General features: G+C 69.2%; 100 protein-coding genes (2 of these 100 only partly in view). 41 read left to right on the forward strand and 59 right to left on the reverse strand.

Features of this window, described 5'->3' with window-relative positions:
* A protein-coding gene (locus ASC55_RS05885; protein WP_055873585.1) for an alpha/beta hydrolase crosses the window boundary here: on the forward strand, positions 1-782 show its 3' portion. Its footprint begins 202 nt before the window's first position; 782 of the gene's 984 nt are visible here — the last part of the coding sequence; its start codon lies off the left edge, out of view; it ends in the stop codon at positions 780-782.
* Entirely contained in the window at positions 779-1996 is a 1218-nt protein-coding gene (locus tag ASC55_RS05890) for a multidrug effflux MFS transporter (RefSeq protein ID WP_235563107.1), read from the forward strand. Before ASC55_RS05885 ends, ASC55_RS05890 begins: the two co-directional genes overlap by 4 nt.
* An 11-nt stretch (positions 1997-2007) precedes the next feature.
* On the opposite strand, the gene ASC55_RS05895 is transcribed toward ASC55_RS05890, so the two are convergent.
* Positions 2008-2550 carry a hypothetical protein gene (locus ASC55_RS05895; protein ID WP_055873591.1) on the reverse strand — a complete coding sequence of 181 codons (543 nt, stop codon included), beginning with the start codon at positions 2548-2550 and terminating at the stop codon, positions 2008-2010.
* Positions 2551-2616: 66 nt separating this feature from the next.
* Here ASC55_RS05895 and ASC55_RS05900 point away from each other — a divergent pair, with 66 nt between their 5' ends.
* A complete protein-coding gene (locus ASC55_RS05900) occupies positions 2617-3201 on the forward strand; it encodes a TetR/AcrR family transcriptional regulator (protein ID WP_055873594.1) in 585 nt (194 codons plus the stop codon).
* A gap of 103 nt (positions 3202-3304) precedes the next feature.
* Entirely contained in the window at positions 3305-5293 is a 1989-nt protein-coding gene (locus ASC55_RS05905) for a primary-amine oxidase (RefSeq protein ID WP_055873597.1), read from the forward strand.
* An 81-nt stretch (positions 5294-5374) separates the two neighbouring features.
* On the opposite strand, the gene ASC55_RS05910 is transcribed toward ASC55_RS05905, so the two are convergent.
* Genes ASC55_RS05910 through ASC55_RS05920 form a run of 3 tightly spaced genes read right to left on the reverse strand, consistent with a single transcriptional unit; the run spans position 5375 to position 7899 of the window.
* Positions 5375-6040 carry an SDR family oxidoreductase gene (locus ASC55_RS05910; RefSeq protein ID WP_055873600.1) on the reverse strand — a complete coding sequence of 222 codons (666 nt, stop codon included), beginning with the start codon at positions 6038-6040 and terminating at the stop codon, positions 5375-5377.
* Positions 6041-6080: 40 nt separating this feature from the next.
* The gene (gene murQ / locus ASC55_RS05915) at positions 6081-7016 is read right to left on the reverse strand and encodes an N-acetylmuramic acid 6-phosphate etherase (RefSeq protein WP_055873602.1); all 936 of its coding nucleotides are present in this window, start codon (positions 7014-7016) and stop codon (positions 6081-6083) included.
* Entirely contained in the window at positions 7006-7899 is an 894-nt protein-coding gene (locus ASC55_RS05920; protein ID WP_055873605.1) for a BadF/BadG/BcrA/BcrD ATPase family protein, read from the reverse strand. The genes murQ and ASC55_RS05920 overlap by 11 nt, the downstream gene beginning before the upstream one ends.
* Before the next feature lie 97 nt (positions 7900-7996).
* On the opposite strand from ASC55_RS05920, the gene ASC55_RS05925 reads away from it, so the two are divergent.
* Positions 7997-8854 carry a MurR/RpiR family transcriptional regulator gene (locus ASC55_RS05925; RefSeq protein ID WP_055873608.1) on the forward strand — a complete coding sequence of 286 codons (858 nt, stop codon included), beginning with the start codon at positions 7997-7999 and terminating at the stop codon, positions 8852-8854.
* Between the two features lie 114 nt (positions 8855-8968).
* Here the strand turns inward: ASC55_RS05925 and ASC55_RS05930 are convergent, their stop codons facing one another.
* The 4 genes from ASC55_RS05930 to ASC55_RS05945 all read right to left on the reverse strand — a co-directional run bounded on the left by ASC55_RS05930 (position 8969) and on the right by ASC55_RS05945 (position 14250).
* Entirely contained in the window at positions 8969-10084 is a 1116-nt protein-coding gene (locus ASC55_RS05930; RefSeq protein ID WP_055864815.1) for a substrate-binding domain-containing protein, read from the reverse strand.
* 59 nt (positions 10085-10143) lie between these two features.
* Positions 10144-11514 (reverse strand): multiple monosaccharide ABC transporter permease, encoded by a 1371-nt coding sequence (gene mmsB, locus ASC55_RS05935; protein ID WP_055873611.1) that lies wholly within the window; start codon positions 11512-11514, stop codon positions 10144-10146.
* The gene (gene mmsA, locus ASC55_RS05940) at positions 11511-13106 is read right to left on the reverse strand and encodes a multiple monosaccharide ABC transporter ATP-binding protein (protein WP_431691368.1); all 1596 of its coding nucleotides are present in this window, start codon (positions 13104-13106) and stop codon (positions 11511-11513) included. The genes mmsB and mmsA overlap by 4 nt, the downstream gene beginning before the upstream one ends.
* Positions 13107-13236: 130 nt before the next feature.
* On the reverse strand, positions 13237-14250 hold the full coding sequence (locus tag ASC55_RS05945; protein ID WP_055873617.1) for a LacI family DNA-binding transcriptional regulator: 1014 nt from the start codon (positions 14248-14250) through the stop codon (positions 13237-13239).
* Positions 14251-14430: 180 nt separating this feature from the next.
* On the opposite strand from ASC55_RS05945, the gene ASC55_RS05950 reads away from it, so the two are divergent.
* The 16 genes from ASC55_RS05950 (at position 14431) to ASC55_RS06025 (ending at position 35567) form a co-directional block, all read left to right on the forward strand.
* Positions 14431-15915: an amidohydrolase family protein gene (locus ASC55_RS05950; RefSeq protein WP_055873620.1), complete on the forward strand. Its 1485-nt coding sequence runs from the start codon at positions 14431-14433 to the stop codon at positions 15913-15915.
* On the forward strand, positions 15915-17243 hold the full coding sequence (locus ASC55_RS05955; RefSeq protein WP_055873628.1) for a serine hydrolase domain-containing protein: 1329 nt from the start codon (positions 15915-15917) through the stop codon (positions 17241-17243). Before ASC55_RS05950 ends, ASC55_RS05955 begins: the two co-directional genes overlap by 1 nt.
* 141 nt (positions 17244-17384) lie before the next feature.
* A complete protein-coding gene (locus ASC55_RS05960; protein ID WP_055873631.1) occupies positions 17385-18773 on the forward strand; it encodes a serine hydrolase domain-containing protein in 1389 nt (462 codons plus the stop codon).
* Entirely contained in the window at positions 18770-19693 is a 924-nt protein-coding gene (locus ASC55_RS05965) for a serine hydrolase (RefSeq protein WP_235563110.1), read from the forward strand. Before ASC55_RS05960 ends, ASC55_RS05965 begins: the two co-directional genes overlap by 4 nt.
* Before the next feature lie 75 nt (positions 19694-19768).
* Positions 19769-21364: an ABC transporter substrate-binding protein gene (locus ASC55_RS05970; RefSeq protein WP_055873634.1), complete on the forward strand. Its 1596-nt coding sequence runs from the start codon at positions 19769-19771 to the stop codon at positions 21362-21364.
* A gap of 21 nt (positions 21365-21385) precedes the next feature.
* On the forward strand, positions 21386-22384 hold the full coding sequence (locus ASC55_RS05975) for an ABC transporter permease (protein WP_055864836.1): 999 nt from the start codon (positions 21386-21388) through the stop codon (positions 22382-22384).
* Complete coding sequence (locus tag ASC55_RS05980) at positions 22384-24312, forward strand: dipeptide/oligopeptide/nickel ABC transporter permease/ATP-binding protein (RefSeq protein ID WP_200935147.1); 1929 nt, start codon at positions 22384-22386, stop codon at positions 24310-24312. The genes ASC55_RS05975 and ASC55_RS05980 overlap by 1 nt, the downstream gene beginning before the upstream one ends.
* The gene (locus ASC55_RS05985; protein ID WP_082524247.1) at positions 24309-25352 is read left to right on the forward strand and encodes an ABC transporter ATP-binding protein; all 1044 of its coding nucleotides are present in this window, start codon (positions 24309-24311) and stop codon (positions 25350-25352) included. The genes ASC55_RS05980 and ASC55_RS05985 overlap by 4 nt, the downstream gene beginning before the upstream one ends.
* Positions 25353-25371: 19 nt before the next feature.
* The gene (locus tag ASC55_RS05990) at positions 25372-28704 is read left to right on the forward strand and encodes a serine hydrolase (protein ID WP_055873640.1); all 3333 of its coding nucleotides are present in this window, start codon (positions 25372-25374) and stop codon (positions 28702-28704) included.
* The gene (locus tag ASC55_RS05995) at positions 28704-29858 is read left to right on the forward strand and encodes a M20 family metallopeptidase (protein ID WP_055873642.1); all 1155 of its coding nucleotides are present in this window, start codon (positions 28704-28706) and stop codon (positions 29856-29858) included. Before ASC55_RS05990 ends, ASC55_RS05995 begins: the two co-directional genes overlap by 1 nt.
* Before the next feature lie 2 nt (positions 29859-29860).
* Positions 29861-30730: a GNAT family N-acetyltransferase gene (locus ASC55_RS06000; RefSeq protein ID WP_055873644.1), complete on the forward strand. Its 870-nt coding sequence runs from the start codon at positions 29861-29863 to the stop codon at positions 30728-30730.
* Positions 30727-31833 carry an o-succinylbenzoate synthase gene (menC, locus tag ASC55_RS06005; RefSeq protein ID WP_055873646.1) on the forward strand — a complete coding sequence of 369 codons (1107 nt, stop codon included), beginning with the start codon at positions 30727-30729 and terminating at the stop codon, positions 31831-31833. The genes ASC55_RS06000 and menC overlap by 4 nt, the downstream gene beginning before the upstream one ends.
* Before the next feature lie 124 nt (positions 31834-31957).
* Positions 31958-33631: a helix-turn-helix domain-containing protein gene (locus ASC55_RS06010; RefSeq protein WP_055873649.1), complete on the forward strand. Its 1674-nt coding sequence runs from the start codon at positions 31958-31960 to the stop codon at positions 33629-33631.
* Between the two features lie 259 nt (positions 33632-33890).
* Entirely contained in the window at positions 33891-34352 is a 462-nt protein-coding gene (locus ASC55_RS06015) for an Lrp/AsnC family transcriptional regulator (RefSeq protein WP_055875950.1), read from the forward strand.
* Positions 34353-34443: 91 nt separating this feature from the next.
* Positions 34444-35070 carry a hypothetical protein gene (locus ASC55_RS06020; RefSeq protein WP_055873651.1) on the forward strand — a complete coding sequence of 209 codons (627 nt, stop codon included), beginning with the start codon at positions 34444-34446 and terminating at the stop codon, positions 35068-35070.
* Positions 35067-35567 carry an RNA polymerase sigma factor gene (locus ASC55_RS06025; protein WP_200935148.1) on the forward strand — a complete coding sequence of 167 codons (501 nt, stop codon included), beginning with the start codon at positions 35067-35069 and terminating at the stop codon, positions 35565-35567. The genes ASC55_RS06020 and ASC55_RS06025 overlap by 4 nt, the downstream gene beginning before the upstream one ends.
* 36 nt (positions 35568-35603) lie before the next feature.
* Here the strand turns inward: ASC55_RS06025 and ASC55_RS06030 are convergent, their stop codons facing one another.
* Genes ASC55_RS06030 through rsmA form a run of 3 tightly spaced genes read right to left on the reverse strand, consistent with a single transcriptional unit; the run spans position 35604 to position 38502 of the window.
* A complete protein-coding gene (locus tag ASC55_RS06030; protein ID WP_082524249.1) occupies positions 35604-36536 on the reverse strand; it encodes a 4-(cytidine 5'-diphospho)-2-C-methyl-D-erythritol kinase in 933 nt (310 codons plus the stop codon).
* A gap of 7 nt (positions 36537-36543) precedes the next feature.
* Positions 36544-37611 carry an L-glyceraldehyde 3-phosphate reductase gene (mgrA, locus tag ASC55_RS06035; protein WP_055873654.1) on the reverse strand — a complete coding sequence of 356 codons (1068 nt, stop codon included), beginning with the start codon at positions 37609-37611 and terminating at the stop codon, positions 36544-36546.
* Between the two features lie 9 nt (positions 37612-37620).
* On the reverse strand, positions 37621-38502 hold the full coding sequence (gene rsmA / locus ASC55_RS06040) for a 16S rRNA (adenine(1518)-N(6)/adenine(1519)-N(6))-dimethyltransferase RsmA (protein ID WP_055873656.1): 882 nt from the start codon (positions 38500-38502) through the stop codon (positions 37621-37623).
* A 90-nt stretch (positions 38503-38592) separates the two neighbouring features.
* Here rsmA and ASC55_RS06045 point away from each other — a divergent pair, with 90 nt between their 5' ends.
* Positions 38593-39861, forward strand: coding sequence for an MFS transporter (locus ASC55_RS06045; RefSeq protein WP_055875968.1), 1269 nt, complete (start codon positions 38593-38595; stop codon positions 39859-39861).
* Here the strand turns inward: ASC55_RS06045 and ASC55_RS06050 are convergent.
* The 10 genes from ASC55_RS06050 to rsmI all read right to left on the reverse strand — a co-directional run bounded on the left by ASC55_RS06050 (position 39840) and on the right by rsmI (position 52561).
* Complete coding sequence (locus ASC55_RS06050; RefSeq protein WP_055873659.1) at positions 39840-40718, reverse strand: TatD family hydrolase; 879 nt, start codon at positions 40716-40718, stop codon at positions 39840-39842. The two genes, ASC55_RS06045 and ASC55_RS06050, sit on opposite strands and share 22 nt — an antisense overlap.
* Before the next feature lie 29 nt (positions 40719-40747).
* On the reverse strand, positions 40748-42340 hold the full coding sequence (metG, locus tag ASC55_RS06055; protein WP_055864867.1) for a methionine--tRNA ligase: 1593 nt from the start codon (positions 42338-42340) through the stop codon (positions 40748-40750).
* 61 nt (positions 42341-42401) lie between these two features.
* Positions 42402-43943, reverse strand: coding sequence for a molybdopterin-dependent oxidoreductase (locus ASC55_RS06060; protein WP_235563112.1), 1542 nt, complete (start codon positions 43941-43943; stop codon positions 42402-42404).
* Between the two features lie 63 nt (positions 43944-44006).
* Positions 44007-45176, reverse strand: coding sequence for a glycoside hydrolase family 1 protein (locus tag ASC55_RS06065; RefSeq protein ID WP_055864873.1), 1170 nt, complete (start codon positions 45174-45176; stop codon positions 44007-44009).
* A gap of 38 nt (positions 45177-45214) precedes the next feature.
* Positions 45215-46942, reverse strand: coding sequence for an ABC transporter ATP-binding protein (locus ASC55_RS06070; protein WP_055873665.1), 1728 nt, complete (start codon positions 46940-46942; stop codon positions 45215-45217).
* Entirely contained in the window at positions 46939-47853 is a 915-nt protein-coding gene (locus tag ASC55_RS06075) for an ABC transporter permease (protein WP_055873668.1), read from the reverse strand. Before ASC55_RS06075 ends, ASC55_RS06070 begins: the two co-directional genes overlap by 4 nt.
* Positions 47850-48830, reverse strand: a complete 981-nt coding sequence (locus tag ASC55_RS06080; protein WP_017828823.1) for an ABC transporter permease — start codon at positions 48828-48830, stop codon at positions 47850-47852. The genes ASC55_RS06075 and ASC55_RS06080 overlap by 4 nt, the downstream gene beginning before the upstream one ends.
* A complete protein-coding gene (locus ASC55_RS06085) occupies positions 48827-50476 on the reverse strand; it encodes an ABC transporter substrate-binding protein (protein WP_082524250.1) in 1650 nt (549 codons plus the stop codon). The genes ASC55_RS06080 and ASC55_RS06085 overlap by 4 nt, the downstream gene beginning before the upstream one ends.
* A gap of 148 nt (positions 50477-50624) precedes the next feature.
* Positions 50625-51731 carry a LacI family DNA-binding transcriptional regulator gene (locus ASC55_RS06090; protein ID WP_055864884.1) on the reverse strand — a complete coding sequence of 369 codons (1107 nt, stop codon included), beginning with the start codon at positions 51729-51731 and terminating at the stop codon, positions 50625-50627.
* On the reverse strand, positions 51728-52561 hold the full coding sequence (gene rsmI / locus ASC55_RS06095; RefSeq protein WP_055864887.1) for a 16S rRNA (cytidine(1402)-2'-O)-methyltransferase: 834 nt from the start codon (positions 52559-52561) through the stop codon (positions 51728-51730). Before rsmI ends, ASC55_RS06090 begins: the two co-directional genes overlap by 4 nt.
* 62 nt (positions 52562-52623) lie before the next feature.
* On the opposite strand from rsmI, the gene ASC55_RS06100 reads away from it, so the two are divergent.
* Positions 52624-54177, forward strand: coding sequence for a dolichyl-phosphate-mannose--protein mannosyltransferase (locus ASC55_RS06100; protein WP_055873671.1), 1554 nt, complete (start codon positions 52624-52626; stop codon positions 54175-54177).
* Positions 54178-54181: 4 nt separating this feature from the next.
* On the opposite strand, the gene ASC55_RS06105 is transcribed toward ASC55_RS06100, so the two are convergent.
* The 7 genes from ASC55_RS06105 to ASC55_RS06135 all read right to left on the reverse strand — a co-directional run bounded on the left by ASC55_RS06105 (position 54182) and on the right by ASC55_RS06135 (position 61473).
* Positions 54182-54670, reverse strand: coding sequence for an Lrp/AsnC family transcriptional regulator (locus ASC55_RS06105; protein WP_017828828.1), 489 nt, complete (start codon positions 54668-54670; stop codon positions 54182-54184).
* 2 nt (positions 54671-54672) lie between these two features.
* Positions 54673-56076: an amino acid permease gene (locus tag ASC55_RS06110; protein WP_055873673.1), complete on the reverse strand. Its 1404-nt coding sequence runs from the start codon at positions 56074-56076 to the stop codon at positions 54673-54675.
* Positions 56073-57164, reverse strand: a complete 1092-nt coding sequence (hisC, locus tag ASC55_RS06115) for a histidinol-phosphate transaminase (RefSeq protein ID WP_055875971.1) — start codon at positions 57162-57164, stop codon at positions 56073-56075. Before hisC ends, ASC55_RS06110 begins: the two co-directional genes overlap by 4 nt.
* 176 nt (positions 57165-57340) lie before the next feature.
* Positions 57341-58075 carry a formylglycine-generating enzyme family protein gene (locus ASC55_RS06120; protein ID WP_055873675.1) on the reverse strand — a complete coding sequence of 245 codons (735 nt, stop codon included), beginning with the start codon at positions 58073-58075 and terminating at the stop codon, positions 57341-57343.
* Between the two features lie 65 nt (positions 58076-58140).
* Positions 58141-59943 carry a thioredoxin domain-containing protein gene (locus ASC55_RS06125; RefSeq protein WP_055873678.1) on the reverse strand — a complete coding sequence of 601 codons (1803 nt, stop codon included), beginning with the start codon at positions 59941-59943 and terminating at the stop codon, positions 58141-58143.
* Between the two features lie 33 nt (positions 59944-59976).
* The gene (gene msuE, locus ASC55_RS06130) at positions 59977-60546 is read right to left on the reverse strand and encodes an FMN reductase (RefSeq protein ID WP_055873680.1); all 570 of its coding nucleotides are present in this window, start codon (positions 60544-60546) and stop codon (positions 59977-59979) included.
* A gap of 90 nt (positions 60547-60636) precedes the next feature.
* Positions 60637-61473 (reverse strand): aldo/keto reductase, encoded by an 837-nt coding sequence (locus tag ASC55_RS06135; protein ID WP_055873683.1) that lies wholly within the window; start codon positions 61471-61473, stop codon positions 60637-60639.
* A 104-nt stretch (positions 61474-61577) separates the two neighbouring features.
* On the opposite strand from ASC55_RS06135, the gene ASC55_RS06140 reads away from it, so the two are divergent.
* Positions 61578-62312 (forward strand): hypothetical protein, encoded by a 735-nt coding sequence (locus ASC55_RS06140; protein ID WP_055873685.1) that lies wholly within the window; start codon positions 61578-61580, stop codon positions 62310-62312.
* A gap of 39 nt (positions 62313-62351) precedes the next feature.
* Here ASC55_RS06140 and ASC55_RS06145 read toward each other — a convergent pair whose 3' ends face one another.
* Positions 62352-62969 (reverse strand): TetR/AcrR family transcriptional regulator, encoded by a 618-nt coding sequence (locus tag ASC55_RS06145; protein WP_235563114.1) that lies wholly within the window; start codon positions 62967-62969, stop codon positions 62352-62354.
* Positions 62970-63094: 125 nt separating this feature from the next.
* Between ASC55_RS06145 and ASC55_RS06150 the strand changes: the two genes are divergently transcribed.
* The gene (locus ASC55_RS06150) at positions 63095-63880 is read left to right on the forward strand and encodes an SDR family NAD(P)-dependent oxidoreductase (protein WP_055873691.1); all 786 of its coding nucleotides are present in this window, start codon (positions 63095-63097) and stop codon (positions 63878-63880) included.
* Positions 63881-63931: 51 nt separating this feature from the next.
* On the opposite strand, the gene ASC55_RS06155 is transcribed toward ASC55_RS06150, so the two are convergent.
* The gene (locus ASC55_RS06155; RefSeq protein ID WP_235563117.1) at positions 63932-67189 is read right to left on the reverse strand and encodes a LamG-like jellyroll fold domain-containing protein; all 3258 of its coding nucleotides are present in this window, start codon (positions 67187-67189) and stop codon (positions 63932-63934) included.
* Between the two features lie 228 nt (positions 67190-67417).
* Complete coding sequence (locus tag ASC55_RS06160) at positions 67418-68620, reverse strand: heparan-alpha-glucosaminide N-acetyltransferase domain-containing protein (protein ID WP_235563118.1); 1203 nt, start codon at positions 68618-68620, stop codon at positions 67418-67420.
* Between the two features lie 63 nt (positions 68621-68683).
* Between ASC55_RS06160 and hrpA the strand changes: the two genes are divergently transcribed.
* On the forward strand, positions 68684-72634 hold the full coding sequence (hrpA, locus tag ASC55_RS06165) for an ATP-dependent RNA helicase HrpA (protein WP_055873699.1): 3951 nt from the start codon (positions 68684-68686) through the stop codon (positions 72632-72634).
* A 39-nt stretch (positions 72635-72673) separates the two neighbouring features.
* On the forward strand, positions 72674-73618 hold the full coding sequence (locus ASC55_RS06170; protein ID WP_055873701.1) for a quinone oxidoreductase family protein: 945 nt from the start codon (positions 72674-72676) through the stop codon (positions 73616-73618).
* A 16-nt stretch (positions 73619-73634) separates the two neighbouring features.
* Here the strand turns inward: ASC55_RS06170 and ASC55_RS06175 are convergent, their stop codons facing one another.
* From ASC55_RS06175 to ASC55_RS06210, 8 genes are all read right to left on the reverse strand, one after another.
* Positions 73635-74243 (reverse strand): alkylhydroperoxidase domain protein, encoded by a 609-nt coding sequence (locus tag ASC55_RS06175; protein ID WP_055873703.1) that lies wholly within the window; start codon positions 74241-74243, stop codon positions 73635-73637.
* Complete coding sequence (locus ASC55_RS06180) at positions 74240-74860, reverse strand: CMD domain protein (protein ID WP_055873706.1); 621 nt, start codon at positions 74858-74860, stop codon at positions 74240-74242. The genes ASC55_RS06175 and ASC55_RS06180 overlap by 4 nt, the downstream gene beginning before the upstream one ends.
* A complete protein-coding gene (locus ASC55_RS06185; RefSeq protein ID WP_055873709.1) occupies positions 74857-75912 on the reverse strand; it encodes a putative FMN-dependent luciferase-like monooxygenase in 1056 nt (351 codons plus the stop codon). The genes ASC55_RS06180 and ASC55_RS06185 overlap by 4 nt, the downstream gene beginning before the upstream one ends.
* Entirely contained in the window at positions 75909-77525 is a 1617-nt protein-coding gene (locus tag ASC55_RS06190; RefSeq protein ID WP_055873712.1) for a dipeptide ABC transporter ATP-binding protein, read from the reverse strand. Before ASC55_RS06190 ends, ASC55_RS06185 begins: the two co-directional genes overlap by 4 nt.
* A complete protein-coding gene (locus tag ASC55_RS06195; RefSeq protein WP_055873715.1) occupies positions 77522-78418 on the reverse strand; it encodes an ABC transporter permease in 897 nt (298 codons plus the stop codon). The genes ASC55_RS06190 and ASC55_RS06195 overlap by 4 nt, the downstream gene beginning before the upstream one ends.
* Complete coding sequence (locus tag ASC55_RS06200; protein ID WP_055873718.1) at positions 78415-79395, reverse strand: ABC transporter permease; 981 nt, start codon at positions 79393-79395, stop codon at positions 78415-78417. Before ASC55_RS06200 ends, ASC55_RS06195 begins: the two co-directional genes overlap by 4 nt.
* A gap of 16 nt (positions 79396-79411) precedes the next feature.
* On the reverse strand, positions 79412-81046 hold the full coding sequence (locus ASC55_RS06205; protein ID WP_055873720.1) for a TIGR04028 family ABC transporter substrate-binding protein: 1635 nt from the start codon (positions 81044-81046) through the stop codon (positions 79412-79414).
* Positions 81047-81195: 149 nt separating this feature from the next.
* Positions 81196-82608 carry an NtaA/DmoA family FMN-dependent monooxygenase gene (locus tag ASC55_RS06210; protein ID WP_055875977.1) on the reverse strand — a complete coding sequence of 471 codons (1413 nt, stop codon included), beginning with the start codon at positions 82606-82608 and terminating at the stop codon, positions 81196-81198.
* Between the two features lie 104 nt (positions 82609-82712).
* On the opposite strand from ASC55_RS06210, the gene ASC55_RS06215 reads away from it, so the two are divergent.
* Both ASC55_RS06215 and ASC55_RS06220 read left to right on the forward strand, forming a co-directional pair.
* Complete coding sequence (locus tag ASC55_RS06215) at positions 82713-83699, forward strand: Gfo/Idh/MocA family protein (protein ID WP_055873723.1); 987 nt, start codon at positions 82713-82715, stop codon at positions 83697-83699.
* Between the two features lie 2 nt (positions 83700-83701).
* Entirely contained in the window at positions 83702-84700 is a 999-nt protein-coding gene (locus ASC55_RS06220) for an NYN domain-containing protein (RefSeq protein ID WP_055873726.1), read from the forward strand.
* 57 nt (positions 84701-84757) lie between these two features.
* Here the strand turns inward: ASC55_RS06220 and ASC55_RS06225 are convergent, their stop codons facing one another.
* A complete protein-coding gene (locus tag ASC55_RS06225; RefSeq protein ID WP_055873731.1) occupies positions 84758-85897 on the reverse strand; it encodes a Gfo/Idh/MocA family protein in 1140 nt (379 codons plus the stop codon).
* The gene (locus tag ASC55_RS06230; protein WP_055873734.1) at positions 85897-86703 is read right to left on the reverse strand and encodes a sugar phosphate isomerase/epimerase family protein; all 807 of its coding nucleotides are present in this window, start codon (positions 86701-86703) and stop codon (positions 85897-85899) included. The genes ASC55_RS06225 and ASC55_RS06230 overlap by 1 nt, the downstream gene beginning before the upstream one ends.
* 108 nt (positions 86704-86811) lie before the next feature.
* Here ASC55_RS06230 and ASC55_RS06235 point away from each other — a divergent pair, with 108 nt between their 5' ends.
* From ASC55_RS06235 to ASC55_RS06245, 3 genes are read left to right on the forward strand one after another with little or no spacing between them, the layout of a single operon-like run.
* Positions 86812-87429 (forward strand): TetR/AcrR family transcriptional regulator, encoded by a 618-nt coding sequence (locus ASC55_RS06235; protein ID WP_055864956.1) that lies wholly within the window; start codon positions 86812-86814, stop codon positions 87427-87429.
* Between the two features lie 52 nt (positions 87430-87481).
* Positions 87482-88114 (forward strand): DUF4166 domain-containing protein, encoded by a 633-nt coding sequence (locus ASC55_RS06240; RefSeq protein ID WP_055873736.1) that lies wholly within the window; start codon positions 87482-87484, stop codon positions 88112-88114.
* A complete protein-coding gene (locus tag ASC55_RS06245) occupies positions 88111-89097 on the forward strand; it encodes an epimerase (protein ID WP_055873739.1) in 987 nt (328 codons plus the stop codon). Before ASC55_RS06240 ends, ASC55_RS06245 begins: the two co-directional genes overlap by 4 nt.
* Here the strand turns inward: ASC55_RS06245 and ASC55_RS06250 are convergent.
* Genes ASC55_RS06250 through ASC55_RS06260 form a run of 3 tightly spaced genes read right to left on the reverse strand, consistent with a single transcriptional unit; the run spans position 89094 to position 90714 of the window.
* Positions 89094-89483 carry a PLDc N-terminal domain-containing protein gene (locus ASC55_RS06250; RefSeq protein WP_055873742.1) on the reverse strand — a complete coding sequence of 130 codons (390 nt, stop codon included), beginning with the start codon at positions 89481-89483 and terminating at the stop codon, positions 89094-89096. The two genes, ASC55_RS06245 and ASC55_RS06250, sit on opposite strands and share 4 nt — an antisense overlap.
* A gap of 38 nt (positions 89484-89521) precedes the next feature.
* Positions 89522-90451, reverse strand: a complete 930-nt coding sequence (locus tag ASC55_RS06255; RefSeq protein ID WP_055873745.1) for an aldo/keto reductase — start codon at positions 90449-90451, stop codon at positions 89522-89524.
* 32 nt (positions 90452-90483) lie between these two features.
* Positions 90484-90714 carry a helix-turn-helix domain-containing protein gene (locus ASC55_RS06260; protein ID WP_235563127.1) on the reverse strand — a complete coding sequence of 77 codons (231 nt, stop codon included), beginning with the start codon at positions 90712-90714 and terminating at the stop codon, positions 90484-90486.
* 94 nt (positions 90715-90808) lie between these two features.
* On the opposite strand from ASC55_RS06260, the gene ASC55_RS06265 reads away from it, so the two are divergent.
* Genes ASC55_RS06265 through ASC55_RS06275 form a run of 3 tightly spaced genes read left to right on the forward strand, consistent with a single transcriptional unit; the run spans position 90809 to position 92231 of the window.
* Positions 90809-91183, forward strand: coding sequence for a helix-turn-helix domain-containing protein (locus tag ASC55_RS06265; protein ID WP_229778820.1), 375 nt, complete (start codon positions 90809-90811; stop codon positions 91181-91183).
* A 47-nt stretch (positions 91184-91230) separates the two neighbouring features.
* Positions 91231-91620 carry an ImmA/IrrE family metallo-endopeptidase gene (locus ASC55_RS06270; RefSeq protein WP_055864974.1) on the forward strand — a complete coding sequence of 130 codons (390 nt, stop codon included), beginning with the start codon at positions 91231-91233 and terminating at the stop codon, positions 91618-91620.
* An 8-nt stretch (positions 91621-91628) separates the two neighbouring features.
* Positions 91629-92231, forward strand: coding sequence for a GNAT family N-acetyltransferase (locus ASC55_RS06275; RefSeq protein WP_055873748.1), 603 nt, complete (start codon positions 91629-91631; stop codon positions 92229-92231).
* Positions 92232-92273: 42 nt separating this feature from the next.
* On the opposite strand, the gene ASC55_RS06280 is transcribed toward ASC55_RS06275, so the two are convergent.
* On the reverse strand, positions 92274-92501 hold the full coding sequence (locus ASC55_RS06280; protein WP_229778819.1) for a hypothetical protein: 228 nt from the start codon (positions 92499-92501) through the stop codon (positions 92274-92276).
* 66 nt (positions 92502-92567) lie between these two features.
* Here ASC55_RS06280 and ASC55_RS06285 point away from each other — a divergent pair, with 66 nt between their 5' ends.
* Positions 92568-93179 carry a flavodoxin family protein gene (locus ASC55_RS06285; protein ID WP_055864979.1) on the forward strand — a complete coding sequence of 204 codons (612 nt, stop codon included), beginning with the start codon at positions 92568-92570 and terminating at the stop codon, positions 93177-93179.
* Between the two features lie 45 nt (positions 93180-93224).
* On the opposite strand, the gene ASC55_RS06290 is transcribed toward ASC55_RS06285, so the two are convergent.
* Positions 93225-94265 (reverse strand): hypothetical protein, encoded by a 1041-nt coding sequence (locus tag ASC55_RS06290; RefSeq protein WP_055873752.1) that lies wholly within the window; start codon positions 94263-94265, stop codon positions 93225-93227.
* Between the two features lie 262 nt (positions 94266-94527).
* Between ASC55_RS06290 and ASC55_RS06295 the strand changes: the two genes are divergently transcribed.
* Complete coding sequence (locus ASC55_RS06295) at positions 94528-95619, forward strand: linear amide C-N hydrolase (protein WP_082524252.1); 1092 nt, start codon at positions 94528-94530, stop codon at positions 95617-95619.
* 37 nt (positions 95620-95656) lie between these two features.
* The gene (locus ASC55_RS06300; protein WP_055873755.1) at positions 95657-96217 is read left to right on the forward strand and encodes an HdeD family acid-resistance protein; all 561 of its coding nucleotides are present in this window, start codon (positions 95657-95659) and stop codon (positions 96215-96217) included.
* A 64-nt stretch (positions 96218-96281) separates the two neighbouring features.
* Here ASC55_RS06300 and ASC55_RS06305 read toward each other — a convergent pair whose 3' ends face one another.
* The 10 genes from ASC55_RS06305 to ASC55_RS06350 form a co-directional block, all read right to left on the reverse strand.
* Positions 96282-97829 carry a helix-turn-helix transcriptional regulator gene (locus tag ASC55_RS06305; protein ID WP_157559417.1) on the reverse strand — a complete coding sequence of 516 codons (1548 nt, stop codon included), beginning with the start codon at positions 97827-97829 and terminating at the stop codon, positions 96282-96284.
* 295 nt (positions 97830-98124) lie between these two features.
* A complete protein-coding gene (locus ASC55_RS06310) occupies positions 98125-99024 on the reverse strand; it encodes a DMT family transporter (RefSeq protein WP_055864992.1) in 900 nt (299 codons plus the stop codon).
* A gap of 2 nt (positions 99025-99026) precedes the next feature.
* Complete coding sequence (locus ASC55_RS06315) at positions 99027-100196, reverse strand: cation:proton antiporter (RefSeq protein WP_055873762.1); 1170 nt, start codon at positions 100194-100196, stop codon at positions 99027-99029.
* A 3-nt stretch (positions 100197-100199) separates the two neighbouring features.
* On the reverse strand, positions 100200-100871 hold the full coding sequence (locus ASC55_RS17555; RefSeq protein ID WP_055873765.1) for a GAP family protein: 672 nt from the start codon (positions 100869-100871) through the stop codon (positions 100200-100202).
* Complete coding sequence (locus tag ASC55_RS17560) at positions 100868-102028, reverse strand: hypothetical protein (protein ID WP_055873767.1); 1161 nt, start codon at positions 102026-102028, stop codon at positions 100868-100870. The genes ASC55_RS17555 and ASC55_RS17560 overlap by 4 nt, the downstream gene beginning before the upstream one ends.
* Positions 102025-102738 carry a hypothetical protein gene (locus ASC55_RS06330; protein ID WP_055865005.1) on the reverse strand — a complete coding sequence of 238 codons (714 nt, stop codon included), beginning with the start codon at positions 102736-102738 and terminating at the stop codon, positions 102025-102027. The genes ASC55_RS17560 and ASC55_RS06330 overlap by 4 nt, the downstream gene beginning before the upstream one ends.
* Before the next feature lie 83 nt (positions 102739-102821).
* Positions 102822-104231 (reverse strand): glutamate decarboxylase, encoded by a 1410-nt coding sequence (locus tag ASC55_RS06335; protein WP_055873771.1) that lies wholly within the window; start codon positions 104229-104231, stop codon positions 102822-102824.
* 75 nt (positions 104232-104306) lie between these two features.
* Positions 104307-106253, reverse strand: coding sequence for a YhgE/Pip domain-containing protein (locus tag ASC55_RS06340; RefSeq protein ID WP_055865010.1), 1947 nt, complete (start codon positions 106251-106253; stop codon positions 104307-104309).
* The gene (locus ASC55_RS06345) at positions 106250-107020 is read right to left on the reverse strand and encodes an ATP-binding cassette domain-containing protein (protein ID WP_200935149.1); all 771 of its coding nucleotides are present in this window, start codon (positions 107018-107020) and stop codon (positions 106250-106252) included. Before ASC55_RS06345 ends, ASC55_RS06340 begins: the two co-directional genes overlap by 4 nt.
* 52 nt (positions 107021-107072) lie before the next feature.
* Positions 107073-108356 carry a metal-dependent hydrolase family protein gene (locus ASC55_RS06350; protein WP_055873774.1) on the reverse strand — a complete coding sequence of 428 codons (1284 nt, stop codon included), beginning with the start codon at positions 108354-108356 and terminating at the stop codon, positions 107073-107075.
* A 197-nt stretch (positions 108357-108553) separates the two neighbouring features.
* On the opposite strand from ASC55_RS06350, the gene ASC55_RS06355 reads away from it, so the two are divergent.
* The 3 genes from ASC55_RS06355 to ASC55_RS06365 all read left to right on the forward strand — a co-directional run bounded on the left by ASC55_RS06355 (position 108554) and on the right by ASC55_RS06365 (position 111879).
* Positions 108554-108802, forward strand: a complete 249-nt coding sequence (locus tag ASC55_RS06355; RefSeq protein ID WP_055865014.1) for a LapA family protein — start codon at positions 108554-108556, stop codon at positions 108800-108802.
* A 117-nt stretch (positions 108803-108919) separates the two neighbouring features.
* Positions 108920-110515: a helix-turn-helix transcriptional regulator gene (locus tag ASC55_RS06360; RefSeq protein WP_055873777.1), complete on the forward strand. Its 1596-nt coding sequence runs from the start codon at positions 108920-108922 to the stop codon at positions 110513-110515.
* Positions 110516-110556: 41 nt separating this feature from the next.
* Positions 110557-111879 carry a threonine/serine ThrE exporter family protein gene (locus ASC55_RS06365; RefSeq protein WP_162243044.1) on the forward strand — a complete coding sequence of 441 codons (1323 nt, stop codon included), beginning with the start codon at positions 110557-110559 and terminating at the stop codon, positions 111877-111879.
* 199 nt (positions 111880-112078) lie between these two features.
* On the opposite strand, the gene nrdF is transcribed toward ASC55_RS06365, so the two are convergent.
* The 3 genes in view from nrdF to nrdI are tightly spaced (at most 47 nt apart) and all read right to left on the reverse strand, a layout consistent with a single transcriptional unit that may run on beyond the window.
* Complete coding sequence (nrdF, locus tag ASC55_RS06370; RefSeq protein ID WP_017828866.1) at positions 112079-113056, reverse strand: class 1b ribonucleoside-diphosphate reductase subunit beta; 978 nt, start codon at positions 113054-113056, stop codon at positions 112079-112081.
* A 47-nt stretch (positions 113057-113103) separates the two neighbouring features.
* The gene (gene nrdE / locus ASC55_RS06375) at positions 113104-115248 is read right to left on the reverse strand and encodes a class 1b ribonucleoside-diphosphate reductase subunit alpha (RefSeq protein WP_055865022.1); all 2145 of its coding nucleotides are present in this window, start codon (positions 115246-115248) and stop codon (positions 113104-113106) included.
* Positions 115245-115343 carry the end of a class Ib ribonucleoside-diphosphate reductase assembly flavoprotein NrdI gene (nrdI, locus tag ASC55_RS06380; RefSeq protein ID WP_055865024.1) on the reverse strand. 336 nt of this gene lie beyond the right edge of the window, so the window shows 99 of its 435 coding nt (coding positions 337-435); its start codon lies beyond the right edge, outside the window; it ends in the stop codon at positions 115245-115247. Before nrdI ends, nrdE begins: the two co-directional genes overlap by 4 nt.

Below are 115343 nucleotides of genomic sequence, written 5' to 3' on the forward strand. Positions count from 1 at the left end.
CCGGAGCCCCGGACATTGAGATCACGATCGTGCGGCCCACCACGCCGGCGAACGGTCCGGCCCCCGCCGTGCTGTCGATCCACGGCGGCGGGATGGTGCTGGGCACCCGGTTCTTCGGCACCTCCGAGCTCATCGACCTGGCCGAGCGATACGGGGTGATCGGCGTCGCGGTCGAGTACCGCCTCGCCCCCGAGCACCCGGGGCCGGCACAGGCCGAGGACTGCTATGCGGCGCTGGAGTGGATGGCGGCGCACGCGGAGGACCTGGGCATCGACCCCGACCGCATCATCGCGTCCGGCATGAGCGCGGGCGGTGGTCTCTCCGCCGCCGTCGCGCTGCTCGCCCGAGACCGAGGGGGTCCGCGCCTGGCCGGACAGCTGCTGGGATGCCCCATGCTCGACGACCGCAACGACACCGTCTCGAGTCGTCAGTACGACGGGTTCGGAGCCTGGGATCGCCACAACAACCACACCGCGTGGGAGGCGATCGCCGGCGAGGACCGCGGCACCGATCGGGTATCGCCCTACACCGCCCCCGCGCGCGCCGTCGATCTGTCCGGCCTCGCTCCCGCGTTCATCGAGGTCGGGGCGGCCGAGACCTTCCGAGACGAAGCGGTCGACTACGCCACGCGCATCTGGGCCACCGGCGGACAGGCCGAGCTGCATGTGTGGGCGGGCGGCTACCACGGCTTCTCCGGCTTCTCCCCCGACGCCGAGGTCTCGCAGGCGGCCGACGCCGCGCGCGCGAGCTGGCTGCGGCGCACGCTGCACCTGGAAGGATGAGCACTCCCGTTCCCGGGGAGCCCTCGCGGCCGCGGATGGGCACGGTGCACGCGATGCTCGTGCTCGGCATGCTCGAGGCGTTCGGCCCTCTGTCGATGGACCTGTATCTGCCGCAGCTGCCGCAGCTCGCCGCCTCGCTCGGCACCACGGAGGCACTCGCTCAGGCCACGATGTCGGCGTGCATGATCGGGCTCGGGCTCGGTCAGCTCGTCGCCGGACCCCTCAGCGACCGATGGGGCAGACGGCTCCCCCTGATGGTCGGCGTCGCCGTCTTCGCCGTCCTCTCCCTGGCGTGCGCGCTCGCCCCGAACATCGAGCTGCTGCTGCTCGCGCGCTTTCTGCAGGGACTCGCGGGATCTGCGGGCATCGTGATCTGCCTCGCGATCGCCCGGGACCAGTTCGAGGGCGTGGAGCTCTCACGGATGCTGTCGCTGCTGTTCCTGGTCTCGGGAACGGCGCCGATCATCGCGCCCGTCGTCGGAGGTCAGCTCGCGCGGATCATGGATTGGCGCGGGATCTTCGGCGTGCTCAGCGCCGTGGGCGTCGTGCTGCTGCTGGTCGTCGTCTTCGCCCTGCCGGAGACGCTGCCCGTCGCGACCCGGCACGGCGGCGGCCTGCGCACCCTCCGCATCCACACCGGAGCGGTCCTGCGCGATCGGCTCTTCGTCGCGGTGCTGTGCGCGGCGGCCGGGGGTGGAATCGCCTTCTTCACCTACTTGTCCATGTCGTCGTTCGTGCTGCAGGACGAGTTCGGCCTGAGTCCGCAGTCGTTCAGCCTCGCCTTCGCGGCGGGAGCTCTCGCGAGCATCGTCGGCAGTCAGCTCAGCCGTCTCGTCGTGAGCAGGTGGGGACCGCTGCGGGTGTACCTCGGGGGCATCTCGGCCACGCTGATCGCCGCGACGGCTTTCCTGGTGCTCGCGCTCGCCGACGTGGGCGTCGCGGGAGTCGTCGCCGCGCTGATCGGATTCATGCTGTGCTCAGGGCTCGGCGGGCCCAACGGGCAGACCCTCGCCCTCGCCCACCACGGCGCACGAGCGGGCACGGCTTCGGCTCTGCTCGGGATGTCGACGTTCCTGTTCGGTCCGGTGCTCGCGCCGGTCGCCGCAGGGATCGGTGGTACGAACGCCGTCACGATGGCGGTGACGATGACCGCAGCGGCGGCGGTCGCCGCGGTCGCCGCCTGGCTGTTCGTGCGCCCAGCCGCCGCGGGGTGACGGCCCCTCCGTCAGAATCCCAGGCACATCACCGCGACACCGGCGGTCATCGCCCACGACTCGATGCGGAGCAGGCGCGCCGTGCGACCGTGGTGCACCGGAGCGACGAACCACTCCGCGACGATGGTCCACAGTGCCACCGCGCCGACGCCCGCGAAGAGCAGCACCGAGAGCATGCCGGAGAGCCCGTGGCCGCCGTGTCCTGTCACCGTCGCTGAACCCACCGCGGCGACGGGTCCGGCGGCTCCGTGGAACGCGCACATCGCCATCACCAGAGAGACCAGAGCGCGGTGACAGCACGGGGCCGCCGATGCGGTGCCGCGAACGCCCATGGTCCCGACCATGCCGGATCCCAGCAGAACCACCCCCAGCGCCAGCTCGAGCACGGGGTGGCGCCCGGCGGTCGCGGCGAGTGCCAACATCGCCGCCGCCATGACGAGCACGCTCTGCCGCCCCTGCCACGGCACGGCGCGCCAGGCAGCCACGCCGGCGACGGCCGAGACGATCGCGGCCGCGGCCATCAGCCACGGCACCGCAACGATGAGGTGATCCACGCCGGAAGTATATTGAGCGCTCGCTCAATATAGCTATACCTGTGCGCGATGCGACAAGATGGGTGCGTGCCTCGCATCGTCGACCATGATGAGCGCCGCCGGCAGATCGCCGAGGCGCTGCTGGCCGTCGCCGCCCGCGACGGACACGAGAGCGTGTCTTCGCGTGCCGTGGCGAAGGAACTCGGCGTCGCCACGGGCTCGCTCTGGCACTACTTCGACGGCTTCGACGAGGTCATGCGTGCGGCTGCGGCCGAGGTGACCCGCCGCACCGAGGCGCGCATCGCCGAGGCGACGGCCGACCGCCGCGGGCTCGACCGACTGCACGCGCTCATGCGCGAAGTGCTCCCGGTCGACGAGCGCACCCGCACCGAAGCCCATGTCGTGGTCGGATTCTGGGGGCGCCTGGCCGCGCTCGCGCCGACACCAGACGCCGGCTCCCCCACGCTCGCCACCTGGCAGGACACGACGCGACTCGCCCTGCGGGAGGCGGTCGAAGACGGTGAGCTGCGCACGGACACCCCCACCGAGGCGATCGTGACGCTGCTGCGCTCCATCACCTACGGACAGCAGATCGTCGAGGTCACGGAGCCGCAGACGCCGGCCGCCCACCTCGCGGTGCTCGAGGTGGCGCTCGCTCCCTGGCGGGCCTGACGGAGTTCCCCGCCCGCGAATCTCCCGTTGCGGGCGTCGGACGGTCCGTCGTATCATCATGCCAACCCGTTTATTGAGCAATCGCTCGAAAATAGTGAGGTCGATGATGTCCCACCACGCTCCGCAGCCCGTGTCGATCGAGAAGATCGCCGCCCCGCACCCCCATGATCCCCTCACGGGTGCAGAGATCGCGGCCGCCCGCGCCGTGCTCGACGCCGCGGGCCTGATGACCGAGACCACCCGGGTGCCGATGCTCCTGCCCGACGAACCCCGCAAGGAGGAGCTCGCGACTTGGACGCCCGGCTCCCCCATCGATCGCCGCGTCGACGTCACCCTGCTCGACATCGCCACCGGCGTCGCCACCGAAGCCATCGTCTCGATCACCCGGGGCGAGGTGCTGCACACGCAGCGGGTCCCGAACGACGCCCCGCCCTACGGGCAGCCGCAGTACCTGTTCGAGGAGTACGAGCGCGCCGAGGCCATCGCCAAGGCGTCACCGCAGTGGCAGGCCGCGATGAAGCGCCGCGGCCTCGAAGAGCACATGGCGCTCGCTTTCTGCGGGCCGCTCGCTCCCGGATACACGGGCCGTGCCGACGAGGTCGGACGACGCGTGATCCGCTCCCTGACCTTCCTCAAGTACGACGAGCAGGACTCTCCCTGGGCGCACCCGGTCGAGGGACTCATCGTGCACATCGACCTCACCGCGAACAGCGTGATCCGCGTCGAGGACCACGGCGATGTGCCCGTTCCCGCCGGCCACGGCAACTACTACCCCGAGGTGCAGGGCGAGGCGCGCACCACCCTGAAGCCGATCGAGATCACCCAGCCCGAGGGGCCGAGCTTCGCCGTCACGGGTTCGCTCGTGGAGTGGGAGGGCTGGTCGATGCGCGTGGACTTCAACGCGCGCGAAGGCCTCGTGCTGCACGATGTCACCTTCCAGGGGCGATCGGTGCTGAGCAGGGCGAGCGTGCCCGAGATGGTCGTCCCCTACGGCGACACCGCGCCCGGCCGCTTCTGGATCAGCTACTTCGACGCGGGTGAGTACCTGCTCGGGAAGAACGCGAACCACCTCGAGCTCGGCTGCGACTGCCTGGGCGTGATCCGCTACCTCGACGGTTACGTCGCCGACGACCACGGACACCCCGTGCGCATCCCGAACGCGATCTGCATGCACGAGGAGGACTACGGCATCCTCTGGAAGCACACCGATCTGGCCGGGCGCTCCGACGTGCGGCGTTCCCGCCGGTTCGTGGTCTCGTACTTCTCCACGATCGGCAACTACGACTACGGGTTCTACTGGAACTTCGGCCTGGACGGGTCGATCGAGGTCGTAGCCAAGGCCACGGGGATCGTCTTCGCCAGCGCCGGCGAGCCCGGGGTGCGCCAGCGCCATGCGACGGAGCTGGCCCCCGGCGTGTTCGCCCCCGTGCACCAGCACCTCTTCTGCGCACGGCTCGACGTCGCGATCGACGGCGAGGACAACCGGCTCGTCGAGATCGACGCCCAACGCGTGCCGATGGGCCCCGAGAACCCCTTCGGCAACGCCTTCACCTGGTCGGAGACGACTCTGCACACCGAGAACGAGGCGCAGCGCGAGGCCGATTCCTCGGTCGCGCGGGTGTGGGAGGTGCAGAGCGCGTCCCACACGAACCACGTCGGCCGACCCACCGCGTACCACCTGGTGCCGCAGCCCACGGCACTGCTCATGGCCGACCCGCAGTCCTCCGTCGCCGCGCGTGCCGCCTTCGCGACGAAGCACCTCTGGGCGACGCGCTTCGAGGCGGGGCAGATCTGGCCGGCCGGTCGGTATCCGAACGCGCACCAGGGCGGAGCCGGGCTGCCCGAGTACGCCGCCGCCGACCGCGACATCGACGGCCAGGACATCGTGCTGTGGCACACCTTCGGTCTGACGCACTTCCCGCGGCCGGAGGACTGGCCCATCATGCCCGTCGACTACGCCGGATTCTGGTTCAAGCCAGCCGGATTCCTCGACCAGAACCCGGCCATGGATGTACCGGAGGCGTCGCAGGCGCACCGCGGCGCGACGGCGAGCGCATGCTGCGGCGGAGACACCTGCACCTGCGCGCACTGAGTCGGATGCCCGCCCGGGGCAGGCGCACAGAGACCCCGGTCTCGCCGCCTCTGCGCGTCGAGTCCGCGCCTGCCCCGCGGCTCAGTACCTCGCCGAGAACGCGCCGTCCGACTGCAGCAGCTGCCCCGAGATCCAGCGCCCTTCCTCCGACACGAGGAACTCCACCACGGCCGCGATATCGCCGGGGCGCCCGAGACGCCCGAGCGGTGTCATCTCCGCCAGCCCGCGGCGCGTCTCGTCGTCCATCCAGCCGGTGTCGATGGGCCCGGGGTTGAGCACGTTCGCCGAGATGCCGCGCGGGCCGAGCTCGCGGGCCGCCGAGATCACGAGCCGGTCGAGAGCGCCCTTGGAGGCCCCGTAGGGGAGGTTGCCGGTCACGTGGTCGCTGGTGAGCGCCACGATCGCACCTCCGCCGTCGCCCACCTGCCGCGCGAAGGCCGCGATCAGCAGCAGACTCGCCCTCGCGTTCACGGCGACGTGCCGATCGAAGCTCTCGGCCGTCGTGTCGAGGATGCCGGATTCCACATCGTGCGCATGACTCAGGATGAGTGCCGAGACCGGGCCGTGGGCTGCGTTCACCTCAGCCATCAGGGTCTCTGGCCCCTCGGGCGTGGCGAGGTCGGCGATGTGATCGGCGTCGTGCAGGTCGCTGGTGACGACGTTCCAACCGGCGGCGCGCAGACGAGGAGCGATGCCGGCGGCGATGCTGTCGGCACGCGCGGCGCCGGTGATCAGAGCAAGGGGCATCCGCACACCGTATCGAACTCCCCGGGCGCTCGCATCGCCCTCAGGCGAGCGCGGCGATCGCGTCGCGGAGGATGCCGTCGGCCTCGTGGAGGGCTGCGGCCGCGTCCTGCGGCGTCGCGTCGGCAGCGAGCATCAGCAGCGCGAGCTTGACCGAACCGTCCGCCGCCTGCAGCGCCGCCGCAGCCTGGTCGATGTCGACGCCGGCGAGCTGCGACACCGTGCGGATCGAGCGGGCATGCAGCTTCTCGTTCGTGGCCAGCAGATCGACCATGACGCCGCGGTAGGTCTTGCCGAGGTTGATCATCGACAGCGTCGTCAGCATGTTGACGACGAGCTTCTGCGCCGTCCCCGACTTGAGGCGCGTGGAGCCGGAGATGAACTCGGGGCCGGTGACGACCTCGATCGCGACCTCCGCGGCCGCACCGATGTCGGAACCGGCGTTCGAGGCGATAGCCGCGGTGAACGCACCGACACTGCGGGCGTAGGTCAGCCCTCCCACGACGTAGGGCGTGCGGCCGGAGGCGGAGATGCCCACCACCGTGTCGTTCTCCGAGAGACCGAGCTCGCGCAGCGAGGCTTCCGCGGCCGCGTCGTCGTCTTCGGCGTTCTCCACGGCGGAGCGGATCGCCGTCTCGCCCCCCGCGATCAGCCCGACCACCATCGACGGGTCGGTGCCGAAGGTCGGCGGGCACTCGCTCGCATCCAGAACGCCGATGCGCCCGGCCGTGCCTGCACCGATGTAGATGAGGCGTCCGCCGCGGCGGAACCGCTCGGTGATGCCGTCGACCACGATGGCGATCTCCTCCGCCCGCTCGGCGACGGCCTCCGGCACCCGCCGATCCTCCGCGTTCATGCGTCGCACGAGCTCGGCGGTGCCCAGCAGGTCGAGGTCGCCGCGATCGGTCGTCGAGGCCTCGGTGTCGAGGCGCTCGAGCACGGAGAGGAGGGTGGCCAGGCGGGAATCGTCATTCGGCACGGTGGACGAACCTTTCGTGGGGGAGGTCGGTGCGGCGCGCGAGCAGCAGCGCGCCGTCGAGTGCATCGCCGCTCGCGGGCACGATCGTGCGTCCGGCGGTCTGCAGGGAAGAGGTCAATGACGCGCGGAACCACGCGTGGTCGGTGAGGCCGCCGTGGATCACCACGTCGGCGGTGCGGGTGGATGCGGCGACAGCCGTCGCGGTGAGGAGTCGAATCGCCTCGGCCACGATCTCGCCGGCGACCGCATCGCCGTCGGCAGCGGCATCCAGCACGAGAGGTGCGAGCGTCGCGAGGCGTCGAGGGAGGGGTTCGCGCTGGGCGAGCCAGGCCTGGATGTCGGATGGCGCACCCACCGGCTGCGCGATCGCCGCGGTGAGGGCGGTGCGGGCGCCCAGGGCGTCGTCCGCACGCAGCACGGCACGCAGGGCCTCGCGCCCGAGCCACGAGCCGCTGCCGAAGTCGCCGAGTTCCGGACCCCAGCCGTCGACGAGTCGCGCGCCATCGGCGTCGACGCCGAGGGCCGCCGCTCCGGTTCCCGCGATGAGGAGCACTCCCCCGGCACCGGCGAGTGCACCGGCGTGAGCGGTGACCACATCGGAGGCGACGGCCACCGCGGCTCCGCTCGCTGCGGCGAGCCGGGACGACAGTTCCTGCGCCGCATGCGGCGCCAGCCAGGCGCCCGCGGCGCCCACCCCGATCAGGTCGAGGCGGTCACCCTCCAGAAGCGGGAGGATCGCCTCGAGTGCACACTCCACCCCGCCCGCTGCGGCGAGCCCGGGAGCTCCGACGCCTGCGCGCGCGACCCGCTCGCCGTCGCCGTCGATCACGACGCGGCACCGGGACTTGCCGAGATCGACGGATGCGGTCGTCTTCGCGCTCATCGACTCTCCCGGGGATCGGTGGAAACAGGTGGTGAAAAGAGACTACATGCGAAGTAGACTCTGCAAAAAGAATTTACACCGAGCAGACGGAGAACCGATGAGCATCCAGTCGACGATCGAAGCCGCCGCTTCCACGCTGACGCCGTCGCTGGCCCGTATCGCGCTGGTCGTCCGCGAGAACCCCTCCGTCGTGATCGACAACACGATCAACGAGCTGGCCGCGGAATGCGACACCTCGGTCGCTTCGGTCGTGCGCTTCTGCCGGGCGATCGGCTTCAGCGGCTACGCCCCGCTGCGCATGGCCCTTGCCGCCGAGCTCGGCAAGGAAGCCGCCCAGTTCTCCGCACGCGGCGCCTATGGGTCGGAGATCTCCGACGCAGACACCCTCCAGGAGGCGGTGTCGAAGGTGGCGGCGCTCGAACTGCTGGCGATCGAGGAGACCGTCGCCCGACTCGACTTCACCGTGCTCGAAGCGGCAGTGGACGCGATCGACGGGGCCGAGCGCATCATCCTCTACGGGCTCGGCGCCAGCCGGTTCGTCGCGGAGGATCTCGCCCACAAGCTCCTCCGCGTCGGACGGAACGCGCATATTCCCGCCGATCCGCACGAGGCTGTCGCCGTCTCCGTGCTGCCGACCGCATCGACCGTCGCGATCGGCTTCTCCCACTCGGGTTCGACGCTCGAAACCGTGCGGTTCCTGGAGACGGCGCGTACCAGCGGCGCCACCACGATCGCCGTCACGTCGGCGAAGGACTCCCCCCTCACCCGCGCGGCCGATCACCCGCTCTTCACGGAGGTGCGCGAGTCGACCTTCCGCGCAGGCGCCATGGTGAGCCGCATCGCGCAGCTCACGCTCGTCGACTGCCTGTTCCTCGGTGTCGCCAAACGCCGGTACGCCGAGACCGTCGATGCCCTGCAGCGCACGGGTCAGGCGACGCGCGCACTCCGCGGCTGACGAACACGGCGACGGACACGGCCCGCACACGAGAGAGCCACCCTGACCCGAAGGTCAGGGTGGCTCTCGGTCACAGCGAGGTGCTGTGGGGTGTTCCTCGAAGGAGCATCCGGATTACTGGTACGACTTCACGATCTCGAGGAGGCTCGGGACGTTGGCGTATGCCTCGGCCGCGTTCTCCTTGGTGACGATGATCGGGTCGAGCAGGTAGGCCGGGACGACCTTCACGCCGTTGTCGTACTGCTCGGTGTCGTTGACGTCGACCTCCTCGCCCTTCTGGAGCTGGCCGACCATCTTGATCGACTGCTCGACGAGGAGCGTGGTGTCCTTGTTGATCGTGGAGTACTGGATGCCCTCCATGATCGACTTGACGGACTCGACCTCGGAGTCCTGACCGGTGACGACCGGGACCGGCTTGCCTGCTCCCTGCACCGAGGTGATGATGGCGCGGGCGAGCGTGTCGTTCGGCGAGAGGACGCCGTCGAGCGTCTCGGAACCGTAGGTCGACGTGAGGATCGAGTCCATGCGGCGCTGAGCGTTCTCGGCCTTCCAGCCCTCGGTCGCCGTCTGGGAGATCTCGGTCTGACCGGAGACGACCTTGAGGGTGCCGTCATCGATCTTCGGCTGGAGCACGTCCATCGCGCCGTTGAAGAACACGGGAGCGTTGGCGTCGTCCGGCGAACCCGAGAACAGCTCGATGTTGTACGGCGCCTCGTGGCCCGCGCGCTCGGCGAGACCGTCGAGCAGCGCCTGGCCCTGCAGCTGGCCGACCTTGAAGTTGTCGAAGGCGACGTAGTAGTCCACGGCCTCGGTGTTCTCGATCAGACGGTCGTACGCGATGACGGTGACGCCGGCGTCGCGGGCTGCCTCGACCTGCGTCGACAGCTGCTTGCCGTCCTTCGCACCGATGATGATGACCTTGGCGCCACCGGTGACCATCGCCTGGATCTGGTTCTGCTGCTCGGCGACCGTGTTGCTGGCCGGTGCGTACTGCACGTCGGGCTTGAATCCGGCCTTCTTCAGGCCGTCGGTGAACAGCTGACCGGCGAGAACCCAGTTCTCGGAGGTCTTGTCAGGAAGGGCGACACCGATGGTGGCATCGGCGGCGAAGCCCTTGGCCTCGTCCCCCGACCCGGAGCCGGTGTCACCGCCGCGCTCCGAGGAGCAGCCGGTGAGGGCGAAGGCGCCCGCGACGACAAGCGCTGTCGCCGACAGAAGAATCTTCTTCATGTGATCTCTTTCTCTGGTGTGTGAAGGTCAAGGCGCGTGTGCGGTGCGCGACTCGACCCTTACTTTCCGCGCGTCTCGTCGACGGCGGGGGCTTCGTACTTCTGGCTGGTGGGGTAGTTCGCCTTCGGGTCGAAGGTCTCGAGGGCGGGGTCTTCCTTGCGACCGAACCGGCGCGTCAGGAACCCGATGATCGAGGGGCGGCCCTGCTGCTTGTTCCAGACGTCGACACCGACCGCGAACAGGAGCACCAGGCCCTTGATCATCGACACCACGTCGGCACCGGCGCCGAGCAGCGCGAGTCCGTTGTTGAGGAATGCCATCACGAGACCACCGATGATCGACCCGATCACGGTTCCGATGCCGCCCGAGACGGCGGCACCACCGATGAAGACCGAGGCGATGGCGTCGAGCTCCCAGCCGTTGCCGTCCTGCGGACCGGAGGCCGTGGCACGGGCCACGTAGATCATCCCGGCGAGCGAGGCGAGCACCGACATGTTCATCATGACGAAGAAGTCGACCCAGCGGTCCTTCACGCCCGACAGACGCGCTGCCTGGCGGTTGCCGCCGACGGCGTAGATGTGGCGGCCGAAAACGGTGTTGTTCGTGATGAACGAGTAGAGGATGACGAGGGCGAGCAGGATGACGCCCGAGATCGGGAAGCTGGTGCCTTCACGCCCTGTCGCGAACAGCCACCCGGCGATGAGGATCACGGCCGAGATCAGCACGACCTTGGTGATGCTCACCCAGCGGGGCGCCATGTCCGAACCCATCTTGGCCTGCGCGCGGCGGGTGCGGATCTCCGCGATGACGATCCAGAGCACACCGATCAGGGCGAGGACCATGGTGAGCACGTTGAACTGCACGGGGATGAAAGACAGCTCGGGCAGGTAGCCGGCGCCGATGACCTTGAACCCCTGCGGGACGGGGATCGACTGCGAGTCGCCGACCCACTGATTCGCGCCACGGAAGAACAGCATGCCCGCCAGCGTCACGATGAATGCGGGCACCCCGACATACGCGACCCAGAATCCTTGCCAGGCGCCCACCAGCACGCCCACGCCGAGGCCGAGGAGGATGGCCAGCGGCCATGGCAGGTTCCAGTCCGCCATCGCCTTGGCGACGATGATGCCGGTGAACGCCGCGACCGACCCGACCGACAGGTCGATGTGGCCCATGATGATGACCATCACCATGCCGATCGCGAGGATCAGGATGTAGGAGTACTGGTTGACGACGTTGATCAGGTTGCCCGACGAGAGCGTGAGTCCCTGACCCTTGAAGATCCAGGTCAGCACCTGGAAGACGACCAGGATCACGACGAGGCTGCCGAGGATGCCGAACTGACGGAGGGTCGACTGGCCGCCTCCGAACATCTTCGTGATGTCCTTGAAATGGAAGCCGCGCTTCGTTGCGGTGGTGTCGGTGGTCATGCGGATGCTTTCTGGGTCGCGGAGGTCATGCTGCGCATGAGGTCCTCAGGTGTCGCCTGATCGGCCGGGATGCAGTCGGTGACCCGACCTTCGAAGACGGTGTAGATGCGGTCGGAGATGCCGAGGAGTTCGGGAAGCTCGCTGGAGATGACGATGACGCCCTTGCCCTGGGCTGCGAGCTGGTTGATGATCGCGTAGATCTCGTACTTGGCACCGACGTCGATGCCGCGTGTGGGCTCGTCGAGGATCAGCAGGTCGGGGTCGGTGAACATCCACTTCGCCAGCACGACCTTCTGCTGGTTGCCGCCGGAGAGCTTGCCGACGCCCTCCTCCACGGAGGGCGTCTTGATGCGGAGCGCCTTGCGGTACTCCTCCGCGACGGCGAACTCGGCGCGGGCGTCGACGACACCGCGCTTGGCGATCTTGGAGAGCTTGGCGGCGACGACCGAACGCTTGATCGTGTCGAGCAGGTTGAGCCCGAGCACCTTGCGGTCCTCGCTCACGTACGCGAGCCCGTGCTTGATCGCCGATGCCACATCGTGCAGGGCGACCTCCTGCCCGTCCTTGATCAGGGTGCCGGAGAGGTAGGTGCCGTAGGAGCGGCCGAAGATGCTCATCGCGAACTCGGTGCGCCCCGCCCCCATGAGACCGGCGATGCCGACCACCTCGCCGCGGCGCACGTTGATGTTCGAGCCCTTCACGACCATGCGCTCGGGAACGGTCGGATGCTGCACCCACCAGTCCTTGACCTCGAAGAACACCTCGCCGATCTCGGGGGTGCGATCCGGGTAGCGGCTCTCGAGCGAGCGGCCGACCATGCCGCGGATGATGCGGTCCTCGTTGATCTCCCCGCGCGAGATGTCGAGCGTCTCGACCGTGCGGCCGTCGCGGATGATCGTGATCTCGTCGGCGATCTGCTCGATCTCGTTGAGCTTGTGACTGATCATGATCGACGCGATGCCCCTGGCCTTGAGGCCCAGGATCAGGTCGAGCAGGTGCTGCGAGTCGTTCTCGTTGAGTGCGGCGGTCGGCTCGTCGAGGATCAGGAGCTTGACGTCCTTGTTGAGCGCCTTCGCGATCTCGATCAGCTGCTGCTTGCCGACACCGAGGGTCTTGATCTGCACGTCGGGGTCTTCGCTCAGCCCGACGCGGGCGAGCAGTTCGATCGCCCTTTCCTTCTGGGCCTTCCAGTCGATGCGGCCACCGCGCTGGATCTCGTTGCCGAGGAAGATGTTCTCGGTGACCGAGAGCTCGGGGATCAGGGCGAGCTCCTGGTGGATGATCGCGATGCCGGCATGCTCGCTGGCGGCGATGTCCTTGAAGCGCTGCTCCTCGCCGTAGAGCAGGATCTCCCCGTCGTAGGTTCCGTAGGGGTACACCCCGGACAGGACCTTCATCAGGGTCGACTTCCCGGCGCCGTTCTCGCCGCAGATCGCGTGGATCTCGCCGGCGCGGACGGTGATCGAGACGTCGGCGAGTGCCTTGACCCCCGGGAACTCCTTGGTGATGCTGCGCATCTCCAGGATGGGGCCTGACACGGTAGGCAACGTTGCTGTGGTGCTCACGGATCTTTCCTCGCGACGTGCGGTCACCTTCGATGTGACCGTTCACATTGGATTACATAGTCCACTCACGACGAACCGCTGTCAAGTCCGCGCGCCGATTTCGTGTCGCTACCGTGATGCATGCGGCCCGATCGGCTGGGAGCGGTCCCGCAACAGGTCAGCGTGCTGCGGCGGATTCGCGCGCACGCAGTATCGTCTGCAGCGGGCCGAACTCCGGCACCTGCTCTCCCCGGATCTGCGCGAGGAGGATGCGCACGGCTCGGCGCCCGAGCTCGGGGAAGTCCTGGTGCACCGTGCTCAGCGTCGGCGCCACGTGCGCGGCGACCGGTATGTCGTCGAACCCGATCACGCTCACGTCGTGCGGCACCCGCACCCCGGAATCGCGGAAGCCGTGCATCAGCCCGATCGCCATCAGATCGTTCGCGGCGAACACCGCCGTGAAGTCCCGACGGCGCGAGAGCTCCTTGCCCGCGAAGTAGCCGAAGTCGGCTGTCCAGTCGCCGCGGATAGGCGGGAACGTCGGCAGGTCGGCCTCGCGCAGCCCGTCGAGATACCCGCGCATGCGCGACTCCGCCTCGATCCAATCCTGCGGGCCGGCCAGATGCAGGATGTCGCTGTGACCGAGCGATATCAGGTGGGCCGTCGCGGCCTTGGCGCCCGCCACCTGGTCGGCGGACAGGCTCACCCCGTCCGAGCCCGATGCCGTCTGCAGGGTCACGAACGGCATGTCCACCGACATGCCGCGAAGGACATGGAACACCCGCACCTGCGGTGCGAGCACCACGATGCCGTCGACCTGCTCGCGCGACAGCTGGCGCACCGCGTTGCCGATCGCCTCTGGCGTCGTGTCGGCGAGGTTCAGGGTCGAGACCGAGTACCCCTCCTCGCGCGCCGCATCCTCGATGCCGGCGATGGACGAGGTCGGACCGAACTCCCCGATCGTGGCGGACAGGATGCCCAGCATGTTCGACTTGCTGGTGACCAGAGCGCGGGCGGCCAGGTTCGGCCGGTAGTCGAGCACCGAGATCGCATCGATGACCTTGGCCTTCGTCTCCGGACGGATGCTCGGATGATCGTTGAGCACTCGGGACACCGTCTGATGCGAGACACCGGCGAGCCTGGCGACGTCGCGGATGCTCGGCAACCGCGCACGCTCGGAGGCGGTGGACATCACTTGCCTCCTCGCGTGTGCACGGTCACATCGTCACTACATTATGTCTGGCGGCGCGCGCGTGTGCACCACTCGAACGACGTTGCCGCGCGTGACGGGTTGTGCGCGAGCACCGGAAGCACCACCCGGTTTCGTCGAGCGGCACCGGAACGGCTCCCTCCAGCATGGCATCGTGGCGGCGTGGACACACTGCTGCGCGGCGGGCGCGTCATCGACCCGAAGACGGAAACCGACCGGATCACCGATCTGCTGATCACCCAGGGGCGGGTGGCCGCGGTCGGCGACGGGCTCAAGGCGCCGACCGACGCCGAGGTGGTGGACGCGACGGGCCTCATCGTCGGACCGGGTTTCGTCGACCTGCACAGCCACGTGCACTCGATCGCGGGGCACCGGCTGCAGGCGATGGACGGTGTCACCACCGCCCTCGATCTCGAGGCCGGACTCATGCCGATCGCCGAGGCCCTCGCCCGCGCTGCCGCGGACGGACGCCCGCTGAACTACGGCTTCTCGGCTTCCTGGTCGCAGGCGCGGGCGTACGCGCACCTCGACCGGGTGCCCGTCGCCGACTTCACCGCATCGATGGATCTGCTCGGCACACCCGACTGGCAGCGGTCCTCCTCCCCCGCCGAACGCCGGCGATGGCTGAGCCTGCTGGAGGATGAGCTGGGTGCCGGCGCACTGGGGATCGGTGTGCTGATGGGTTACGCGCCGCGCTCCGACCCCGACGAGTACCTCGCCCTCTCCCGGCTGGCCGCCGCTGCCCACGCCCCGACCTTCACGCACGTTCGGGAACTGATCGAAGCCGATCCGCGCACACCGATCGACGGCTCTGAGGAGCTCGTCCGCGCCGCCGCGGAGACCGGGGCCGCGATGCATCACTGCCACGTGAACAGCACCTCGCTGCGTCACATCGACCGGGTGCTGAGCCTGCTGGATCGCAGCCGCGCCGCAGGTTCCCGCGTGACGGTCGAGGCCTACCCCTACGGCGCCGGCAGCACGGCGATCGGCGCGTTCTTCCTCGCCCCGGAGAAACTCGCGGGGCTCGGCATCACTCCGAGTTCTCTGGTGCTCGTCGACACCGGCGAGCGCATCGCCGACGAAGCCCGGCTGCGCGAGGTGCGGACGACCGACCCCGGCGCCACCTGCATCGTGACGTTCCTCGACGAGGCCGATCCCTTCGACCGCGCGCACCTGCACCGGGCGCTGGCCTATCCCGACTCGATCGTGGCGAGTGATGCGATGCCCATCTCCTGGGCGGCGAGCGGCGGGGGGACGGTGTACGAGCAGCACGAGTGGCCGCTTCCCGCGGGCGGGCACACGCATCCCCGCACTGCGGGCACGTTCGCGAAGTCACTGCGGCTCATGGTTCTCGACAGCGGCACGTGGAGCTGGATCGAAGCCTTCCGGCGCTGTTCGTTCCTCCCCGCTCGTGTGCTCGACGAGGTCTCGTCCGGCATGCGGGGCAAGGGCCATCTGACGATCGGGGCGGATGCCGACGTCGTGGTGATCGACCCGACGACGCTGACGGACAGAGCCAGCTATGCCGATCCGACCCGCCCGTCGCGGGGTGTGCGCGAGCTCTTCGTGCACGGCACTCGTGTCGTGCACGCGGGAGAGATCGTGACCGATGCCCTGCCGGGGCGCGCCGTACGAGGGGATGCCTGATGGACGACGAGCTGCAGGAGTTCCTGGACGCCACGGCCGCGGAGCTCGGCGTGCCCGGCGCAGTGGTCGGCGTGATCGACCGCGACCGGGAAGTCATCGCCGCCACCGGTGTCGCCGCTGTCGACACCGGCGCCGCCGTGACCGCGCGCACGCTCTTCCAGATCGGCTCGACGACGAAGACGTTCACCGGAACCGTCGCGATGCATCTGGTCGAGAGCGGCGTGCTCGACCTCGACGGCCATGTGGTCGATGTGCTCCCCGACTTCCGGCTCCGAGACGAGGACGCCCTCGCAGAGCTGCGCATCCGCCACCTCCTCACGCACTCTGGCGGCTTCCTGGGCGACGCGGACGATCATCCGGGGTGGGACGACGACGCCCTCGCCCGCAGCGTCGCCGGCTTCTCCGAGCTCCCGCAGTTCTTCTCCCCCGGCACGATCGCCTCCTACAGCAACTCCGGCATCCGCCTGCTGGGTCGTGTGATCGAGGAGGCGACGGGCGAGACGTTCGAGCAGGCGGTGCAGCGCATCGTCCTCGACCCGCTGGGCATGTCCGAGACGTTCTTCTTCCCGTGGGACGTGATCGCACGCCCCCATGCCGTCGGACACGTGCCCGGTGAGGACGCAGCGATGGCCGCGTTCCCCCAGTGGCCGCTGACCCGCGACATCGCGCCCGAGGGCGGAATCGTGTCGTCCGTGCGCGACCAGCTCACCTACGCCCGTTTCCAGATGCGCGGCGAGGCGGAGGGCGCAGCACCCGTGGGCGAGGCGACCAGACTCCTGATGCAGCAGCCCCACCTCGCCGCGGGGCCGCCCATCGACGCCATCGGTCTGCCCTGGTTGCTCACCCGGCACGGATCGGCACGGGTCGTGATGCACGGCGGGAACATCTCCGACATGCAGCTGAGCGAGTTCGTCCTCGCCCCGGATGAGGATCTGGCCATCACCGTGCTGACGAACAGCGGCAGCGGCAAGGCACTCGGATCCGCGGTCGTCGACTGGTGCTTCGCGCGGCTGCGCGGCATCGAGAAGTCCGTGGAGGCTGCGCATCTGCAGCCGGTCGAGAAGCTCGAAGGACTGCTCGGCACGTACGACGCCGGGCAGTGGCGCTACGACGTGACCCGTGACGGCGACGCCCTCGAGTTCGCGATGGTGCTGCGTGAGGACATCGCGGCCCTCGGCATCCCTCCTCGTCCGCCGCTGCGGCTGCGTGTGCGTGCCGACGGCGCCCTGATCACCGACACGGACCAGCCCGTCGGCCGTCTTCTCGACCCGGCGGAGGGCGGCCCCCAGCTCCTGCACGTGGGCATGCGCGCGGTGCGCCGCCGCTGAGCCGCCGATCCTTCGTCGGAGCGCACCAAGGTCCGCGCAAGTCTCGTCGCCGCGCACCAACGAGGCGAGGGAGCGCGCGAATAGTCTCGGCCCATCGCCGTCGCCCGCAGACGACGGCCCACTCGACGAAGAGGAGCGCACGTGTCCGACCTGAACGAAATCGGCAGCTGGGTGCGGGAGAACCTTCCCACGATGCTGGCCGACGCGCACATCCCTGCAGCATCCGTCGCGATCCTGGCCGGTGGCGAGATCTTCACCACCGCCGCCGGGATCCTCAATCGCAACACCGGCGTCGAAGCCGACGAGGACTCGGTCTTCCAGATCGGCTCGATCACGAAGACGTGGACCGCGACGCTCGTCATGCAGCTCGTCGACGAGGGTCTGCTCGACCTCGACGTCCCGGTGCGCGACACCGTGCCCGCGTTCGCGATCGGCGACGACGCGGCGGCGAGCGCGATCACCACCCGCCAGCTCCTGAGCCATGTGAGCGGATTCGAGGGCGACCTGTTCAACGACACCGGGGTCGGCGACGACGCCGTGGAGAAGTACCTCGCCACGATCGCCGACGCCCCGCAGCTCTTCGCCCCCGGTGAGCGCTTCTCCTACAACAACGCGGCTTTCGTCGTGCTCGGCCGCATCATCGAGGTGCTGCGCGGAACGTCGTACGACCAGGCGCTGCGTGCCCACCTCGCCGCCCCGCTGGGACTCACGCACGTGGCCACCACGGCCGCCGAGGCGATCATGTTCCGTGCAGCTCTGGGACACATCCCCGCAGGCGGCAGCGATGAGCCGGTACCTGCACCGGTGTGGAGCCTCGTGCGCTCGAACGCCCCGGCCGGATCGATGCTCGCCATGACGGCACGCGACCTGGTGACCTATGCGCGCATGCACCTCGACGGCGGGGTCGCAGCCGACGGCACCAGAGTGCTCTCCGAGAAGAGCGTGCGGGCCATGCAGGAGCGCCAGGTCGACCTTCCCGAACTCGGACTGATGGGCGATGCGTGGGGTCTGGGCTGGGAGATCTTCGACTGGGACGGCGGCCCCGTCATCGGTCACGACGGCGGAACGATCGGGCAGAACGCGTTCCTGCGGATGGTGCCGGGCGCGGGTGTCGCGGTCGCTGTGCTCACCAACGGCGGACGCACGGTCGACGCGTATCACGCGATCACGTCGACCGTGCTCGACGCTCTCGCCGGAGTCACGGTTCCGGCCCTCCCCTCTGTTCCGGAATCGCCGGTCGCGATCGACCTCGAACGGGTGATCGGCACGTACTCGTCGTCGGTCTCCGACTCGACCGTGCGTGTCGATGAAGACGGCCGCATCTGGCTCGAACGCACCATGAAGGGCATCTTCGCCGAGCTGGGCCCTGCTCCCGAACCCGTCGAGCTCGTCGGCTGGGCCGGGGACACGCTCCTCCCCCGCGAACCGCAGAACGGCATGCACATGCCGCACGCGTTCGTCGGCGACGACGGCAGCGGTCGCGCCCTGTACCTGCACACCGGACGTGCCGACCGCCGGATCGACGCATGACGAACGCGACCGCCTCGATGACGGACACGCAGACCGTGCCCGACGTCGCCGAGATCTTCGCGGATGCGGGGGCCACGGGCTTCCTGCATGCGCGGGAGATCGGCGGGACCGTCGGCCCCGAGGTGACCTTCGGCGCCGACGAGCCGGTGGTGCTCGCCTCGGTGTTCAAGATCCTGGTGCTCACCGCCTTCGTCCGCGCGGTCGCCGCGGGCGAGCTCGATCCGACCGAGCGCACCACTGTGACGGCGCGCTATCGCATCGGCGGCGTGGGCACGGCCGGGTTCGCCGACGACGTCGAGGCCAGCTGGCGCGACCTGGCACTGAACATGATGTCGATGAGCGACAACGCAGCCACCGACATCATCTACCACCGCCTCGGCGGCGAGGCCGTCAACCGGGTCATCACCGATCTGGGGCTGCGCAGCACTCGTCTCATCGGATGCTGCGAAGACCTGTTCGCCTCGGTGGTGTCAGACCTCGGCGGCGCCGCCGACAGCGACCTCGACGAGCTGTTCACCGGTGCGACCGCAGAGCAGATCCTCGCACTCGACGTCGTGCAGCCGCTGCGCACCTCGCACTCCACGCCGCGCGACGTCACCACCCTGCTGAACGCGCTGTGGACCGACACCGCGGCACCGGCCGAGGCCTGCCGTCAGGCGCGCGACATCATGGCCCTGCAGATCTGGCCGCATCGGCTGACCGCGGCGTTCCCCGGTGACGTGCGCATCGCGGCGAAGACCGGCACCCTCCCTACCTGGCGCAACGAGGCCGGTGTCGTCACGTATCCCGACGGCCGCCAGTACGCCGTGGCGGTGTTCACGCAGGCCGCCTCGCTCGTCGACCGGCAGCCTCTCGTCGATGCGTCGATCGGACGCGCCGCGTTCGCCGCCGTCGAGCAGCTGCGCGCTCGGACCGTCTGACCCGCACTCCCCGCACCACTGCACTCTCCCTGCACGACACACCTGCACCATCCCGAACACTGCTGGAGGCTTCTGATGCGTTCTCGTACCCCGCTGATCGCGCTGCTGGGCGCTGCGGCGCTCGCCCTGACATCCTGCGCCGGCGGCGCCCCGCCGAGCGGAGGTGACGGAGCCGACGGCGTCCTCGCCGACGGCAAGACCTTCACCTCCGTGATCTCGACCGACCCGGGCAGTCTCGACCCGTTCGTCACCGTGATGTCGGTCGCCCGCTCCATCGACCGCTTCCTCTACGCGCGGCTCGTGGAGGTACTGGAGGACGGCAGCATCGCCTCCGGCCTTGCCGACTCGTGGGAGGCCGACACGACCACCGCCACCTTCACGCTGCGCGACGGCCTCACCTGCGAGGACGGCACGCCGCTGACGGCCACCGACGTGGCGGCCAACATCACCCACATCGGCGACCCGGCGAACGGCTCACCCCTGATCGGTCTGCAGGTGCAGCCGGGCACCAGTGCCGTCGGCGACGACGCCGCCGGCACCGTCACCGTCACCAGCGGGCGGCCCGACTCGTTCCTGCTCGAGAACGTCGGCAGCATCTCGATCGTCTGCGGCACCGTGATCGACGACCCCGACGCGCTCGCGAAGGGCGAGGGCGCCACGGGCATGTTCTCCATGAGCGAGCTCGTACCCAACAGCCAGTACACGCTGACCCGCCGCGACGACTTCACGTGGGGACCGGATGACTGGGACCCGACGCAGAAGGGTCTCCCCGACTCCGTGGTGTTCCGCGTGGTCCCGAACGAGACGACCGCGACCAACCTGCTGCTCTCCGGTGAGGTCAACGCGGCCCTCGTGATCGGTCCCGACAACAAGCGGCTGAAGGATGCGGGCCTGTTCCACACCGAGATCCCGACCCCGGTGGGGCAGTTCATCTTCAATCAGGCGGAGGGACGCCCCACCGCCGACCAGGACGTGCGCGAAGCGCTGATCGCAGCGCTCGACCTCGACCAGATGCGCCAGGTGCTCGGCAGCGGAGCCGGCACCGTGCCGACGGGCCTGGTGACCGTGTCTCCGAACCCGTGCCGCGCGGACGTGCTGGCGGACTTCCTTCCCGAGTTCGACGCCGAGGCCGCGGCCGCCGCGCTCGACGATGCGGGCTGGAAGGCCGGCAGCGACGGAGTGCGCACCAAGGACGGCGAGAAGCTGACCCTGCGCATGATCTACTCCTCGCAGCTCGGCGACGCCGGAAACGCCTCGGCGGAGCTCGCCCAGGCGGCCTGGAAGGACCTGGGGGTCGACATCACCGTCGCCGCCGTGGACTCCCCGACCCTGAGCGAGACCCTGTTCTCCACCGGCGACTGGGACATCTCGGCCGCACCGCTCACGGTCTCGCTGCCGAGCATGCTCGTTCCGTTCTACTCCGGACCGAACCCGCCGGACGGCACCAACTTCGCCTCCATCGACAACCCCGAGTACACGGCGGCCGTCACCGCGGCATCCGCCAAGGCCGGCAGCGAGGGATGCGACGACTGGGGCGCCGCCGAGCAGGCCCTGTACGCGACGACCAGCGTCATGCCGTACGCGAACATCAACCGGTCGACCTTCGCGACCAAGGCCACGTTCACCGAGGGCGACGGCATCGACCCCACGTCGATCCGCATGTACGAGTAGACCGAAGACCGGAGACAGCCGATGGCCAGCACCACCGCCACGCAGGCGATACTGATCAGATCCGCACGGTCGGACAACCCCTGGGTGTCCTTCCTGGTCCGGCGCGGAGGGCAGTTCCTGCTCTCGGTGTGGGTGCTGGTCACGGCTGCCTTCCTCATGATCCACCTGGTACCGGGCGACCCGGTGCGCGCGGCCCTCGGGCTGAACGCCCCGGCAGAGCTCGTCGAGGCCCGGCGCGCAGCCCTCGGCCTCGACCAGCCGCTCATCGTGCAGTACTTCCGCTACATCGGCGGCCTGTTCACCGGCGACATGGGCAGCTCGATGATCACCAGTCAGCCGGTCTCCCAGATCATCGCCACGCGGCTCCCCGCCACACTGCAGCTCGCCCTGCTCGCGGTGCTGCTGGTGCTGCTGGTCTCGGTCCCCCTCGGGGTGACGATGGCCGTCGCCACCCGCGGCGGTCGACGACGTGGCCTCGAGCTTGCGTTCGCCACCGGATCCGTGATCCTCGCCGCGATCCCCGAGTTCCTCCTCGCCGTGGGCCTCGTCTACGTGTTCGCGGTGTCACTGGGATGGTTCCCGGTGGCAGGCAACACCGCCCCGTTCTCGCTCGTCCTGCCCGTGGTGGCGCTCGCGGTCGGACCGATCGCGGTGTTCTCGCGCATCATCAGGGTCGAGGTCCTCTCGGTGCTCGGCCAGGACTTCATCCGCACCGCACGCGCCAAGCGTCTCGCGCCGCATCGCATCTATTCGCGCCACGCGCTGCCGAACGCCATGACCGCGACCCTCACCCTCACCGGCCTGCTGCTGACGGGCATGGTCGCCGGCACGGTGCTGGTCGAGAACGTCTTCGCGTGGCCGGGCCTCGGCACCATGATCGTGCAGTCGATCCTCACCAAGGACTACTCGGTCGTGCAGGGCATCGTGCTCGTCTACGGCGTCGGCGTACTCGTCGTGAACCTCGTGATCGACGTGATCCTCGCGCTCCTCGATCCTCGATCCACCATCAGGGAGGCATGATGTCGGCACGCACGGCATGGTCAGGCATCGTCCGCTCACCGCTCGGGATCACCTCTCTCGGCCTGATGCTGCTCGTCACCCTCGGCGCGATCTTCGCCCCGATGATCTGGGGCGCTCAGGCGGAACAGGTGAACCCTGCCGCCATCACCCAGGGCCCGAGCGTCGAGCATCTGCTGGGCACCGACACCCTCGGACGCGACGTGCTCGCACGCGTCCTGGTCGCCACCCGGCTCTCCGTGGTGCTCGCCGTGGTCGCCGTGGTCATCGGCGTGGTCGCGGGAACCCTGCTCGGCACGGCGCCGTCGGTGCTCCCGCGGTGGGCCGGACGACCGATCGTCGGGTTCGTGAACATCGCGGTCGCGTTCCCCGGGCTCCTGCTCGCGCTGTTCTTCGCGGTGATCTTCGGCGTCGGCTCCACCGGCGCCGTGCTCGCGATCGGCTTCGCGATGGCCCCGCAGTTCGCCCGGCTCACGCAGACCCTGTCGGCGGCGATCGCCGGTCGCGACTTCATCTCGGCCGCGCAGGTGGCCGGTGTCTCGCGCCTGCGCATCCTGATCCGGCACATCCTGCCCAACATCGGCGAACCGCTCATCGTGAATGCGACCGTGGCGGCAGGCTCCGCACTGCTCGCCTTCGCCGGCCTGTCGTTCCTGGGTCTGGGTGTGCAGGTGCCCGAGTACGACTGGGGGCGCCTGCTCGGCGAGGGACTGAACCGGATCTACCTCAACCCGGCGGCCGCCCTCGGACCCGCGGTGGCCGTGGTGATCGCCGGACTGGCGTTCAACCTCCTCGGCGAGACCGCCGCCGCCGCCCTCGGCGGGCGATCAGCCCGTCGCCGCCGCCGTCTGCCCGCCATCGCGCTCTCCGGCGCCACCCAGCCCGCGCAGGTCGACGGTGAAGAAGTGGTGCTCCTCGTCGACGACCTGCGCGTCTCCTTCCCGACGCCAGACGGATGGGTCACCCCGGTGCGCGGCGTCTCGTTCACGGTCTCGCGCGGCGAGGCGATCGGCGTCGTCGGCGAGTCCGGATCGGGCAAGAGCCTCACCGCGCTCGCCGCCGCCCGGCTCATCGAGCGGCCAGGCCACGTCGCAGCCGCACGGCTCGACTTCTGCGGCACCCCGCTGCTGACCACGTCAGACCGTGCGGTGCGGAGCCTGCTGGGCACCTCGCTCGCGATGGTGTTCCAAGACCCGATGACCTCGTTCAACCCGACCAGGCGCATCGGATCGCAGCTCGCCGAAGCCGCCTCAGAGCACCAGGGCATCACGCGGAAGCAGGCCATGGACCGGGCGATCGAACGGCTGCAGTCGGTACGGGTGCCCGCGGCCGCGCGACGAGCCCGCCAGTACCCGCACGAGTTCTCCGGCGGCATGCGTCAGCGCGCCATGATCGCCATGGGGCTCATGAACCACCCCCGGCTGATCATCGCGGACGAACCGACCACGGCACTGGACGTGACCGTGCAACGGCAGGTGCTCCAGCTGCTCGCGGGTGTGCGCCGCGACACCGATGCGGCGATCCTGCTCATCAGCCACGACATCGCCGTCGTCGCGCAGACCTGCGACCGGGTGCTCGTGATGTACGCGGGCCGGATCGTCGAGGATCTGCCGGCGGCGACCCTGCACACCGACGCCCGGCATCCGTACACCCGCGCCCTGCTCGACGTCGTGCCCGAGCTCGACGCCGACCGCGACGAACCGCTCAAGATGATCCCCGGCCGTCCTCCGGCACCGGGGGCCTTCCCCGTCGGCTGCGCCTTCGCCGCACGCTGCCCGCTCGCGACCGACCTCTGTCGCGAGAGCGACCCCGAACTCGTGGCCGACACCGATGGGCACAGGGTCGCCTGCTGGCATCCGGTCAGCGGTGAGACAGCGGTACCCGTGGCGATCGCCACGGCGGCGGAAGAGGAAGAGACGGTCCTGCGATGAGCGAGCTGCGTTTCGATCGGGTCAGCGTGCGCTACGGCACGCATCGGGCAGGTCTCACCGCCGTCGACGACGTCTCCCTCGTCGTCCCCTCCGGATCCGTGGTGGGGCTCGTGGGCGAGTCGGGTTCGGGCAAATCGACGCTGGCCCGCGCCGCGATCGGGCTCGCACCGATCAGCGAGGGTGCGATCACGCTCGACGGCGTGGACGTGCGCAGCTTCCGCCGTCGCCGCCCCCTCCAGATGGTGTTCCAGGATCCGTTCTCCTCGCTCGACCCGCGCATGACGATCGGCGAGTCCATCGCCGAGGCCCTCCCCCGCGACATCCGCGGTTCCGCGGCCCGGCGGGCCGAGGTCGCGCGTCTGCTCGACCTGGTGAGCCTCGACGCCGACCGCGCGCAGTCGCTCCCGGCCGCGCTCTCGGGCGGCCAGCGTCAGCGCATCGCCCTGGCCCGCGCGCTCGCTGCCCGGCCCGAGGTCGTGATCGCCGACGAGATCACCTCGGCGCTCGACGTGTCGGTCCAGGGCTCGGTGCTCAACCTCGTGCGGGAGCTGCGCGGCGAACTCGACCTCACCATGCTGTTCATCTCGCACAATCTGTCGGTCGTTCGCTACCTGAGCGACCACATCGCGGTGATGTATCTCGGGCGCATCGTGGAGTTCGGGCCCACCGAGCAGGTGCTCGCCGACCCGCAGCACCCCTACACGCGGGATCTGCTCCAGGCGGCGCCCACCCGGAACGGGAACCTGCTGGCGGTCGACCCGCTCGCGCCCGTCGACGTCGAGCCCGCCGACCCCCATTCGCCGCCCAGCGGATGCCGCTTCCATCCGCGGTGCCCGATCGGTCCTGCGGCGCGACCGGACCGGCAGATCTGCATGATCGCGGAACCTCCGCTGCCCGCGGGCGCGGCCGGCGCCGCCTGTCACTTCGCGGGCACGCACGCCGACGCGGCACTCGGAACTGTGCCCACCTCCCAAAGCATCCCCCTGGTTTCGGCCCCGCCCACAACACGGTCCCCGCTCCCAGCGGACACAGTGAACTGACCATCCGATTGGAGCTCTCATGAACCGCGTCACCGTCGACGATCTGCTCTCCGTCCGCACGCCGGAGCAGCCCGCCCTCTCTCCGGACGGCACACGCGTGGCCTTCGTGCTGCGCACGACCGACCGTGACGGCGACCGCGACACGCGAGCGCTGTGGCAGGTGCCGGCCACCGGCGGGACCCCCGTCGCACTGACCCGCGCGAGCGCGGACTCGACTCCGGTGTGGAGCCCGGACGGTTCGCAGCTGGCGTTCCTGCGTGCGCAGGACGGACCGGCGCAGATCTGGCTCCTTCCGTCCGCAGGGGGTGAGGCACACGAGGTCACGACGCTTCCCCTCGGCGCCGGCGCACCGACCTGGAGTCCCGATGGAGAGCGCATCGCCTTCACCGCGCCGGTCGACAGCGCGGCGCTCCCTGGCGAAGGGGCCGAGACGATCCTCGCGCGCCGGTCGGCACCGACCGCAGCCGACCGGCTCGGCTACAAGGCAGACGGCGCCGGCAACCTCGGCACCCTGGTGCAGCAGCTGCATGTGCTCGACGTCGCCTCGGGGAAGATCACGGTGCTCACTCACGGGCGCTCGCACGCATCCGAGCCGTTCTGGTCGCCCGACGGCACGCGGATCGCCTACTCCACGAGCGTCGACGACGACGCGGATCTGACGATGCGGATCCCCGTGTTCGTGCGCTCCTCGACCGATCCGAACAGCGAGGCCGTGCAGGTCAGCGCCGCCGATGTGCAGGCGACGGCCGTGGGCTGGACCCCGGATGGTCGCCATGTGCTCGCGGTCGGACGCACCGACACCGAGGTCGGCAATGCGGACCTGCTGCTCTTCCCGATCGACGGCGGCGATGCACGGAACGTCACGGCGAGCCTCGACCGCAACGTGATGCCGGGTGGTCCCGGCTACCCCGGCGGTATGCCGAAGTTCACGGACGACGGCGACATCGTGCTCTGCCTGCGCGACAACGGCTACTCGCACGTGTACCGCGTGGCACAGGACGGCACGGGCGCCGTGTCGCTCGTGGACGGCACCGCGAACGTGTCGGGGCTGTCGATCGCCGGATCCTCGGCCGCGATCGTGCTCGCGACGCCGGAGTCGTTCGGCGACGTCGCCCTCGTGGACCTCGGCGGCGGACCGACGCACATCCTCACCGCATACGGCACGCCCGACGTCGAACTCGTCCCGGCCGAGGAACGCCGCTTCACGATCTCCGACGGCACCGTGGTCACTGGATGGCTGCGCCGCGATCCCGACGCCACGGGGCCTCTCCCGCTGCTGCTCGACGTGCACGGCGGGCCGCACAACGCCTGGAACGGTGCTGCTGACCTCATCCACCCGTACCACCAGGTGCTCGCGCGCCGCGGCTGGGCGATCCTCACCCTCAACCCCCGCGGCAGCGACGGCTACGGTGACGCGTTCTTCGCCGCGGTCTCCGGCGAGTGGGGCGTCAGTGACGCGAACGACTTCCTCGAGCCGATCGACCTGCTCGTGGCAGAGGGCATCGCGGACCCGGCCCGCCTCGCCGTCACCGGGTACAGCTACGGCGGCTTCATGACCTGCTACCTCACTTCGCGCGACGACCGCTTCGCCGCGGCCGTGGCCGGAGGTGTGGTCACCGACCTGTTCTCGATGGGCGGAACCTCCGATTTCGGCCACCATCTCTCCGCGAAGGAGAACGGCGGTCTGCCCTGGCGCGACGAGGAGCGCATCTCGGCACAGTCGCCGTACACGCAGGTCGACCGGGTCACCACTCCCACTCTCATCCTGCATGGCGCGGCGGACGACCGCTGCCCGGTGGGCCAGGCCGAGCAGTGGTTCACGGCGCTGCGCGAGCGGAACGTTCCCACGCGGCTCGTGCTGTACCCCGGCGGCTCGCACCTGTTCGTGCTCTCCGGCCCTCCCTCGCACCGGGCGGACTACTCCCGACGGGTGATCGACTGGGTGGAGCAGTATGCGCCGCCGGCGGGAAAGCCGGTGCGCGCACGTCTCGACGCCCGTCACTGGCAGCAGCGGCTGAGTGCCCTCGCCGAGGCGCACAAGGTTCCCGGTGCGACGCTCGGCATCCTCCGCCTCGGCGAGGATCCGGTGTATGCCCATCACGGCATACTCAACGTGCGCACCGGGATCGAGACCACCGACGACTCGGTCTTCCAGATCGGCTCGATGGGCAAGGTGTGGACGGCATCCGTGGTGATGCGCCTGGTCGACGAGGGTCGGCTCGATCTCGACGCCCCGATCGTCGATTACGTGCCGGAGTTCGCCTCGTCCGATGCCGAAGTCACCCGCACCGTCACGATGCGCCACCTGCTCAGTCACACCAGCGGGATCGACGGCGACGTGTTCACCGACACCGGTCGCGGTGACGACACCCTCGAGAAGTACGTCGCGCTGCTCGACGGGGTCGCGCAGAACCATCCGCTCGGTGCGACCATGTCGTACTGCAACTCGGGATTCGTGCTCGCCGGCCGCGTGATCGAGAAGATCACCGGCACCAGCTGGGATCAGGCCATGCGAGACCTGCTGTTCACCCCGCTCGGGCTCACGCACTCGTGCACGCTGCCGGAGGAGGCGATCATGTTCCGCGCGGCGAGCGGCCACACCGAGGTCGGCGACGAGGGACCGACGCTCGCCCCGGCGTGGATGCTCCCCCGCTCGATGGGGCCGGCGGGTCTCATCAACTCCACCACCGCCGACGTGCTCGCGTTCGCCCGCATGCACCTCACCGGGGGCCTGGCCGCCGACGGCACGCGGGTGCTCTCGGAGGCCAGCGTGGAGCGGATGCAGCAGCACGAGGTCGATGTGCCCGATCCGTACTCGATCGGCGACAGCTGGGGCATCGGCTGGATCCGCTTCGACTGGGGCGGCCGCAAGCTCGTCGGCCACGACGGCAACACCATCGGACAGTCGTCCTTCCTGCGCATCCTGCTCGACGAGGGCGTTGCGGTCACCCTGCTCGCCAACGGCGGGAACACCCGCGACCTGTACGACGCGCTCTTCGGGGAGATCTTCGCCGAGGTCGCCGACGTGCACCTGCCTGCGGGACTCGTCCCGCCCGAGGAGCCCTTCACCGCCGACTTCTCGGAATTCGAGGGCATCTACGACCGGGCCGGTGTGCGCACCGAGATCTTCCGCGACGACGAGGGACTGCGCATGCGCACGACCTTGAACGGTCCCCTCGCGGCGCTGCTCCCCGACCCCGTGCAGGAGCACCCGCTGGTGCCCGTCCGCCCCGGCGAGTTCGTGATGCGCACGGAGGGTGAGCAGGCCTGGCACGCCGTGGTCTTCTACTCCCTGCCCAGCGGCGAGCGCTATCTGCACCACGGCGTGCGCGCAGCGCCGAAGGTGTCGTGATGAGCGTGCAGGCGGGCCCGGACCTCGACCTGGTCCTGGCCGAAATCGAGACACTCGTCTCCTGCGAGTCGCCGTCGGACGACCTCGATGCCGTCGCCCGCAGCGCAGGTGTCCTCGCGGCCCTCGGCGAAAGGCTTCTGGGCACAGCGCCGGAGCGCATCGTGATCGACGGGCGCACCCACCTGCGCTGGCGGTTCGGCGATCCGGTCGTGCTCGTCCTCGGCCACCACGACACGGTCTGGCCCCTCGGCTCGCTACAGCGGCTTCCTTTCCGGGTCGACGATGGCGTGCTGCGCGGCCCGGGATGCTTCGACATGAAGACCGGGGTCGTGATGGCCTTGCACGCCGTGGCGGCGCTGCCCGACCGCACCGGCGTCAGCATCCTGATCACGGGAGACGAGGAGCTGGGCTCTCCCAGCTCGCGCACGCTGATCGAGCAGGAGGCGCTCGGCTGCACCGCGGCGTTCGTGCTCGAAGCGGCAGCCGACGACGGCGCCGTGAAGATCGCCCGCAAGGGCGTCTCGCTGTACCGAGTGCATATCGCGGGGCGGGCGGCGCACGCCGGACTGGAACCGGAACGCGGTGTGAACGCCGCGGTCGAGGCCGCGCACCTGCTGCTCGCGATCTCCCGGCTCGGCGACGCGAACGCCGGAACCAGCGTGACCCCCACGCTCCTGCGCGCCGGCAGCACCACGAACACGGTGCCGGCCGAGGCGGAGTTCGCGGTCGATGTGCGGGTGCGCACGGTCGCCGAGCAGGACAGGGTGGATGCGGCGCTCCGCGCCATCCCCGCGACGCTTCCGGGTGCGTCCATCCGCGTGGAGGGTGGTGCGAACCGTCCTCCACTGGAGCCGGGATCATCGGCGCACCTGTTCGCACAGGCCGTCGCGATCGGCGAGAGCTCCGGCCTGACGCCGTTCCAGGGTGTCGCGGTCGGCGGGGCCTCCGACGGCAACTTCACCGCGGCTCTCGGCGTACCGACACTCGACGGCCTGGGCGCTGTGGGCGGCGGCGCGCACGCCGACGACGAGCATGTGGCGGTCGCGATGATCCCCGAGCGCACGTTGCTGCTGCGGGAGCTGATCGCCGCCGCACTGGCTGACCGAGAGAGATCCGCTACAGGGCACGGGACGCCGGCAGGAGGAAGGGTATGAGCATGACGGATGCCGCGGCCTTCCGCGCCTCGCCGGAGGAAGCCTCCGACGCCGCGATCGCCGCCGCCACGAGAGCCGGGGTGGAGATCCGCCTGCTCTCGGAAGTGAGCGACTTCGCCAGGGTCGCCGCGCTGTTCCAGAGCATCTGGACGAAGCAGGGCGAGACCTCCCCCGTCAACGTCGAGACTCTGCGGGCCCTGTCGAAGGCCGGCAGCTATGTGGGCGGCGCGTTCGAGCACGACGAGCTCGTCGGCGCATGCTTCGGATTCTTCGCCGCGCCCGATCAGCGCGCCCTGCACAGCCACATCGCCGGTGTCTCGTCGCGGATGCGGGGGCGCAGCGTCGGCTTCGCCCTCAAGGTGCATCAGCGCGCGTGGGCGCTGGAGGAGGGACTCGACGAGATCTCCTGGACCTTCGACCCGCTCATCAGCCGCAACGCGCACTTCAACCTCGTGAAGCTCGCCGCGACGCCGACGTCGTACCACCGCAACTTCTACGGGCACATGGCCGACGCTCTCAACGGTGCCGACGACACCGACCGGATGCTGGTGACCTGGTACGTGCGCGACCCCCGGGTCGTGGCGGCCTGTCACGGGGAGCCATTCGACGCTGCGCGCGACATCGCGGCCGCCGAGCCGCTGCTCGGTGTGGGCGAGGATCTCGGACCGCTCCGCCATCGCACCGACGCGCGACTGGTGCGCGTGGCACTGCCGCGCGACATCGAGACGTTGCGCCTCACGGAGCCGGCGCTTGCGACCGCGTGGCGTCTGGCGCTGCGCGAGACTCTCGGATCATCGCTGGAGGGTGGAGGGCGCGTGCTCTCGTTCGACCGCTCCGGCGCGTACACCATCGACAGAGGAGAACAGGGATGAAGCTCACCGGATTCGAGCTGCGTGTGATCGAGATGCCGCTGGTGTCGCCGTTTCGGACGTCGTTCGGCGTGCAGACCGTGCGCGAGGCGCTGGTGGTCCGCGCCGTCACCGACGAGGCGGAGGGCTGGGGCGAGGGTGTCGCGATGAACGACCCGCTGTACTCCTCGGAGTACGTCGAGGCGAGCGTCGATGTGATCACTCGATTCCTGCTGCCGGCGCTCGCCCAGGTGAAGGATCTGGATGCCGGGGGCGTCGCTCCTGCTCTCGCGAAGTTCAAGGGGCATCGCATGTCGAAGGCCGCCGTCGAGCTGGCGATCCTCGATGCCGAGCTGCGGGCCACCGGAGTGCCCCTCTCCCGCGAGCTCGGCGCCGTCCGCGACCGGGTCGACTGCGGCGTCTCGGTGGGGATCATGGACTCGATCCCCGAGCTGCTGGGCGCGGTGGGCGGCTACCTCGACGAGGGCTACGTGCGCATCAAGCTCAAGATCGAGCCGGGATGGGACATCGAGCCCGTGCGCGCCGTGCGCGAGCGCTTCGGCGACGACGTGCTGCTGCAGGTCGACGCGAACACCGCCTACCACCGCGGCGATGCGCGGCATCTCGCCAAGCTCGACCCGTTCGACCTGCTCCTGATCGAGCAGCCGCTCGACGAGGAGGATCTGCTCGGCCACGCACAGCTGGCCAGGGCGATCGCGACCCCGGTGTGCCTGGACGAGTCGATCGTGTCGGCCAGGGCGGCGGCGGACGCGATCGCGCTCGGCGCGTGCTCCATCGTGAACATCAAGCCGGGTCGCGTCGGCGGGTACCTCGAAGCGCGTCGCATCCACGACGTGTGCGTCGCCAACGACATCCCGGTGTGGTGCGGCGGGATGCTGGAGACCGGGATCGGGCGCGCGGCGAACGTCGCCCTCGCCGCCCTGCCGGGCTTCACGCTCCCGGGCGACACCTCGGGTTCCGGCCGCTACTACTCGCGTGACATCACCGATCCCTTCGTCGTGGAAGATGGCACGCTCACGGTTCCCACGGGGCCGGGGATCGGGGTCACCCCCGATCCCGATGCGCTGGACGCCGTGACGGTGCGCACCGAGTGGATCACCATCTGAACGCGGGCTGACGTCCCGAGTGGGGCACGATGATCCTGTCGAGATCGACGAAGAGTCGATACGATTTCGTCGTGCCCCACAGCTCCGCGACCGGCGGTCGCCCCCTAGCCTGGGCCCTGTGCTCATGTCCGTGACGACCAGGCCCCGCGCCAGCCTCGGCCGGGTCATCGAAGACCTCGGCACCACACTGCTCGAAGTGGTGAGCGGCGCGGCCGACGACGACGCCGAGATCGAGACCGTCGTGATCCACGACGTTCTCGACGACGCGATGCCGATGCGCGGTGCGCTCGTGCTGGGCGTCGGGCTGAGCGATGCGGATGAGATCGCCGCGTTGCTGCGGACCCTCGCCGCCCAGCACGCCTCCGCCCTCGTGCTGCGCGCTCCGGTGCGGGCGGAGCAGCCGGTGCGCGAAGCGTCCGAGGCCAGCGGCATCCCGGTCCTCGCCCTCACCCGCGGTGCGTCGTGGGCACAGCTGACCGCGATGCTGCGCTCGCTGATCGCCGAGGGCGACGTCGGCGACCAGGCGGCCACGACGCTAGGCGGGATGCCCTCCGGCGACCTGTTCGCGCTCGCGAATGCGATCGCGACCCTGCTGAATGCGCCGGTCACGATCGAGGACCGCAACTCCCGGGTGGTCGCGTTCTCCGGCCGCCAGCACGAAGCCGATCCGGCCCGCATCGAGACGGTGCTCGGTCGGCAGGTGCCCGAACGGTTCGCCCGGCAGCTCGAGGAGCGCGGCGTCTTCCAGGAGCTGTACCGCAGCGAGGATCCGATCGACGTCGGTCCTGTGCTCAACACCGAGGGCCTCCCCTCGTTCCCCCGCGTGGCGCTCGCGGTACGCGCCGGCGATGAGATCCTCGGCTCGATCTGGGCCGCGGTGCAGGAGCCCCTCTCCCCCGATCGCGTGCAGGCGCTCAAGGACTCCGCGGGCCTGGTGGCGCTACATCTGCTGCGGCTGCGCGCCGGAGCGGACGTCGAGCGTCGGCTGCGCGCCGACCTGCTCGCCACGATCCTCGAAGGAGGCCCGGGGGCGGCGGATGCGACGGCGCGACTTCGTCTGAGCGACCACCGGTGTGTGGTGCTCGCGCTGTCGGCCACAGAAGAGGTCGATGACGAGCCGTCCGCCGGAGCCCGCGGAGTTGCCGAGCGGCAGCGGATCGCCGATGCGTTCGCCGTGCATCTGGGCGCCGTGTATCTCCGTTCGGCGGTGGCCGTGATCGGAAACGTCGTGTACGCCGTCGTCGGCATCCGACCGGAGCAGGGCGACGCCGATCACGGCGGTGCACAGACCAGCGATGCCGACAGCCGTGCCGCGCGGGTCGCGGCAGACTTCCTCGGCCGGCTCGGCGCGACGAGCGAGATCCGCATCGGGGTCGGCACCGTGGCGCAGGAGGCAGCGAGCATCCCGTCGTCGCGCGCGAACGCCGACCGCGCGCTCCGTGTGGTCCGTCAGGCGCCCTCGCGCGAACCCGTGGCACGCTTCACGGCCGTGCAGATGGAGGCCCTGCTGGTCGAGCTCGGCGACCTCGTCCGCGCCCGGGGCGACCAGCCGACCGGTCCGGTCGCGCAGCTGCTGGCGCAGGACCGGGAGAAGGGCACGCATCTGGTCGAGACGCTGCGGGCCTGGCTCGACGCCTTCGGAGATGTGGCGGTCGCCGCCGCACGGGTCTACACGCACCCCAACACGTTCCGCTACCGGTTGCGCCGCCTGTCGGAGATCAGCGGACTCGATCTGACCGATCCGGAAGCCCGGTTCTCGGCCATGGTTCAGCTGCGACTGCTGGTGCCCCGCGACTGACGCACGACGTGCGATGACAGCGCCTGCCCCGCCCCTCATCGGGACGGGGCCGACTGAGGCTCGTGGCCCGTCGCCGTCTGCACTCGGCGACTGCGGGCTCGTGGCCTCCGCGTCGAGTGCGCTCGATGTCCGCTCGTGGCCGACATCCTGCGTTTCTGACACTGATTCCAACACACGGCGATCACGAAGACCATAGAGTGGATTCTGATTGATCGGTTCGATCAATCATGACCCGATGACGAAGGCGACGGTGATCGAAATGGCCAACCTCGACGAGACCGACCGGAGGATCCTCACGGTGCTCGACACGGACCCGCGGCGGCCGGTCGCCCTGATCGCCCAGGATCTGGGTCTCGCCCGCGGCACGGTGCATGCCCGTCTCGACCGCCTCGAATCGGACGGATACCTGCGCGCGCACAGCTCGCGCATCCTCCCCCAGTCCCTGGGCCGCGGCGTCGCGGCGTCGATCCTGGTCGAGCTGGATCAGCATCAGATCACCGCCGCCATCGATGCCCTCAGCCGCGTGCCCGAGGTGCTGGAGTGCTTCGCTCCCGCCGGCGACACCGACCTGCTGCTGCGGGTCGTCGCCAAGGACCCGGACGACCTCTACCGCGTGGCAGAAGTCGTGCGCCTATGCCCCGGCATCCTCCGCACCTCGACGAGTCTCTTCCTCCGCGAGGTGATCCCCTACCGTGTGAGCGCGCTGCTCAACGCGGGGTGAGGCCGGATCCCGCCGAAACGGCAGGTGCGTCATCACGGACGCCGGTGGTGGACATATCCCCTGTGACGGCCCTTCACGACAGGAGCGAGACATGGACACCCCGGATCGACTGGATCTTCTTCTCGAGCACACCGCACCCGATGCGGTGCACATCGACGATGCCCTCACCCGCGATATGGACACCGTCGCGGCGCTGGCACGTGCGCAGGTCGCCGCCGAGCGTCCGCCCGTCCGGCGCGTGCCCCGGGTGACCGCGGGCCTGGGACTGGCCGCGCTGCTCTGCTGCGGGGCCGGAGCCGCCGTCGCCACTGGCGGATTCGACTGGCTCCCGTGGGCGCAGGATCCGGATGTCGCCTACGCCTTCACGCTGCCCAGCGGCCGCGAGTGCGAGGTGCGCATCGTCCTGGAGCAGACGGAGCCCGCGGGCGAGTGGGACGCGTTCGTCGCCGGCGTCGGCGCCCTCACGGTCGACCAGACAGCCGTCGACCGACGTGCGGACGAGATCCGTTCCGACCCGCATGCCATCATCCAGGTGCTCGGCGCAGACGGGTCGTCGCAGGATCCGCAGCCGGGAGTGGAACCGACCGAGGACGACTGGTCCGCGACCGCGCACTACGTCGCCCTGGGGGAGGCGACGAATCGGCTCTCGGCGGCGGCCGGGATCGACGGCTGGTGGACCTCGGATGCTCAGCTGCTGTGCGAGGCCGTGAACCCGTGAACGCGTCCATCCGCACACAGAAGCTCCTGACCGCGGCGTTGCGGGAGTCCAACGGCGACATCCTTCGCTATCTGCAGCGTCGCGTCGGCCCCGTCGACGCTCCCGACCTGTTCGGTGAGACGCTCCTGATCGCGTGGCGCCGCGTCGACGACCTGCCCGAGAATCCGCTCGAGATGCGGATGTGGCTGTTCGGACTCGCGCGAGGTACGCTGCAGAACCACGCGCGGGGCGAGCGTCGGCGTGCGGCCTTGGCCGACCGGATCCGTGCCCACATGCCGCGGGCGTCGGACACCCCCGCGGCGGACGAGGGCGACGAGGTGCGCGACGCGCTCAGCCGCCTCCGTCCGGAGCTCGCGGAGATCGTCCAGCTCGTGCATTGGGACGGGTTCCGGATCGGAGAGGCCGCCGAGATCGTCGGCGTTCCCGCCGCGACGGCCCGCTCGCGCTACGCCCGTGCCAAGCAGGAGCTGCGGGCGGCACTCGGCGCGCTCGCCTGAAGGAGTGAGGCCGGATCCCGCCGAAACGGCGTCCGCTCAGCCGATGATGCGCGCGCCGGGCACCGGACCGTGCACGTGGAGCGGATCGAGGCCGGTCTCCCGCAGGGAGGACTGCACGTCCTGTGCCGTCTCGGGGTCGGGGCAGAGCAGCGCGACCGTGGGTCCTGATCCCGACACGATGCCCTGGAGCGCTCCGGCGGCGATGCCCTGCCGGATCGTCTCGGCGAGGTCGGGCCGTTCGTAGAGGGCCGCGGCCTGCAGGTCGTTGAACAGCGTCTCGGCGAGCTGGACCGGGTCGCCCGACCGGAGAGCCTGCAGCACCGGGATCGGCACGTCTAGCGACAACGGCGGGTCATCGGCGAGGGCGCCCTCCTCCTCGCGCAGCAGGTCGAGACGTTCGTAGACCACGGGCGTCGAGAGTCCCTGCTCGCTGGGCACCAGGATCCAGTCGAAGCGACCCCGTGCGAGCGCCGGATTGAGCTGATCGCCGCGGCCGGTGCCCACCGCCGTGCCGCCGTGCAGCGCGAACGGCACATCGGCGCCGAGGCGGGCGGCCAGATCGTGCAGACGGGTCTGCGACAGGCCCGTGCCCCACAGTGCGTCGCAGGCGACCAGCGCGGCCGCGGCATCGGCTGATCCGCCGCCCATGCCGCCGGCCACGGGCACGCTCTTGCGGATCTCGAGCGCGACGCCGCCCCGGTGATCCACCGCCACCGCGAGCAGCTTGGCCGCACGCATCGCCAGGTTGCGGTCGTCGAGGGGGACCGAGTCGATGTCTTCCACACCAGAGACCGTGACCGAGAAGTCGTCGGCAGGGCGTGCGATCACGTCTTCGTAGAGCGAGACCGCCTGGAAGACCGTCGCCAGCGCGTGGTAGCCGTCGTCATGCCGGCCGCCGACCCCGAGGAAGACGTTGATCTTGCCCGGGGCGCGCACGTGCACGGAATCGGCGAACGCGGCATGGCTCATGATCGGCTCACAGCTCCGAGGACTTCGCCCACAGGTTGACGTCGATGGCACCGGCGAGCTCGTCGATACGCGCGAGCTCCTCGGTGGTGAAGGCAGGGCCGTTCACGGCCGCGATGTTCTCGTCGAGCTGCTCCGGACGCGAGGCTCCGATCAGCGCGGAGGCCACGACGGGCGTGCGCAGCGTCCACTGCAGTGCGAGCTGCGCGAGCGACTGGCCGCGACCCTGTGCGACCTCGTTGAGCGAGCGCAGCGTCTGGACGGCCTCCTCTGTGAGCCGGCCCTCGGGCAGCGAGCCGCGCTTCTGCGCGCGCTCGGCCGTGCCGTCTCCGAGGTATTTGTCGGTGAGCAGCCCCTGCGCCAGCGGCGTGAAGGCGATCGCCCCGAGGCCCGACTGCTCGAGCGTGTCGGTCAGTCCGTCTTCGACCCAGCGGTTGAGGATCGAGTACGCCGGCTGGTGGATGACGAGCGGTGTGCCGAGGTCCGTCGCGACCGCGACGGCTTCTGCCGTGCGCTCGGCGCTGTACGACGAGATGCCGACGTAGAGCGCCTTGCCCTGGCGGACGAGGGTGTCGAGGGCGCCGACCGTCTCAGCGATCGGGGTGACCGGGTCGACCCGGTGCGAGTAGAAGATGTCGACGTAGTCGAGCCCCATGCGGGTCAGCGACTGCTCGGCGCTCGCGAGGATGTACTTGCGGCTCGCGAAGTCGCCGTACGGCCCCGGCCACATGTCCCATCCGGCCTTCGACGAGATGATCAGCTCGTCGCGGTACGGGCGGAAGTCCTCGGCGAAGATGCGGCCGAAGTTCTTCTCGGCCGAGCCGTAGGGCGGACCGTAGTTGTTCGCCAGATCGAAGTGGGTGATGCCGCGGTCGAACGCGTGGCGCAGCAGTGCGCGCTGATTGTCGAGCGGGATGTTGTCGCCGAAGTTCCACCACAGCCCGAGCGAGATCGGCGGCAGGTACAGGCCGGAGGTGCCGACCTGCCGGTAGGCGAACTGCTGATAGCGACTCTCGTCGGCCGCGTACGGACGGTGCAGCTCGGGGACATCGGGGCGGAAGCGGGGGGACTCGTTCACGGTGCCAGGTTACTGGGTGGGAGCGACGTCGTCAGTGAGAACCTCGGACGCGGCCGCGTGCTGTGCGATGCGCTGGTAGTCCTCGACGGTGAGGTCCTCGCCACGAGCCGTCGGCGCGACGCCGGCGGCGATCAGCACCTCGGAGGCCGCCGCGGAACTGCCGAAGATGCCGGACAGCGCCTGACGGAGCATCTTACGACGCTGGTTGAAGGCGGCGTCGACGATCCGGAACGTGCGACGACGTTCCTCTTCGGTGCCCCGCTCCCCCGCGGAACGGTCGAACCCGACGAGCAGGCTGTCGACGTTCGGCACCGGCCAGAACACCTGACGGGAGACGTTCCCGGAGAGCTTCCACTCGCCGTACCAGGCGGCCTTGACACTGGGCGAGCCGTAGATCTTCGAACCGGGCTTGGCGGCCAGCCGCTCGGCGACCTCGGCCTGGACCATCACGACACCGCGCTGCAGATAGGCGAAGTTCTCGAGGAAGTGCAGCAGCACCGGCACCGAGACGTTGTAGGGCAGGTTGGCCACCAGCACCGTCGGCTCGCCAGGCAGCTCGGTGATGCGCAGCGCATCGGCATCGACGACCGTGAGGCGGTCGGCTTCGACGCCGTGCTCGGCGGCGGTCTGCGCGAGGCGGGCCGCGAGGCGGTGATCGATCTCGACGGCCGTGACCGATGCGCCGGTCTCCAGGATCGCGAGTGTCAGCGACCCGAGCCCCGGGCCGACCTCGACCACGCGCTCGTCCGGTTGCACGCGGGCCGCCTGCACGATCTTGCGGACGGTGTTCGCGTCGGTGACGAAGTTCTGGCCGAGCTTCTTCGTCGGGGTGACGTCGAGCTCGGCGGCGAGGCGGCGGATCTCGGTGGCGCCGAGCAGGGTGACGGTCATCCTCCCATTCTCCCCCACGGCACCGATGTCTCCCGCCGTCAGTAGTCTTCTCTGGTGCCCTCCCTCGGTGAACTCGTCGCGCCCCGCCGCATGGGCCGGGACTTCCGATGGCTGCTCGCCTCCTCGTGGACGAGCAACATCGGCGACGGCGTCGCCCTCGCGGCCGCTCCCCTGCTCATCGCGTCGATGACCTCCTCGCCGATCCTGGTGGCGGCCGGTGCGATCCTGCAGTTCCTCCCCTGGTTGCTGTTCGGGCTGCACGCGGGCGCGATCGCCGACCGCTTCGACCGTCGGCGCCTCGTCATGTTCGCGAACGCCGCCAGGGCCGTGGTGCTCGCGGCGCTGTGCATCTTCCTCATCACGGGTGTCGCGAACATCTGGATCGTGCTCGCCGTCGCGTTCCTCTACGGCACCGCCGAGGTCTTCGTCGACACGGCGGGCAGCACTCTGCTGCCGATGCTCGTGAAGCCCGCCGACCTCGGGATCGGCAACGCGCGTCTGCAGGCCGGATACCTCGTGGCGAACCAGTTCGCCGGCCCGCCGCTGGGCGCGTTCCTGTTCGCCGCGGGCACTGCCTGGCCGTTCCTGCTCGAAGTCATGTGCGTGAGCTTCGCGGTCGTGCTCATCTCGCGCATGGCCAAGACGCCCGTCCCGCCCCGCGAGACCGATACGCACCCGCCCGTGCACACCGACATCGCCGAAGGTCTGCGCTGGCTGTGGCGCAACCCTCCGGTGCGCATGCTCGTGCTCATCATCCTGGTCTTCAACATCACCTGGGCAGCCCCCTGGGGCGTGCTCGTGCTGTACGCCACCGAGCACCTGCACATGGGCGCTGTCGGCTACGGAGCGCTCACGACCGCGTCAGCGGCCGGCGGCATCCTCGCGACGCTCAGCTTCGGCTGGCTGGAGAGGCACGTGTCCTTCGCGACGCTGATGCGGGTGGTGCTGTCGCTCGAAGTGCTCATGCACCTGTCGTTCGCGCTGACCACGACCGGCTGGGTCGCGCTGGTCATCATGTTCTTCTTCGGCGCCTATGCGTTCGTGTGGGGCACGATCTCCACGACCGTGCGGCAGCGCCTGGTTCCCGCCGAGCTGCAGGGGCGGGTGGCCTCGGTGAACATGGTCGGAGTCTTCGGCGGCATGGTCGTCGGGCAGGCGCTCGGCGGCGTGATCGCCCAGGTATGGGGGCTCACCGCACCGTGGTGGTTCGCGTTCGTCGGCGCGGCTCTCACGCTGCTGCTGGTGTGGAAGCCCATCTCGCAGATCGTGTCGGCGAAGCCCATCGCCGACACGAGCCCCGAAGACGCGGAACCCGCAAGTCAGGAGTCGAACGAGCCTCAGGAGTCGAAGGAGCCGTAGACCCGCAGGGTGTTCTGGGCGAGCTGGGCGCACAGCTCATCCACGTCGATGCCGAGCTCCGCAGCCATGAAGCGCACCGTGATCGGCACGAGGTACGGCGCGTTCGGGCGGCCTCGCAGCGGCACCGGAGTGAGGAACGGGGCGTCCGTCTCGACCAGGATGCGATCGAGCGGGGTGACCTGCAGCGCGTCGCGCAGGTTCTGGGCGTTCTTGAACGTGAGGTTCCCCGCGAACGACAGGTGGTAACCGGCGTCGGCGCAGATGCGGGCCATCGCGTCATCGCCCGAGAAGCAGTGGAACACCGTGCGCTCCGGCGCACCGACGCGGGCGAGCGTCTCCAGCACCGCCTCGTGCGCGTCGCGATCGTGGATCTGCATCGCGATGCCGTGCTTCTTCGCGAGGGCGATGTGCGCCTCGAACGACTCGAACTGCGGCGCCTGCCGCTCGGGCTCCGTGCGGAAGAAGTCCAGGCCCGTCTCGCCGATCGCCCTGGTGCGCGGGTGGGCGGCGAGTTCGTCGATCACCGCGATCGCCTCGTCGAGACGACCTTCCTCGGCATAGGTCGGCGCGTCGTTGGGGTGGATCGCCACGGCGGCGAGCACGCGCGGATCGGATGCCGCGGCCTCGACAGCCCACCGCGACGACTCGATGTCGCCCGAGGCCTGGACGACCCCGGCGATGCCCACGGCCGCCGCGCGGTCGAGCTGTTCGGTCAGCGACAGCGGCTCGTCGCCGTCGACGATCTCGAGGTGCGCATGGTTGTCGTACACCGGAACCGTCAGCGGCTCAGGGGCGGACGGATACTTCAGATCCTTGCGTCCGTCCCCCGAGCGCTCACGCACGTAGGTCTCGGCCATGTCGTCGAGCTCCGTCGTCGGGCCGCGGCTCAGGCCGTGGTCTCCACCCGCGGGAACAGCGGGGCGAGGCCGTTCACGCTGGTACCGGGACGAAGCACGCCCCAGGTGCCGGCCTCGCGGATCGGCTGGTCCTGCAGACGGCCCAGGCTCTCAGCGGCCCCGAGGGCGATCCAGAGCTTCTCGGTCGACTGCGGCATCACCGGCGAGAGCAGCACCGCGAGCGCGCGCAGGCCCTCGGCGCAGGTGTACAGCACGGTGCCGAGGCGCGCGCGCTGGTCCTCGTCTCCGCTGTTCGCCTGCTTGGCCAACGCCCACGGCTCGTTCACGGTGATGTAGCCGTTCAGCGCGTCGACGATCGTCCAGATCGACGAGATCGCCTCGTCGATGCGGAACTGCGCGACCGCGGCATCCGCGTTCGTCGCCGCATCCGCCACGATCTTCTGGATAGCGAGATCCTTCTCGGTGTACTCGGCCGCGGGGGGAACGACGCCCTCGAAGTATTTCTCGATCATCGCGGTCGTGCGCGAGGCGAGGTTGCCGAAGCCGTTCGCGAGCTCGGCCTGATAGCGGGCCGACAGGTCTTCCCACGAGAACGAGCCGTCCTGGCCGAAGGCGATCGCGGAGAGGAAGTAGAAGCGGTAGGCGTCGGAACCGAAGACATCGGTGATCTCGGTCGGCGCGATGCCGGTGAGCTTCGACTTGGACATCTTCTCGCCGCCGACGAGCAGCCAGCCGTGCGCGAAGACACCCTTGGGCACCTCGAGGCCGGCCGCCATCAGCAGCGCCGGCCAGATCACGGCGTGGAAGCGCAGGATGTCCTTGCCGACCACGTGGTACGCGGGCCAGCGACGCTCGAACGTCTCCTCGTCGGAGCCGTAGCCCACCGCCGTGGCGTAGTTGAGCAGGGCGTCGACCCACACGTAGATGACGTGCGACTCGTCCCACGGCAGCGGGATGCCCCAGTCGAACGTCGACCGCGAGATCGACAGGTCCTTGAGGCCCTGGCTCACGAAGGAGACGACCTCGTTGCGTGCCGAGTCGGGGCGCACGAAGTCGGGCTGGGTCTTGTAGAGCTCGAGCAGACGGTCCTGGAACTCGCTGAGCTTGAAGAAGTAGTTCTTCTCCTGCAGCAGCTCCAGCGGCTTCGAGTGGATCGCACAGACCTTCAGCCCCTCGAAGGGACCGGTGCCGTCGACGATCTCCGACTCGGGCTTGAACTCCTCGCAGCCCACGCAGTAGAGCGCCTCGTACTCGCCCGCGTAGATGTAGCCGCGGTCGTACAGGCGCTGGAAGAACGTCTGCACGTTCGTCTCGTGGCGTTCCTGCGTGGTGCGGATGAAGTCGTCGTTGGCGACGTCGAGCGTCGTCAGCAGCGGGAACCAGCTCTCGCTGACGAGCTTGTCGACCCACTCCTGCGGGGTGACGTTGTTCGCCGCCGCGGCCCGCAGCATCTTCTGCCCGTGCTCGTCGGTGCCCGTGAGCATCCAGGTGTCATCCCCCGCCTGGCGGTGCCACCGTGCGAGCGTGTCGACGGCCACCGTCGTGTACCCGTGGCCGATGTGGGGCACGTCGGACGGGTAGTAGATGGGCGTGGTGATGTAGAAGGATTCGCCTGCGGGCATGGAGCAATTCTAGGCGGGATACCGCGGGGGGTTACGCCGTGCGCCGGAGGAATCCCCCGGCTCACGCCACCGACACGTCGATCCGATGCCACCCCTGCGCGCCGTCGGGCGCGGGGGCCGCCGGATCCGCTGTCTGCGTCTCGCCATCGACGCTGAGCGCCCGGCATTCGACGGTGTGCGCGCCGCTCTCCGCCACCCAGTCGATGCTCCACTGCACCCACGTGTCGGCCGAGATGGCGGTCGCGAGTTCCGCGGCACGCCAGGGACCGTCGTCGATGCGCACCTCGACGCCGGCGATGCCGACGTGCTGCTGCCAGGCCATTCCGGCGATCACCGCGTCTCCCGCCGGGATCGACTGCCCGCGGCGTGGCACGTCGATGCGCGACTGCAGCTTGACCGGTCCGCGATCGGACCATCCGCGCGTCGTCCAATAGGCCTTTGCACGGTCGAACCGCGTCACCTCCAGCTGCGTGACCCACTTCGTGGCCGACACGTAGCCGTAGAGCCCCGGCACCACCATCCGCACCGGGAAGCCGTGCTCGATCGGCAGCGGCTCGCCGTTCATGCCGACCGCGAGCAGGGCGTCGCGGTCATCGGTCAGAGCCTCGATCGGGGTCGATGCCGTGAAGCCGTCGGCGGAGGTCGAGAGCACCATGTCGGCCTCGGCGTCGACGCCCGCGCGTGCGAGCAGCTCCCGCACCGGCACACCCAGCCAGCGGGCGTTGCCGATCAGCGAGCCGCCCACTTCGTTCGACACGCACGCGAGCGTCACGTCGGACTCCTGCATCGGCATGGCGAGCAGCTGGTCCCAGGTGATCTCCACCTCGCGGTCGACCATCCCGTGGATGCGCAGCGACCAGTCGGCAGGATCGACCTGCGGCACGATCAGGGCGGTGTCGATGCGGTAGAACTCCGCGTTCGGGGTCACGACGGAGGCGAGGCCGGGTATCCCCAGCTCCGCGCCGGCGGCGACCGGGGCGGCCGGTCGTGCCGCGACAGGCAGTCGCAGTGCCGCGCGGACCGCCTCGATCGAACGGGTCGCGCCGCGGGCGACGTTGCCGACGATGAGGGCGACGGCGCCGGCGGCGGCGACCCCGGCGGTCCAGATCAGGAACCGTCTCCGATCCTCGCCGTCGGGTGGCAGGCCGGCGACCGGACGCAGTCGAGCGACGAGGAGGCGCAGGACGATCACCGCGACCAGACCGGCGACGAGACCGGGAAGCCATGCGAACGGCCCCGCACCGGGGCGGATCATCGCGGCGACGACGGCGAGGACGCCGAGTGCTCCCAGGATCACGGCGCCGACACCGGACCGTCGACGCTCCAGGATGCCCGCGCCGGCGGCGACGACCACGAGCACCAGAGCGATACCCACGATCAGCGCCACCTTGTCGCCGGTGCCGAACAGCGCGATGGCTGTGTCCTTCGCCCAGCTCGGTGCGAGGTCGATGAGCCCGCTGCCGATCACGGCGAACGGGCTCGCGCTCGGCTCCACCACCGCGGCGACGAGTTCCGCCAGGCCGACGGCGAGGAACGATGCGCTCAGTCCGGCTGCGGCCGAGCGGAGCGTGTCCTCCCTGGTCGCGTGCATGGCGTTCGTCATGACCCGAGGGTAACCCCGCCACGGATGCCGGGGGCGCATCCGAGGCGGGGTCGTCGACCGGTCTCAGAGACCGTTGCGGCGCGCGACCTCACCCAGCCACGCGAGCGAGGGCTTCGGCGAGCGCGCGAACGTCTCGTGGTCGAAGCCGATCAGCCCGAACGTGGGCCGGAAGCCGCTGGCCCACTCGTAGTTGTCCAGGGCGCTCCAGTGCTGGTAAGCGCGCACGTCGATGCCGTCGGAGATCGCGCGGTGCAACCCCTCCAGCGCTCCCTGCGTGTAGGCGATTCGCCGGGTGTCGTCGGCGGTCGCGATGCCGTTCTCGGTCACGAGCACCGGCACGCCGCCACTGCGCTCCCAGGCGCTGCGCACACCCATCTCGAGGGCCTCGGGGAAGAACTCCCAGCCGGTCAGCGTGGTCTCGACGTCCGGCGACACCGGCAGCGGACCCTCCGGGCCGATGAAGGTGCGGGTGTAGGCCTGCACTCCGACGAAGTCGTCGCCGGCCGACTGGTCGAGGTACCAGTGGTCGCGCGGGTCGCCGTACGTGGCGAGCATCTCGTCGGCGCCGGGCTCACCGGTGGAGTGGAACGCCTGCGTGGCGATCGTCCATCCGGCCTTGACTCCCGGTACCGAGTGCAGGATCTCGGTGGCACGGTGGTGCGCCGCGAGCAGTGTGTCGGCCACGGCGAGGTCGGGGTTCGGGAGGCCGTAGGCGACCAGATTCGCCGCGTCCTCTCCCCCGGCCAGCATCGCGGCGATGTTCGGCTCGTTGATGGTGCACACGTAGTCGATGCCGTCGAGGATCGGCAGCACGGTCTCGACGTAGCGGGCGAACAGGTCGACCGCATCATCGGCGCGCCAGAAGCCGTCCTTCTGGAACCACTGCGGCACCGTGAAGTGCATGAGCGTGACCGTGGGGTCGAGCCCGTTCTCGCGCGCCGTGTCGATCATGCGGCGGTAGTGGTCGAGCATCGCCCGGGAGACGAAGCCGCGCTCGGGCTCGATCCGCGCCCACTCCACCGAGAATCGGTAGGAGTTCAGCCCGGCGTCGGCGAGCAGCCGCATGTCCTCCGGGTAGCGATGGAAGTGATCGGCGGCGTCGCCGGAGGGCTCCACCATGGGCGAGCCGGGGGCGTGTTCCATCGCCCACCAGTTGCTCGTGGTGTTGTTGCCCTCCACCTGGTGGGCCGCTGTCGCGGCACCCCACAGGAAGCCGTCGGGGAATGCGAGCACGAGTGCTCCTCTCGGTGTTGATGTACGGATCGAGGGTTCTATCGGATTCGTGTGGGATTGGGCACGGCGTCCAGCAACTGGATCGTGTACGGATCCTCCGGATGCTGCAGCACCTCCGCGGTCTCGCCGCGTTCGACCACGCGTCCGCCGTTGAGCACCAGGATGTTCTGGGTCACGAGCCTCGCGCTCAGCAGGTCGTGCGTGATGTAGAGCATGCTGATGCCCCATCTCTCGCGCAGGTCCTCCAGCAGCGCAAGGACCCCGGCGCGCAGCGAGACGTCGAGCATCGAGATGGGCTCGTCGGCGATCAGTACCTGCGGGTCGCTCGCGAGCGCCCTGGCGATCACGACGCGCTGCCGCTGTCCGCCGGAGAGCTGGTGGGGCAGCTTCGCCGCGAACTGCTCGACGGGCGTGAGGCCGACCGTCTCGAGCAGTTCGAGCACGCGGGCCCTGGCCTCGGATCCCCGCAGCGTGGTGTAGTTCATGACCGGGCGCGTGAGGGCGTACTCGACGGTGTGCAGCGGGTTCAGTGCCGCATACGGGTCCTGGAAGACCATCTGCACGTCCTTGCGCAGATCGCGCAGACCCCGCCGCTTGAGGGACGCCACGTCGACATCGCCGAAGTGCACGGTGCCGGAGGTCGGCTTCTCGACGCCGGTGAGCATCTTGGCGATGGTCGACTTGCCCGAGCCCGAGGCGCCGACGAGCGCGAGCGCCTCGCCCGGTTCGAGCCGGAACGACACGTCGTCGACCGCGGTCACGGCGTCCTGTCCCCGTCGCGGTGCCGGGTAGTGCTTCGAGACGCCCTGCACCACGATCGCCGCATCCGCACGACGGGTGTCGCGCGAGGAGACGGTCGGCAGCGTCTCGGTGACATCGGTCCGCGCGCGTCCTTCGCGACGACGCGTACCGGCGTCGAGGAAGCCGGGGATCTCGATCTTCTCCGCCCGAGGGTCTGCGTAGTGGCTCAGCAGCATCCGCGTGTACTCGTCCTGCGGGCGTTCGAGGATGTCGATGCTCCTGGCGTCCTCGACGATGTGGCCCTCGTGCATCACCATCACCCTGTCCGTCGCCTCGAGCACGATGCCGAGGTCGTGGCTGATGAGGATGGCCGTGAAATGCTCGGCGCGCTGCAGCTCCTTGATCGTGTCCATGACCGCGTGCTGCACCAGCACGTCGAGCGCGGTGGTGGGCTCGTCGAACACCATCAGCTGCGGTTCGAGCGAGAGCGCGAGCGCGATCGATGCGCGCTGACGCATGCCGCCGGAGAGCTCACCGGGGTAGCGGGCGAGCACCGACTCGTCGAGTCCGACCTTGCCGATCAGTTCCCTGGCGCGTGCATCGCGCGCGTCTTTGGGTACGTGGCCGTGCGCGGCGAAGATGTCGCGGAAGTGGTTGCCGACCGTGCGCACCGGGTTGAGCGCGTTCATGCCCGACTGCAGCACCATGGCGAACCCGCCCTGGCGCTGGCGACGCAGCTCCTCCGCATCCAGTTCGCGGATGTCGCGGCCCCCGAAGAGGATGCGCCCTGCGCTGATCCGCGCCGGCGGCTTCTGCAGTCGGGTGAGCGCGAAGCCGAGGGTCGACTTGCCGGACCCCGACTCGCCGACCAGCCCGACGAACTCGCCGCGGCGCAGCGAGAACGAGACGTTCTCGACCGCGGTGACGGGCTTCGTGCCCGGCGAGGCGTACTCCACGGAGAGCCCCTGCACGTCGAGCAGGATGTCGTTCGGCATCGGCGTGGTCTCGGGTGCCATGGCGGTCATCGGCCCTTCCCCTCTCGCAGGCGCGGATTGGAGATGCCGTCCACGCCGAAGTTGATCAGTGTCAGGCTCAGCGCCAGCAGTGCGATGCACAGACCGGGGGCGAACAGCAGCAGCCACTGTCCGGTGAGCAGGGAGTTGGAGTTCTGCGCCCAGTAGAGCATGGTGCCCCAGCTGACGATGCTGGAGTCGCCGAGGCCGAGGAACTCCAGCCCCGCCTCCGCGAGGATCGCCGCCGTGGCCGCTCCGAAGAGCGTGCCGGCGATGATCGACGTCATGTTCGGCAGGATCTCGCGGAACACGATGCGCGCCCTGCTGTCACCCGAGAACTGCGCCGAGGTGACGAAGTCGTTGCCGCGCAGCGACTGCGTCTGGCTGCGGAGCACGCGAGCACCCCACGCCCAGCCGGTCACCACGATGACCGCGATGATCATCAGGATGCCGCCGTTCTGCAGATACGCGGCGATCACGATCATCAGCGGGAGTCCGGGGATCACCAGGAAGAGGTTGACGATGAAGCCGACCACCTCGCCGGCGAAGCCCCGCATGTATCCCCAGCTGAGGCCGATGAGCACGGCCACGATGGTGGACAGGATGCCGGCGGCGAAGCCGACCAGGAGGCTGATCTGCGCGCCGTAGATGAGCTGGCTGAGCACGTCCTCCCCCGCCGCCGTCGTGCCGAGCCAGTGCGCCCAGGAGGCATCGGCGTTGCGCTCGAAGGTGTTGTCCTTCGCGCCGTAAGGGGCCAGGAGCGGGGCGAACACCGCCACCAGCACGAAGAAGGCGAGGATGCACAGTCCGAGCCGTGCCTTGCCGTTGCTCCAGAGGGTGGCGACCATGCGCCCGAAGGCACGCCACGGGCTGGGCGCGGCGATGCGCTCGGCGGGGATCTTGACGTTCATGGTGGAAGTCATCGGCGGGTCCTTGGGTCGAGTACCCCGTACAGGATGTCAACGAGGAAGTTGGCGATGAGCACGCTCACGGTGATCATCAGGAAGAGCGCCTGCATGAGCGGGTAGTCCTGCCCGATCACGGCGTTGAACAGCAGATACCCGATGCCCGGATACCCGAACACCTGCTCCACGAGGATCGATCCGCCGACGACACCGCCGAGCGTGAGCCCGAAGCCGGTGAGGTTGGGCAGGATCGCGTTGCGCGCGGCGTAGCGGAGGGCGATCGTGCGCCCGTGCAGGCCGTTCGCCTCGCCGAACGTGATGTAGTCCTCGCCGAGCGTGTTGATCATGGCGTTGCGCATCCCGATGATCCATCCGCCCAGCGAGGTGAGCAGGATCGTCAGCGCGGGAAGGAACGCGTGGCTGAGCAGGTCTCCGAGGAACTCCCATGTGAATCCGGGGGTCGTCGTCGCGGAGTAGGCGCCCGTGGTCGGGAACCAGTGCAGCACGTAGCCGAAGAAGAACAGCAGCAGCAGCGCGGTCCAGAAGTAGGGGAACGTGCTGAGGAACGAGCCGGTCAGCGTCGGGAGGCTGTCGAGCCAGGTGCCCCGTCGCCAGGCCGCCGAGACGCCGATCAGCGTGCCGATCACGAACGCGAGGATCGTGACGATTCCGACGAGGCCGATCGTGTACGGCAGGGCCGTGGACACCATGCTCGACACCGACTGCGGGTAGAACGTGTACGAGACGCCGAAGTCGAGCCGGACGACCTGACCGAGGTAGGCGATGTACTGATCCCACAGCGACCCGGTCGGAACGCCCAGCTGCGCCTCGATGGCGGCACGCGTGGCATCGGACACCGGCCCGTTCTGAGACAGCTTCGCGATGGCGGCATCCGCCGGAGAACCCGGCATCATCCGCGGGAGGAAGAAGTTCAGGGTGACCGCGGCCCACAGCGTGAGCACGAACAGGCCGAACTTCTGCAGCGCGTACTTCATCGGTCGTCCCCCTTGACCCGCTTCAGGTGCGTGAAGATCATCAGCGGCGCGGAGTCGTAGTTCTGCGGGATCATGTACGGGTCTTCCTCACTCGGCCAGCCGGTGAACTTGGCGTCGTTGAACAGGCCCCAGATGCCGCCGTAGTAGAGGCCGATCACGGGCATCTCGTCGTAGACGATGCCCTGCAGCTCCTTCACGATCTCGGCCTGGCGGGCAGTGTCGACGGTCTCGCGGTACTCCGCGAGCAGCGCGTCGACCTTCTCCGAGCTGTAGCGTTCGAAGTTGTTCGCCGTCGGCTCTCCCGACGGCACGTAGAACTCGCTGGAGAGCAGGTTGTTGTACGCCTGGTAGACGTCGCCGTTGCCCATGCCGCCGATCGCCATCTCGAAGTCGCCGTTGCTGATCGCGCTCTGGTACCCCGCGGGCTGCGGGAGCTTGAGCGTGACCTTCACGCCCACGTCGGCGAGCTGGCTGCGCACGGTCTGCGCGGCCCTGGTCCAGTCGGTGAAGCCGTTGGCGGTGGTGAGGGCGAATTCCAGCTGCTCCCCGTTCCCATCCACCAGGCGATCGCCGTCGAGGGAGTATCCGGCTTCGGCGAAGGCGGCGAGGGCGGCATCCTTGTCCTGCGTGATCATGCCCTGGTCGGGGATGCTCGGATCCAGGTACTGCTCCTGGTTGGGGAGGATGAGCCCGGTCTGACCGGCCGGCTTCATGTATCCCTCGGAGGCGGTCTCGGCGATCTCCGCGCGGTCGAGGGAGAGCGCGATGCCACGGCGCACGTTCACGTCGTCGAAGGGTGCGACCTCGAGGTTCGGCATCAGCGCGATCACGCCGCCCGGCGGGAACCACCAGGAGTTGTGCTCGCTCGCCGCGCCCCACGTGCCCTCGACATCGGAGATGAAGGCGTAGGCCCAGTCGTAGCCGCGGCTGACGGTGTCCAGCTGCGAGTTCGTGGCGGGGAGGATGATGTGCTCGATCTCGATCGAGTCGGCCTGCCAGTAGTCGGGGTTCTTGTCCATCGAGTACTGCTGGTCGTTGTAGTTGCCGAGCACGAAGGGGCCGGTGCCGACCGGCGTCTCGTTGCGGTAGGTGCCGGGGTCCTTCACATCGGCCCAGAGATGCTCAGGGACGATCATGGTCTGCCCGAGGATCGACAGGGAAGGAGCGTCGTCGGTCTTGAGGTGCAGGATCACGTCGCCGCCCTCGGTCTCGACGCTCTCGAGGTGCTGCCATGCGCCCTTGATGTCGAGGGACGGGTTGTCCTTCAACAGCTGGAACGTGAAGGCGACGTCCTCGGGAGTGAGGTCTTCGCCGTCGCTCCAGGTCACGTCGTCGCGGATCGTCATCACGATCGTGCGGGCGTCGGGCTGGGACCACTCGGACGCGAGCCACGGGTTCTGGGTGCCGTCGAGCGGGTTGATCAGGATCAGCGGCTCGTAGATCCACCGCGACGCCGTGCGCGTGTTGGTGAGATACGGGTTGAAGTTCTTCGTGAAGAACGGGTTGCCTTTGTCGGCGTTGATCAGCATCGTGTCGGCGCCGATCGACGGATCGGGTTGGGATGTGATCTGGATGCTGCAGCCGCTGAGTGCGACCGCGACGGCCGCCAGGCCTACGATCGCCGCTCGGCGCCAGCGCTGGATCACGCGCCCTCTCGGTGTTCTTCCACCGGACATCTGCCACCTCATGTCGTCTCTGTCATGAACGGCATCCTGCGCCGCCTCAGTGATTGTAAGCGCATACATTTTGCGATCGCAACCCCTTGACACCGCCACCGGGGCATGTGTCGAGCCGTCAGGCGGGGCGCAGAGAGCTCTCGCGCAGCAGGATCTGCAGCGGCAGCCGCGCGACCACGGGGTCGGCGTCGGCGTTCTCGAGGCGGCGGGCGAGCACCTGCACCGCCGCGCGCCCGAGGTCGATCATCGGCTGGCGGATCGTGGTCAGCGGCGGCTGCGAGAGCGCGGCGGCCTCGATGCCGTCGAAGCCCGTCACCAGCACGTCGTCCGGCACTCGGACGCCCGCGCCGCGGAACACGTCGAGCGCGCCGAGGGCCATCTGATCGTTCGCGCAGATGAGCGCGGCCGGCGTGCCGGCCGCGAGAAGCTCCTCGGCGGCCTGGCGCCCGGAGGCCCGGGTGAAGTCGCCGCGCCGCACCGTCACGTCGTCGAGTGATCCGCCGGCCTCCGCCACGGCAGCGGCGAAGCCCTCCCAGCGCTGCAGTCCATCCGGGGAGTCAGCCGGCCCCGCGAGGAAGGCGAGCCGCCCGTCCCCCACCTGAGCCAGCACGTGCCTGGTCAGCTCGGCCATCGCCTCGGCGTTGCTCACCGTCACGTGGTCGTAGTGATCGCCGCGCGGGGGGCCGGAGAGCACCACCACGGGGATGCGTCGCGCCAGACGGGCCAGCACGTCGTCGGGCACGCTGCTGGCGAGGACCATGAGCCCGTCAACCCGGCCGGCCATGTCCCGCACGGTGGAGCGATCGGGGTCGTCACGTCCGACCCCGACCATCAGCACGAAGCCCTGCTTCCACGCCTCCAGCTCCGCACCGCGCAGCACCTCGTCGAGGAACAGCATCGAGGTGTGCCGGCCGTCGACCTCCGCCTCCTCGCGGACGATCGCGAACGGCGGCGCCTCGCTGTCGGCGGCGGAGAGGGCGTCGAGAGGCGGGGCATCCTCCGCGGCGTCGAATCCGGGGAAGTACAGTCCCAGCACCCCTGTCCGCCGCTCGGCGAGGCCCCTGGCACTGCCGCTGGGGACGTACCCCAGCGCGGCCACGGCGTCGAGCACGCGTTCGCGGGTGACCGGACGCACGGCGTCCGGCGAGCGCAGCACCCGCGAGACCGTGGCGATCGAGACGCCGGCCCGATCGGCCACGTCGTACACGGTCGCCGCCTTGCTCACGCCGACGCCCCTCCGGATCGGGCGGCGAGGGCGGCCTGGTAGAGGTCTCGGGAGGAGAGACCGGTGAGGGCCGCGACCTCGGACGCGGCATCCTTCAGCCGGATGCCGTCGGCGACGAGCTTCTGCACCTGGACGAGGGCGTCTTCCGGGGAGGCATCACGACGCGACGCCCCTTCGACCACGACGACGATCTCACCCTTCACCCCGTTCTCGGCCCAGGCGACGAGTTCGGAGGAGGTGCCGCGGCGCACCTCCTCGTAGAGCTTCGTGAGCTCGCGGCACACCGCGATCCGCCGCTCGTCGCCGAAGGCGGCACCCATGTCGGCGAGAGCGCTGGCGAGGCGGGCGGGCGACTCGAAGAAGACCATGGTGCGAGGTTCGGCGGCCAGCGCGCGCAGTGTGGAACGACGCTCCCCCGGCTTGCGCGGCAGGAACCCCTCGAACGTGAAGCGGTCGGTGGGCAGGCCCGAGATCGCGAGCGCCATCAGCACCGCGCTCGGCCCGGGGATCGCGGTGACGGTGACTCCCTGCGCCACCGCCTCGGCGACCAGTCCGTACCCGGGGTCGCTGACGGTCGGCATCCCGGCATCGCTCATCACCACGATGTCGGTCTCCGCCGCGAGGGCTGCCAGCTCGGCCGCCTTCTGCTTCTCGTTGTGGTCATGCAGGGCGATCAGGCGCGGCCTGTTGTCGATCTGCAGGGCCTTGAGCAGGCGCTGGGTGGTGCGGGTGTCCTCCGCGACGACGACCTCGGCGTTCTCCAGCACCTCCACGAGGCGGCGAGATGCGTCGCCGAGATTTCCGATCGGAGTGGCGGCGAGGATGATCACCCGCCCAGCTTAGGCGGGCGGGATGCAGCCGGCGGAGAAGGCCGGTTGTCTAGGCTGGAGCGGTGACCGCGCCCGTGCCCCTGCTTCCCGCTCCCGAGGAGCGGTCGACGCGCTACGGGCAGCTCCGCGATCGTCTGCTGCGGGATCCGGACTGGGGACGCGCGATCCGCTGGCTCGCCCCTCTCGTGATCACCGCGATCGCCGCCCTCCTCCGTCTGATCAACGTCGCGCATCCGCATCAGCTGGCGTTCGACGAGACCTACTACGTCAAAGACGCGTGGTCGCTGTGGACCCTCGGCTACGAGGGCACCTGGGGTGAGAACGCCAACGACGCGTTCATCACCCTGCAGCAGCTGCCGCTGTCCGAACAGGGCGCGTTCATCGTGCATCCGCCTCTCGGCAAGTGGCTCATCGCGCTGGGCATGGCGATCGGCGGTCCCGACAACAGCGCGGGCTGGCGACTCGCGACGGCACTGCTCGGCACCGCCTCCGTTCTGCTGGTCTACCTGATCGCGCGACGACTCAGCGGCTCCGTGGTGGTCGCGAGCGTGGCCGGAACACTGCTCGCGATCGACGGCCTCAGCATCGTCATGAGCCGCATCGCCCTGCTCGACGGCATCCTGACCTTCTTCGTCCTGCTCGGCGTGCTGTTCGTGATCATCGACCGGCAGCGGACCATCCCGGTGCTCGAGAGGCGCGACCCCGACAAGCCCGACCCGTTCTGGGGGCCGGTGCTCTGGCGTCGCCCCTGGCTGATCGCGGCGGGGACGGCCCTGGGCGCAGCATCGGCCGTGAAGTGGTCGGGGCTGTACGTGCTGGCCGGATTCGGCCTGTACGTCGTGGTCACCGATGCGCTGGCCCGTCGGCGGGCCGGGGTGGTGCTGTGGCCCACGGCAGCTGCCTTCCGCCAGGGGCCCGTCTCGTTCGTGCTGCTCGTCTTCCCCGCCCTGGCCGTGTACCTGATCAGCTGGACCGGTTGGCTGGTGACCGCAGGGGGCTATGACCGCCAGAGCGACCCGAACCCGCTGATCGCCCTGTGGAAGTACCACGAGTCGATGCTCGGCTTCCACGTCGGCCTGACTCGCGGGCACCCCTATGCGAGCCCCGCCTGGGAGTGGCCTCTGCTGCTGCGCCCCACGGCCGTATGGGTCGACTCCGATCCCACCGGCTGCGGCACGGACCACTGCATCGGCGTGATCTCCGCGATCCCGAACCCGCTCATCTGGTACGCGGGCGTGGCCGCGGCGATCTACCTGCTCTACCGCCTGGTACGCGGCTGGATCACCCGGCGGCCCGTCGGCCCAGAGCTGAGCATCCCCCTCGTCGGCCTCGCGGTCACCTATGTCCCGTGGCTGATGTTCCCCGATCGCACGATCTTCCAGTTCTACACGGTCGTGATGATGCCGTTCCTCGTGATCGCTCTGGCCATGACGCTGCGGATCGTCGCCGGCACGCGCGAGGATCCGCTGCACCGTCGGCAGGCCGGCGAGCGCACGGTGATGATCTTCCTCGTGTTCGTGGTGCTGGTGTCGGCGTTCTTCCTGCCGCTGTGGACCGGGATGAGCGTGCCGTACGAGTTCTGGCTCCTGCACAACTGGCTGCCCGGCTGGGTGTGACCCGCTAGCCGGAGAGCACCTCGTCGGTGGCGACGTGTTCCACGAGCGGCAGCACCCGTCCGGAGAGATGCGTGCGCATCGCGATGGACGAGGCCGTGCGGGCGACTCCCGGCACCAGAGCGACCCGGTCGAGCACCTCCTGCAGCCTGGTGGCATCGCGCGCCACCAGCCGCAGCTGCATGTCGCTGGCACCCGTGACGGTGTGCATGTCGACGATCTCGGGCACGGCGTCGGCGAGCGCCGTGGCCACCTCGTCGTGCCCCACCTTCTGATCGATCTCGACCAGGCAGAACGCGACGACGCCGTAGCCGAAGCCGGCCGGGTCGATGCGCGGCACGATCGCCTCGATCACCCCGCCCTCGTGCAGGCGGGCGAGCCGGCTCGTCGCGGTGCCGCGGGCGATGCCGAGTCGTCGCGCGCATTCGAGGATCGGCAGCTGCGGCGACTCGGTGAGCAGCCGGATGAGCTGGGCGTCGAGGCGATCGATGCGCATCGCTACTCCCGGGGGACGCCGGGCCGGGCCACACCCCTGGTCGCGCGGGCGACGAGGAGGAGCACGGCGGTGAGCCCCAGCGTCAGCAGCAGCTGGATGCGCGCGGCCTCATCGATCATCGCGAGGGCGATCACGGCCGCGAGCAGCACCAGGCAGAGCCACGACAGCCAGGGGAAGCCCCACATGCGCATCGGCATCGCCTCTCCCGCCCGATCCGCGCGGCGGCGGAGGATGATCTGCGCCACGGCGGTCGCCGTCCAGATCACGAGCAGCGTCGAGCCGACCACGTTGAGCAGGGCGGGCAGGACCACATCGGGGAAGGCCCAGTTGAGCCCGACCGTGACGAAGCCGAAGGCGACCGAGGCCAGCACCGCGACGAACGGCACGCCCTTGAGGCTGGTGCGGGTGGCCGCCAGCGGCGCGAGCCCGCGCTCCCCCAGCGAGTACGCCATGCGGGAGGCGCCGTAGATGTTGGCGTTCATGGCCGACAGCAGCGCGATGATGACGATGAGGTCCATCACCAGTCCGACGCCCGGCACGTTCAGGGTCTCGAGCACCGCCGAGAACGGCCCCGCCTTCACGGCCGGGTCGTTCCAGGGCAGCACCGCGACGATCACGAAGATCGATCCGACGTAGAAGACGAGGATGCGCACGAGCACCTCGCGGACGATGCGGCGGATGTTGTGGGCGGGATCGTTCGACTCGGCGGCCGCGATCGCGACCACCTCGGTGCCGCCGAAGGCGAACACCACGATCAGCAGGGCACCGGCGATGCCGGCGATGCCGTTCGGGGCGAAGCCGCCGGCGTCGACGAGGTTCGAGATGCCGGTGGCCGCCACGCCGGGGATGAGACCGATGATCGCGCACACTCCCACCACGAGGAAGGCGATGATCGCGGCGACCTTGATCGCCGCGAACCAGAACTCGAAGCGGCCGTAGTTGCGCACGCCGAACAGGTTCACCGCGGTGAGCGCCACGACGAAGATCAGCACCCACACCCAGGCGGGGATGCCCGGCGTCCAGTTGGCGACGATCGCGCCCGCACCCGTCGCCTCGGCCGCGATCACCACGACCAGCTGGATCCAGTAGAGCCACCCGACCGCACTGCCGGCGCTGCGCCCCATCGCCTTCTGGGCGTAGGAGCTGAAGGCGCCGGAGCTGGGGCGTGCCGCGACCATCTCGGCGAGCATCGCCATCACGAGAACGACGATGCCGCCGGCGACGAGGTACGACACCAGCACGGCGGGACCCGCGATGCTGATCGCCTGACCCGATCCGACGAACAGACCGGCGCCGATCGCGCCACCCAGTCCCATCATCGAGATCTGACGACGGGTCAGGCCCGGATGCAGTCCCTTGGTGGTCGTGGTGGTCGGGGGGACCTCGGTCATGCGGTCATCGGTCATGCGCCGACCTCCACACGCTCGGCGTCGACCGCGAGCGGAGCGGATGCGGCGAGCGCGGCCTCCACCCGGTCGATGTCCTCCGCGGAGCCCGAGGAGATGCGGATGCCCTCCCCGGCGAAGGCGCGCGCGATCACTCCCCCCTCCTGCAGCAGGCTCTCGAGCTCTGCGGTGCGGTCGGCGGACGGCACCCAGACGAAGTTGGCCTGGGAGCGGACGGCGGGCCATCCGGCTGCGGTGAGCACGGCGTGGAGGCGATCGCGTTGGGCGACCACGTCGTCGATGCGGGTCGCGAGCTCGTCCTCGGCGTCCAGCGAGGCCAGAGCCGCGACCTGAGCGAGGTCGGTCACCCCGAAGGGCACGGCGACCTTGCGCTGGTTCTCGGCGACGGCTGCCGGGGCGATCGCATAGCCGATGCGGAGCCCGGCGAGCCCGTAGGCCTTGGAGAACGTGTGCAGCACCGCCACGTGCGGGTGCCGGCGGAACAGCTCGATACCGGCGCCCCTGCTCTCGGTGCGATCGAAGTGCACATAGGCCTCGTCGATCACCACGAGCACGTCGTGCGGAACCGCGGAGACGAAGCGCTCCAGCTCGTCGGCGCCGACGACGGTCCCGGTCGGGTTGTTCGGGTTGCAGACGAAGATCAGGCGGGTGCGCGGGGTGATCGCCGCGAGCATCGCATCGAGGTCATGCCCGTGGTCCGCGTCGAGCGGCACCGGCACGGGCGTGGCCCCGGCGATGCGCACCAGCGAGGGATACGCCTCGAACGACCGCCACGCGAAGACGACCTCGTCGCCCTCACCTGCCACCGCGTGGATGAGCTGGGAGGCAATCTCGACCGACCCGGCCCCGACCGTGACCTCGGACGCATCGACACCGTAGCGTTCGGCGAGCCGTTCGCGAAGCGCGGCGGCGCTCATGTCGGGATAGCGGTTGATGCCGTCGAGGCGATCGCGCACGGCCTGGACGACCGAGGCCAGCGGCGGATGCGGGGACTCGTTCGAGGAGAGCTTCGAGGCACCGGTCGGAGCGGAGCGCCCCTGACGGTATGCGGGAACGGCGTCGAGTCCGGCGCGGGTGGGGAGGGGCATCGTCAGAGCGTCCTTGCTGTGATCCATGGGCGGCCCCCGAGCGGCACCGCCTGCTGTCGCGCAACAGTAGAACGGATCGCGGCCACTGGGCAATCGGCGCACCGGAAGCTGCGCATCCCGCGCAATCGACCGACACTCCTCGGGGAACTGTTAGGCAGATTGCACAGTCGCGACGATCACTCGACGGAGGCCGCGAGCCGGAACCCGATGCCCACCGCGAGGAGGTCGGCCTCGTAAGCCCCGTGTCGCCGCGCGCAGCGGGCCAGGTCGACGTCGTGGCGGAACGCGCCGCCGCGCGTGATGTGCGGGTCGGCCGCCCAGTCCTCGACAGTCGGGACGCTGTCGGGCGCACCCGGGTACGGCGCGTACCGGGTCGAGGTCCACTCGTCGACGTTGCCGGCCATGTCGAGCACTCCGAACGCACTGGCACCGTCGGGGAACGACCCGACGGGCGTCGTGGTGCCGAGCCCGAGGTCGAACAGGTTCGCCCTCCCCCGCACGTACTCGTCTCCCCAGGGGAACTCGCGGGTGTCATCACCGCGCGCCGCCCGCTCCCACTCGTCTTCGGTCGGCAGTCGCACCTCTTCGCCGAGTTGCGAGCCGATCCAGGCGGCGAAGGCGGATGCTTCGGCCCAGGTGACTCCGACGACCGGATGCTCGTCGATCCCGGCGATGGCACGGGCGCCGGTCTCCTCCGCGTACGCGGCCCACTGCGCGACGGTGACCGGGGTGCGGGCGAGCCGGAACGCCGGGACGACGATCCGCGTGCGCGGCGTCTCCTTCTCGTACCAGGCACGCGGAACCCCCGTGTCGGCATAGCGGACGGTGAGGGCGTCGACCTCGTCGGGCGGCGTCCCCCGCTGCAGCGTTCCCGCCGGGATGCCGACCCACTCGATCTGCTGCGCGGCCATGCACCTTCCCCCTCGAACCGTGTCGGTCCCCAGCGTAGGAGCCGCAGCGCCCTCCAGGGCCGCCGTCAGCGCGTGAGCGACACCTCGGCCGGGTCGCTCACCGGCAGCCGGCACACGAACGCGCGGCAGTCGTAGGCGCGTTCCGCCGACGCGTCCTTCCCCTCGAACAGGTCGAACCCGGCATCGGCGAAAGCCCGCGCCTGCTCCGTGGTCACCACGGCGACGGCCTCGGCGTCCGCGCCCCTGGCGACCACGGCGAGGGCACTGTCGCGCACTCCGGTGACCACGACGAGCTGGCGGGGAGGAACGGCGAGACCCGCGGCCACCCGCAGCAGGGTGCCGTGGGCGAACGGCTGCTCCAGCGAACGCGCGGCGAGCGCGCTCACGGTCGTCACCGCCGCTTCGCGATACCGCTCCCCCGCTCCCAGCCACCATGCGGTCAGCGCGGCGCCGGCCACCGCAGCGGCATCGGAGGGCAGGTCGCCGTCGGTCTGGTCGGGCGAGGCCGCGATGCCCTGGCCAGACAGCAGCGGGTCGTCACCTACCGTGCCGTCGAGTGCCCCGTCGAGGATGCTGCGCGCCGCGATCGCCCAGGTCGCCTTGCCGGTCGCCAGCGCGAGCGCGAACAGGCCGTCGGCGAGAAGGCCGAGGTCCGCGGCGGTCGCTGACGCGGCGGATGCCCGTCCGTCGAGCGACGCCCGCACGAGGGCGCCGTCGGCATCCCGGTTGGTCCGCAGCACCTCGTCCGCGGCAGAGGCCGCGGCATCGATCCAGCTCTGCTCGCCGAGCGCCGCGCCGGCCCTGGAGAGGGCGCCGATCGCGAGTCCGTTCCAGCCGGTGATCACCTTGCCGTCGACCGCCGGGGGCTCGAGCCCCGCCCGTTCGGCGAGCGGGCGGAGGTAGTACCCACCCTCGTTGCGCACGCCGTCGATCGTCGACTCCGAGTCCTGCGCCGCGCCGAATCCGCCGCCGTCGCGACGGAGCACATCGATCAGGAAGGACGCGATGCCGCGCACGGTGCGCTCGTCTCCCGCGTCGCGCGCGACATCGAGCAGCTGCGCGTTGTCGGTCAGCATCCGCTCGTAGTGCGGCACCGTCCAGTCGCGCTGGGTCGCATACCGGAAGAACCCGCCATCCGCATCGCGAAGGTCGGAGTCCGCCATCGCGGCGAGCGCGCGTGCGGTGGCCGCCGACGCCTCCGGAGCGCCCTCCCGCACGAGCGGGTGCTGCAGGAAGCGCAGCGTCGTGGCGACAGGGAACTTCGGGGCTCCCCCGAAGCCGCCGAACTGCGGATCCTCGCGCTGCGCGATCGCCTGCGCCGCGGTCCCGATCGCGACGACGTCCGGCAGGGTCGAAGGCGTGGACTCCGCCGCGCGGGCGAGCGCGTCGGTCACGGCATCCGCCGATTCCTCCGCCTGCGCACGACGCAGCGTCCACGCCTCCCGCACCGCCGCGAGCACGTCGCGGAATGCGGGCATCGAGGGGCGCGCCTGCGGCGGCCAGTAGGTGCCGGCGTAGAAGGTGCGCCCGCGCGGGGTGGCGAAGACCGTGAGTGGCCAGCCGAGACTCTGCGTGAAGGCCGAGGCTGCGGCCATGTAGGCGCCGTCGACCTGCGGATGCTCCTCGCGGTCGACCTTCACGGCCACGAATCCGTCGTTGATGAGCGCGGCGGTGGCGGGGTCGGCGAACGACTCCCGCGCCATCACGTGGCACCAGTGGCAGGTCGAGTAGCCGATCGAGATGAGCAGCGGCACGTCGCGCCGCTGCGCCTCGGCGAACGCCTCCTCACCCCACGGATACCAGTCGACGGGGTTGTCGGCGTGCGCCCGGAGGTACGGGCTGAGGGTGTCGGCGAGCCGGTTGGTCATGCCTTCACGCTACGCCCGCGGGGCGCGGCGGGGTCAGCCGACGAGCAGCTCGACCGGACGCGACGCCGCGTAGCCCACCAGCGGCAGAGCGCGCTCCGCCGCCAGGGCGATGCGGGCTTCGAGCACCTCCGAGACGATCTCGTAGCCGTCGAAGTCCGTGTTGCTGGCGTAGACGCCGACCGGAAGGGTGAGCGCCTGGAAGAACGCGAACAGCGGACGCAGCTGGTGCTCGATGATCAGCGCATGCTTCTCGCCGCCGCCGGTCGCCGCCAGCAGCACGGGCGTGCCCACAAGGTCGTACTGGCCGACGAAGTCGAAGAGGTGCTTGAAGAGCCCGGTGAAGGAGGCGCGGTAGACGGGGCTGCCCACGATCAGCAGATCGGCGGACTCGATCGCCTGCAGCTGCGCCTCGACCTCTGGCGGCAGCTGGTCGCGCTGGAGCGCGCCGGCCAGTCCTGGACCGATCCGCGTCAGCTCGATGAGCTGCGCCTCGACCTCAGCACGCTCGGCGACGGCGGCCGTGATCGCGCGGACGAGGGCGGTCGTCTTGCTGGGCTCGTGCAGGGATCCCGACACGGCGACGACACGGAACGGAGCTGTCATGCCTCGACGGTACTCACGACGACGCCCTGTGTCGCGTGGTGCGACACAGGGCGTCATGTGAGCTCGAAGGCTCCGTCTCACCGCAGCGGGTCAGTTGACCTCGTCCGGGTGGGAGCCGACGCGGCCGGAGCCGTCGAGCGGGTCGAGCGCGTCGATCGCCGCGATCTCGGCATCGGTCAGTTCGAAGCCGAAGACATCGAGGTTCTCGCGCAGGCGCTCGGCGCGCACCGACTTCGGGAACACGATGATGTCCTTCTGCAGGTGCCAGCGCAGCACGGCCTGGGCGGGCGTGACCCCGTGGGCCGCCGCGGCATCCGCCACCGCCGGAGCGCCGAACAGGTCGTACTTGCCCTGACCGAGCGGACCCCACGCCTCGATGCGCACACCGTTCGCGTCGGCCCAGGCGACCACGTCGCGCTGCTGGTAGGCGGGGTGCAGCTCGATCTGGTTCACGGCCGGCACGACACCGGTCTCCTTCACGGTGCGCTCCAGGTGCGGAACCAGGAAGTTCGAGACGCCGATGCTGCGGGTGAGCCCCGCCTCGCGCAGCTCGATGAGCTTCGCGAAGGCGTGCACGTAGTCGTCCTTCGCGGGGGTGGGCCAGTGCACCAGGTACAGATCGACCTTCTCCAGGCCGAGCTTCTCCAGGCTCTCGGCGATGGCCGCACGCGGCTCGTCGTCGTGGTGGCGGTCGTTCCAGAGCTTCGTCGTGACGAACAGCTCGTCGCGCGGGATGCCGGAAGCCGCGATGGCGGCACCGACGCCCTCCTCGTTGCCGTAGATCGCGGCGGTGTCGATGTGGCGGTAGCCGATCTCGAGCGCCTCGCTCACCGCGCGCTCGGTCTCTGCCGGCGGCACCTTGAAGACGCCGTAGCCGAGCTGCGGGATGGAATTGCCGTCGTTCAGTTCGAGTGCAGGAATCGTCATCCCTCCAGCCTATGACCTGTGATGACAGGCGGATCCGAACGATGACGAGGGAAGTCGGTGCGGGTGACGTGGCCCGCAGCCGAGGTTCCGTAGGCTGAGGAACGATGAACGAGCGCGACGCCTCCGACGATGCGGAGTATCTCCCGCCACCTCCCCCTGCCGCGGACACGCCTGCGCCGGACGAGGAGGAGACCCGGATCGTCGCCGCGACCAAGAGGCGCAGTCGAACCATCGTCATCCTGGTCACCGTCGTCGCCGCCGTCCTGCTCCTCGGAACGATCGCGACGAACCTCCTTCTCGCCGCCGGGCTGCGCGCCGAGATCGGCGAGGGACGCCCCGGCGCATCGGCGGCGCCGTCGGCATCCGCGTCCCCGACACCGACCCCCGATCGGCCGACGTCCGCGTGCAGCGAGCTCTGCGCCGCGGCCACCGAGGAGATCGGAGCCACCGCCGGCGACTGGCGGATCGAGGGCGACTGGACGAACGCGGCGAACGACCTCGGCTCGCGCGATGCCGCAACAGCGGTGTTCGCCTCCGACGCCGGCCGTGCCACGGTGACGGTGCTGCAGTTCCCCACCGACGACGCTGCCGCGCAGGCGGCCCTCGACATCCGCGCCAGGATCGGCGACCCGACATACACGGAACAGGTGTTCGACGACGGGTCGGGCACGCGATACGACTTCGACGGCGCGACCGTCAGCCGCGTCGTGTGGCATCTCGACGCCCAGTCGAGGCCGCACACGCCCGGGCGTCTGTACATCGTCGAAGCGCCGACGAACGCCGCGGACAGCTTCGCCGGGCAAGCCGCCTATCAGCTGTATCTGGCGCTCCCGCTCTAGGCGTGGCGCATCCCGCCTGTCGTCCCGCGAGCACCGAGGTCAGTCGAGCCCGCGCAGCCCCTGCGACATCGCCTGGAAGGCGTCGACCGCCCGCGCCGCGGGGCGAGGGCCGTCGGGGTCGGCCGCCCACTGTTCGAGCCCGACACGGATCGAGGCCGTCGCGACGGTGGCCAGCAGCGTCGCCTCCCACACCGCGAGCCCCCGATCCTGGAGGATCACGCGCAGCCGCCGCTCGGAATCGTCATTCACGCGCAGCCAGACGTCTCGCATCGCGGTGTCGTCGTCGAGCCCGCGGAGCACGCCGAGCATCGTGTCGAGTTCGAGACCCTCGGTCTCGGTGCGCTCCCCCGCATCGGCCCGGTCCTCGACGAGCTGCGCCCGGATCACGGCCGGTATCTGCGCGCGCAGCGACCGCTCTCCGACCTCCGCGAACGCCTCTTGCCAGCGCTGGGCTCCCACGCTGAGGATCGGCGTGATCGCATCTTCCTTGCGCGCGAAGTACCGGTAGAACGTGCGCACCGATACGCCGGCACGCGCGGCGATCTGCTCAGCGGTGACACCCGTCACGCTCTGCTCCGCGAACAGGGCGGCGGCAGCGGCGGCGATGTCGCGTTCGGTCGCGGCCTTGCGGCGCTCGGTGAGGGTCGAGGTCTCCACCGTCACAGCGTACGGGACGAGGCCTCCTGCTCGACAGGCGACGCCTAGGTGGCACGATCTGCCATACAGGCATAGTCTGCCTACAACGGAGTGTCGCACCACGACACCACGACGAAGGGAAGACCATGAACCGCTACGAAGGACGTCGGGCGCTCATCACCGGCGGAGGGTCGGGCATCGGCCAGGCCACCGTGCTGCGGATGCTGCGCGAGGGCGGCAGCGTCGTCGCCGCCGACGTCAGCACCGCAGGCCTCGAGGACACCATCGCCCAGGCCGGGACCCTCGCCGCGCGGCTCACGACGGTCACGATGAACATCGCCGACGAGGCCTCCGTCGCCGCGGGCGTCGCCGAGGCCGTGGCCGCCCTGGGCGGACTCGACGTCCTCGTGAACGCCGCCGGCATCCTGCGCTCCTCGCACACCCACGAGACGACGCTCGACCAGTTCGAGCAGGTCATCCGGATCAACCTGGTGGGCACGTTCCTCGTGATCCGTCAGGCGATCCCCGCGCTGCTCGAGGGCACTTCGTCGGCCGTGGTCAACTTCAGCTCGACCTCAGCCGGCTTCGCTCACCCGTACATGGCTGCCTACGCCGCCAGCAAGGGCGGCGTGCAGTCGATGACCCACGCGCTGGCAGCCGAATACGCCAAGAGCGGGATCCGCTTCACCGCGGTGCAGCCCGGTTCGATCTCCTCCGGCATGACGGACGGATCCGGTCGGAGCAACCAGAGCAACGGACCGGGCCTGCCTGACGACGCCGACATGAGCCTGTTCATGAAGCTCTCACCCGCGACCGGTCAGGGCTTCGCCGGCCCCGAGTCGGTCGCCGGTGTCGTGGCGATGCTCGCGAGCGAGGACGGCGCCTTCATCACCGGCACCGAGGTGCGCATCGACGGCGGCACCCACTTCTGACAGAAAGGGTGGGGGCCCGGCTCGCGCCGGTACCCCCACCCGCTCACCCGATCACTCGCCCTGTCGAAGGGTCTTGACCTCGTTCACGCTCACGACGTTGGTGCCGGTCGCGGCGCCGGCCCGATAGGAGAACACCGACGGCGATCCCTCGCCCTGCAGCGCGGGGGTCGCATCGGTCGTGGACACCAGCCACGCCGCCGGCTCCGGCTGCCCGTCGGCCCACACCTTGGCGCGGATCGTCGTCGACGGCGAACCGGACGTCTCGGTCGACAGGTGGAACACGGTCCCCGCGCTCCAGGTCATACCGGGGACCGCCGCGCTGGCGATCGCCGTGCCGTTGCGCTGGATCACGACCCACACCGAGCCATCGGCGCGATGCCACGCCAGAGCGCGATACCCCACGTCACCCGTGCGACGAGAGCCCGCACCGACGTAGACCGTGCCCGACTCCGGACCGCCTGAGAGCGAGTAGGACATCGTCGTGGCGGAATCGCGCACAGACGCATCGTCCAACAGCATCTCTCGCGTCTGTCCCGCGACGAGGTCGATCACCCCGGCGCCGTCCTTGACCGACAGCGCCGTCGACTTGCCCTGCATCGGCGTCCACAGACCGCCGATGTCCGCAGTGCCCCATCCGGACTCGACCACACGATCGAATCCGTCGGCGGCCGCCACCACATCGGCGGCGACAGGCGCCGTGACGACGACCTGCTTCTCACTCGACGCGGACAGTCCGCTGCTGTCGGTCACGGTCATGCGCACCGTGTAGGTTCCCGCCGCCGCGTACTCGTGCGACGCCGTGGCGCCGGTGGCCGTCGAGCCGTCGCCGAAGTCCCATGCGTAGGCACTGATGGTGGCCGCACCGTCGGCGACGGAACCTGCGCCGTCGACCGCCACGCTCAGATCGGTCGTCTGCGCGGTGAAGACCGCCGTCGGAGCCTTGAGACCCTTTCCGACCTGGAAGTGCGAGCGCACCTGCTCGGAGTTCAACGCGAACGAGTACACCGCGGCCTCATCCAGCGACCCCTTGAAGTAGTTCGACGAGGGAGCCGACGGCCAGCCCGTGAGCAGGTCGCCCCCGATGCGCACATACGCGGCATCGGTCTTGGCGTTCGTCACCGCCGGATCCGACGCGACGAGCTCCCCGTCGACGTACAGCTTCATCCCGTCCGCGCTCTGCGAGACGACGGCGTGATGCCAGGCGCCGTCATTCAGCGCCTTGTCTCCGGAGATGGTGGCACGGGTCTGCGCTGCGGAGACTCCGAAGGTCAGCGTGCCGCTGTTCGTCATGTAGAGGTGACGGTCGACCGTCGCCGAGCTCCCCGTCTTGGCGGAGCCGGAGCCGATGAGCATGCCGCCGGTCGTCGTGGTGGTCTTGAACCAGATCTCGGAGGAGAAGTCCTTCGACGCCGCCGCCTTGGCGTCGGAGGACACCCGTCCGTTCGTGGTGCCGTTGACCGTGGTCGACCCGGTGCCGCCGTTCTCGATTCCGGACGACGAGACCGTGGCGCCCGAACCGTTCACCGGGTTGTTCGATCCCGCCCAGTCCTTCGAGACGTTCCCCATCGGGTAGTACAGCGAGGGGCCGTCCGCGAGAACCTTCGTCGTGTACGCCGAGACGGTGCCCGCTGTGGCCTTCGCGCTCACGCTCGCACTGGTCGCGGTGTTGCCGTCGGCGTCCTTCGCGACCACGGTGTAGCTCTGGGTCGCGCCCGGGGTAGCCGACGGGTCGTCGAGCGTGACCGTCGCGCGCTTCCACCAGGTTCCGTCCGCGGTCGTGCTCGCCACGGGCTCAGCGGTTCCGGCGCGGTACAGCTCGTAGGTGAGCGTCAGATCATCCCGATCCCAGTTGGTCTGGATCGACACACGAGCACGACCGGGAACAGGCGAGGTGCCCGCGGTGGGCTTCCAGTTCGCATCGGCGACGCGGGGGCCGTCCTTCGCGCCGGCCGGAGGGTTGGTGGAGAAGCGGACCAGTCCCTCGAACTGACCGCCGTTGACGGATCGGAACTCGCCGCCGATCGAGATCATGTCGCCGGAGCCGGTGATCGACAGGCCCGCCTGGCCGAGTCCGGTCGTGGTGCCCACCGACCAGTCCGGTGCCCACTGATACGGCGACGGTGCGGGAGTTCCCGCCCAGCTGGCGTACCCGGAGTAGGTGTTCGCGGAAAGGGTGCCGCGCGCGTCCGTCGTGTACGCCTCGGCGTACTGGTAGACCGCGGGGCTCTTCTGCGGCTGCAGCCCCATCGTGTTGCAGGAGTGCATGTGGCTCGTCGTGTAGACCACCTTGCCGGTGGAGTAGACGCCGTAGTGGTCGCCGTGGCAGTCCGCGATCCAGCGCACGGCGCCGCTTCCCGCCTCTGCCGCGAACGTGCCCTCGAGGTTGCCCCCGCCGGACCAGCTCCACCCGGTGCCGTAGACCGTGTTCGCGTCGGTGGCGAGAGCGAAGATGCCGGAGTTGCTGCTGCTCCCGCTGTTCTTGACGACCTTGGAGATGCCCCAGTCGGTGTCAGCCGCCCCCGTGGACTTGTCCACCGCGGCAGATCCGCGCAGGCTGCTGCCGTTGAGCGTCGAGAACCGGCCTCCGACGATGACCTTCGCCCCTGCCGGGTCCATCACGAGGGCATCGACCTGACGGTCGGCCAGCGGAGCCCAGCTCAGCAGTGCGCCGTTCCCGGCGTCGAATGCGGCGAGGTTCTTGCGGGCGACGCCGTTCGCCTGGGTGAACAGACCGCCGAGGTAGATGTTCGATCCGTCGGTCGTGATCGCGTACACACCGCTGCCGCCGATCGACGGCGCGAACTGCGGGACGAGCTCGCCGGTCTTGGCATCCAGTGCGGCGAAGTTCCAGCGGTCCTTGCCGTTCACGCTGTTGAACGAACCGCCGATGTAGATGCGGGATCCGTCAGGAGACGCAGCGACCGCCTTGATCACTCCGTTGACCTTCGGGGCGAACGACGACAGCGCGCCGGTCACGATGTCGTACGCCAGCACGTTCGATCGTGCGGTCAACGACGTACCGGGGGCCGCCTTAGGCTCGCGCGCGTTGTCGAACTTGCCCACCGCGTAGACGGTCGTGCCGATCGTGGTCTGCGCCCAGACGTAGCCGTTGTCGATCTGCACGGTCGGGATCGGATCCGACGTCACCACGTTGTCGTCGCGCTGCAACTGCGGCGGCATCGACGGCGGCACCTCTGCCGCGCCCGCCGCTGTCGCGCCCACACCGGACAGACCGGCGATCAGCAGACCTGCCGTCAGCGCTGACGCGACGACACCCCGCGCTCGGCGCCCGAAACTCGTATTCCCCACAGTGACTCCCCAGTCGATGCTGTTCCGAACGCGAGGTCGTCACTCCACCGCGCGCTCGACGACATCGAGGCGGCGACGAACGCCGCGACGCGGTGGTGTGAACTCCCCAGTTCAGAACTCCCCAGTCCGACCCGAAATGCGGGTCGGTCGCGAACGCCAGACAGCGTGCGCGCTCCCACGCTAGCACATCGCCCCTCTCGGCTTCCGGGAGGCCCGGCGCCGACCGGCTCAGCGCCGGGGCACCGCCGCCATCGCCGCCGCTCCTCGTCCGACCAGGCGTTCGAGCGGCCCCCGTCCGAAGAACATCGACCAGAGCGTCGTGATCACGAGCAACCCGATCGCGGTCGCGGCCCAGAAGGCGTTGCTGGAGAAGAACCCGCCCGGCCCGCCGACCACCATGATCGAGAGGACGTGCGCGCTGTATGCCGTCAACGGCATGGAACCGAGCGCACCGAGTGGGAGCAGCGCCCAGCGCAGGGGCCTGCTCAGCAGCAGACACAGCGCGATGATCGTGAGTGCGAAGCCACCGGATCCGAGGATCTCGGCCGTGCCGCCGCTGTGCGGGTCGACCGCGAAGACCGCCGTGAGCACGGCGCGAAGCGGGTCGGACGCGGCGAGCGCCTGCGGATAGTCCTCCCACCCGGCCGGCGGAGCCCAACTGCCGGAACCGCCGTCGATGATCGAGCCGCTGCCCGACGAGAGCTCCGCAGCGGACGAGCTGCCGCCGACGGCACCGGTGATACCCGCTGCCTGTCCGATGCCTCCGAGGCCGTATCCGACCACCATCAGTGCGACGCCGATGCTGAGAGCCGCCACCGCGGTGCGCAGCCGCCCGATGTTCAGGCGCCCGAGCGCCATGCCCGCCAGCACCAGGGCCATCCAGACGGTGATCGGATAAGTGCCGTACAGCACGAACCCGATGCCGGAACCGTAGGGGTTGAGCATCACCGCATTCAGGAACGCGAGCAGCGCAGGGCCCAGGAGCGCGAGCACCCCGGCTCCCGCCAGCAGCTGCCAGGGTCGCCAGCGCAGGAACGGGATGACCGCGACGTAGAGCAGGCCGTAGAGCGTGAGGATCACCGCGATCGGGGTGTTCAGCATCTCCAAGGCCAGACCGATCACGAAGATCACCGCGCCCCGGCCGATCAGGTTCAGCCGGATGCTCGGGATGCGCTCCCGCTCGGGGAGGGCGCTGCGCCCGGTCATCAGGGCGATCGAGATGCCGGCGAGCACCGCGAAGAGGATCGAGGAGCGTCCGTGCACCAGATCGGTCCAGGTAGCCGGGTCGAGCCACTGGAACGGCTCGGTCTCGCCGATGTGCGCTCCGGCCATGCCGAGGATCGCCAGCCCCCTGGCGATGTCAAGGCCCAGGATGCGCGGGGGCCGTCCGAACTCGTGGAACCACCGGACGGGAGCGAGAGCAGTGATCACCCCCCGATCGTAGGGGCTGACATCGGCATGCACATGCCCGATCCCGGCATACGATGGAGGGCTATGTCCTCCCCTGTGATCTCCTATCCCCCGGAGCTGCCGGTCAGTGCGGCCAGGGCGGAGATCTCCGATGCCATCCGCGACCACCAGGTCGTGATCGTCGCGGGTGCGACGGGCTCGGGCAAGACCACGCAGCTGCCGAAGATCGCGCTCGAGCTGGGGCGCGAGCGCATCGCGCACACGCAGCCCCGGCGTCTCGCCGCCCGCACGATCGCGGAACGGGTCGCGGAAGAGCTCCAGGTCGAGATGGGCGCGCTCGTCGGATACAAGGTGCGCTTCACCGACAAGGTGTCCGACGCCACCCGCATCGCCCTGATGACCGACGGCATCCTGCTCAACGAGATCCACCGCGACCGGCTGCTCACGCGCTACGACACGATCATCATCGACGAGGCGCACGAGCGCTCCCTCAACGTCGACTTCCTGCTCGGCTACCTGGCCCGCATCCTCCCGGAGCGCCCCGACCTCAAGGTGATCATCACCTCGGCGACGATCGATCCGGAGAGCTTCGCGAAGCACTTCGCCGCCTCCGACGGCACGCCGGCACCGATCATCGAGGTCTCGGGACGCACCTATCCGGTGGAGATCCGCTATCGCGGTCCGGTCGAGGATGCGGACGACGAGGCTGAGCCGGCCGAGCCGGAGGACGAGGTCTCGGCCATCGTCGCCGCGCTGCGCGAACTCGACCGCGAGGCGCCGGGCGACGTGCTCGTCTTCCTCCCCGGCGAGGCCGAGATCCGTGATGCCGCCGACGCCGTTCGCGGCGCCTATGCGAACGACCGCGCCCCCACCGAGGTGCTGCCCCTGTTCGGACGCCTCTCCGCCGCCGATCAGCACCGGGTGTTCGAGCGCAGCCGGGTGGCCGGGGTGCGCCGCCGGGTGATCCTCGCCACCAACGTCGCCGAGACGAGCCTCACGGTCCCCGGCATCAAGTACGTGATCGACACCGGCACCGCACGCATCTCCCGATACAGCAATCGCTCCAAGGTGCAGCGGCTGCCGATCGAGGCCGTCTCGCAGGCCTCGGCGAATCAGCGTTCGGGCCGCGCGGGCCGAACCAGCGACGGCATCGCCATCCGCCTCTACTCGGAAGAGGACTACGCCAAGCGGCCGGAATACACCGAGCCCGAGATCCTGCGCACCTCTCTGGCCTCGGTCATCCTGCAGATGCTCTCGCTCGGCTTCGGCGACATCACGGCGTTCCCCTTCCTCACCCCGCCCGACTCCCGCGGCGTGAAGGCCGCGTTCGACCTGCTCACCGAGCTCGGAGCGGTCGAGCCGTCCCGCCGCGACGGCGCCCCGCACCTCACCCGCACGGGTCGCGACATCTCGCGCATGCCGATCGATCCGCGGTTCGCACGCATGCTGATCGAAGCCGGGCGGGCCGGTTCCGGCGGCACCGTGACGCGCGACGTGCTCGCGATCGTCTCGGGTATGACGATCCAGGACGTGCGCGAGCGGCCGGAGGAACGCCGGGAGGAGGCCGACCGTCTGCACGCGCGATTCGTCGACCCGACCAGTGACTTCCTCACCCTGCTGAATCTGTGGAACCACCTGCGCGAGCAGCAGCGCGAACTCGGCTCGAGCGCCTTCCGCCGGCTGTGCCGCTCCGAGCACCTCAACTACGTGCGGGTGCGCGAGTGGTTCGACGTGCATCGCCAGCTGCGCACGCTCGTGAAGACACCGGACCGGCTGCGCGACGACGCCCGCACGGATGAGGGCGACGCGACCAGCGACCCCGACGCCATCCACCGGGCCCTGCTGTCGGGTCTGCTCTCGCAGATCGGCATCCTCGACGAGCGCACCGCCCCTGCGGGTAGATCGCACTCCCCCGCCAAGGAGCCGAAGGGCCGTCGTGTCGCGGAGTACCGCGGCGCCCGTGGCATCCGCTTCTCGATCTTCCCCGGGTCGGGGCTGCGCAAGAAGAGCCCGCGCGCGGTGATCGCCGCCGAGATCGTCGAGACCTCGCGCACGTTCGCGCGCACGGTCGCCGCGATCGATCCCGCCTGGGCCGAGCCGCTCGCCGGCGACCTCGCCAAGCGACAGGTGACCGAGCCGCACTGGTCGAAGGATGCCGGCGCCGCGGTCGCCTTCGAGAAGGTGACGCTGTTCGGGCTCGAGATCATCCCGCGTCGGCGCGTGCAGTTCGCCCGCATCGACCGGGCCGCCTCGCGAGAGCTGTTCGTGCGGCATGCGCTCGTCGAGGGCGAGTGGGATCCGACACGGATCGACAAGCGGGTGAGCGCCTTCTGGCGCAGCAACGCCGAATTGCGCAAACGCCTCGAGAAGCTCGAGGAGCGCGAGCGCCGCCGCGACATCCTCGCCGGCGACGAAGCCGTCTTCCGGTTCTACGACGAACGCATCCCCACCGATGTGTTCGACGTGCGCTCGTTCGAGAGCTGGTGGCGCGAGGCGATGGCCACGACGCCGAAGCTGCTCGTGATGCGCGAGAGCGACCTGATCGATGACGAGGAACGAGCGGATCAGCGCGAGTTCCCGACGCGGTGGACGCAGGGCGACCAGGTGCTCGGCCTCGCCTACCGGTTCGAGCCCGGCGCCGACGACGACGGTGTGAGCGTGGTCGTGCCGCTGCCGCTGCTCGCGCAGATCGAGGACCGCGGCTTCGACTGGCAGGTTCCTGGCCTGCGCGCCGAACTCGTGACCGGGCTTCTGCGCGCCCTCCCCAAGGCGATCCGCCGCCATGTCGTCCCCGCGGCCGATTGGGCCGAGAAGTTCGGTGCAGAGCTCGTCGAGGAGGGACCGGAGTCGCACGGCGGCCTGCCGCCGCGCACGCTCAAGGAGGCCCTCGCCCGCCGCATCCAGCCGCTCGCGAATCAGCTGGTCTCCGCCGCCGACTTCGACGACGAGCGGGTGCCGCCGCACCTGCGCATGAACTTCCGCGCCGTGGACGAGCGCGGCAGGATCGTCGGCTCGGGGCGCGATCTGCGTGCCCTGCAGGCCCAGCTCTCCGACCGCGCACGCAGCAGCGTCGCCCGATCGATCGCCGCCCCTGCCCGCGCCGGTACGCCTCGAGCGGGCCGCGGAGCCGAACGCGGCGGCGTCGAGCGCGTGGCCGCCGCACCGCTCGAGCAGACGGGCCTCACCGCCTGGACCTTCGGCGACCTGCCCGAGGTGCTCGACACCCGCGTCGCCGGCGGCGTCGTGCGGGGGTATCCGGCCATCGTCGACCAGGGCAAGACCGTTTCGGTACGCGTCGAATCCACCCCGGATGCCGCCGCTGCCGCCACGCGCGACGGCGTGCTGCGGCTCGTGCTGCTCGGCGTGCCCTCGCCCTCGTCCTATGTGCAGGAGCACCTCACCAGCCAGGAGAAGCTGGCGCTCGCCGCCTCGCCCTATCCCTCCGCCGCCGCCCTCATCGAGGACTGCCGCGCGGCGGTCGCGCGCAAGGTCATCGAGGGTCTCGTGCCCGACGGGATCGTGCGCAACGAGGCGGACTTCGCGCGGGTGCGCGACGCGGTCTCCTCCGTCCTCGTCGACGAGCTCTTCGCGTGCGTCTCCCTGGTCGCCCGCATCCTCACCAAGTCCCGCGACGTCGAGCGCGGCATCAAGTCGCAGAACTCGCTCGCCCTGCTCGGGCCCCTCAACGACATCCGCACCCAGCTGAGCGGCCTGCTGCACCCCGGGTTCGTCTCCGCCGCCGGCGCCGACCGTCTCACGCAGTTCCCCCGATACCTGGAGGGGATGCTCGACCGGCTGAAGACCCTCTCCAGCGAACCCGGCAAGGACCGCGCGCGCATGACCGAGTACGAGCGGATGGCGAAGGCCTTCGAAGACGCGGGCGGCACGATCCCGCTCTCCGCCGACGCGACACCCGCGCTCGTCGAGGTGCGCTGGCTGCTGGAGGAGTATCGGGTGAGCGTCTTCGCGCAGCGACTGGGCACCGCGCAGCCGGTGTCGCCGCAGCGCATCATGAAGGCGCTGTCGGGGCGCTGATCCGCGACCGCTCGGCCCGCCGCGGGTAGCCTTGAGCGCATGGCTCGCGCGATCGTGTACACCGAAATCGGCTCCCCCGCTGTCCTGCATCTGATCGAGGTCCCCGATCCCGTCGCGGCACGGGGCGAGGTCGTCGTGCGCATCGAAGCGGCAGGGGCGAACCCGATCGACGCGAAGCTGCGCGGCGGCAAGCGCCCGTCGCCGCCGATCACCGAGCCGCGTCCGGTCGGCTTCGACGGCGCCGGCGTCATCGAAGCGCTCGGTGAGGGCGTCGACGACTTCGCGGTCGGCGACCGGGTCGCCATCCGCGACGGGCACGGCACCTATTCCTCCGCGCTCGCCATCCCGACCGAGAACCTCGCCAAGCTCCCCGACTCCGTCACCACCGCCGAAGGCGCCGGAATCGGCATCCCCGCCGGCACCGCCTACCAGGCACTGCGCTCGCTCGGGGTGGCCGAGGGCGACGTGCTGCTCGTGCACGGAGGCTCCGGAGCGGTCGGTCAAGCGGCCGTGCAGTTCGCCGTCGCCTGGGGTGCGACCGTGATCGCGACCGGCAGCCCCGCCCGCCACGACCAGCTGCGCGAGCTCGGCGCCCTCCCCGTGGCCTACGGCGACGGCCTTCTCGACCGGGTCCGCGCGGCCGCGTCGTCCCCCGTCACGGTGGTGCTCGACTGCGCCGGCACCGACGAGGCGATCGAGACCTCCCTCGCCCTGGTGGCCGACCGAGACCGCATCGCGACGATCGTGCGGGGGCCGGATGCCGCGTCCTTCGGCATCCGCGCCTTCTCCGGCGGCTCCCCCGTGCCGTTGACCGCGCAGGAACTCGCCTGGCGTGCCGAGGCCCTGCCCGAGACGATCGCGCTCCTGGATGCCGGGGACTTCACGATCGAGCTCGGACCGCAGCTGCCGCTCGCCGAAGCGGCGCGGGCCCATGAGCTCATGGAATCCGGCGCCGCCTCGGGCAAGATCATCCTGCTGCCGTAGCGGCAGCCGTTGCGGATCAGGCCGGAGCCACCGGCCGTCCGATCGACAGCATCAGTCGGTTCGCCCAGTTGAAGAACGCGGCGCCGTGGATGAGGTCGGCGACCTCCAGATCGTCCAGTCCTGCCGCGCGCAGTCGCGCGATCTCCTCCTCGCCGAACGCACTGGGCGTGTCGGTGAGGGCGACGGATGCCGTGACGATCGCGTTCCAGCGCGCACCGAGGTCGGCATCGACGCCCTCGTCCAGCAGCAGGTCGACGTCGTCCGTGCGCTTGCTGTGGTGCGCAGCGAAACGAGAGTGCACCGAGGCGCAGAAGACGCAGCCGTTGCGACGCGATGCCGCCGTGGCCGCCAGCTCGCGGTCCGCACGCGGGAGGCCCTCCGCAGCGTTGTAGAAGATGTCCTTGTCCACCAAGGTGCGCGCCTTGAGCACCTCGGGGTCGCGGGCCAACAGTCGGAAGTAGTCGTTCTTCGCCCGCGCGGCGTCGACGAGACCGTCGTAGTGCCGCGCGGTCAGCTCCTCCTCCGCGAGGGGTTCCAGGTGCGGGACCCAGCCGACCTCGCCGCGGGTGAAGGCGTGCGGGTGCGGGGCGACGTCGTGACGGAGCACGGTCTGTTCGATGGTCATGCTGCCTCCTCCTCGGAGAGCGCGGTCCGGGCGAGCCCTTCGGCAGCGAGCGCCCGAAGCCCGGTGACCACGCGCTGCTGGAAGGCGAGGAACGACACCAGCTGCGACAACGTCACGATCCCGTCCGCCGACCACCCGGCATCCAGCAGGCGTCCGAGGTCGGCACCCGAGGCCTCACGAGGGCGGAACACGAGCAGATGCGTGTGCGCGAGCGCGGCGGCGAGGCGCTCGCCGATGACCGCGGTGACGGTGCCGGCGGGCTCGTACCGCTCACCCTCGGTGTTCTCGTTCTGCAGGCCGAGCTCGGTGTAGGCGCCGAACGGACCGCGCACGGCTGAATCGGCCGCCTCCGCCAACACGACGCGCGCCCGCTGCGAGTCCGTCTCCCGTGCACGCACGGCGTAGAACACCGCGGTCGCGTCATCGGCTCCGGCCAGCCCGGTCGCGAAGGCCGCGACGAGCTCGCGCTCCGCCTGCGAGACGTGCGCGACCGTCACCGGCCGGAAGAGGGCGTCGAAGCTCGCCTGCAGCTGCTCCCTGGTGACGGGACGGCGACGGCGCAGGGCATCCAGCTCCGGCGTCACCTCCACGATGCGGTCCACGATGTCGTCGGTCATGCGTTCTCCTTCAGGGTGAGGTTCTCATCGGCACTGGTTCTGTGCGGGGTGGGACTGAGGGCATAGCCGAGGGCGGGAGCGACCTCGTCTGCGAAGAGGGCGATCGAGCGCAGCACATGCTCATGCGGTGCGTCGACCGAGTGCACCTGGAATGCCACCTCGGTCGCCCGGGCGAGGGTGCGGTCGGCGGCGAGAGACTCCGCCACGTCTTCGGGCGTGCCCAGGTGCGTATCGAGGGCGGCGATCAGTTCGTCGAGGCTGTCGCCGGGGATCGTCTGCCCCTGCCTGCGGAAGCCCTCCGCCGCCCGGCGCAGCCCGACCTCGGCGAACCGCAGCGCCTCGGCACGGTCGTCCGCGACGAACACGGTGCGTGAGGCGGTGATCCTCGGAGTCGCTCCCTCCGGCAGAGCGTCGAGGTACGCGTCGATGATCGGGTCCTGCAGTTCCGACAACGGCGCGTGCAGGCGGTCAGCACGGCGCGGCTGCGTGCGGGAGAGCAGCAGGCCGTGCCCGTGCACCCCGGCACGGTGCCCGCCGGGAGCCGAGAAGGTGGCCTGCCAGATGCGGTCGGCGAGGTCGCCGGCATCCGGGTAGAGCGTGTTGCCCGCGCCGACGTCGCGCCCGGCGAGGCCGTCGAGCAGTGTTCGCAGCTTGCGGTCGTAGGTCGGCGCCTTGTCGCGCACGTCCTCCCCGAAGGGCACGAACGACGAGGGGGTGCCGCCGCTGCCGAGTCCCAGATCCACACGCCCCCCGGAGAGCAGATCGGCGACAGCGGCGTCTTCGGCCACGCGCACGGGATCTTCCAAGGGCAGGGTGATCACCCCGGTGCCGAGGCGGATGTCCCTGGTCGCGGCGGCCACGTGCGCGAGGAAGACGAGCGGCGACGGCAGGCCTCCCTCCGCCGCGTGGAAGTGATGCTGGGCGACCCAGGCCCTCCCGATCCCGTGCCGCTCCGCCTGCTGTATCTGTGCGGTCGCCAGCGCGTACCGCGAAGCCGCGGACGCGTCGTCGAGCAGGCGGGTGAAGAAGGCGACGGTGGGGGCGGTGGTCATACGAGGTTCTCCGTTCGTCCGGGGACCGCGGCCAGCAGCTCCCTGGTGTACTCGTGCTGCGGGTCGCGGAAGAGGTCCTCCGTCTGCCCCTCCTCCACGATCCGGCCACGACGCATGACCGAGACCGTGTGACTGATCCTGCGCACGACGGCGAGGTCGTGCGAGATGAACAGGTATGTGAGCGCGAGCTCCGCCTGCAACGAGGTGAGCAGTTCGAGGATGCGTGCCTGCACCGTGACATCCAGCGCCGACACGGCCTCGTCGAGCACCACGACCTCCGGATCGATCGCGAGGGCCCTGGCGATCGCGACGCGCTGCCGCTGTCCGCCCGAGAGTTCGCGCGGGGTGCGGCGTGCGATGTCGGCGGGCAGCGAGACCCGGTCGAGGAGGGCGAGCGCCCGCTCCCTGCGCTCGGCACGCGAGCCGACGCGGAAGTTCTGCAGCGGCTCCGCGACGATGTCGACGATCTGCTGACGGGGATCCAATGAGGCGAAGGGGTTCTGGTAGACCAGCTGCACGCGTCGGCGCAGAGCGCGCAGCTGCTCGCGCTTCGCGTGCGCGACGTCTTCTCCCGCGACCTCGATGGCCCCGGCATCGGGCTGGTGGAATCGCGTGATCAGCCGCGCCGTGGTGGTCTTGCCCGAGCCCGACTCCCCCACGAGCGCGTGAGTGGTGCCCCGGCGCACACGGAACGAGACGTCGTCCACCGCGCGGAACCGCTCGCGCCCCGCCACCCGGAACTCCTTCACGAGCCCCTCGGCCACGATCGCATAGGGGTTCTCCGCCGCCACGGCCGCCGCATCGCGCAGGAACGGCGGGGCCTCGGGCCGACGGAATCCGGTCGCGAACGCCGGAGCATCGGCGAGCAGCTGTCGCGTGTAGGGATCGGAGGGCGCGGCCAGCACCGCCTCGCTCGGCCCCTGTTCCACGATCCGTCCGTCCTTGAGCACGACGAGACGCTCGGCACGGTCCGCAGCCACACCGAGATCATGGGTCACGAGCAGGATGCTGGTGCCCTCCTCGCGCTGGAGTTCGTCGAGCAGATCGAGCACGGTGCGCTGCACGGTGGCATCGAGCGCACTGGTCGGCTCGTCCGCGATCAGCAGACGGGGCCGCAGCGCGATCGCCGTGGCGATCAGCACCCGCTGACGCATGCCGCCGGAGAGCTCGTGCGGATACTGTCGAGCCCGTAGATCCGGGTCGTCGATGCCGACGCGGTCGAGCAGCTCGATCACCCGTGCGCGACGCGAGCGCCGGTCCCGATGTCCGTGCAGGCGCAGGATCTCCTCGACCTGCGCCCCGATCGAACGCACGGGGTCGAGGGAGGCGGTGGGGTCCTGCGGCACCAGACCGATCTCCGCACCGCGGATGCCCCGCAGCGCGCGATCGGTCCATCCCGAGATGTCGAGGTCTCCGAGCACCACGCTCCCGCCGTCGACCGTGCCGCCCGAGGGCAGGAGACCGAGGATCGCATGGGCGGTCGTGGACTTGCCCGATCCCGACTCGCCGACCAGGGCGAGCGTCTCGCCTTCCTCGATCTCGAACGAGATGCCGTGCACGACTTCCCTGCCGTTGTAGGAGATCCGCAGATCCGACGCTGCCAGAACGCTCATCGCGTCCTCCTTCCGATGCGGTGGCTGATGCGGTTGGCGCTGAGCACGACCGCGACGACGACGAGACCGGGGAGCGCGGTGAGCCACCAGGCGGTGCCCACGTAGTTGCGGCCCTCGGCGATCAGCAGGCCCCATTCCGGGGTGGGCGGCGGAGCACCGTAGCCGAGGAAGCCGAGGGTCGAGATCGCGAGGATCGCGGTGCCGAACTGCAGCGCGGCGAGCGCGACGATCGGGGTGAGGGAGTTGGGCAGCACGTGTCGGCGGAGGGCTGTGAAGAACGTGGCACCGCTGCCGAAGGCCGCCTCGACGTACTCGGTGCGCCGTACGCGGGCGACCTCGGCGCGCATCACACGTGCGAAGGCCGCCACGCTGCCGAGGCCCACCGCGAGGGCGGCGTTGACCGTGCCGAACCCGAGCAGGATGATCACCGAGAGCGACAGCAGCAGCCCGGGGATCGCGAGCAGCACGTCGACGATCCGCATCAGGACGTCGTCGACCACGCCACCAACGGCTCCGGCGATCGCGCCGAGCACCGTGCCGAGGGCGAGACCGACGGTGACGGCGATCAGCGCGCCCGAGAGCGAGTGCACGGCGCCGTGGACCACGCGGCCGAACAGGTCACGGCCGAGGGTGTCGGTGCCGAACCAGTGCGCGGCGCTCGGGGGCAGCAGCTTGTCCGCCGGCACGCCGGTGAGCGGGTCACCGGGCGCGAACACCCCGGGGACGACGGCCCAGAGCACGGCGACGGCGACCACGGCGAAGGCCAGATACAGCCCCCACCCGCGGCGGCGCAGACGACCGCCCGAGCGAGGCGGCTGCGTGCCCTCCGGAACGACCGGCGCCGCGACGACGTCGGGGTCGACGCTCGTCTGGGCGATCACGGGAGCGGTCATGCGGACACCTCCTGGGGTGCGGGTCGCGAGGCGGCGGATGCGGTGGAGCGCGAGAGCGTGCGCTGACGGGGGTCGATGAGAGGGGTGACGAGATCGACCGCGAAGCTGATCACCACGAAGCCGAGGGCCGAGAGCAGCACGACGCCCTGCAGCACCGGGATGTCCTGGTTCGCGACGGCCTGCTCGGTGAGGCGGCCGATGCCCGTGCGTCCGAAGACGGTCTCGGTCACGACTGCTCCCCCGACGAGTTCACCGAACAGCACTCCGGCGATCGTGAGGGTCGGCACGGCGGCGTTGCGGGCCACCGAGCGCGTGAGCACCCACAGCGGCGGGGCGCCCTTCGCCCGCACCACGGTGATGAACGGCTGCGCCTGCACCTGGTCGATCGCGCGGACCAGCACCTGGGCGAGCGGGGCCGAGATCGGCACGGCGAGGGTCAGCACGGGAAGGACGAGCCCGCTCACCGGGTCGGCTCCGACGATGGGCACCCAGCCGAGTCCGAACGAGAACACCTGGATGAGCAGGATGCCGAGCCAGAACACCGGCACCGCCACGAACAGCCCCGGCACCTGACGGAGGCCGTCGCGCAGCCAGGCGAAGGGGGCGAGCCAGGAGAGCCCGGCGATCAGGACGGCCAGCAGCAGGGCGACGACGAGTCCGAGCGATGCGAGCAGCAGAGTCGCGGGAAGCGCCTCGGTGAGCATCGTCAGCACGGGCGTGCCGAACTGCGTCGAGAAGCCGAAGTCCCCGGCGAGGAAGCCGAGACCCGCGTGCACGTACTGCTCCCACCAGGGCAGATCGGCGCCGTAGGTGGTGCGGATGCTGTCGAGCTGGTCCGGCGACAGCCCGAGGCTGGGGTCGGAGAACTTGATCAGGATCGCATCGCCCGGCAGCAGCTGCAGCAGGAAGAAGGTGGCCGTGAAGGCCGCGATCAGAACGATCGCGGCCTGCCCGGCTCGTCGGAGGACGAACGTCATCGAAGCACCATGCCGATCAGTGCTCGGCGAGCCAGACGCCGGAGAACGTGGGGCGTCCCACCGACTCGAAGGCGACGCCGTGCACGGAGGTCGCGGTGCCGTACACCTGTGGCTCCTCGAACAGCGGGATCACATAGGCCTGCTCGGCGATGTAGTCCTGCACGGCCTGGGACGCGGCGACGCGCGCGTCGGCGTCGGGCTCCGATGCCACGGCGAGCAGCAGCTCGTCGAGCTTCGCGTCGTTCGAGATCAGCACGTCGCGGTTCTTCGTGAAGTACTGGCTCTTGATCACGTCGAGATCCGCCCGGCCGACCATGGAGTGGTAGAAGCCGGTCTTCAGCGGGTCGCGGGTGTCCTCCGCGTAGCTGCCGGCGTCGCCGGGCTTGATCGAGAGCTCGACGCCCACCTTCGCGAGCTGCTGCGCGACGAGTTCGAGGGTCTGCTTCGACAGCGGCTGGGGCTTCGCCTCGTACACCGTGATCGAGAGGCGCTCCCCGTCCTTCTCGCGGATGCCGTCGGCGCCGGGCGTCCATCCTGCCTCGTCGAGCAGCTTCTCCGCCTTCTCCGGGTCGTAGGCGTAGTGCTCCGACTCGTCCTTGTAGCCGAGCGCCTGGGACGACAGCACCGAGGTCGCCACCGGGTAGTTCTCCGTGAAGAGGGTGTCGACGACCTCCTGGGCGTTCACCGCGGCGATGAGGGCCTGTCGCACGCGGATGTCGGTGAGCAGCGGATTCTCTGGCCGCAGCGCGATGGAGTTGTTCACGCCGCGGGTCTGCGGGGCGTAGAGCGTGAAGCCGGCGCTCTCGACGCGGTCCTCGTCGAACGCCTGCACGTAGCGGACGTAGTCGGCCTGGCCTGCCAGCAGCGAGCCGATGCGCACCGAGTCCTCGGGGGTGATCAGCACGTGCACGGCGTCGAGGTAGGGGCGGCCGTCGTTGTCGACGCTGTCGGGACCCCAGTCGTAGTCGTCGCGGGCGGTGAGCGTGTACTCGGTGCCGAGCTTCTCGCCCGTGACCGTGAAGGGTCCGGAGCCGATGATCTCGGCGGCGTTGCCCGCGCCGAAGTCCTCGATCGTGCCGTCGAGGGTCTCCGGCGACAGCAGACCCGAGTTGATGGTGGAGGTCGCCTGCAGGAACCCGGGCGACGGCGCCGAGAAGCGGAACCTCACGGTGTCCTCGTCGACGACCTCGCTGCTGGCGTAGTTGTTGATCGCCTCCGAGACCGTGAGGCCCCGCTCCGCGTCGCCCAGGCCGTAGGTGTCGAAGTTCTTCTTCACGGCCGCGGCGTCGAGCACCGTGCCGTCGGAGAACGTGACGTCGGGGTTGAGGTCGAACGTGTACTCGGTGGCGTCGTCGTTCACCGTCCAGTCGGAGGCGATCCACGGCTCGATCTCGAGCGTGTCCGGGTTCTGCAAGGTGAGACGGGCCGCGATGTTGTTCACGATGCCGCCGTTCGGGTAGAAGCCGGCCTGCGGCGGGTACAGGTTCGTGTATGCCTGGTGCTCGAGGTAGGTGAGGGTTCCTCCCTCGACGGGGTCGCCGCCCTCGGCGGGCGCGTTCGCCGGTGCGGGTGTCGACGCGCAGGCGGCGAGGCCGCCGGCGAGGACGAGCGGCAGCGCGATGGCGGCGACGCGGATGAGACGACGGTTCATGGGTGGGCCCTCCAGGCTTCGGGTGCGGTGCTGCGGGTGCGGTGCTGTGGTGCGGCGCGGTGGTGAGGTGAGGTGGGTCTCACCGTAGGAATCGCGGCTCTTGCGGCGCGAGCCGGCGGACTCCGGATGTCGCGTGGGGAAACGCGTGGTCACGCGTCGACATACGAGGAAATGCGCAGGCGATCGCGGAGCGTCGCTCCCGCGCTCTCCTTTGCACTCCGCAGCAGTCCACGACGGCGCAGTTCGGGGGCGGCCTGGCGTGCGAACGCCTCGAACTGCGCGGGTTGGAAGGCCGACAGCACGTTGAATCCGTCCGCGGCGCCCTCGTCGCGCCAGGTCTCGAAGTGATCCGCGATCGTCCCGGCATCTCCCACGACGAAGGCCGCGGGCACCGCGTGCGCGGCGACGAGGTGCCGCCACGTGAGCGGGTCGCCACCGGCGGCTCCCGATCCGGAGACGCCCGCTCCGGCCACGCGCAGTCCCGCGATGAGGCCGAGCCGCTCGATCAGCCGGGCGCCGCGTTCCCCCAGTCGCACGGCCTCGGCGGCGGTCACCGGCGCGTCGAAGGCGGCGGAGCGCAGCGGGTCGTCCGCCGGGACATCGAACGCGTCGGCGAGCGCGGCGACGGTGCGGTCGTGCGGGAAGGCCCTCCGCGCGCGCTGGTGCTCCTCGGCGAGGGGCACCAGGGCGAGCAGACGCTCCACGATGCGTCGCGCGTCGGCATCCGTGTCCGCGACCACGGGGAGCACCGGGGCGATCACGTTCAGCGCATCCAGCGATCTCCCGGCTTCGGCCGCGATGTCCCGCAGCAGCCGGCGGGTGGCGATCGCATCGGCCAGGGTGGGCGCGGCGATCAGCGCGAGATCGGCCTGGGTGGCCGCGAGCGCTCTCGACCGCGGCGACGTGCCGGCATGCACGATCGGGATCTGCCCCTGCGGTGGGCGGGCGACGTTGAGCGGACCGGCGACCTGCACGTGCGCACCTTGCAGATCGGCGGCATGGAGCGCTTCCGGGTCGATCAGCACGCCGCGTTCGGCATCCGCGATCCACGCGTCCTCTCCCCACGAACCCCACAGCCGCCGCAGCGCCTCCACGAATTCCTCCGCCCGGTCGTAGCGGGTCTCGTTGTCGGCGTGCGCGTCGCGACCGTGGTTGCCCGCGGCTCGCGGTTCGGCCCCCGTGACGAGGTTTATGCCGGCCCGACCTCGGGTGAGCACGTCGAGCGAGGCCAGCGAGCGCGCGGTCGTGTACGGGTCGGCGTAGGTCGTGTTCACCGTCGCGATCAGACCGATCCGCGACGTCACACCGGCGAGGAAGAGCACGGCACTCACGGGGTCGATGCGGGCGAGCAGGTACGGGTCGCGGAATTCCAGATCCGGCCCCGTCGCGAGCCAGTCGCCGAAGAAGAGGTAGTCGAGACCAGCGTCCTCCCCCTCGCGGGCGATGCGGCGCAGCATGTCGGCGTCGGTCGCGGGGTCGCGGTGCGCACCGGGCTGACGCCAGCCCGAGGGGTACGCGCCCAGGGTGCGCACCATGGCGCCGATGATGAGGGGTTCGGTCATGCCGTCACGGTAGGAGCCCTCGGCTGCCGCTGCCACGGGGCCGATGCCGGGCGTCACGGGATGTAACAGTCCGTCACGGCCGGAGCACCCCCTACGCTGAGACCATGACAGGTCTTCGGTGGGGAATCCTCGCGACCGGCGGTATCGCCGGCGCATTCGCATCCGATCTGCGAACTGCGGGGCTCGACCTCGTGGCCGTCGGATCCCGCTCACAGGAGTCGGCAGACGCGTTCGCCGCCCGCTTCGACATCCCCCACGCACACGCCTCGTACGAGGCCCTGGTGGCCGACCCCGACGTCGACATCGTCTACGTGTCGACGCCGCACCCGATGCACCATGAGAACGCCCGGCTCGCGCTCGAGAACGGCAAGCACGTGCTCGCCGAGAAGGCGTTCACGCTGAATCGGGCAGAGGCGGAAGACCTGCAGGCGCTCGCGGCCGAGCGCGGCCTGCTGGTCATGGAGGCGATGTGGACGCGGTACCTGCCGCACATGGTCCGCATCCGCGAGCTCATCGCCGACGGCGCCCTCGGCGAGATCCGCGCGGTGAGCGCCGACCACACGCAGCTGCTCCCCTCCGACCCCGCGCACCGGCTCAACGCCCTCGAACTCGGCGGCGGCGCCCTGCTCGACCTCGGCATCTACCCGATCTCCTTCATCTGGGACATCCTCGGCGTACCGACCACCATCCACGCCGTCGGTCGGCTCGTGGAGACCGGAGCCGACTCCGAGGTCGCGACCGTGATGACGCACGAGGGCGGAGCGGTCTCGACCAGCCTCTCGTCGTCGCGCGCCGCAGGACCCAACGTGGCGAGCATCATCGGCACGGCCGCTCGCATCGACATCGACACCGTCTGGTACAGCCCCACCACCTTCCGCCTGGTCCTGCCGGACGGCACGGTGCAGGAGAGCTACACCTCCGAGGTCGACGGTCGTGGCATGCAGTTCCAGGCGCTCGCCGCCGAACGGCTGGTGCGCGACGGGATCCTCCAGGGCGACATCCTGCCGATCGCCGAGAGCGTCGCGATCATGGGCACCCTCGATGAGATCAGAGCGCAGATCGGCGTCCGCTATCCCCGTGAAGAGGTCTGATCATGGCTGAGGCCACCGATGCCCGCGTCGCCGTCTATCTCGACTTCGACAACATCGTCATCTCCTGGTACGACCGCGTCCACGGACGCAACGCCTACGGCAAGGACCGCCAGCGGATCAGCGAGAACCCGAACGATCCGGAGGTCACCGACCGGCTGAGCCGCGCGATGATCGAGGTCGGCGCCATCATCGACTACGCCGCCTCCTTCGGCACACTGGTGCTCACCCGGGCCTACGCCGACTGGTCCTCCCCGGTGAACGCCGAGTACCGCTCACAGCTCGTGGCCCGTGCGGTCGACCTCGTGCAGCTGTTCCCGGCGGCCGCCTACGCGAAGAACGGTGCCGACATCCGCCTCGCCGTCGACGCGGTCGAGGACATGTTCCGACTCCCCGATCTCACGCATGTCGTGATCGTGGCCGGCGACAGCGACTACGTGCCGCTGGCCCAGCGCTGCAAGCGGCTCGGTCGCTACGTGATCGGCGTCGGGGTGTCGGGTTCCACCGCGAAGTCGCTGGCCGCAGCGTGCGACGAGTTCGAGTCGTACGACTCGCTGCCCGGCGTCGTCCGCCCGGTGAAGGCCGCACCGGTCGCCGCCGCGAAGACCCAGGCCGTGGTGGAGCCGCCTGCCCCGGTCGCCGACGCCGTCGCCGAAACCGCTGCGGGGACTGCATCGAAGCCGAAGACCGCTTCCAAGCGCACGCGCTCCAAGCCCGCGCCCAAGGTGGAAGAGCCCCGGGTCGAGGACAAGGTCGATGACCAGGAGGTGGCGACGCAGCTGCTGGAGCGCGCGCTGCGCCTCGGTCACGACAAGGCCGACGCCGACGAGTGGCTGCACAGCTCCGCCGTCAAGACGCACATGCGCCGCATGGACCCCTCGTTCAGCGAGAAGGCCCTGGGCTACCGCTCGTTCTCCGACTTCCTGAAGTCGCGCGACGACATCGCCGAGCTCGAGGAGACAGGGCACGAGCGGCTGGTCCGCCTGCGCGAGCCCGCCGCCTGATCAGCACTGTGGCGGCGAAGGCGCGTCGATCCGCGCCTCCGCCGCCACGAGGGCCTATCAGAGGGTGGCCTCGAACGGGTCGAAGTCACCGGCGATGGAGCCGACCTGATCGAGCGTGCTCTCGACCTCGACGAAGCGGCGCGATTCCGCGGCCTCCTCGATCGAGAGCAGCGTGTCGAGCACGTGGTAGCCGAACTCTCCCGTGGCCACGTGCGGACGGCCGGCGGCGATCGCGCGCGCCATGTCGAGCAGTCCCACGCCGCGACCGGAGAGCACGCCCTCCTGCTCGACGTCGATGACCTCCTGCTCGATCGGCTCCGGCGGGATGAACAGGCGCGTGAGCGGTCGGGTGATCGAGATCGCGCCGCCGAATGTGTTCGGGTCCGGGATCACGATGGTGCCCTCGGTGCCGGTGATCTCGACGATCCCCTGCCGGATGACGGGCGAATCGGTGCTGTAGACGCTCTGCGCCTGGCCGCCCTGCTCGAAGTCCATCAGCACGCTCAGCGTCGAGGGGATCTCGACCGGGAACTCCTGACCGGCCAGCTCGCCGACCTGCACGCGACGGGTGGGCGTGCCCTGCAGCCCGAGTGCGGCCACCGAGGCGACCGGACCGAAGACGTGCACGAGGGCCGACACGTAGTAGGGACCCATGTCGAGCAGGGGCCCCGCTCCCTTGGCGTACAGGAACGCGGGATTCGGGTGGAAGATCTCCGGCCCCGACCACTGGAACGTGGTCTGCGCGAACAGCGGACGGCCGATGTCGCCGCGCGCGATGGCACGCTTCGCCGTCTGCACGCCGGGTCCGAGCACGGTGTCGGGGGCGACGCCGACACGGAGACCGGCGGCATCCGCCTTCTCGAGCAGTCGACGGGACTCCTCGCGGTCGACGCCGATCGGCTTCTCGGTCCACACGTGCTTGCCCGCCGCGATGATCGCCTCGGAGACCTCGACGTGCACGGCCGGGATGGTGAGGTTCACGACGATGTCGATCTCCGGGTCGCCGAGAACCGTGTCCACGCCGCCGGAGCGCGGGACGCCGTACTTCTCGGCCTGCGCCTTGGCACGCTCCTCGAGGAGGTCGCCGATCGCGAGGACGCGCACGTCGGGGAACGTGGTGAGGTTCGACAGGTACTGGTCGCTGATGTTCCCGGCGCCGATGATGCCGACGCCGACGGGTCCTGCACCGATCGCCATCAGCCGGCGACCTTCTCGTCGAGGTAGACCCGGCTGCGCTCGATGGCGTCGAACAGGTCGCCCTCGTAGTGGTCGAACTCCACGATCGCGAGTTCGAGCGCGGGGGCCGCAGCGATGGCCTCGACGAGCGGCACCGAGCCGTCTCCTGCCGGCACCTGGTCTGCGGGCGGGTAGGCACCGGCGAGTGCGGGGTCGAGAGTGCCGTCCTTCGCGTGCACGGCGATCACGCGGCTGCCCAGACGTCCGAGCAGCGCGACGGGGTCGACGCCGCCACGAGCCACCCAGTACAAGTCGACCTCGAGCACGACGCGCTCGTCGAGGAGACCGGCGAGGATCTCGAGTCCGGTGACGCCGTCGAACACGGCCTCCAGCTCGTGCGCGTGGTTGTGATATCCGACGCGCACGCCGACGCCGGCCCCGACCTCGGCGGCCTCGTTCAGCAGCCGCGCGGTCTCCTCGATCTGCTCGACCGACTCCCAGCGCGCGGGCTCCGTGTACGGGTCGATGACGGTGTCCATGCCGAGCACCTTCGCCGCGGCGAAGACCTCGGCCGGGGTCGGCACGGGCACCGTGGTGCCGCTGCCGTCGGGGTTCACGAACGACGAAGACGCCAGGAAGGCGTGGCCGGAAGGGGCGACCAGGCCGGCGGCGGTCAGCGCCGCGGCGAGGGGCTCGGCGCGGCGGACGAAGTCGTAGGGCTCCACCGCCGTGAAGCCACGGGCGGCCACCGCCGCGAGGGAGGATTCGAGGTCGGCCTCCAGCTCGTCCTTGATCGTGAACAGCTGCAGGGAAGTCCGAATCGTCATCGGTCGTGCTCCTTCGGTCATCGGTGACGTGGCGGGACCGCTGTCCCGTGCAGGCACGCTATCACCAAATACCTCCATGCGGAAGTTTTGGTTCGCTAGACTCCCCTCATGCCCGCCGACACGTCCGAGCCCGCCGAGCCGTCGCGACAGCGCGGCACCTACGCCAAGGGGATCGCTCGACGACAGGAGATCCTCGATCGCGCCATCGAGGTGTTCGCCGAGCGCGGCGCCGATCGCACGAGCCTGCGGGCGATCGCCCGCGAGGTGGGCGTCACCCACGCGGCTCTCACCCACTACTTCGGCTCCTTGGAAGAGCTTCTCGTGGCCGTCTACGAGGAGAGCACGGTGCCGGCCCGACAGCCCAGCGCGCCCGCGGAGGATGCGACGCCGGTGGAGATGATGATCGAGTCCGCGCGCATCAACCGCGCGATCCCGGGACTCGTGCAGCTGTACTCGACCCTCGTCGCCACGGCGCTCGAGGAAGGGCACCCGGCGGCGCGCACGTTCGCGACCGGTCGGTTCACCCGCCTCCGCGCCCGACTCGCCGACATCGTCCGGCATCAGCAGGACGAGGGCAGGATCCGCGACGACATCGATCCAGACGCGGTCGCCGCCCTCGTCGTGGCGGCCTCCGACGGCCTCCAGACGCAATGGCTGCTCGACGAGACCGCCCCTCAGCACGAGGCGCTCGCCCTCCTCGACCGGCTGCTGCGACCCGCCTCCTGAGGGCTCCGCCGGTGCGGAGGGGAGGCGCCGACGACAGGGCTAGGCTCGAAGAGTGACGCCCCCGCCGCAGTCCCCGTACGCCAGGGCGCTGGGCGAGCGCATCGATGACCTGCACCCGCGGCTGCGCGCGTACTTCGAGGCGATCCCCGATGGCGCAGTGGGCATCGGCGAGGGCGTGTTCCAGCGCGTCGGCACCCCGCGACGATGGTTGTGGCCGTTCCTCCGTCTCCTCGAGCGCCGGGGCGTGGTCGCCGCGGTCTGGGAGAGTGACGTGCCGTTCCGCGTGGAGAACCGCACGATCGCCTCCAGGGCCATCGGCGAACGCACCTTCCACTTCGACCGCGGACCGTGGACCATGCGCGATGCGGCGGCGCTCACACGACACGGCCGCGTCGTCGACGAGCTGGGCGAGCCGGGGCTGGTCGCCGCGTGCTTCGACGTCGAGGTGCACCAGGGCGCGCTGCACCTCGTCAGCCGCGCGGTCGGCCTGCGCCTCGGACGCCTCCGGATGCGCATCCCCGCGCCCATCGCTCCCCTCATCCGCCTCACCGAGCGCTTCGACGATGCCCTCGATCGGCAGCGCATGGCCCTGACCGTCGACGCGCCGTTCCTCGGCCGCGTGTACGAGTACCGGGGCGACTTCACCTATCGCATCCACCATTCCGAGAAGGAGCAGACCACATGAGCGCAGGACGGGTCGTCATCGGCGGATCCACCGGATTCATGGGCCGCTTCCTCCTGCCGAGATTCCGCGCCGAGGGTCGCGAGGTCGTCACGATCTCCCGTTCGGGTGCCGACATCCGCTGGGGCGATCAGGTCGAGATCGACCGCGCCGTCGATGGTGCGGCCCTCGTGATCGGCCTCGCCGGCAAGAGCGTCAACTGCCGTTACACGCCGGAGAACCGCGCCGAGATCTTCCGCTCCCGCCTCGACACCACGGCGTCGCTGAGCACCGCCATCCGGCGTGCGTCGGCCCCTCCCGCGCTCTGGGTGAACTCCTCGACGGCGACCATCTACCGTCACGCCGAAGACCGCCCGATGACCGAGTCGACCGGAGAGATCGGCACCGGGTTCTCGGTCGAGGTCGCGAAGGCATGGGAGAAGGCGCTGTTCGCCGACGAGCTGCCCTCCACCCGCCGCGTCGCCCTGCGCAGCACGATCGTCCTCGGCCACGGGGGCGTGCTCGGTCCCGTGGAGAAGCTCGCGCGGTTCGGGCTCGGCGGGTCGCAGTACGACGGACGTTGGCCGGTCAGCGCGGCACGACGGGCGGCAGGAACCGGTCATCTCCCCGGTGCGCGTCGGGGCCGCCAGCGCTTCAGCTGGGTGCACATCGAAGACGTCGCCCGCATCATCGAGTTCCTCGAGCAGACTCCGTCGCTGGACGGTCCGGTCAACGCCGCGTCGCCGCACCCCGTCGACAACGCCGAGTTCATGGCGACGGTGCGCCGCGTCCTGGGCGTGCGTGTCGGTGTGCCGATGCCGCGATGGATGCTGGAGCTCGGAGCGATCGGCATGCGCACCGAGACCGAGCTGATCCTGAAGAGCCGGTGGGTGCTGCCGGAGAAGCTCGCCGCGGCCGGGTTCGAGTTCCGGTACCCGACGCTCGAAGACGCGATCCGCGAGTCGTTCGACCGCTCGCAGGTCGCTGAGGCCGAGTCCGTCGCCTAGGCGGAGCCCGCAGGTCCGCTCGAACCCTCGCCGTCGGTCCCGCGGTTCTTCTCGATCTCCTGGCGCAGCCGCCACTCCTCGATCTCTCGGTCGAGGTCGGCGATCTGCTGCTCGGTCGTCCTGGTGTCCCTCGGCGGGGCCGGACGCACGTCGGTCGGCGCCGCCGGGCGTTCCGCTCTGCGCATCCGCGGCATCTGGATGCCGGACTCGCCGTACTCGCGACCGAGCCCGAACCACAGCAGGCCGCCGATCAGCGGCAGCAGGATGACGATGATGATCCATGCCAGCTTGGGCAGGAACTTCACCAGCGAGCTGTCCCGCGTGATGATGTCGATCAGCGCGCCGATCATCAGGGCGATGACGAGGAGCGAGAACAGGAACGCCATGGATTCAGGGTAGACGACGCCGCGGCATACCGCTCGGGCTACGGAAGCAGGTGACCGCCGGCGCGGAACAGCTCGTACCACTCGGGGCGGGTGAGCTCGATGTCGGCGCCGGCCGCCGCGTCCTGCACCCGCTGCGGCGTCGTGGTGCCGAGGACGACCTGCATGCCCGCGGGGTGGCGGGTGATCCAGGCGGTCGCGATGGCGATGGGTGTCACGTCGTGCGCCGCCGCGAGGCGATCGATCACGGCGTTCAGCTCTGCGTACTCGGGATTGCCGAGGAACACGCCGTGGGAGAAGCCGTCCTGGAACGGCGACCAGGCCTGGATCGTGATGCCGTTGATCCGGCAGTACTCCACGATGCCGCCGCCGTCGCGCACGACGCTCTGCGCGTGCCCGGCCATGTTGGCCGCGACCGGCTGCGCGATGATCGGCGCGTGCGTGATCGACAGCTGCAGCTGATTCGCGACCAGCGGCTGCCGGACCGCCGTGCGGAGGAGGTCGATCTGGCGCGGCGTGTGGTTGGAGACGCCGAACGCCTTCACCTTTCCCGCGCTCTCCAGATCGTCGAAGGCGCGAGCGACCTCCTCGGGCTCGACGAGGGCGTCGGGGCGGTGGAGCAGGAGCACGTCGAGGCGGTCGGTCCGCAGGGCTGCGAGCGATCCCTCGACCTGCGCCACGATGTGCGCGTACGAGAAGTCGAACATCCCCTGCGACGGCACGATGCCGCACTTCGTCTGGAGAACGATCTCGTCGCGCTCGGAAGAGGTGAGCTGCAGCGCATCGGCGAACCGCGCCTCGCAGTGATGCATGCTCCCGCCGTAGATGTCGGCGTGGTCGAAGAAGTCGATACCGGCGGTGCGGGCGGTTTCGTACAGCGTGCGGATGTGAGCGTCGTCCTTGTCGTCGATGCGCATCATTCCGGCGATGACGGCGGGGGCGGTGGCTGATCCGAACGACACTGTCTTCATGCGCACAACGCTACCCTCCGGCGCCGACGGCGTCAGGAGTCGTCGGGCGCCGCACCGGGGAGCAGAGCGGTGACAGGAACGCCGAGGACCTCGGCGATGCGCGCGAGGTCGACGACCGTGAAGTCGTCGATGCCGTCGAGCAGATTTCCCAAGGCGTCGGGCCCGATACCCGAGCGCTCGGACAGCTCGGAGAAGGACACCCCCGCGTGGAACCGCGCCCCGTCGACCTCAGATGCCAGCAAATGACGTAATTCTGTCCCCATCTGCCTACACTAGCGCCACGAATAGACGCGCATGGGGCTCGAATGAGCCAGAATGGCGGCATTCTGGAGTCGCCACGCTGCTATGGTGAGCCAGGTGAAGACACCTGCCGAGGAGTTCAACGACGCTGTCGGTCGCCAGATGCGCGCGGAGATCGCCGCGTCACGGAGCAGCATCGCAGCGATGGCGCGCAGCATCGGGATCGCCCGGAGCGCTCTCGACAACTACGTGACGGGCAAGCGCGCGATCCCGGTCCCCGTCGTCTACGCGGTCTGCGCCGACCTCGGCGTCGAGCCCCACGTGCTCTTCGCCCGCGCAGAAGAGCGGCTGCGCGCAGACGGCGATGCCACCGCGCGCATCACGCCGATCCGCCGCGCACCCGATGTCGCCGGCCCGCGCGAAGATACCCGAGAGGTCGCCTTCGAATCCGGCGTCAGGCACGATGCCGACACCGACGACCTCTACGAATAGGCCGGGCTTCCGACCCGGAGCGAGAGACCGGCACGAGGAGGGGGACCATGCAGCACCTTCTCCGCCTCGCCGACGAGCAGGGGGTGCGCGTCGTCGAACGGGTCGGCCGCACGCGCGGGGGCTATGACCCCGTGACGCGCACGATCCGCCTCAGCCCCGGGATGAGCGCGCGCACGACTCGCAGCGTCCTCGCCCACGAACTCGGTCACGCCTGCCTCGGCCATCTTCCCGCGCCCACCCCCGCCATCCGTGCGCTTCAGGAGCGCCAGGCAGACGAATGGGCGGCATCCCGGTTGATCACCCCGCGCGCCTACGCCGAGGCGGAGGAGGTTCGGGGACCGCATCTGGCGAGCCTCGCCTTCGAGATGGATGTCACGATCGAGCTGGTCGTGGCCTACCAGCGCCTGTTGCGTCAGACGCTGCTCGTCGCTGGTTGAATATCGACATGGCCTTCCTCGTCACACCCTCCCCCGTCACCCTCACCGGCCGACTCGTCGAACTGCGCCCTCTCGATCGCTCGCACATCGAGGGACTGATCGAGGCCGTACAGGAGGACGACCTGTGGAAGACGGCGTGGTACACCTCGGTGCCCTCACCGGACGGGGTGGCGGCAGAGGTCGAGCGACGGATCGGACTCATCGAGAAGGGCGAGATGGTCCCGTTCACGGCCTTCGACGCGTCCGGCCGCATCCTGGGGCTCACGTCGTACTACGACATCGTCGCCGACGTGCCTCGTCTGCACATCGGCTTCACCTGGAACCGCCCCTCCGCGCACGGCACCGGTACCAACGCCGAATCCAAGCTGCTGCTGCTGCGGCATGCGTTCGAGACGCTCGGGGTGTTCCGAGTCGGCCTGACGACGCAGTGGGTGAACTTCCAGTCGCGCGCCGCGATCGAGCGCCTCGGGGCCAAGCAGGACGGCGTGATGCGGGCGATGAGCCGGTACCGCAACGGCGCGCTGCGCGACAGCGTGGAGTACTCGATCATCGAGCCGGAGTGGCCCGCAGTCAGGGCGAACCTCGAAGCGCGGCTCGCCAGACGACGGTGAGCGGTCAGACGCGCCGCGGCGCGACGCGCAGACCGCGATGAGTCACTCGGCGGCCTTGCCCGACCAGTTGTTCGACCGACGGGTGGCGGTGCCGCCCTGGCGGAGGAGGAAGGCCATGGCCAGCGTGACCAGAAGGAGCCCCCCGCAGAATGCGATCGCCTGGAACGCGGGCAGCCCGAACGAGATGCCCATCAGCAGGATCCCTCCGATGAAGAGGATCATGAAGAAGAGGAAGCTGAGGATCACGGGATCTCCTGTCGTCGGTGCCATCTACCAGGATAGCCCGGACTCGGAAACCCCCTGTGCACGTTCGTCGTCGTCTGGTCTGCTCTGAGCATGAAGACACCACTCACCGCTGTCGCCGTGTCGTGCACGTTGAAGCCGTCACCCGCAGCCTCCAGCTCCGATCTCCTCGCGACGCAGCTGCTCGAAGCCCTCTCCGCGCACGGCGTCACCGGAGACCTGGTCCGCGCCGTGGATCTCTCCCTCAACCCCGGAGTCGAGAAGGACATGGGCGGCGACGACGAGTGGCCGCGCATCCGTGAGCAGGTGCTGGACGCCGACATCCTCATCTTCGTCACCCCCACCTGGATGGGGCAGCATTCGAGCGTCGCGCAACGTGTGCTCGAACGCCTCGATGCAGAACTCGGCGAGACGGATGCTGACGGACGACCCACGCTGTTCGACAAGGTGGCCATCGCGGGCATCGTCGGCAACGAAGACGGGGCCCATCACATCGCCGCGATCCTCTTCCAGTCGCTGAACGACGTCGGCTTCACGGTTCCCGCCCAGAGCTCGGTCTACTGGAACGGCGAGGCGATGCACACCACCGACTACAAGGATCTCGACGAGACACCCGAGAAGGTCGCCTCCGCGATCGAGACGGCCGCGAGGAACGCCGCGCACCTGGCGCGGCTGCTCGCGGCGCACGAATACCCGGCGGAGTGAGCTGGGGCAACGCGTCGAGGTCGAGTGCCGGCCGCCGACACCCGGTCAGTGCGCAGGGGCGCGCGAGGCAGGCTCTGAGGGCCCGCGGAAGGTGATGACCTCGCCCCTGCGCGCTTTCTCGAGCGTGAATCCTGCGAGCTCCAGACGTCGATAGACCCGGCGGGGCAGGGCGGGAAGCTCGGCGGAGAAGCCGCGGGGCAGTTTGGCGAGCCCGGCGAAGAGCGACAGATCGGCACCGGCGCCGCGCACCTCGATGCGCGCGTAGTCGCTGCGGCACCGCCAGCGCAGGAACTCGAGCTCCCGGAACGGGATCCTGTGCAGCTCGCCCCCCACTCCCACACGCAGCTCGTCGTTCCCGAAGGCGACCGTGCAGGGCACTGTTCGCCGACGCAGAATCGCTGTGAACACGAGATACACCGGAAGCGCGACCGTGATGCCCAGGAAGAGGATCATCATCCGAGGCCCCATCCGCATCACGATGTCGTCGAGCGCGATCACGAGTGCGACACCGAGCAGCCCGCCGACCACAGTGATCCCGACGATCGCCTGCGTGAGGGTGCGCAGCCGCAGCTCGACGGCGGGGAAGCGCACGATCGACCCGTCGCCGCTCTCCTCCCGTTCCCACTCCGGTGCCACCGGCGACGGCCTCTTCTTCGCGTCTCTGCGCCCGAAGAGATCCGTGACCCGAGAGATGAGCGCGAGCCAGATCCAGCCGGTCGCCGGGATGGCCGCGAGTTGCAGCACCACGGCGATGCCGCGCACCTCGTCGGGGAACGGCTCGATCAGGTCTCCCCCGAACTCGACCACGAAGGCCAGGACGGCCCCGAGCACGATGGCGACGCCGAGATGCAGGATCGCGCCGTTGCGAGCCGGCACCATGCCCAGGGTCGCGTTCACGAACACGAAGCCGAAGCACCAGCCCCCGACCAGCATGAGCAGGAACGGGAAGATGCTCAGGTCGTCGCCCAGGAGGGTGAGAACGATGGCCGCGAGCAGCAGCACCGTGCCCACGACCAGTGGGGTGCGCACGAGCGTCCGCGTCACCTTCACGCGGACGCGCGCTTCGGCGGCGGTCTCCTCGGTCATCGGGATGATTCTAGGTCCAGGCGGGGTGGCCACGCGCTCCCGGGGCGGCTCCGCCCGAGCGACATGATCGTGGTTTCCACACGTGCGAGTAGAGACGTGATCCGTCAGGATCGGGTGAAGGTGCGGGTGGTGCCCGGGTGAGCCTCGCGGGTGATTTCGCGTCGTCGCCATGCTCACACGGACGAGTGCGACCAATAATCGCCAGAGAGCTCGTGCCTCCTCCGGCCGCGAGTGACCCACATCGACGAGAGGACGTGCGCTCATGTGCACACGAGTTGTCTGGCCCGATGCCAACGGTGCAGTCATCGTTGGCCGAAACATGGACTTCCACATGGACCTGCTCTCCAATCTCTGGAAGCTCCCTCGCGGGATCGAGCGCTCCGACGGCGTCCATGGCACTCTCACCTGGAAGTCGAAGTACGGGAGCATCATCGCCACAGCCTTCGATCTCATCGCGACCGACGGCATGAATGAGGAGGGCTTCGCCGGCCACATCCTCTGGTTGGCCGAGTCCGACTACGGCAAGCCGGAGGCAGATGCGACGCAGCTGAGCCAGGCGGTGTGGTTGCAGTACTACCTCGACAACTTCGCGACGGTGGCGGAAGCAGTCGCCTGGACGAACGAGTCGCAGGTACAGATCGCTCAGCTCTTCGACCCGACCGGACACCTCGTCCCCACCCTGCACCTGGCCATCAACGACGCGACCGGCGACTCGGCGATCATCGAGTACACCGATGGCACGCCGAAGGTCTACCACGGGCGCGAATACCAGGTCATGACGAACTCGCCGACGTTCGACAAGCAGCTCGAGCTCGTCAAGGAGGTCGAGGGCCTCGGCGGCGACAAGCCCCTCCCCGGTTCCACGCTCGCCAGTGACCGCTTCGCTCGCGCGTCGTTCTATGTGGCACACCAGCAGCAGCCGAAGACCCAGATCGAAGCGATGTCGGCGATGTTCAGCATCATCCGCAACGCCGCGCAGCCGTTCCGCACACCGGAGGAAGGCAAGCCCGACGCCTCCCAGACGATCTGGCAGGTCGTGCTCGACCTCACCAACAAGCGCTACGCCTTCGAGTCGACCACACGCCCGAACATCGTCTGGGTCGATTTCGCGGACATGAGCTTCAACGAAGGCACCAAGGTCCTCAAGCTCGACCTGGTGGGCCGATTGGCATTGGAGGGCGGCCTCGTCGGAAACGCCAGCCATCACTTCGCCGACATCGGAGAGTTCGACCAGCAGATTCTGTCCACCGGCACCGCGGCCCTCGAATTCGTCGCGCGAAAGCAAGACGAGTTCGCAGCGATCACGAAGGCTGTTCAAGCTCTGGTCGGCAAGAAGAAGCAGCAGGCCGCGTGAGGTACCGCGCCGGGGTCGATCGGTTCGAGGAGAGCGCATGAACGGGGCGACCACGACCGCGAAGTCTCCTTTCGACGGCATCCGCGTCGCCCTCGGCATCGGCGGACTGCTGGCGCTCGCCGTCGGTGTGGTGATCCTCGTCTGGCCGGGCAAGACCGCGATGGCGGTCACCGCGCTCGTGGCCGCCTACGTGATGATCGCGGGCGTCATCTACGCGGCAATCGGTGGTCTGAGCAGTTCCTCGGGAGCCTGGGCGCGCGTCGGCCATGTGCTCCTCGGACTGGTCTTCGTCGTCGCCGGTGTGATCGCGTTCACGAGCCTGAGCCAGACTGCGGCCTGGCTGGGGACCTTCCTCGGCGTACTCCTGGGCATCCTGTGGATCGTCGAGGGCGTCGTGGCGCTCAGCACGCTTCCCCGCGCCGGCTCGAAGGTCTGGTCGGTCGTCTTCTCGATCTTCTCTATCGCCGCGGGTGCCCTGCTCCTCGTCGCGCCGTTGTGGGGTGCCACCGTGCTGTGGATGCTGATGGGCATATCGCTCATGCTCCTCGGCGTGGTGAACATCGTTCGCGCGATCTCTCTCGGACGCCGACCGCGCTGATCGTCGACGGTCGCGCTGACCACACGGGGTCAGCGCGACCGCGGCCCTGTCGGACCGGTGACGATCAGTCGTTCACCGTGGCAGCGAGCAGTCGCATGCGGGTCGCGATGCGAATCGCCTCTTCCCTCGTCGAGCATCCCAGCTTGCGATAGATCGAACGCAGTTGAGACTTCACGGTGTTCGGCGACACATGGAACGCCGAGGCCATGTTCGCCGTCGAGCGTTGAGCGGGCAGCGCGTTCAGGATGCGCAGTTCGCCCGATGTCAGCGATGGACGCACCTGAAGATCCCGGAAGCTGATGTCTGACGTCGCCTCAGCCCACTCCTCCATCCCCTCGGTGTCGAGCGTGTCCCGTACGCGCTCGACCAGCTGCCGCGGCATACGCTCCAGCAGCCGGCGCCGGTCCCTGCGTTGGGCGATCCGCACGATCTGCCGGGCACTCTCCAAGTCGAGCTCGCCGGTGCGCGCGAGTTCCAGCCACCCGGACAGCAGCACGGCCTCGGCACGTTGCGCCGGCCCGATCTTCTGATCCGACGCCAGAGCGCGGAGTTCGAGCGACGCTGTGTCCAGTCGTCCGTCGTGCAGAGCGAGGTGCGCCGTCGCGAGCTGCGTGAGTGCGCCCACCTTGGGGTTGTCCTTGACGATCCCCCACGCGTACCCGGAGTCGCCCGTGGCGATCAGGGCTTCGATCGTCGATGAGGCGATCACGTCCGCCGCGAAAGAACCGCCCCGCGTCGGGTGCCCGTCGGACGCGATTCGGATCGCCTCGAGCGCATCCTCCGGCCGGTGACGGGAGAGGTAGGCGCGGCAGCGGGCCAGCAGGGCGAACGGCCAGTTGAGTTCGACGCTGTCGACGGGACACGTGCCCGACAGCATCTCGTCGACGTCTCCCGATCGGCGGTCCACGGCGATGAGCGCGGCGGCGATCCGCTCCGATGAGGTCGTGGCGCTCGCGTGCAGCGAAGTGACCTCCGGCATATCCTCCGCCTCGGCGAGCGCCCGCTCCGCCTCGTCCAGGGTTCCGCGGACGGCATGCGCGAGGGCGCTGCGGGAGAGCGCCATGCGCTCGGCATAGGGCTGTCCGGAGAACTTCCCGAGTTGACGTGCCGTGGCGAACTCGAGCAGCGCTCGTCCGGAATCGCCGGCGGCGAGCATCGTGCTCCCGATCTGATGATGAAGGAACCACAGGGGTCCGTCGATGCGCTCACGCCCCTCGGCGGCCGTCTCGCGTAGGCGCTCCTCGAGACGGTGCGCGTACACCATGGCTGTGGTGACGTCACCGTTCACACGGAAGGCGAGCATCTGGGCGAGGATCAGGAAATCCAGCTCGTCCGCGCTCATCAGGCGCGCGTCCTGACCATGCGGGACCGGTTGGTACGACCGCGCCCTGCGGGCCAGCACAGCCGTCATCGGGTGCAGGACCCGCAGGATGGGATGCCGGTCGAGCAGGGCGCTCGGAAGTTCGACGACCGCTGCCGTCAGGGCCTCCGGGTGGCAGGTGTACAGCGGCCAGACGTTGGAGACGACGGTGCGTGCGATGGTGTCGGGGTGTCCGGCGCGCACGGCCTTCGCGAGGTCATCACGGGCACGATCCGGATCGGTGAGGTTCATGCCGGCCCCGCCCACGCTCTCTCCGGGGACTCGAGAGGCGTTCGAACGACGACCGGTCGGAGGGCTTCTCGACGAAGGACGATCATGTCGTCAGGAGCGGTCGTTCGAATCTTCACAGTTTCCCCCTCATCTGCCGACGCCTGGGGAAGCGTTCGGCGTGAATACGAGAGACCGTCCTCCGGGTCCTCGCTGACTCCTTCCTAATATATTGGCGAGCCACGGTCTCCGATCACTGTCGGACATCACCGGGGTGTTCACCCGGGTGATCACCCCGGTGGCACCCGGGTGACGCCGATCACTGCGTGCGGCTCTCCGCCCTCGACAGGGCGAACACCCCGCTCATCGCCACGGCGCCTGCTGCCGCCAACGCCAGGAACGCCCACGCCGGAGCACCGCTGGCTTCGCCCAGGATCGCGATGCCCAGCACGACGGCGATCGCGGGGTCCACGACCGTGAGGCCTGCGACGACGACCTCGGGGCGGTTGAAGGCATGAGCCTTCTGCACGAAGTAGACCGAGAGGCCACCGGCGATGCCGATACCGAGGATGCAGGCGATGGTCAGCAGGTTGGCCATGTCCCACTTCGGGCCGCCCGAGTGGAACATCGACTGCACCCGAAGGATGACGGTCTTCCCCAGTGTCGCGACGAAGGCCGAGTAGATGCCCCCGAGGAGCACCCAGATCACGGGCGGTGTGCGCCGTCGTCGCCCGAGGAACCACACCAACGCCGTGGTGGCGAGCAGCACGGCCAGAACGACCAGCACCGCGACGAGCTGCACGTCAGTGATGGCATGTTGGGTGCTGACCATGGCCGCGACGGTCACGAACCCCGCGACGCCGAGCACGCAGATCGCGATGGAGCGCACGACCTGGCGAGAGGGCGCCTTCTTCGTGAACATCGCCGTCAGGAGAGCCGTGAACACCAAGGCGACGACGCCGACCGGCTGCACCACCATCAACGGCGCGAATGTGAGGCTGCCCATCTGCAGGAGCACGGTGACCCCGAGCAGGAGCGTGCCGATCAGCCAGAAGTGGTTGCGCAGGAGGCTCCTGGTCTTCGAGCCATCACTGCCGAGGGCAGCCCCCGCCTCGATGGCGCGCACCCCGCGCGCCTGCAGCAGATTGCCGACAGCCAGCGCGGCCGCAGAAGCGATCGCGAGCGCGATGCCGATCAGAGGTGCCGATTGGAGTTCCATGCTCATCTCTCACTTTCGGGGTGGACACCGTGCATCGCCATGGCGATCAACGGCAGCAGCAGTACCGAGAGCATCCCGCCCGCCACCAGCACCGAGGCCAGGGCCGGCGACAGCACTCCGCTCGTGACGCCGATCGCGGTCGCTGCGACGATGATCGGCAGGCCCGTGGCCCCCAACATCCCCAGCGAGACACGATCCCGCCACGATGATCCCGGCGGTGCCGCGAGCATCGACGGGACGCCGCGCACGATCAGGAGTGCGATCACCGTCACCGGCACGAAGACGAACAGGATCGGCTCCGCCAGGAGAGCAGCGAGATCGAACGTGACTCCGGTGTAGACGAAGAAGACCGGCACGAGAAAACCGAAGGCGACCGCCTCGACCTTGCTCTCCACCGCCTCCCGCTCCTGCTCACCTGCGTCGCGCATGAGCAGCCGCCACACGATGCCCGCGGTGAACGCGCCGAGCAGCATGTCGAGGTCGAGGGCGATGCTCAGTGCGAGAAGCGCGGTCAGGATGAAGAAGACGACCCGGACGGCGAATTGACCGGAGGTGTGCAGCGTCGACTGCACGAACCGATACATCGCACCGTGGGGCACGGTCATCGACAACCGGATCGCGATCGCGGCGATCACCCCGAAACCGATGAGCACGAGGGTGGCCGGCCCCGGTGAGCGGGTGCCGAGGAAGACCGAGATCGCGATCAGCGGACCGAACTCCCCCACCGCCCCGATCGCACCCGCTGCGCGGCCGAACGGAGTGCGCAGCTGGTCGGCGTCACGAAGGATCGGAAGCAGCGTTCCCAACGCGGTCGAACAGAGCGCGATCCCGATGATCACGGCACCATCGCCGGGCGCGATCAGTACACCGACGCACAGCCCCATGACCAGGCTGAGAACCCAGCCGAAACCGGCACGACGGCCCGTGCGCTCACGGAAGACGCCGAAGTCGATCTCGCTGCCCGCGATGAAGAAGAGCATCGCGAGACCGAGAGCCGCCAGGGTACCCATGAAGGCTGAGGGCTCCGCCCATCCGAGCAGGCTGGGACCCACGAGGATGCCGAGGAGCAGCTCGAAGACGACGATCGGGATGCGGATCCACCGGGAGAGGGCACGCGCGAGGAGCGGAGCAAGCATCGCGAGTGCGGGGATGACGAACAGCACCGAGTCCATGAGTCACCCCGAGAGGTCGGCGACACCCGCGCCGATGAGCTTGAACCCCAGGATCACGAACAGCACCGTCATGATCACACCATGATTCGCGACGAGCCAGTTGCGTGCCCCGGAGAGCCGCACCTCGACCTTGCTCGGCGAGACGACGCTGATGATCCACGGAATCGCGACGGCGGAGATGCCGAACACACCGAAGATCAGCACCACCGCGACGATCTGCTCCGTCGGAAGCACCGACTGGGAGATGCGACCGCCCGCCGCGGCGAGGAGCGGGAGATCCTTGGGCGACAGCGGTCCCGAGATCAGCACGCCGGCGAGGAAGGCCTTCGCCGGCGTCAGCTCGTCCAGGCTGGCCATCCACCGGGGAGTCTCATGCGAGGAGCGGCCGCGCCATTGCAGCACCGCGAGCACCAGCAGCCCGGCACCGAGAACGATCTCGATGATGTCGATCGTGATGTGAGGGCCCGAATCCGGGTCGTCCGCCCCGGCGGCGCGCCCGATCAGCACGAGAACGCCGACGAAGAGGATGCCCCACGCGTAGCAGCCCAGGATGAAGGCCGTGCCGTTCGTGCGGCCCTTGCCCGACGTGGCCATCAGGATCACGGCGACGATCGACAGCGGACTGATCGCGACGGCGATGCCGAGCGTCAGCAGGTCCGCCAGAACGGCGATCATGTGTGCACCACGGGATGGGCGTTGCGCAGGAACAGGATGATCCAGCTGAAGATGAGCAGCGCCGACACGAGCTCGACCGCCGTGAGGTTGTAGATACCGGCGGAGAACAGCAGGGCCAGGACGATGATGACTCCGACGTAGACGAAGCCCAGAGCGATGAAGACCTTCGGCATGGTCGGGATGAACCACGGAAGACCGATCACCAGGGCGGCGAAGGCGACGCACATGCCCGTGGCGACCGTGTTGTGCAGGAGGAAGAACCGGTCGACGGGAAAGACCCCGACGCAGGCGAGCAGAGCGCCCAGCAGCACGAACAGCGCGCGCACCGTGCGTCGATGTCGGCGATCGGCGGCCGTCGTGGTGGGTAGGGATGCCGTACCGAAGCGCGCGATCGTCGTGACGATGATGCCCGACACGATCAGAGTGAGATTGAAGGTCAGCGCTGAGATGTCGTGCGTGATGCCGAGTGCGGAGAGATTCATCTGCCACCACTGCGGGTCCGTCGCGCTCAGCATCGCCGTCACGACGCCCACGACGAGGAAGACCGCCAGCACCAGCGACAGATGGCGCGGGGTGAGGTTCGTCCCGCTCACGAAGGCGAGATAGGCGCTGAGCGCAGTCGACGAGGCGGCCAGCACCACCGCCGGAGACGCGAACACCATGGCACCGACGAAGCTGTGATCGAGGATGGTCGCTACGCCGATCCACCCGAGAAGAGCGATCGTCGCGTATGCGGCCGACAGGGCGACGAGGTCGAGCCACCAGTAGCTGACCCCGTCCGCGGCGCGCACATCGGCTCGACGGTCTCGATGAGGACGCAGGCGCGAGGTCGCGAACCCGACGGCAGCGGCGACGGCACCCGCGATCGCTGCGAACTCGCCGAGGGAGCGCCGCCCGTCGATGGGAAGCTCGCGCCCCCAGAAGACGAAGACCGCGACGAGCGCGCTGCCCGCGAACGCGAACGCCCCGAAGGTGAGCGCGAAGGACTCGTCGTCGAGTGCGCGTCGGGCTCGGGCCGCGCGCGGGACGTCCGCAGGAACCGGCGGCCAGGATGAATCCACCGCGGCCCCGCCCCCGTTCTCGCGGTGATCGCGCGATACCGCATCCCGCATCGGCGTCCCGTCCCTCAGCGCCTCCTGCGTTCGTTCGTCGTTCATTGCAGAACGGGTTCGTAGTCCTCGCCGGCGACCGCCCGGTGCGGGTGGCGGCGGGCGCGATCCCAGAAAGGGAGGACGATGAAGGAGGCCAGCAGGAAGCAGAGCGCACCGATGAATGTGCCCGTGTTCGCGAGGCCGCCGTTGAGAGCATCTCCGCTCGGGAGGATGAACGCACCCACCGCCGAGGCGCCGAACGCGATGCACCCGACCAGATTGATGAAGACCGACCACCAGGCACGACGACCCAGCTCCCAGAGTTTGCGGGCATGCGCGTACGCCACGACCGCGAGGACGCCGCTGATGAGGAAGGCGACGGATCCGCCCGCGTCCGGATTCCAGACGAGCTTCTCCTGAGCGGTGATGCTCCGTGCATGCAGCGCGCCGGCCGTGCTCGCGTTGAACAAGATGGTCCCGAGCGACTGCGTGGCCGCGGCGAGCCACTCGGCCCGGACCATACGCCCCGGAGGGTAGCCCACCTTGACGGCGACCGCTCCGCTGAGGAACAGCTGGATCAGTCCGGCGCCGGTGAAGAACCAGGCACCGATGAAGAAGAGCACATTCGACACGCTCGACCCCATCGCCTCGCTCAGCCCCGGTGCGGAGCCGACGGCGAAGAAGGCGGATCCGATCATGAACCCCCAGCACTGCTTCGTGACGGTGGGCACGAAGAGTCTGCGTGGCGGATCGATACTGGTCGCGGCAGCGGTCATGCTCGGTCTCCTGTCATCTCGATGTGTGGCGCGAAGGCGAGATCGGGGAGGGCGCACCACGGCGCCCTCCCCGATCTGACGGCTCAGTGGTGGAAGTGCGAACCGCTGCTCGCCGTGTCGGGGAGCGGAGTGCTCAGCGCCTCGAGGAACTCCACCTCTCCCCTGATGTCGGCCAGCAGTGCGGAGGCGAGGTCGCGGCTGAGCCCGACCTTCACGACGATGCGCTGCAGGATGACATCCGACATGTCGTCGGCCATCGGATATGCGGGAACGAGCCAGCCCTTCATCCGCAGCCGGTCGGCCAGGTCGTACAGGGTCCACTTGTCGGTGTGCCCCTCCTTCAGCACCCACGCGAACACCGGGATCGTGTCGCCCTTGCTGATGAGGTCGAACGGACCGATCTTCGCGATCTCGCTCGAGAGATAGGTGGCGACGTCGATCGAGTTCTGCTGCACCTCGCGGTAGCCCTCGAAGCCGAGGCGCAGGAACTGGTAGTACTGCAGCAGCACCTGCGCACCCGGACGTGAGAAGTTCAGCGCGAGGGTGGGCATGTCACCGCCCAGGTAGCTGACGTGGAAGATCATGCTCTCCGGCAGCACGGCGGTGTTGCGCCAGACGACCCAGCCCACTCCCGGATACACCAGACCGTACTTGTGGCCGGACGTGGAGATCGAGTTGACGCGATCGAGCTGGAAGTCCCAGACGAGGTCGGGCTGGCAGAACGGCGCCACCATGGCGCCGGATGCGCCGTCGACATGGATCTTCACGTCGAGACCCGTCTTCGCCTGGATCTCATCGAGCTTCTTCGAGATCGCGATCGTGTCGTCGTAGAGACCCGTGAACGTCTGGCCGAGGATCGACACGACGCCGATGGTGTTCTCGTCGACGTAGTCCTCGAGCTTGTAGCCGTCGAGGGTGATGTGGTCGGGTGAGACCGGCACGTAGCGCGCCTCGACGTCCCAGTAGTTGCAGAACTTCTCCCACACGACCTGCACGGCGGCCGACATGATGAGGTTCGGCTTCTCCGTCGACTTCCCTTCTGCTCGGCGCTTCTCCTGCCACAGACGCTTGAGGGCGAGGCCCCCGAGCATGCACGCCTCGGACGATCCGATCGTCGAGGTGCCGATGGTGTCGTTCTTGTCCGGCACGTTCCACAGGTCGGCGAGGATGCGCCAGCAGCGGTCCTCGATCGCCGCCGTCGCGGGGTACTCGTCCTTGTCGATCATGTTCTTGTCGGCGGCCTCGAGGTACAGCTTCTTGGCCTCGTCATCCATCCAGGTGCCGACGAAGGTGGCCAGGTTGAGACGTGAGTTGCCGTCGAGGATCGACTCGTCGTGCACGATCTGATAGGCCGTCTCCGGCAGGCTCGGTCCGGCCGGGAGCGTGAACTTGTCGAACTCGGTGGCTTCGCCCGGACGGACGAAGACGGGATTGATGCTGATGGTCGAGTCGACGTTCGTCGACTGACGGGCCTTGTACGTGTTGGTGGTCACTTTTTCGCTCCTACGAAGAGATCGGACGGATGAAGTGGGATGAGATGGCAGGACGTGTCGCGCGGGTGACTCCTCCTATACCTCGACCGGCGGGTAGAGGCGGTCCATGTTGTATTGACGGTTCCTCCGTGCGGCCCACGTGGAGATCGCGAGGAAGACCACGGTGAGAAGTGCGATCGTGCCGATCGCCACCCACAGCCGGTAGTCGGCGCCCCCGAGGATCATGAACCGGAGTCCGGTGACGGTGGCCGTCATGGGATCGATCCAGTGGATGTACTGGAAGGGCAGCGTCGTCACCGCGACCGGGTACACGCCTCCGGCTGAGGTGAGCTGGACCATGAGGAAGGCGAGCGTGAGCACGCGTCCGACGGCTGGTCCGAGCACGGCGTTGAACATCTGGATCATGGCCATGAACATCGCGACCATCAGCAGCATGAAGCCGAACGTGCCCCAGGGGTTGGCGTACTCCATCCCCAGACCGAACCGCACGACCAGGTACAGGATCGTCGCCTGCAGGAAGCCGATCGCCAGCGTCGGCGCATACGACGCGAGAACGGTGCGGAAGGACCCGAGCCCTTGAGCCAGCGGACGCGCCTGCAACGGAGTGAACAGCATCCACGCGATGATGCCGCCGACGAACAGCGCGAGCCCGAAGAAGAAGGGAGCGAAACCGTAGGCGAACGTCTTGGCCTCGTTGTTCGTGACCTGCTTCATCACGACGGGATCGGCCAGCGTCTTGATGAAGCTCGACTGCTGATCGCTGTTCCACGAGGGGATCAGCTTCATGCCCGACTCGACACCGCTGGCGAGTTCCGCGGTGCCGGCGACGAGCGCAGGCATGTTCGCGGAGATCTCGTTCGCACCGTCACTGAGCTGCACCAGGCCGCCCGCGAGCTGGTCGGCGCCGGATCGGAGTTCGTCGGCCTTCGCCGTGACCTGGTTCAGCGTGTTGTTGATGCCGCCGGACTCGACCGCGCGCAGGATCACGTTGACACGGCTGCTCGGGTTGTCGAACTCGCCGGCCAGGACGTCGACGTCGTTGCGCAGCCGGTCGAAGGCGATCGACACCTCTTGCCCGACGTTGCTCTGCTCGATCGAGCGCTGCACATTCTCCAGGCGCTCGGCGAGCGCATCGTCTCCGCCGGCGCGCACGTCGTCGATCACCGCCTGCAGGTCCGCCCGTGCCCGCGCGTTCGCATCGGCGATGCCGGCCAGAGCACCGTCGAGCGTGTCGGTGCTGGTGCGGATCGCTGCGGCGAACTGCTGCAGCTCTCCCGTGGTCAGACCGTTCGCGCTGACCGCTCTCTCCACCTGACCGACGGCACCGTCCACATCGGTGACGAGTTCATCGAGCGCGGCGGAGAGCGTCCCCGCGCCGGACTTCGCGGTGACCAGACCAGCCGCGAGCTGATCGGCGCCGGTGCTGAGCTGGTCGACCCCGGAGTTGAGGGTCTCGATTCCTGCGGCGGCCTGCCGGATCGTGGGCAGCTCCCCCTTGATCCCGGTCACGACGGCGAGGAACACCTGCTCACCCACCTGCGCCGTGACGTCGTTGATGACCTCGGCCGCCGCATCCTGACCGATCACCGTCGACAGGTAGTTGTTGGCGTCGTTGTACGTGAAGATCAGGTCGGCTTGGCGAGGATCACCAGACGCCGCCGAGGCGATCGCCTCGCTGAAGTCGGCGGGAATCGTGATCGTGAACGCGTACCTCCCGTGCTCGAGGCCCGCGGTGCCTTCGGCCTCATCGACGACGTGCGTCTGGAGTTGCCCCGAAGCGACGATCCCCTGCACGACCTGGGTACCGGCATCCAGCGGCTCGCCCATGGCATCGGCGCCCTCGTCGAGGTTGACGATCGCGACGGGGAGGTTGTTCACGTTGCCGAACGGGTTCCAGAACGCCCAGAGGTACAGGGCGCCGTACAACAGCGGCATCAGGATGATGACGACGACGGCGAGACGCGGCATGCGGCCGCGGTAGTAGCGCTTGAAGTCGCTACCGGGTGAGAATGCGGCGATCATCGGCCGGTGACCTCTCGTTCCAGGACCGCGAATTCGTGGTCGGTGAGGTTGTGGACCTCGATCACGTCGGTGATCCCGTCCTGCATCTCGACTCCGTTGACATCGGCCATGATGACCGTCTGCTCGGCCCCGAGAGCGATGAGGCGTTCACGGAGTCGCTGAGATCCTTCGATGCTGGCGAGCGTGTCGACGCCGCCGACGACCAGCAGCGGGGGCTTTCGGATGTTCGCGACCGCGATGCGGAACAGTGCTGCCGTGAACTCCGGGAGCTCCTCGACCATCGCATCCATCGTCGGCAGCGAATACTCCCCGAACACGGGTCGGCAGATGCGCTCGAGGTCGGCGTCGGTCGACTGGGGCACCCATTGGTACCACTTGGCCGCCCAACGCACCTGTTCCGTCACGATGTCGTGCACGCGAATGGTCTGCGGTATCCCGTCCACTTCGTCGATGTTGGCGATCGCCGCTCGGTCGAAGAGATGATGCGGGGCGTCGACGCGTCCGAAGGCCTCCAGCTGACCGGTGGTGGGCTTCATCCGTCCGGCCAGCGTCAGCAGGAGCGCCTGTCGACCACGCCCTCCCGCACCCACCAGCACCGTGACGCCTCCGGCTCGCACCGTGAGGTCGACGGGACCGTAGATGTGCCCCCACGAGGCGTCGACACCGATGCCGGTCGCCGTGATCAACACCTCGCCGAAAGAATCGCTGTGTCCGCTGCGGGTGCCGGGCTCACCGGCGGTGCCGCCCTCTTCCGTCGGAGCTGTCATCGCTTCTCCCCTTCGATTCGCTCTGAGATTCCCGATCGGCGTCGACATGGTCTCAGGCTTCGTTCTTGACGATCTGGCCGGATTTGACGATCAGGGCGAAGTTCGTGTCGGGGTCGGCGATGAGCGAGAGGTCCGCGATCGGGTCTCCGTCGACGAGGATCAGGTCCGCCCATGCCCCCTCGGCGATCACGCCGAGCTTCGCCCCGCGATAGGTGTTGCGCTCACCCGCGAGTTCGAAGAGCGCCGCGTTGCCGGAGGTGAGCATCGTGAGGGCCTCGGCATTGCTGTAGAAATCACCCAGGCGGGCGGCCATGACGCTCTGGCGCGGCGCCGACTGCGGCTCGAGAAGCAGATCGGTCCCCCATGCCGTCTTCACGCCGTGCTGCCTCGCCCATCCGTACACTTCATCGGTGCCGTTACAGATCTCGGTGTTCTTGGCAGCGCGCACAGGGTCGGGATAGTGATGGTCGTCCTCGGCGAACGGCTGCATCGAGAGCCATGCTCCCTTCTCGGCGATGAGTGCGATCGTCGCCTCGTCGGCGAGGTGACCATGCTCGATCGAGGTGACGCCGGCGTCGAGAGCGCGCGCGATCCCCGCGGGCGTGTAGACATGGGTGGCGACGTAGGTGCCGTAGTCCGTCGCCGCCTGGACCGCGGCTCGGACCTCATCCGAGGTGTACTGCAGGGTGTTGAGCGGGTCGTACATCGACGCCGCTCCCCCGCCGAGAGTGAGCTTGATCTGGCTCGCCCCCATCTTGAGCTGCTCCCTGACGGCGGCCAGAACACGCGGCACACCGTCCGCGACGCGGGTGAAGTGGATGTCCTCGGTGCGACTCGGCGCGCCTCCGAACTCCTCGGGCACGTCGTAGACGAACGAGAAGTCGGCGTGGCCCGAGGTCTGCGAGATCATCGCCTGGCTCGGGAATATCCGGGGGCCTTCGAAGACTCCGCGGTCGATGAGCGACTTGACCGGTGCGGTATCGCCGCCCATGTCCCGCACCGTCGTGAACCCGCGCAGCAGCATCCGCTTCGCCTCGGCGATGGTGTTTCCGTAGAGCGCGCCGGTGGGTCCCTGAAGGAACTCCATCATGCTGTTGGCGTTCCCCATCAGGTGCACGTGCGCATCGCTCAGCCCCGGCATAAGGAAGCGTCCCCTGGCATCGATCTCGATGACCCCGTCGGAGGCGTCGCCGGCGACGGGAGCCGAGGACACCCCGACGACGTGCGATCCTTCGATCAGGACGTCGACGTTGTCCTGCGTCTTCGCGTTCACGCCGTCGAAGACGCGAGCATTGCGGATGATCATCCTCTGCGGTGCATTCGTCCCTGGGGTCATGGCCGTGACACTATGACGCGGCCCGGCCACGGCCGTGCTTCCCGCAGAGATTTCCCCCGCCTCGTCATTCGGGTGATGACCCCGTTCACCCTCTGCCCTTCACCCGGCTCTCATCCCTCTCGTGGTGTGCCGCGAAAGGTGAGTAGTCTCCTCCCTGGAGCGGTCCGCGAGCGCGCGACAGCAGGAGGAGGAGACGTATGCCTGAGAAGGAACATTCGAAGAGCGACGTGGATCAGCCGAACAGGACGAACGGCGCGAAGGCGATCATCGCGATCATCATCGCCATCGCCGCACTCTCCTTCGTGTTCTCGAACGTCGCTCCCGCGACTCTCCGGTTCCTCTTCCTCGAGTTCACGATGCCTGCCTGGGGCTGGTTCCTCGCAGTGCTGGCGGCCGGCGTCGTGATCGGCTCCCTCTTCCCGTGGCTGCGTCCGCGGAAGAAGTGACGTGGCCTCCCACCGCGGTCCGTGCGCCGGCCCCGAATCCACGACTCGACCGAACCTCCGCCGTCTCGCCGCCGGACGCGCCGCAGCCGTGACCGCGCGTCCGAACTGAGTCCGCCGATGCCACAGAACACACGCGGCACCTCGGCGCGCGGCGAATCCATGAACCTGACGGACAGTGCGCGAGCGATCGACGCGTTGCGAAGCGCCGTGCAGTCGAAGAACGACGAGAGGGTCGCGCACGCGGCCATGATGAACATCTGGCCGTTGTACAGCGTGCACGCGGCCGAGCTGGTGGAGGCCGTCGAGGGGCTTCCCTCGCCCGTGCTGGAGCGGTATCCCGTGCTGCGCATCCTGCACCGCATGACACCGGTCCTGGCGCGCACCAGCCGTCCGTTCAAACCCCTCATCTATCCCGATGATGCTCGGAATATGAGCCCGGACGAACTCGATATCTTCACGCTCGTGCAGATGGTCGCGTTCCGGCTCAGCGGAGACGTCGCAGCGGCCATGATCTATGCCCGTCGTCTGCAGGATCGCATCGTGGAGATCCGCGTCGAGTCCCGCGAGCGCCCCGACGGACCGCTCTGGTTCTACCACCAGCAGATCGGATCGACGCTCCTCGCCGCCGGGGAGACCGCCGCGGCCCTCCTCGAGTTCACGACGGCCCGCGACCTGGGAAGACTGTCCCCCCAGGCCGACGCCGAGCGCATGGCGCTGGGCCGCACCGCGCTCGCCCACGCTGTTCGCGGGTCTCTCGACGACGCGGAGAGCACCCTCGACGAGATCGCCCTGCTGCCGCAGGTCACGCATGCCCATGCGGCCTCGACGATGATGACGGAGCGGTGCGCGAGGGCCCTGCTCGCCGTCGATCAGATGGCACCGGAGGCGGGTGCGCTTCTGAGCCGGCTCGAGACCTACGACAGCATCGAGCTCACCTGGCCTTTCGCGCTGCTTGCGCGCACGCGTCACCTGTTGGCCCTGCAGCACCCCGACGATGCCGTCGAGGCCGTCAGTTTGGCGCGCGACGCGCACCCCGACCAGCACGGGTCGTTCGCGACCGATGTCATCAACGCGGTGTCGATCGAAGCTCTCTGGTCGATCGGCGACACGACCTCGGCGCGTCGGCTCGCCGACTCATCCGCCCGCTCCGGAGTGCTCAGCCGCATGGCGATCATCCGGCACGCACTCCTGGAATCCCGACTCGACACCGCTGCCGCGGGGTTGCGCCAGATGTCCGCCGCACGGTCGCTGGGACCGGGGCAGCGTGCGGAGGCCACGCTCCTGTCGGCGTGGTTGGAGTGCGCCCTCACCGATGGCGTCGCCGCGGAGACCGCCGCCCAGGTCGCGCGGATCGCGTCGCGCCCCGGGAAGCGCCGACTCATCTCCACGATGCCGCTCCAGCTGATCGAGCGCGTGCGAGAGCGCCTCTCGCCCGAGGATGCGGTCGCCTTCTCCGCACTCACCGGCGGTCTCGACTCCGCCGACCACCCTCGTCGCCCCGCGCTCACCGCGAGCGAGATCCGGGTACTCCATGCCCTCCCTCTGCACGCCACGACCGCGGAAATCGCCGCAGCGCTGTATGTCTCGCCGAACACGATCAAGTCCCAGCTGAGATCCCTCTACCGCAAGCTCGGATGTTCGACGCGCGACGACGCGATCAGCATCGCCTCCCGGCTGCGCCTGCTGAACACCGAGACCTCGAACCGGCCATGATGGCACCACCCGTGCGTGCGGCGAACTCGGACCCCGGGATCATGAGTCGCGCTCGGGGCGCGCTGCAGGCGCTGCGCCCGCGGGCCGCGACCGCGGACACGGACGCGCCCGATGTAGGCGTGACCGCGATGCTGGGAGAACTCGGCGCAGCGCTCCTGGCCGCGTCGCAGGCGACGAGCGATGTGGAGGAGACGCTCGACCGGCTCGCCCGGCAGTACGATCGCGCCGATCTCCGTGTCTTCGTCCTCCCGACGATCGTCATGGTCGAGGATCCGCGCAGGGCATCGTCGCAGACCTCTCTGTTCGCCGCAGACGGCACCGCGCTGCGCCTCGATCAGGTGGATGCCCTCGAGAGGCTCGTTCGTCAGGCGTCGCAGAGCACGCCGTCTCCGCAGGATGTCGTGGCGCGGCTCAGCGCGATCCGATCGGCACCCCCGCGCTTCGGACCGGTGCTCACCGTGTTCGGGTACACCCTGCTCACAGTCGGGTTCGGACTCGTGCTCAATCCGACCCTCACCGCTCTCCCGGTGTATGTGCTGCTCGGGGTGGTCGTGGGCTCGATCGTCCTCATCGGCGCCCGCGTCGCCACGCTGTCGCTGATCCTGCCCGTGCTGACCGCCTTCTCGGTGACGCTCCTGATCTCCGTGCTCGTGCGCCCTCTGGTGCACGACGACGTGCTCCGTCTCGTCGCGCCGTCCTTGGTGTCGTTCCTTCCAGGACTCACTCTCACCATCGCCGCCGTGGAACTCACCTCAGGGCAGATGATGGCGGGGGCGAGCCGCCTGGTATCCGGTATCGCCCGGCTCGGCCTCCTCGCTTTCGGGGTGTACGCGGGCATCTCGCTGGCAGGCGAGCCGCCTCCTCCCACCACCGCACCTGTGCAGCTCGGGGCGTGGGCACCGTGGGCGGGCATCGTTCTGGTCGCCCTCGGCTACTACCTCTACTCCGCTGCTCCGCGACGCTCCCTCCTGTGGATCCTCTATGCGTTGGTCGTCGCCTACTCCGCGCAGCTTCTGGGCGATGCGCTGGTGGGAGCCGAGATGTCGGGACTCGTCGGCGCCCTGATCGTCATCCCCGCCGTCATGCTCGCCGGGCGCCTCGCGGCGTCACCCTCGACCGCGGTCATGCTCACGTGCGCGTACTGGCTCCTGGTGCCGGGCGCCATGGGATTCATCGGGCTCAGCGAGGCCGCCTCGGGCACGTCGGGCGCCACGGACACCATCCTGCGGACCTTCGGCTCGCTCACGGCGATCGCGATCGGGATGCTGCTGGGCGCGGGTCTGAGTCGCGACGTGATGGCGATGTCGCGCGGATGGCGACAGGCGCGGCGTCGCAGCGGCCGCGATGCGCACGACCGATCGTGACCTGCCTGATGCCGCTGCTGGCCGTGCAGGCAGCCCGACCCCGTCAAGAACCACTTCGGGTTGAGAAGGTAGCCGAGAGCAATCGCATCTGGAGTCCCGCCCTCGCTCGAAAATACAAAAGGCCCCGACCAGCCGCTCGTGGTGAGCAGCCGGCCGGAGCCTTTGGTACGTCAGCGAATCCGGTGCCGACGCGACGGACTCAGAAGTCCCAGTCGTCGTCTTCTGTGGCCTCGGCCTTGCCGATCACGTACGACGAGCCCGACCCCGAGAAGAAGTCGTGGTTCTCGTCGGCGTTCGGCGAGAGCGCCGACAGGATGGCCGGGTTCACGTTCGTGACGCTGGAGGGGAACATCGCCTCGTAGCCCAGGTTCATGAGGGCCTTGTTGGCGTTGTAGTGCAGGAACTTCTTCACGTCTTCGGTCAGACCGACGCCGTCGTAGAGGTCCTGCGTGTACTGCACCTCGTTGTCGTAGAGCTCGTACATGAGCGAGAACGTGTAGTCCTTGAGCTCATCGCGGCGCTCCTGGGTCTCGTTCTCGAGGCCCTTCTGGAACTTGTAGCCGATGTAGTAGCCGTGCACGGCCTCGTCACGGATGATGAGGCGGATCAGGTCGGCCGTGTTCGTCAGCTTCGCCTTCGAGGACCAGTAGATCGGCAGGTAGAAGCCCGAATAGAACAGGAAGGACTCCAGCAGGGTGGAGGCCACCTTGCGCTTGAGCGGGTCGTCGCCCTGGTAGTAGTCCATGATGATCTGAGCCTTCTTCTGAAGGTTCGGGTTCTCGGTGGACCAGCGGAACGCCTCGTCGATCTCCTTCGTCGACGCGAGCGTCGAGAAGATCGAGGAGTAGCTCTTCGCGTGCACCGACTCCATGAACGCAATGTTCGTGTAGACGGCCTCTTCGTGAGGCGTGATCGCGTCGGGGATCAGCGACACCGCGCCCACGGTGCCCTGGATCGTGTCGAGCAGCGTGAGACCGGTGAACACCCGCATGGTGAGCAGCTGCTCGTCGGGGGTGAGCGTGTTCCACGACTGCACGTCGTTCGACAGCGGCACCTTCTCGGGCAACCAGAAGTTGTTCACCAGACGGTTCCAGACCTCGAGGTCTTTGTCGTCCTGGATGCGGTTCCAGTTGATCGCCTGCACGCTGGAGACCAGCTTGAGTCTTTCGGGAGTCATTTTCTTCGTCGTTTCTCGGGATTCAGAGTTCTCAGGTCAACAACAGGTCAGAGCATGCACGAGACGCACTCGGCCATGTCGGTGCCCTCGAGCGCCAGCTGACGCAGGCGGATGTAGTAGATCGTCTTGATGCCCTTGCGCCATGCGTAGATCTGCGCCTTGTTGATGTCACGCGTAGTGGCGGTGTCCTTGAAGAACAGCGTCAGCGACAGGCCCTGGTCGACGTGCTGCGTGGCCGCGGCGTACGTGTCGATGACCTTCTCGTAGCCGATCTCGTACGCGTCCTGGTAGTACTCCAGGTTGTCGTTCGTCATGAACGCCGCCGGGTAGTAGACGCGACCGAGCTTGCCTTCCTTGCGGATCTCGATCTTCGACGCGATCGGGTGGATCGACGACGTCGAGTTGTTGATGTACGAGATCGAACCGGTCGGCGGCACGGCCTGCAGGTTCTGGTTGTAGATGCCGTGCTTCTGGATCGACGCCTTCAGCTCAGCCCAGTCGTCCTGCGTCGGGATGTGCTTGCCGGCGAAGAGCTCCTTGACCTTCTCGGTCGCGGGGACCCAGGCCTGGTCGATGTACTTGTCGAAGAACTCGCCCGATGCGTAGGTCGAGTCCTCGAACCCGTCGAACGTGGTGCCGCGCTCGATGGCGAGGTTGTTCGACGCACGCAGCGCGTGGAACAGCACCGTGTAGAAGTAGATGTTCGTGAAGTCGATGCCCTCTTCGGAGCCGTAGTACACGTGCTCGCGAGCGAGGTACCCGTGCAGGTTCATCTGGCCGAGGCCGATCGCGTGAGAGCGGTCGTTGCCGTCTTCGATCGAGCGCACCGAGCCGATGTGGCTCTGGTCGCTCACTGCGGTGAGAGCGCGGATCGCCGTCTCGACGGTCTGTCCGAGGTCGTCGGCGTCCATCGACAGCGCGATGTTCATCGAGCCGAGGTTGCAGGAGATGTCCTTGCCGATGTTGTCGTACGACAGGTCGGCGTTGTACGTGGTCGGCGTGTTCACCTGCAGGATCTCGCTGCAGAGGTTGGACATGTTGATCCGACCCTTGATCGGGTTGGCCTTGTTCACCGTGTCTTCGAACATGACGTACGGGTAGCCGGACTCGAACTGGATCTCGGCGACGGTCTGGAAGAACTCGCGCGCGTTGATCTTGGTCTTCTTGATGCGCGGGTCGTCGACCATCTCGCGGTACTTCTCGGTGACCGAGATGTCGCCGAACGGAACGCCGTAGACCTTCTCGACGTCGTACGGCGAGAACAGGTACATGTCCTCGTCGTTCTTGGCGAGCTCGAACGTGATGTCCGGCACAACGACGCCCAGGGACAGCGTCTTGATGCGGATCTTCTCGTCGGCGTTCTCGCGCTTGGTGTCGAGGAAGCGCATGATGTCGGGGTGGTGGGCGTTGAGGTACACCGCGCCGGCGCCCTGACGCGCACCGAGCTGGTTGGCGTAGCTGAAGCTGTCTTCGAGGAGCTTCATCACCGGGATGATGCCCGAGGACTGGTTCTCGATCTGCTTGATCGGCGCACCCGATTCGCGGATGTTCGACAGCAGCAGGGCGACGCCGCCGCCGCGCTTGGAGAGCTGCAGGGCGGAGTTGATGCCGCGGGCGATCGACTCCATGTTGTCTTCGATGCGCAGCAGGAAGCAGCTGACGAGCTCGCCGCGCTGCGCCTTTCCGGCGTTGAGGAAGGTCGGGGTGGCCGGCTGGAAGCGGCCGGAGATGATCTCCTCGACGAGGGCGACGGCGAGCTTCTCATCGCCGTCCGCCAGTCCGAGGGCGGTCATGACGACGCGGTCTTCGAAGCGCTCGAGGTAGCGCTTGCCGTCGAACGTCTTGAGCGTGTAGCTCGTGTAGTACTTGAACGCGCCGAGGAAGGTCTCGAAGCGGAACTTCTTGCCATAGGCGAGGTCGTTGAGCTTCTGGATGAACTCCATCGAGTACTTCTCGATAACGGCGCCCTCGTAGTACTCCTTCTCCACGAGGTAGTCCAGGCGCTCCTTGAGCGAGTGGAAGAACACCGTGTTCTGGTTCACGTGCTGCAGGAAGTACTCCCGTGCGGCGCGCTTGTCGGCGTCGAACTGGATCTTGCCGTCCGCGTCGTACAGGTTGAGCATCGCGTTGAGGGCGTGATAGTCGAGACCCTCATAGGAGGGGTTCGCCTTGAATGCCGCTGTCTCGGTCACTGAAGCTGCCACCGTCGTTCCAATCCGTCGCTCACGCGATCCACATCGTCTTGTGTGCCGAAGATCTCGAGCCGATACAAGTGAGGCACGTTGCA

Origin of the sequence: Microbacterium sp. Root322 (genome assembly GCF_001425645.1) — a bacterium.
GTDB lineage: Bacteria > Actinomycetota > Actinomycetes > Actinomycetales > Microbacteriaceae > Microbacterium > Microbacterium maritypicum.

Coding starts and splice junctions, on each gene's coding strand:
- ASC55_RS05890 (WP_235563107.1), top strand. CDS start 779: ATGAGCACTCCCGTTCCCGGGGAGCCCTCGCGGCCGCGGATGGGCACG.
- ASC55_RS05905 (WP_055873597.1), top strand. CDS start 3,305: ATGATGTCCCACCACGCTCCGCAGCCCGTGTCGATCGAGAAGATCGCC.
- ASC55_RS05910 (WP_055873600.1), bottom strand. CDS start 6,040: ATGCCCCTTGCTCTGATCACCGGCGCCGCGCGTGCCGACAGCATCGCC.
- ASC55_RS05920 (WP_055873605.1), bottom strand. CDS start 7,899: ATGAGCGCGAAGACGACCGCATCCGTCGATCTCGGCAAGTCCCGGTGC.
- ASC55_RS05925 (WP_055873608.1), top strand. CDS start 7,997: ATGAGCATCCAGTCGACGATCGAAGCCGCCGCTTCCACGCTGACGCCG.
- ASC55_RS05930 (WP_055864815.1), bottom strand. CDS start 10,084: ATGAAGAAGATTCTTCTGTCGGCGACAGCGCTTGTCGTCGCGGGCGCC.
- mmsB (WP_055873611.1), bottom strand. CDS start 11,514: ATGACCACCGACACCACCGCAACGAAGCGCGGCTTCCATTTCAAGGAC.
- ASC55_RS05945 (WP_055873617.1), bottom strand. CDS start 14,250: ATGTCCACCGCCTCCGAGCGTGCGCGGTTGCCGAGCATCCGCGACGTC.
- ASC55_RS05955 (WP_055873628.1), top strand. CDS start 15,915: ATGGACGACGAGCTGCAGGAGTTCCTGGACGCCACGGCCGCGGAGCTC.
- ASC55_RS05965 (WP_235563110.1), top strand. CDS start 18,770: ATGACGAACGCGACCGCCTCGATGACGGACACGCAGACCGTGCCCGAC.
- ASC55_RS05970 (WP_055873634.1), top strand. CDS start 19,769: ATGCGTTCTCGTACCCCGCTGATCGCGCTGCTGGGCGCTGCGGCGCTC.
- ASC55_RS05975 (WP_055864836.1), top strand. CDS start 21,386: ATGGCCAGCACCACCGCCACGCAGGCGATACTGATCAGATCCGCACGG.
- ASC55_RS05980 (WP_200935147.1), top strand. CDS start 22,384: ATGTCGGCACGCACGGCATGGTCAGGCATCGTCCGCTCACCGCTCGGG.
- ASC55_RS05985 (WP_082524247.1), top strand. CDS start 24,309: ATGAGCGAGCTGCGTTTCGATCGGGTCAGCGTGCGCTACGGCACGCAT.
- ASC55_RS05990 (WP_055873640.1), top strand. CDS start 25,372: ATGAACCGCGTCACCGTCGACGATCTGCTCTCCGTCCGCACGCCGGAG.
- ASC55_RS05995 (WP_055873642.1), top strand. CDS start 28,704: ATGAGCGTGCAGGCGGGCCCGGACCTCGACCTGGTCCTGGCCGAAATC.
- ASC55_RS06000 (WP_055873644.1), top strand. CDS start 29,861: ATGACGGATGCCGCGGCCTTCCGCGCCTCGCCGGAGGAAGCCTCCGAC.
- menC (WP_055873646.1), top strand. CDS start 30,727: ATGAAGCTCACCGGATTCGAGCTGCGTGTGATCGAGATGCCGCTGGTG.
- ASC55_RS06010 (WP_055873649.1), top strand. CDS start 31,958: ATGTCCGTGACGACCAGGCCCCGCGCCAGCCTCGGCCGGGTCATCGAA.
- ASC55_RS06015 (WP_055875950.1), top strand. CDS start 33,891: ATGGCCAACCTCGACGAGACCGACCGGAGGATCCTCACGGTGCTCGAC.
- ASC55_RS06020 (WP_055873651.1), top strand. CDS start 34,444: ATGGACACCCCGGATCGACTGGATCTTCTTCTCGAGCACACCGCACCC.
- ASC55_RS06030 (WP_082524249.1), bottom strand. CDS start 36,536: ATGAGCCATGCCGCGTTCGCCGATTCCGTGCACGTGCGCGCCCCGGGC.
- rsmA (WP_055873656.1), bottom strand. CDS start 38,502: ATGACCGTCACCCTGCTCGGCGCCACCGAGATCCGCCGCCTCGCCGCC.
- ASC55_RS06045 (WP_055875968.1), top strand. CDS start 38,593: ATGGGCCGGGACTTCCGATGGCTGCTCGCCTCCTCGTGGACGAGCAAC.
- ASC55_RS06050 (WP_055873659.1), bottom strand. CDS start 40,718: ATGGCCGAGACCTACGTGCGTGAGCGCTCGGGGGACGGACGCAAGGAT.
- metG (WP_055864867.1), bottom strand. CDS start 42,340: ATGCCCGCAGGCGAATCCTTCTACATCACCACGCCCATCTACTACCCG.
- ASC55_RS06060 (WP_235563112.1), bottom strand. CDS start 43,943: ATGACGAACGCCATGCACGCGACCAGGGAGGACACGCTCCGCTCGGCC.
- ASC55_RS06070 (WP_055873665.1), bottom strand. CDS start 46,942: ATGACCGCCATGGCACCCGAGACCACGCCGATGCCGAACGACATCCTG.
- ASC55_RS06075 (WP_055873668.1), bottom strand. CDS start 47,853: ATGACTTCCACCATGAACGTCAAGATCCCCGCCGAGCGCATCGCCGCG.
- ASC55_RS06080 (WP_017828823.1), bottom strand. CDS start 48,830: ATGAAGTACGCGCTGCAGAAGTTCGGCCTGTTCGTGCTCACGCTGTGG.
- ASC55_RS06105 (WP_017828828.1), bottom strand. CDS start 54,670: ATGCGCATCGATCGCCTCGACGCCCAGCTCATCCGGCTGCTCACCGAG.
- ASC55_RS06110 (WP_055873673.1), bottom strand. CDS start 56,076: ATGACCGATGACCGCATGACCGAGGTCCCCCCGACCACCACGACCACC.
- hisC (WP_055875971.1), bottom strand. CDS start 57,164: ATGCCCCTCCCCACCCGCGCCGGACTCGACGCCGTTCCCGCATACCGT.
- ASC55_RS06120 (WP_055873675.1), bottom strand. CDS start 58,075: ATGGCCGCGCAGCAGATCGAGTGGGTCGGCATCCCGGCGGGAACGCTG.
- ASC55_RS06125 (WP_055873678.1), bottom strand. CDS start 59,943: ATGACCAACCGGCTCGCCGACACCCTCAGCCCGTACCTCCGGGCGCAC.
- msuE (WP_055873680.1), bottom strand. CDS start 60,546: ATGACAGCTCCGTTCCGTGTCGTCGCCGTGTCGGGATCCCTGCACGAG.
- ASC55_RS06135 (WP_055873683.1), bottom strand. CDS start 61,473: ATGACGATTCCTGCACTCGAACTGAACGACGGCAATTCCATCCCGCAG.
- ASC55_RS06140 (WP_055873685.1), top strand. CDS start 61,578: ATGAACGAGCGCGACGCCTCCGACGATGCGGAGTATCTCCCGCCACCT.
- ASC55_RS06150 (WP_055873691.1), top strand. CDS start 63,095: ATGAACCGCTACGAAGGACGTCGGGCGCTCATCACCGGCGGAGGGTCG.
- hrpA (WP_055873699.1), top strand. CDS start 68,684: ATGTCCTCCCCTGTGATCTCCTATCCCCCGGAGCTGCCGGTCAGTGCG.
- ASC55_RS06170 (WP_055873701.1), top strand. CDS start 72,674: ATGGCTCGCGCGATCGTGTACACCGAAATCGGCTCCCCCGCTGTCCTG.
- ASC55_RS06175 (WP_055873703.1), bottom strand. CDS start 74,243: ATGACCATCGAACAGACCGTGCTCCGTCACGACGTCGCCCCGCACCCG.
- ASC55_RS06180 (WP_055873706.1), bottom strand. CDS start 74,860: ATGACCGACGACATCGTGGACCGCATCGTGGAGGTGACGCCGGAGCTG.
- ASC55_RS06185 (WP_055873709.1), bottom strand. CDS start 75,912: ATGACCACCGCCCCCACCGTCGCCTTCTTCACCCGCCTGCTCGACGAC.
- ASC55_RS06190 (WP_055873712.1), bottom strand. CDS start 77,525: ATGAGCGTTCTGGCAGCGTCGGATCTGCGGATCTCCTACAACGGCAGG.
- ASC55_RS06195 (WP_055873715.1), bottom strand. CDS start 78,418: ATGACCGCTCCCGTGATCGCCCAGACGAGCGTCGACCCCGACGTCGTC.
- ASC55_RS06200 (WP_055873718.1), bottom strand. CDS start 79,395: ATGACGTTCGTCCTCCGACGAGCCGGGCAGGCCGCGATCGTTCTGATC.
- ASC55_RS06205 (WP_055873720.1), bottom strand. CDS start 81,046: ATGAACCGTCGTCTCATCCGCGTCGCCGCCATCGCGCTGCCGCTCGTC.
- ASC55_RS06210 (WP_055875977.1), bottom strand. CDS start 82,608: ATGACCGAACCCCTCATCATCGGCGCCATGGTGCGCACCCTGGGCGCG.
- ASC55_RS06215 (WP_055873723.1), top strand. CDS start 82,713: ATGACAGGTCTTCGGTGGGGAATCCTCGCGACCGGCGGTATCGCCGGC.
- ASC55_RS06220 (WP_055873726.1), top strand. CDS start 83,702: ATGGCTGAGGCCACCGATGCCCGCGTCGCCGTCTATCTCGACTTCGAC.
- ASC55_RS06225 (WP_055873731.1), bottom strand. CDS start 85,897: ATGGCGATCGGTGCAGGACCCGTCGGCGTCGGCATCATCGGCGCCGGG.
- ASC55_RS06230 (WP_055873734.1), bottom strand. CDS start 86,703: ATGACGATTCGGACTTCCCTGCAGCTGTTCACGATCAAGGACGAGCTG.
- ASC55_RS06235 (WP_055864956.1), top strand. CDS start 86,812: ATGCCCGCCGACACGTCCGAGCCCGCCGAGCCGTCGCGACAGCGCGGC.
- ASC55_RS06245 (WP_055873739.1), top strand. CDS start 88,111: ATGAGCGCAGGACGGGTCGTCATCGGCGGATCCACCGGATTCATGGGC.
- ASC55_RS06250 (WP_055873742.1), bottom strand. CDS start 89,483: ATGGCGTTCCTGTTCTCGCTCCTCGTCATCGCCCTGATGATCGGCGCG.
- ASC55_RS06255 (WP_055873745.1), bottom strand. CDS start 90,451: ATGAAGACAGTGTCGTTCGGATCAGCCACCGCCCCCGCCGTCATCGCC.
- ASC55_RS06260 (WP_235563127.1), bottom strand. CDS start 90,714: ATGGGGACAGAATTACGTCATTTGCTGGCATCTGAGGTCGACGGGGCG.
- ASC55_RS06270 (WP_055864974.1), top strand. CDS start 91,231: ATGCAGCACCTTCTCCGCCTCGCCGACGAGCAGGGGGTGCGCGTCGTC.
- ASC55_RS06275 (WP_055873748.1), top strand. CDS start 91,629: ATGGCCTTCCTCGTCACACCCTCCCCCGTCACCCTCACCGGCCGACTC.
- ASC55_RS06280 (WP_229778819.1), bottom strand. CDS start 92,501: ATGGCACCGACGACAGGAGATCCCGTGATCCTCAGCTTCCTCTTCTTC.
- ASC55_RS06285 (WP_055864979.1), top strand. CDS start 92,568: ATGAAGACACCACTCACCGCTGTCGCCGTGTCGTGCACGTTGAAGCCG.
- ASC55_RS06290 (WP_055873752.1), bottom strand. CDS start 94,265: ATGACCGAGGAGACCGCCGCCGAAGCGCGCGTCCGCGTGAAGGTGACG.
- ASC55_RS06295 (WP_082524252.1), top strand. CDS start 94,528: ATGTGCACACGAGTTGTCTGGCCCGATGCCAACGGTGCAGTCATCGTT.
- ASC55_RS06300 (WP_055873755.1), top strand. CDS start 95,657: ATGAACGGGGCGACCACGACCGCGAAGTCTCCTTTCGACGGCATCCGC.
- ASC55_RS06305 (WP_157559417.1), bottom strand. CDS start 97,829: ATGAACCTCACCGATCCGGATCGTGCCCGTGATGACCTCGCGAAGGCC.
- ASC55_RS06310 (WP_055864992.1), bottom strand. CDS start 99,024: ATGGAACTCCAATCGGCACCTCTGATCGGCATCGCGCTCGCGATCGCT.
- ASC55_RS06315 (WP_055873762.1), bottom strand. CDS start 100,196: ATGGACTCGGTGCTGTTCGTCATCCCCGCACTCGCGATGCTTGCTCCG.
- ASC55_RS17555 (WP_055873765.1), bottom strand. CDS start 100,871: ATGATCGCCGTTCTGGCGGACCTGCTGACGCTCGGCATCGCCGTCGCG.
- ASC55_RS17560 (WP_055873767.1), bottom strand. CDS start 102,028: ATGAACGACGAACGAACGCAGGAGGCGCTGAGGGACGGGACGCCGATG.
- ASC55_RS06330 (WP_055865005.1), bottom strand. CDS start 102,738: ATGACCGCTGCCGCGACCAGTATCGATCCGCCACGCAGACTCTTCGTG.
- ASC55_RS06340 (WP_055865010.1), bottom strand. CDS start 106,253: ATGATCGCCGCATTCTCACCCGGTAGCGACTTCAAGCGCTACTACCGC.
- ASC55_RS06345 (WP_200935149.1), bottom strand. CDS start 107,020: ATGACAGCTCCGACGGAAGAGGGCGGCACCGCCGGTGAGCCCGGCACC.
- ASC55_RS06350 (WP_055873774.1), bottom strand. CDS start 108,356: ATGACCCCAGGGACGAATGCACCGCAGAGGATGATCATCCGCAATGCT.
- ASC55_RS06355 (WP_055865014.1), top strand. CDS start 108,554: ATGCCTGAGAAGGAACATTCGAAGAGCGACGTGGATCAGCCGAACAGG.
- ASC55_RS06360 (WP_055873777.1), top strand. CDS start 108,920: ATGCCACAGAACACACGCGGCACCTCGGCGCGCGGCGAATCCATGAAC.
- ASC55_RS06365 (WP_162243044.1), top strand. CDS start 110,557: ATGAGTCGCGCTCGGGGCGCGCTGCAGGCGCTGCGCCCGCGGGCCGCG.
- nrdF (WP_017828866.1), bottom strand. CDS start 113,056: ATGACTCCCGAAAGACTCAAGCTGGTCTCCAGCGTGCAGGCGATCAAC.